The following is a 113,826-nucleotide window of genomic DNA, read 5'->3' as shown; positions in this document are numbered from 1 at the left end:
GCGTACCGCCACACTCGCGTCCATCCCATTCTTCAACCCAGGATGTACGCGATGTCCACCCCGACCCGTCTCGACGCCGCGCCCCGCACGGCGCACGCTCCGGCCCGTCCGGCCGCTCATTCGATGCCCGATCGCCGGCTCGTGCTGCTGCTCGCGGCCGCCGCCGGCCTCGGCGTCGCCCCGCTCTACTACGCGCAGCCGATGCTCGGCGCGCTCGCGCCCGATCTCGGCGCGTCGGCGCGGGCGATCGGCTTCGTGCCGACGCTCACGCAGCTCGGCTATGCGCTCGGCATCCTGCTGCTCGCGCCGCTCGGCGACCGCTTCGACCGGCGCCGCGTGATCGTGATCAAGGCCGCGGCGCTGGTCACCGCGTTGCTGCTGGCCGCCGTCGCGCCGTCGCTCGGGCTGCTGCTCGCGGCGAGCTTCGCGATCGGCCTCGCCGCGACGATGGCGCAGGACGTCGTGCCGGCCGCCGCGACGCTCGCGCACGACATGCATCGCGGCCGCATCGTCGGCACGGTGATGACCGGGTTGCTGCTCGGCATCCTGCTGTCGCGCGTCGTGGCCGGATTCGTCGCCGAGACGGCCGGCTGGCGCGCGATGTTCGCGCTCGCCGCCGCCAGCGTCGCCGCGATCGGCGCCGTGGCCGCACGCGGGTTGCCGCGCTTCGAGCCGACCACGCGGCTGCCGTATCGCGCGCTGATCGGCTCGCTCGGCGCGCTGTGGCGCGAGCATTCGGCACTGCGCCGCGCCGCCCTCGCGCAGGGGCTGCTGGCCGTCGGGTTCAGCGCGTTCTGGTCGACCCTCGCGGTGATGCTGCACGGCGCGCCGTTCCACCTCGGTAGCGCGGCCGCCGGCGCCTTCGGCCTCGCGGGCGCCGCCGGCGCGCTGGCCGCGCCGATCGCCGGGCGCCTGGCCGACCATCACGGCCCCGAGCGCGTGACGCGGATCGGGATCGGCATCGCAACGGTGTCGTTCGCGTCGATGGCCGCCGCGCCGCTGATGTCGCCGCATGCGCAGCTCGTGCTGCTCGCGGTCGCGACGATCGGCTTCGATCTCGGCGTGCAGGCCACGCTGATCGCGCACCAGTCGATCGTCTACCGGATCGATCCCGCGTCGCGCAGCCGCCTCAATGCGGTGCTGTTCGTCGGCATGTTCATCGGGATGGCGGCCGGCGCCGCGATCGGCAGTTTGTTGCTCGCGCAACTGGGCTGGAACGCGGTGACCGCGCTGGCCGTCGTGACGTCGCTGGCCGCGCTCGCCGTGCGGGTGTGGCGCAACTGAAGTCGGGCATCGCGTAACATCGGCGGGCAGGCCCACGGGGCTTGCCCGCTTTTTTTTAATTTTTGATCGGCGCGCGCATGACGCTGCGCCGCCCGGCAGATTCGCGCGGCTGTAACGCCGCAATCGTTCATCCGGCGCAAGGTCCGCGCCGACTGACCGAATTGTCCAGTTCACCCAAATATTTTTCCGGCGTCCGTGCACGCGCGCACGCAAACGTCGGACGATTCGTCCCTGCCGCACCACCCGGCGCGCTCCCATCCGGCCCCTCCACCGAACCCCGTTTTATCAGGGGAATCCCGGTATTTTTTCGCATTTTCTTCGAAATAACGGGTGACATACTTGCCCCCCGTTGCGCTCCGTGCGAGCGCGCTTTCCGATCCAGCCGGCCGCCTGTCATGCGCTGCGCGTTCGCCCGGGTCGCACAGGACATGAACAATTTCGACACGACGATCCAGGTCTTCCTCACTCACATGACGTTCGGTCCGTTGATGAATCACGCGATCCGCGTGATCGCGGGCCTCTACACGTTCAAGGGCTTCGTGCTCGTTCCGGTGCTGTGCTGGCTGTGGTTCCAGCCGGGCCCGAACCGCGAGCGGCAACGCGAGCTGGTCGTCGCCACTATCGCGAGCGGGCTCATCGCGCTCGCCGTCGGCCGCGTGCTCGCGCAAGTGCTGCCGTTCCGCGTGCGGCCGATCTACAACCCCGACCTGCACCTGCACTTCCCGTCGGCCGGGTTGCGCGCGGCGACGCTGCAGACCTGGAGTTCGTTTCCGAGCGATCACGCGATGCTGTGGATGGCGATCGCAACCGGCATCTTCATCATCGCGCGCCGCGTCGGCATCGTCGCGCTGCTGTATTCGGTCGTGTTCATCTGCCTGCCGCGCGCGTATCTCGGCTTTCACTATCCGACCGACCTGATCGCGGGCGCCGCGATCGGCATCGCGATCGCATGGCTGCTGACGCGCGACGCGATCCGCGCGCGCTTCGCCCCGCAGGTGCTGGAGATGATCCGGCGCTTCCCCGCGCCGGCCTATACGCTCGCGTTCCTGCTGTGCTTCGAGTTGATCACGCAGTTCGACGAACTGCTGACGCTCGCGCAGTCGGCCACGCGCACGATGTGACGGGCAGACGCGCGATGCTGCCGCTGCTGCTGTCGTTCCGTCGCCCCGGCGCGCGCTGCCGGCCATGCGCGGCCGCGGCACGCCGTGCGACGGCCGCGCCCGTCAGTCGCGATCGGGCGCGCCGAGCGGAAAGAACGAACGATACGGCCGCGCCTCCTCGACCGCGCGCGCAAACGACGGCCGCCCGAGCAGACGCTTGCGGTACGCGATCACGTTCGCGAACGCCGGATCGATCCGGTGCGTCCAGTCCGCATAGAACAGGAACGGCGCCGCGCCGCAATCGGCGAGGCTGAAACGGTCGCCGGCCGCCCATTCGCGATCGGCCATCGTCTTGTCGAGCCACGCATACGACGTGTCGAGCATCGCGCGCGCGTCGGCCACCCCGCGCGCATCGCGCTCGGCTTCCGGCCGCAGCGCATCGAACACGACCTTCTGCTGCGGCGTCGCCACGTAGTTGTCGAAGAAGCGGTCCATCGTCCGCACCTCGAGCGCGGCGTGCGGATCGTCGGGCAGCAGGCGCATGGGGCCCGGATGGTTCAGGCCGAGATACTCGATGATGATCGACGCCTCGATCACCGTGCGGCCCGCATCGACGAGCACCGGGAAGCGCTTCAACGGCCACAGCCTGGTCAGTTCCTGCATCGGCTTCGGATCGTCGTGCGCGAGCACGCGATACTCGAACGGCGTGCCGTTCTCGTACAGCGCGGTCAGCACTTTCTGGCAGTAGGACGAAAACGGATGGGCGTAAAGCGTCGGCATCATCGTGGAGGCTCCTGGGGTTTCGGCGCCGCGTCAGGCGGCGCCGCATGATCGGATACCTTGACGACGCTCGGCGCCCGGCCGTTTCGACATCGGCCCGATATTTTTTTCGACGGACCGCCTGGGCCGCTACGAGCGACCGTCCATCACGACGCGCCCTTCGGCGCGCCAGCGCAGCATCCCGCCGCCGAGATTCGCGACCGCGTCGAAGCCGGCCTTCTTCAGGATCACCGTCGCCTGCGCGGAACGGCCGCCGGCCCGGCACACGGTCACGACCGGACGGTCGCGCGCGACTTCGCCGGTGCGCGCGGCCAGTTCGCCGAGCGGGATCGGCGTCGCGCCCGGCAGATGGCCGAGCGGGCCCGCGAACTCGTCCGGTTCGCGCACGTCGACGACCTGCACGGCCGGCAGATGATCCTCGAGCCATTGCGGATCGATTTCCCAGAAGCCGGCGAACGTGTAGACGAGCGGCGCCCAGTCGGCGGCCGCCTGCGCATCGGGCGCGTTCGCGGCGACGCCGCATTGCAGGTTCGCCGGCACCGCGACGTCGATCTGGCGCGGATGCGCGAGCCCGAGGTTGCGCATGTAGCCGGCGAAATCGTCTTCGCTGAGATCGCCGCCGAGGCGCGGGTTGAAGCGCCGCTCCTCGCCGACGCTCGTCACCGTGAGCCCGCGATAGTCGTGCGCGGGATACAACAGGCACGTGGCCGGCAGCGTGAAGAGCCGGCCGTGCACCGCGCGATACAGCGCGCGCGGGTCGCCCTGCTGGAAGTCGGTGCGGCCGGTGCCGCGGATCAGCAGGCAATCGCCGGTGAACGCCATCGATTCGTCGTCGAGCACGAGGCTGACGCAGCCGCTCGTGTGGCCGGGCGTCGCGCGCACCGTCAGGTAGCGCGCGCCGAACGCGCAGCGCTCGCCGTCGTTCAGGTAGCGGTCGGCCCCTTGCGCGCCGCTCGCGGCCGAGATCGCGATCGCGCTGCCCGTGCGCTGCTTCAGCAGCCACGCGCCCGTCACGTGATCGGCATGCACGTGCGTGTCGACGGTCGCGACGAGCCGCAGCCCGAGTTCGTCGAGCAGCGCAGCGTCGCGGCGCACCTGCTCGAACACGGGATCGATCAGCAGCGCTTCGCGCGATGCGGCGTCGGCGAGCAGATACGTGTACGTCGACGATTGCGGGTCGAAAAGTTGCCGGAAGATCATGGCTCGGTGCTCCGTTGTCGGTTGACCCCGGCTGCCAGGAAAAGGGCACGCCATGGCCGTATCGCCCGTACCGCGCGTCTTTAAAGCGTAGATCAAAACGTGTACCGCGGATGATGAGCGAATAGCGAATTCAAACCGTACTTGCACGACGATTCTGTAGATATATCGATGACGAGTACACGCGATCTGTGACGGACAGCTCTCACTCTAGCCCGGGGGACATACACCACGAGCCCTAGCTATAATCGCGTGGTTGCGCTTTAGCCGCGCCAGGACTGTCGGTGCAAAGAGACACATACTGAGAGAGACCATAATATGAAAAGAATCGCTGCAATCCTGCTCTGCATCGCTTTGGCAGCCCCTACGATCAGCCTTGCACGGGGTGGGCACTATGCCGGTGGTCACGGGTCATCCCATAAGGGAGGCAAGTACAAGAACGCTCGCACCGGAGACCATTACGAGCGCCGCCGCTGAGCCCGCCCATACTGGTCCGAAACAATGATTAACGATCACGTGATCCAAGTGATGGAGGTCCTCGGAAGAACGCCTCAAGGGATCACCGAACCATTCCTGTGTCGAGGCGACGATGGTGCGCTTTATTACGCAAAGGGCCGGGCTGCTGGCCGCAAGAGCTTGGTATCCGAATGGCTCGGAAGCTCACTCGCACGTGAATTCGGCCTCCCGATCGCGCCCTTCGCTGTCGGCGAGGTGGACGACGCGATCGTCCAGTTTGGAGCTCCTGAGCTAGCCGACCTGGGCGCCGGCTACGTGTTCCTCTCCCGACGGGCCGAAAGCGTAATGGAATTTACTTGGCTGAACATACAAGAAGTCCCGCTAGTTGTGCGGAGCGACGTCCTCATCTTCGACTACTGGGTGAGGAATCAGGACCGCATACTCACAGATCTCGGAGGCAATCCCAACCTGCTTTGGGACCCGACACGCAAGGAACTTGTCGTCATTGACTTCAATCAGGCGTTTGATACGGACTTCGATTGCGACACCTTCTTTTCGTCACATGCGTTCGCCGAATCGTGGGATCATGTCTTTGAGGACTTGATCGAGCGCCAACACTATGAAGATCGGCTTCATGCCGCCCTCGGCAAACTGGAGGGCATTTGCGATAGAATGCCCGATTCTTGGTGGTGGCTTGACGACGATCTTCCCCTCAATTTCAGCCAAGATGACGCACGTTCAATCCTGACGGAGTACCTGCCTGACTTCTGGAGTCGCCGATGAAACATGCTTGCAGATACACCATCGTGCGCTTCATGCCGTACCCAGAGACTGGCGAATTCGCAAACATCGGCATCGTTCTGATGAGTCCGACGGCCAAGTACGTCGGATACAAGCTGATTGAGCGCGTATCTCGGATCACCGCATTCTTTGAAGAGCTCGATGCAAACATTTTTCGTAAGGCACGAAAGGTGTACGCGACCGAGTTGGTCCGCATTGCACAATCGATCGAGCGAGCATTTGCGGAAGCAAGCATGGGGCCGAGTGCGGACTTCGCAAACTTCGCGTTCCGGGAACTCGTAAAACCGCGAGAAGGGTTGGTGATTGCTCAAGGTGACCGGGTAGTGATGACAGATGGGCCTCCCAGCGAAAAGCTCGAAGAACTTTTCGATCACTATGTCGGTAGATCGTTTGCGACGAAAGCGTATCAAGAGCGATTCGTTGAGAAGAGGATTCACCAAATCCTCCGAGCGGCAGATCTGACGGGCCTCTACCGGGAACGCACCTTAGGCAAGGACGATACCTACAAGGCACGCCTGCCCTTCGTTCGCGTCAACGCTGCCGGCGATGCCGTAAGAGCTATTAAGCCAATTTTCTTGGCCCATGACGATCCAACGCGGCTGTACGACCATGGTTGGGATTGGATTGGAAAAATCAGGAAACTGCGGCGCGATCAGACTCTAGTGGGTGATGTTCTCTTTGCCGCCGAAGCCCCGAAAGAAAGCTTCGGCCCACGGGCAGCGGCCTACGCAGAAATCAGCGAGCAACTGAAACTCAGCAATATTGCCTTGGCCCGTGAAACAGAACGCAGTCGTATTCTCGCGTTTGCGGGAGACACTCCCGACCTTGAGACCAGCGATTCTGACTAACCACTGTCAACTAGCCCCGCCCAGTGCGGGGCTTCTCATATGTCGAGACGTGGCTGGCGACGCCAAGCCGGGATCTCATGTCCGACCTTCTCTTGTCTAATACATGTCGATGACGATCGATCCGAAGCAGGCCGCCGCGCTGCTGGCCGTCGCCGACACCGGCAGCTTCGAGCAGGCGGCCGTGCGCCTGCACGTGACCGCGTCCGCCGTCACGCAGCGGGTCCGCGCGCTGGAAGCGAGCCTCGGCACGCCGCTCGTGCTGCGCACGCGGCCATGCCGCCCGACGGTGGCCGGGCAGCGCGTGCTGCAGCACCTGCGCCGCGTCGCGCTGCTGCAGGCCGACCTGCAAAGCACGCTCGCGGCCGACCGCGAATCGCCGATCTCCGTGACGATCGCACTCAACTCCGACAGCCTCGGCACATGGTTCCTGCCGGCGCTGACGTCGGTGCTCGCGGGCGAGCGGATCCTGTTCGAACTGATCGTCGAGGATCAGGATCACACGTTCGCGCTGCTCGAAAGCGGGATGGCGGTCGGCTGCGTGACGACCGAGCCGAAGCCGATGCGCGGCTGCATCGCGACGCCGCTCGGCACGATGCGCTACCGGCTGCTCGCGGCCGCCGCGTTCGCGGTGCGCTGGTTTCCGCGCGGGCTGAACCGCACGAGCGCGCGCCACGCGCCCGTCGTCGCGTATTCGCGGCGCGACACGCTCCAATCGTCATTCCTGAAGGAGAAGTTCGGCTTGCCCGAAGGCGCGTACCCGTGCCACTACGTGCCGGGCACGCATTCGCACTTCGCGGCGGTGCGGCACGGGCTCGGCTACGCGATGGTGCCGGAGCCGCTGATCGGCGCCGCGCCGCTCGATGCGCAGGGGCTCGTCGATCTCGCGCCCGCGCATCCGACCGACGTCACGCTGTACTGGCACGCGTGGACCGTGCAGTCGCCGACGATGGCGTCGCTGTCCGCGCGGGTGGTCGAAGCAGCGCGCAGGCTGCTCGCGCCGTTGCCGTAATGCGCCGGCGGGCGCGCGGGTGAGCGACGCTGCCGGCGCGGTACGCACGGCGACGAGAAAGTCGGCCGCGCCGCCTATACTTTTCCCATCGGCCTCGCGAACGCGCCGCGCGGCCGCTCATCCAGGTCCGGCCGTTCCCTTTCATGTGAGGAGAACATCATGTCCCGCCGCTATATCGATTGCCGCGAGTTTCCCAGCGCGACGCATTGCTCGGTCGCAATCTCCGCCGACTCCGACAACGAACTGCTGGAGGCCGCCGTTCAGCATGCGGTCTCGGTGCACCAGCACACCGACAGCGCCGAACTGCGCACGCAACTGAAATCGCTGTTTCACGACGGCACACCGCCCGCCGACATGCCGCGGCAAGCGTAATCCGCCGGCACGGCAGGGTCGCCGGCAACGCGCCGCGCGCGTCACTCCTCTGCGTCTTGCGTGATGCCACGCCGCGCCGGCCCGTCGCCGGCCGGCGCATTCCGCGTAACGCGTTATGCGCGACGCTGCGCGAAATACGCGCCGACCGCGCCGATAAAGGTGTCGATATCCGCGCGCGACACGTCGCAATGCGTGACGAAGCGCGACGCATACAGCATCTGCGTGAGGATCCCGCGTTCCTTCAGCCACGCCTCGAGCGGCGCGCAATCGGCTTCGGGGAATTGCGCGAACACCATGTTCGTCGCATGCGACAGCACCTTCACCGAATCGATGCGGGCGAGGCCGGCCGCGAGATGCGCGGCATTCGCGTGATCGTCCGCGAGCCGCTCGACGTTGTGATCGAGCGCATACAGGCACGCCGCCGCGAGAATGCCCGACTGCCGCATCCCGCCGCCCAGCACCTTGCGCCAGCGCTGCGCGCGCTCGACCAGCGCACGGCTGCCGACCAGCACCGAGCCGACCGGCGCACCGAGCCCTTTCGAGAAGCAGATCGACACGGTGTCGAACGGCGCACACAGCTCGGCGATCGGGCGCCCCGACGCGACGGCCGCGTTGCACACGCGCGCGCCGTCGAGGTGCGTGGAGAGCCCGCGGCTGCGCGCGAACGCGACGGCTTCCTGCACATAGCCTTCCGGCAACACCTGGCCGCCGATCGTGTTTTCGAGCGCGAGCAGGCGCGTGCGGGCAAAGTGATTGTCGAGCGGCTTGATCGCCGCGGCGATCTTCGCGAGCGGCAGCGTGCCGTCCGGCGCGTTCTCGATCGGTTGCGGCTGAATGCTGCCGAGCACGGCCGCGCCGCCGCCTTCGTACTTGTAGGTGTGCGCGAGCTGGCCGACGATGTACTCGTCGCCGCGCTCGCAATGCGACATCAGCGCGGCGAGGTTGCTCTGCGTGCCGCTCGGGAAGAACAGGCCGGCTTCCTTGCCGGCCCGCTCGGCCGTCACCGCCTGCAGGCGCAGGACGGTCGGGTCGTCACCCCAGACGTCGTCGCCGGTTTCGGCGGCGGTCATGGCGGCCAGCATCGCCTGGCTCGGACGTGTCACGGTATCGCTGCGTAAATCGATCATCGCTGTGCCCTGAGTAAACGCGAGCCGGAACCGATGCGCCCGGCCCTGCCGAAACGAGACTGAGAGTGTACGCAATTCGCGCGGCGCCTGCCGGCCGTCGCCGCGCACCGCGATGCCGCACGCGCGACGTCGTTCCGATGACGCGACGCGCCATATTGCCGCACGTGCGGCAGGCCGCCACGCCGCGGCCGCATGCGCCGCGAACGGCCTTCTTGATACGAATCAACGATTTATCGCGAAACAACGCACGACGGGCTGGACATCTGCGACGAGTTGGCGCATTTCGCGGTGCAACATCGCAGCCCATACTCCAGCCAACCCCGACGCCCGTCCGCCGGGGGCCGCCGGCACCCGCCGGCGGGTATCGTCAGCCTCGGTCATCTGGTATGGACACCGCACTTTCGGCCCTCGATCTGGCCCGCCTGCAATTCGCGTTCACCGTCTCCTTTCACATCGTCTTCCCTGCGCTGAGCATCGGCCTCGCCAGCTTCATCGCCGTGCTCGAATATCGCTGGCTGAAGACCGGCAAGCAGTACTACAAAACCCTCTGCCTGTTCTGGTCGAAGATCTTCGCGGTCGCGTTCGGGATGGGCGTCGTGTCCGGCGTCGTGATGAGCTATCAGTTCGGCACCAACTGGTCGGGCTTCTCGAGCTTCGCCGGCGCCGTCACCGGCCCGCTGCTGATGTACGAGGTCATGACCGCGTTCTTCCTCGAAGCCGGCTTCCTCGGCATCATGCTGTTCGGCTGGAACCGCGTGAGCCCGCGCGCGCACTTCGGCGCGACGCTGATGGTCGCGATCGGCACGCTGATCTCGACGTTCTGGATCCTCGCGTCGAACAGCTGGATGCAGACGCCGCAGGGCTTCGAGATCGTCGACGGCCGCGTCGTGCCGACCGACTGGTTCGCGATCATCTTCAACCCGTCGTTCCCGTACCGCCTGTTCCACATGGCGATCGCCGCGTTCATCGTCGCCGCGCTGGTGGTGGCCGCGACGGGCGCGTGGCACCTGCTGAAGGGCCGCCGCGACAAGGGCGTGAAGAAGATGTTCTCGATGGCGCTGTGGCTGCTGCTGGTGCTCGCGCCGCTGCAGGCCGTGATCGGCGACCAGCACGGCATCAACACGCTGAAGCACCAGCCCGCGAAGATCGCCGCGATCGAAGGGCTGTGGGAAACCGAAAAGGGCGGCACCGCGCTCAACCTGTTCGGCATTCCGGACATGAAGGCGGAAACGACCCGCTACGCGGTGAAGGTGCCGCACCTCGGCAGCCTGATCCTCACGCACAGCTGGGACGGCGAGATCCGCGGGCTGAAGGCCTTCCCGCCGGAAGACCGGCCGAATTCGACGGTCGTGTTCTGGAGCTTCCGGATCATGGTCGGCCTCGGCTTCGCGATGATCGGCCTCGCCGCGCTCGCCTGGCTGCTGCGCCGCCGCGGCCGCCTGTATGAATCGAAGTGGTTCCAGCGCTTCGCGCTCGTGATGGGCCCGACCGGTTTCGTGTCGCTGCTCGCGGGCTGGGTGACGACCGAAGCCGGCCGCCAGCCGTGGGTCGTGTATGGCGTGATGCGCACCGCGCAGGCCGTGTCGCCGCTGTCGGTGCAGCAGGTCAGCCTGTCGATGATGACGTTCGTGATCGTGTACTTCCTCGTGTTCGGCACCGGCGTGTACTACATGCTGAAGCTGATGAAGGCCGGCCCCGCGCTGCCCGACGTCAAGCACGACGACAAACCCGATACGCGCCCCGATCACACCGCGCGCCGCCCGATGTCGGCCGTCGACGAGCTGATCGAGACCGTCTGAGCCCACCCCATTCGCAAACGAGAAAACCTATGGACGTCACCGTAATCTGGGCCGCGATCATCGCATTGGGGCTCTTCATGTACGTCGTGCTCGACGGCTTCGACCTCGGCATCGGCATCGTCTTCCCGTTCTTCCCGGACGAGCAGGAACGCGACCTGATGATGAACACGGTCGCGCCCGTGTGGGACGGCAACGAGACGTGGCTCGTGCTCGGCGGCGCCGGGCTGTTCGCGGTGTTCCCGGTCGTCTATTCGACCGTGCTGTCGGCGCTGTACCTGCCGCTGATCTTCATGCTGGTGTGCCTGATCTTCCGCGGCGTGTCGTTCGAGATCCGCGCGAAGGCGCGGCGCACGAAGCAGCTGTGGGATCTCGCGTTCATCGGCGGCTCGGCCGGCGCGACGCTGTTCCAGGGGATCGCGCTCGGCGCGTTCCTGCAGGGCATCGACGTGAAGGACGGCGTGTACGCCGGCGGCGCGTTCGACTGGCTCACGCCGTTCAGCCTGCTGACGGGCCTCGGCCTGATCGCGACCTACGCGCTGCTCGGCTGCTGCTGGCTCGTCGCGAAGACCGAAGGTGACCTGCAGCGCCGCCTGCATCGCGTCGTGTGGCCGCTGACCGTCGTGCTGCTCGGCTTCATCGCGGTGATCAGCCTGTGGACGCCGCTGCAGGATCCGGCCATCGCGCAGCGCTGGTTCGATTCGGGGTTGTTCTGGCGCCTGCTGCCGGTGCCGTTCCTGGTGGCCGCGTGCGCGGCGTGGATGCGGCGCGCGGTGCGCGACCGGCACGACATGACGCCGTTCGTGCTCGCGCTGGCGCTGGTGCTGCTCGGCTACGTCGGCCTGCTCGTCACGCTGTTCCCGTATGCGATTCCGCAGACGATGACGATCTGGGAAGCGGCGGCGCCGCGTTCGAGCCAGACCTTCACGCTGGTCGGCGCAGCGGTTATCCTCCCGATCATCATCGCCTACACGACGATGGGCTATTGGGTATTCCGAGGCAAGGTGCGCCATGAAGACCAGCATTACTACCACCACTGATTCCACCGCCGGCCAGCCCGGCGCGCCGCGGCCGCGGATGCGCGGCTGGATGTGGTTCGTCGTTCTGTGGGCGGGCGGCGTGATCGGCGCCGTCACGCTCGGCTATGCGTTCAAGATCTTCATGAACCTGACGCTGTTTGCGGTGAAGTAGGCGGAGCGGCCGCCCGGGTCGAACGATGGACCGGGCGGCCGTTTTGTCGTGGATGGCTGCGGCTTCAGCCGGATGCATCAAGCCGAACAACGCATGAATCCGCCATTTAGGCAGAAATCCATACAAATCACATCGCCGATGTGAACGAAATATATAGATTTCTACCGAAATACGAACCACGCGGCTGAATCACCCCACCGCGCACTGCGCGTCTACCCCCGCCCGCGCAACGCCGCTTCGATCTTGCGATCGGTCTTGTACTGGCTCAGCGCATACACCGACCAGATCGCGGCCGGCAGCCAGCCGATGATCGTGAGTTGCAGGAGCAGGCAGATGATCCCGGCGATCGGGCGGCCGATCGTGAAGAACTGGAACCACGGGAGCAGCAGAGCAAGCAAAAGGCGCATGAACGATCCTCTCGGTACGTCGTTGAACGGGTGACACCCGGCCAATATGGCGGGTTGCGCGCCCCGTTTCAAGCCCGGCCACGACGCTCGTCGCGCGAAACCCCGTGCCGATCCGCCTCGCTACGCCGAATCGGCCAGCCACTGCGCGACGCGCGCGACGAGCCGATCTGCTTCGTCGAAGCACTCGACGCCCGCGACCTGCGGCGCACCGCAAATCGTGAACACCGGCTTGCCCCACTGCAACCCGAGCGCGATTTCGGACAGCGTGCCGAGCCCGCCGCCGACCGCGATCAGGCACACCGACGCACGTGCAACCAGCGCATTGCGCGTGATGCCGAGCCCGGTCGGCAGCGCGACGCTCAGGTACGGATTCGCCAGCGCGGCGTCGTCTTCCGGCAACAGCCCGATCGCGCAGCCGCCGGCCGCGTGCGCACCGCGCGCGGCGGCCTCCATCACGCCCTGCTTGCCGCCGCCGACGAGCGCGACGCCCGTCGCCGCCACCGCGTGCGCGATCCGTTCCGCGACGCGCATCTGTTCATCCGTCGCGTCGCGCGGGCCGATCACGCCGACCGGCATCCGGTGCCGGTGCGTGCCGCGTTGCCGTTGCGCGAGTCGCGCGAGCGCGTCGCGCGCCGGTTCGGACCACACGCTTTCAATGACGCCGTTGCCGAACAAGGCCTTCCCCCAGTGCAAGAACGCAGGTACAGATGGCCGTCAGCACGATCGACAGCACGGCCGCCTGCGAGAAATCGGTTTGCCCGTCCGACAGCTTCAAATACATCAGCAGCGGCAGGATGTTGATCTGCGTGCCGGCCAGCGCGAGCGCCGTGCCGTACGTGCCGAGCGCGATCGCAGTCACGAGGCACCACGCGGACGCGACCGACGGCCACAGCTCGCGCCACGCGACGTCGAGCCATGCGCGCCACGGCCGCGCGCCGAGCGTCAGCGCCGCCTCGAGCGGCCGCCGGTCGAGATTCGCGAGCGTCGGGTAGATCATCAGCGCGACGCGCGGGATCAGGTAGTACGCATAGGCGACCGCGAGCCCCGGCATCGTGTAGATCGCGCCGCCGACCACGGTCGGATCGGCGCCCAGCGCGGCCAGCAGCGTGGTCACGAAGCCCGCGCGGCCGAATGCGAGGATGAACCCGTACGCGATCACCAGCCCGGAAAACGCCAGCGGCACGCCGAGCAGCGCGAGCGACCAGTGGCGACGGGCCGGCGACTGTCCGGCGAGCGCGAACGCGACCGGCACGCCGACGGCGACCGACAGCGTGCCGGCGCCCACCGCCAGCGCCAGCGAGCGCGCGATCGCATCGGCGACGAGCGGATCGCGCCACACCGCCGCGAACGCGCGGCCGCCGCCCGCGCATGCCGCATCGACGAGCGCGGCCAGCGGCAGCACGAAGCACACCGCGAGCAATGCGGCCGCGGGCAGCGCGCCGAAACGGCGCAGCACGCCGCGCTCGGGTAAGGAAGCCTGCATCCCGCGCCCCTTACTGGCCGAGCGTGGCCTGCGACCAGAACTGGTCGACCTCGGCCTTGCGCGCCGCCGCCTTCGCGACATCGAGCGGGCGCACCTGCGGCGCGTTCGGCAGCTTCGCCGCCACGTCCGCCGCGACCGGCGTGCCCGGCACCGCCGGACGCACATAGCCTTGCGCGAACAGCGCCTGGCCGACGTCGCTCATCACGAGGTTGAGCCAGAGCTGCGCGGCGGACGGATTCGGGCCGTTCTTCACGAGACTCATCGCATACGGCGCCGACACGCTGCCGTCCTGCGGAATCACGACGTCGGCCGCGTCGCCCATGCCGTCCGCGTACTTCGCCTTGAGGCCGTCGTTCTCGTAGCCGATCAGGATCGGAATCTCGCCCTTCACGAACTTCGCGTACGGCGTCGTGCCCTCCACGCGCAGCACGTTGCCGGCCTGCTTCAGCTTGCCGAAGAAGTCGGCGCCCGGCTTCGGGTTCTCGACGCTGCCGCCGTTCGCATACGCGGCCGCGAACACCGCGACCTGGCCCTGCCCGGTCGAGCGCGGGTCGAGATAGACCACCGCGTTGCGGTACTCGGGCTTCAGCAGGTCGGACCAGCGCTGCGGTACGTTCTTGACGAGCTTCCGGTTGACGAGGAACGCGATGTTCAGCGAATGCACGGCGAACCAGCGGGCGTCGGGCGCGCGGAACACGCCCGGCAGCTTGTCGAAGTTGACCGGCCGGAACGGCGCGACGACGTCCTTGCCGGCGGCATCGAGCGCCGACGCCGCGAAGTAGTACGCTGTATCGGCCTGCGGACGGCGGCGCGACTTGTCGAGCGCGACGACGGTCGCGGCCGAGCCGATGTCGTTGTACGTGATCTCGACCTTCGGGTAGCGCTTGCGGAATTCGGCGAACAGCGCCTTCCAGTTCGCCCATTCGGGGCCGGTGTCGAACGACACGACGAGCCCTTCGTCGGCCGCCTTCGCGTACAGCGCGTCTTCGCCCGGATACAGCGGCGCGGCCTGCGCCGCCGCGCAGGAAAGCGCCGCGAGCGCGCACAGCGCCAGCACGCGGGCGCGCATGGCCTTCACAAAAAGGGAGCCTGCAAGCATCGTGAATCTCCGTTGAACGAAAGAGGTCATTGCGCGGCCGGCGACGCCGGCAGCACGAGCAGATGGCAAGGGTCGATCGCGATGCTGCGCGCGGCGGGCTCGCGCCCTTCGCACAGCAGCACGTCGGCCGAGCCGTCCGGAATGAAGTCGTAGCGCTGCGTCGCGCCGAAATAGCGCACGTCCCCGCGACGGCCGTCGATGCGGTTCGCGCTGTGCCCCGGCGGATCGGCCTGCACGTGTTCGGGTCGCACCAGCACCTCGATCTCCGCGCCCGGCCGGTGCTCGCCCGTTTCCGCGCGCAGCGTCGCGAAACGCACGTCGACGGTGCCGTGCGCGAGCACACGGCCGCGCAGCAGCGTCGAATGCCCGACGAAGCGCGCGACCTGCGCGGTCGCCGGGCGCTCGTACAGGTCGCGCGGCGTGCCGGCCTGCAGCACGCGGCCGCCGTCGACGATCGCGACGCGGTCGGCCATGCTCAACGCTTCGTCCTGGTCGTGCGTGACGAACAACGTCGTCGCGCCGCAGGCGCGCTGCAGTGCACGGATCTCGTCGCGCAACTGATGACGGATGCCGGCATCGAGCGCCGCCAGCGGCTCGTCGAGCAGCAGCAGCTTCGGTTCGATCACGAGCGCCCGCGCGAGCGCGACGCGTTGCTGCTGTCCGCCGGACAGCATCGCGATGCCGCGCGTCGCATGCGCGGACAACCCGACCCGCTCGAGCATGTCCAGCGCGCGCCGGCGCCGCACGTCGGCCGCGACGCCGCGCATCCGCAGCCCGTACGCGACGTTGTCGACGACCGACAGGTTCGGAAACAGCGCGTAGTGCTGGAACACCATCCCCACTTCGCGCCGCCACACGGGCACGCCGGCCACGTCGTCGCCGCCGATCGCGATGCGGCCGCGCCAGCCGTCGAGCAGCCCGGCCGCGAGCCGCAGCAGCGTGGATTTGCCGGACCCGCTGCGCCCCATCACCGCGAGCAGTTCGCCCTGCGCGGCCGACAGCGTGATGTCGTCGACGCCATGACGGGCGCCCGGATACTGAAAGCTGACGTGTTCGAATTCGAGGCTCATGGATGACTCACTTCAGACGTTGCACGGTACCGACGGAGACCAGCGTCGCGAGCACGGCAAGCACGAGCAGCACGACGGTGGCCGCGCACGCCATCCCCGTCGCGCCGTAGAACGCCTGCAGCAGCACGATCGGATAGTTCCGGTAGCGGAAGCCGGCGATCAGGTTCGAAATCTGGAATTCGCCGATCGACAGCGCGGCCACCATCACGAGGCCGGAGAACAGGCTGTGCCGCAGGTTCGGCAGCACGATCGTGACGAACTGGTGCAGCGGCGTCGCACCGAGCGTCGCCGCGCAGGCATCGAGCCGCGCGAGGCCGAGGTGGCGCAGGTCGCCGAGCAGCGTCTGCAGCAGATACGGCAGCGTCAGCACCGCGTGGGCGGCGATCATCAGCGGCAACGTGCCGAGCCACGGCAACGTGTCGCCGCTGAAGATCGCGATGTAGCCGAAGCCGAGCGTCAGCGCCGGCACGGCGACCGGCATCAGCATCGCGCCGCGCGGCGCCAACCCGCCGCCGGCCTGCGCGCGATGATGGAGCGCATACGCGAGCGGCAGGCCGATCACCGCGTTGAGCGCGCAGCACGCGAGCGCCACCATGAAGCTCACGCCGAACGCGCGCGTGAAGCTCCGGTTCGCGGCCAGGTCGGCGAACCAGTGCCCGGTGACGCCGGTGGGCAGCAACGTGTTCGTCCACGATTCGCCCACCGCGCCGATCAGCAGCAGTGCGATCGGCAACAGCAGGTAGAGGCCGAACACCGCGAGCAGCGCCTGCAGCAGCAGGCGCCCGACGGGCGGCCGGGCCGGTTTGTTACGACGAATCGGAATACCGTCGGCGATGGCCGGGGCGGTTGACTCAGACATGAAGACACTCGCTGACGATCGGGAAAAACCTCGCGCAACGCCCGCCAGCCGGGCCCGCAGGCGTTGTCGAAGCCGGCGCAGTGTGCGGTTTCGACATGGCATCGTCATGAAAAAAACGTAAAAAGCCCGCATCGACCTGTGCAAGGACGGAACAGCTCGCGATGAAGCATCTGTATCCGAACGTGGCTGAGCTGCATGCCTTCGCCACGTCCGCGAAGTACCTGAATTTCTCGTACGCGGCGCGCGAACTGGGCCTGACGCCAAGCGCGGTCAGCCGGCAGATCGCGAACCTCGAGGCGCTGTTCGGCGTGAAGCTGTTCGTGCGCGAGGGGCGCGGCCTCGCGCTTACCCGTGCCGGTCAGGTCTATCACGCGCGCGTCGTCGGGCCGCTGCGCGAAATCGGCAACGCGTCGATCGAACTGCTGAGTGCCCGCGAGAACAGCGACCTGCTGACGATCGCCAGCGTGCCGACGTTTACGACGAAGTGGCTGTTGCCGCGCCTCACGCGCTTTCTCGCCGCCGCGCCGGGCGTCACGTTGAGTTTTCGCCGTCATCTCGCGCCCGGCGACGTGTTTCCGTTCGGGCTCGACGCGGCGATCCGCTACGGCGACGGTGGATGGGAGGGCGTACGAAGCGACTATCTCGGCGGGCGGACCTTCGTGCCCGTCTGCTCGCGCGAATTCGCCGACCGGCATGCGCGCGTGTGCCCGCCGACGCGGCGGCGGCGCCGCGCCTCGTGCACGAGCAGGCGGAGATCGCGTGGTCCACATGGGCGGAACGTCATCGCGCGGCGCAAATGAACGCGCTGGCGGGGCCGCGCTTCGAGCAGTATTCGGTCTTGATCCAGGCCGCACAGGCCGGACTCGGGATCGCACTCGTGCCGCGCTTCCTGATTCTCGACAATCTCGCGGCGGGCACGCTGGTCGAGCCGTTCGACGCGCCGGTCGACGTGGCCGCGCAGGGACACTACCTGTGCTACGCGCCGGAGCGCCTCGACACGAGCGATGCGTTGCGGCGCTTCAGGGAATGGATGCTGGACGAGGCCGGGCGCGCGTAAGGCGACGCGCACCGTCGCATGGCTGCGCGCGCCCCTAGCCCGACGGACACCGCCCCCGGCGGCATCCGGCCTGCAACGTCAACGCCCGATACCGAGCCCCGGCAGCACGCGCGTGTTCTCGGCCACGACCGCCTGCAGCAGGCGCGGATCGGCGCCGAGCAGCGCGAGGATCGTCGGCGCGACCTGCTTCGTGCCGACGAGATCGTTCACCGTGCGCGCACGACGAATGCCCGGATACGACACGAGCAGGCCGAGGTGGCTGTCGTCCGGCGCGTTGCCGCCGTGCTCCTCGTCCTTCTTCGTGCTCGACGTGTAGATCACGCCCGGATTCGGCTGGACGACGATGTCCGGCGCGCGACCGTTGGCCGGATCGCCGAAGCGGTCGGCCAGCGCCGCGCCGTACAGCACGTACGCCTGCGGGCCGTCCGCGCAGATCCCCGGCGCGTTGCAGCCGAGATTCGCCTTCAGCGCCTGCACGACGGCCGTGCGCTGGCCGCGGTCGCGCAGCCAGATCAGCCCGACGTCGTCCGTCTGCACGAAGCCCGTGCCGACCAGGCCCGATCCGTCGTTCAGGTTGCCCGTCGTCGTGTTGTTCTGGCCGAAGTTGCCGTTCGGGTCGATGAAGTCGTTCGCTTCGAGCAGCTTCGTCAGCGTGTCGCCGTTCTTCACGAGCTTCGTATGATCGCTCGGCGACTGGCCGTGCTTCGACGTGACGATCACGGCCGTCGACGTATACAGGTTCGCCTGCTTCAGCGCCGCGACGACGTGGCCGATCGCGTCGTCGACATACGTGATCGCATTCGCGACCTGCCCGTTCGGCGTGAAGTCGGCGTCGAGATAGCCGCCGCCCTTTGCGACCGGCGCCTTCTGCGCGACGCTCAGCGTCTGGAAGTTCGCGCCGAACAGCGTCGGCACCGGCGCGGTCTTCGTGCCGGTCGAATCGCGGCCGCCGATCTGGTTGATCAGCGCCTGCACGTGCAGGTTGTCGAAGCGCGCGGTGTGCGAATACACGTCGGTGTAGGCGGTGTTCGTCGCCGGGTCGATCGAATTGATCTCGGTGCGCATCAGGTCGTCGACGCCGGTGCCCGACGGGCCGTTCAGCCAGTCGTAGCCCCACGCGTGCTTGTCGGCCCACGCGGTGCGCGCATTCGGCACGCCGGCCTTCACGGCCTCGAACACCGTGTTGGTCTTCACGTAGTTGTGCGGATAGACCGGCACGCACTGGCCGTTGACCTTCGCATGCGGGATTGCCTGCGGATTGAACGCGCCGCCGCCGTCGAGGTGCACGAGCGCACCGCCGTTCTGCGCGTCGATGCCGGTCGTCTCGTCGAACACGACGTTCCAGCCCTGCTTGCCCGAGCACGTCGTATCGCTCGGCGCGTACAGGTTGCGGTCGTACGACACGTCGTAGAACAGGCCGGCCGTCTTCGGCGAGCCGCCCGTCACCAGCGCGGCGAGGCCCGGGAATGAATCCGACAGCCCCGGCGTGTACGCATTCGCGTAGGTCACGCCGCTCTTCGCGAGCACCGCGATGTTCGGGCACGTATTCGCGCCGATGCAGCGCGCGAGATCCTGTTCGTGCAGCCCGTCGATGCTGAGCAGCAGCACGTGCTTCACGACGCGGCTCGCGCGGCCGTTGCCGTCCGGTTGCGCCGCATGCACGCCCGCGCCGACGAGCGCCAGCGCAGCCGCCACCATCACCGCCGTTTTCCGTTGCTTGATGAACCTGGAAATCATCACCCCACCTCACCGATTGATGTTGAACTACGTGACTTGCCATCAGGCGCGCAAAATATCGCCGGATCGTGCGGCGGTCGGATGAAGCGGGGCTTTCTGTTCTCTGTCAAACGTAACCAATCGCAAATGACACGAAGCGGTCGCCATGCGCGGCCGTCGCGTGCGCCGGGATTTTTTTTCGGGTTGGCCCGCGACTATTGGCGTGGCATAAAGGGTTTTCCCTGACCCGGAGCACGAGTATGTCGACCCTGGAAGCCCTCCGGTTCGTGCTGGACGATGCACGTACCCCCGAAATCATTCGCCATCACGTCGTCGACGCGCTGCAGTACGCGTTGCGCAACCACGGACCGGTGTTCACCACGAAGGAAGTCGAATGGCTGACGCAGTGGGACGACGCGCGTCTGCCGCTGGCCGCGAGGAAGGAGCTGGACAAGCGCGAGCCGGCCGTCGCCAGCCGCTGAAAAAAACCGCCGCGCCCGGCGGGTGCGGGCGCGGCGGCGGATCACGGATGGTGGTAACGCTTACTGCAGCCCGAAGTCGACGCGGGTCGTCGCGCCCTTGTCCGAGATGCCCTTCGCGTCGAGCTTCGGCGCGACGACGAACATGCGGCTCGAGTCGATCTTGCCGTCGAGATACTGGCGCACGGCCTGCGCGCGCTGCTGCGCGAGCGCCCGCAGCGCGTTGTCGTCGGCCGGCGCGTGATCGGCGAGCGCCTGCTTCATGTCCGCATCGGGCAGCGTCTTCTGCAGGCCGACGAGGTTGCGCGGCTTCTTGAAGTCGGCGGCCTTGTACGCGCGCGTCAGGTACTTCGAGTATTCGGCCTTGTCGACCTTCACCGACATCGGATCGACGCTCTCGCCCTGCCCGATCACGTCCTTCAGCTTCTGCTGGCGCACCAGCCGCTCGACGTACGCGTCGCGCAGCCCCGGCGTGTCCTGCGCCGGATCGACGCGGCCGATCAGGTCGAGGCGGATCGACGGCTTCTCGGTCAGCATCTTCACGACGGTGTCGAGCTTCTTCTGCTGCGCGTCGGTCAGCGCATACGAGCCCGGCGCGAACTCGACGTAGCCGAGATCCTCGCCGCCACCGCCGCCGAACGCATTCGCAAGCAGCGTGAACGGCGACGTGACCGCCTTCGCGATCAGGTTCAGCACCGCGTGCCAGATCAGCCCGCCGACGCTGAATTCCGGATTCGACAGCGAACCCGACACCGGCAGGTTCACGTCGATCTGGCCGCGCGTGTTCTTCAGCAGCGAGATCGCGAGCTTCACCGGCAGCTTCGTCGCGGTGTCGTTCTCGACGTGATCGCCGAACGTGAGCTGGTCGATGAAGATGTGGTTGTTCGCCGAAAGTTGGTCGTTCGCGAGCTGGTAGTGCAGGTCGACGTTGAGCTTGCCCTTCGTGATCGGATAGCCCGCGTACTTCGCCGAATACGGCGTCAGGTTGGTCAACTCGATGTCGTGCGCGGTGGCCGTGAGGTCGAGCGCCGGCTTCTCGATCAGCGGGTTCACCGTGCCCTTGATCGAGATCGGCCCGTTGCCCGCGAGGTTCGCGGCGACGTCGACCGGCGCGGACGTCGTCGAATCCGTGCCGAACGCACCGACCGTGCCCTTGATCGCGACGAGGTTCGCCGTGTAGTTCGGCTTGATGAAGTTGTCCGTGTACGTGACGCGGCCGTTCTGCAGCACCAGTTCGCCGAAGTGCATCCGCACCGGGTTCTGCGGCTGCGGCGCGGCCTTCACGACCACCGTCGCCGACGCGGCGGCCGGCACGGACGCCTGCTGCGCGGCTGCGGCCGAGGCGGCCTGCGCGGCGGCCGGCGGCGTCACGCCCGGCGACAGCGGCACCGGCTCGCCCTTGCTCGCGTCGCGCGTGAGCGACTGCGCGGGACCCGTCTCCTTCGCGACCACGTCCTTCAGGTTCAGCCGGCCCTGCGCGTCGAGCAGCACGCGACCGTAGAAGTTCGAGAACGTCACGCGCGCGGCGTCGACGTCGGTGCCCTTCTCGTCATAGTTCGCCTTCAGGTTCGACAGCGCGAGCGAGCGCCAGCCGGCGAACGGGTCGGACGTCGCCTTGTCGAGCATCCGCACGTCGACCAGCGCGACGTCGCCGCGGTAGGTCGCGCGCGGCGTGTCCTTCGCCTGCGCGAACGTCAGGTTGCCTTGCGCGTTGAGCAGCGCGCTCGCGATCGTCGCGTTCAGCGCGCTGCCAAAGTACGGCTCGAACGCGGCCGCGTCGAGGCGGTTGCCGTTGATCTTCAGGCCGAGCTTCAGCGGCTGCGCGGTCACGTCGCCCGTCACGTTCAGCGAGCCCTTGCGGTTCAGCGTCGCCTTCAGTTGCACGGGCAGCGGCTTCGTCAGGTCGTCGCTCACCTTCTGCACCGACAGGTCGAGCGGCTTGATCGCCAGCTTCACCGGGCGCGGCGTCGACAGGTCGGTGAAGTTCGCGGACGCGTCCTTCACGTTCAGCGCGTCGATCCGGTAGTGCCACGACGGCGCGGCGGCCTGCGCCTTGCGCGCGACCGTACGCGGCGGCACGGCCGCCTGCGCGGGCTCGCCCAGCGCCGCGAGATCGATCTTGCCGTCCTTCAGGCGCTTCACGTCGAGCGCGAGGCCAGTCGCGTCGACGCTCGCGATTTCCGCGGTGCGCGCGGCGACGTCGACCTTCGCGATCTTCGCGTTCGCGTCGGGCAGCACGATCGCGGGCGCCTTGTTGTCCGGCGCGGCGATCTTCAGCGATTTCAGGCTCACCGTGCTGTCCGCGACTTCCGCGGCGAGCGGCGTCTTGCCCCAGTCGGTTTTCGCGTTGACGGTCGCGCCGAGCGTGCCGTCGAGCACGCGCGCACGCGTCGCCTCGCCGAGGTACGGCTGCAGCGCCGGCAGCGCGAGCGCGGCGACCGTCAGCTTCGTGTCGGCCTGCTTCACCGCGAGATTGAACGTGCCTTCGGCGTTCACGTCGCCGCCGCGCGACAGCGACGTCGACAGCGTGTATTTCGCCGGCGTCTTGCCCTGCAGCGTGAAGCCGTCGAGCGTCGCGGCGAGCTTCGTCAGCGACAGCGCGGTCGGCGTCGCCGGCACGCGGTCGTCGACGTTGATCGTGCCGCCGTCGATCGCGACGTGACGGATCGTCAGGTCGAGCGGCGGCGTTTCCTTCGCGGCGGCGCCTTCGGCCTTCGCACCGCTGGCGCCGCTGGCCGCGGCGACGGTCGCGCCGGACGCCGCGGACGCTCCGGAAACGGCGACGGCCGACGCGGCCGGCTTGCCGGCTTCGACCTTCGGCGCGGCGGCCGGTTGCGCGACGAGCTTCTCGACGTTCAGCACGCCCTGCTTGTCGCGCGACAGGTCGACCACCGGCTGGTCGAGCCGGATCTCGTCGAAGTGCATCGCGTTGCGCAGCGGTTCCAGCCCGGCCGCCGCGACGTGCACGCCGCGCGCGGCGAACAGCGGCGCGGACGCGCGGTCGGTCACCTTCGCGTCGTTCAGGTCGACGGTGCCCGACACGCGCAGCGCGGGCGTTTCGCCGCTCATCACGAAATTGACCGTGAGGTTGCTGCTCAGCAGCCCGCTCGTCACGGCCACCGGCAGCTTCGCCGGCACGTACGAGATCAGCTTCGGCACGTCGAGGCGGTCGAACTTCAGCACGATCTCCGATTCGCGCGACTGCGCGAACGGCTTGGTCCTGCCGTCGATCGAGATCGGGCTGCCGTCGAAGCGCGCGCGCAGCTTCGGCTCGACGAAGATGTCCGTCTTCGAGGCCAGCGTCGCGATGTACGGAATGCCGAGCGTCCAGTTGTCGACCACGTGCTTTTCGTTCAGCAGGCGATCGTCGAAATCGATCCGGCCGTCGTTGACCTGGATGTTCGACACCGAGAATTGCGTCGGCTTGCTATCGGGTGTCGGCGACGGCGACGAGAACTTCTCGATCAGGTCGGTGAAGTTGAAGCGCTGCGCGTCGTAGCGGACGACGTGAAAACGCGGCGAGTCGAGCCGGATCTCGTTGACGATCGGTGCGCCGCGAAACAGCGACGACCACGACGGCCTCACGACGAGCTTGCCGATGTCGATGAAGTCGCCCTGGCCGCCGCGCTCGCCGAGATGGATGCCGTCGGCTTCGAGGTTGAGCGTGTACGGGTTCAGCGCGATGCGCTGGATCGTGGCCGGCCGGTCGAGCTGCTTGCTCAACTGCTGTTCGGCGACATGGCGGATCAGCGGCGGCGCCGCGAAGAAGCCGAGCAGTCCAAACAAAACGACGAAGATCAGCAGGCCGATGCCGATACGCCGGGTCCGGTGCGAGCGTGCAACGCCACCGAGGGCATGGAGGGTCGAGGGTAGGGTTTCTTTGTCTGCGCTTGCCATGCTTGAATGCCTCGGGAATGGATGCCGGGCCGCACCGGACCAACCGGGCGGCCGCGCACGCTATCCCGAAAGTATAGGCTCAGGAGGTGACGGTACGGCGGTCGGGCGCCGCCGCGCCCGCCGGTCGGACAACGGCGGCGGTCAACCGTTCATTTCCGGACGACGACGGGCGGCATCCACGACCCGTCGCTCGCCTGCGGCTTCGGCGCGTACAGCCGCAACGCGAGCGCGAAATCGGTACGCGGCGCCGGCAGCCAATTGGCCGCATGCGTGCCGCCCGGCGACGCCGATACGACGATGTCGATCGAGCCGTCGCGGTTGCGGCGCAGCCGCTCGCGATCGCCGAGCGAGCGCCGCGCCGATCCGACGTCGGGCAGCGCACCGTTGGTCGTGTACGGCGTGAGCGTCCAGAATGCGCGTACCGGCGGCAGCGCGCCCGGCGCGAAATGCAGCACATAGCGGTTCGCGCCGTTCAGCGCATGACCGTCGCTATCGACGCGGGTGACCGCGAGCGTCTCGTCGTCGCGCGTCGCGGTGCCGAACTGCGTGAAGGCGGCGTACGCGCGCAGCGCGTAGTCCTGGCCGTACTTGCCGGCCGTATCGCCGATCCAGGTCCAGCCGTTCGCGTTCAGCAGGTTCGACGGCGGCGTCGCGAGCCGCGCGCGCGCCTCGGCCACGCCGGCCGTCGCGGCCGTGAGACGATCGCCCGTCCACAGCACCGGATAGCCGGCCGTCACGCCGATGTCGCCGAGCGATTCCTGCGCGTGCGCATCGTCGGCCGGCGGCGGATTGTCCTGCAGCGCCCGGGCGAAGCGCGTGAAGAACGCCTTCGGGTCGAGCGCGGCCACCTGCTCGGCCGGCGTGCCGCCGCCCACCGCTTCGGACGGCGCGCTGCCCGCGTGGACCGCGACCGACGCGCCGCGCTCGGCGCCCGTGTAGACCGACAGCGGCACCACGCGGATCGCGCGCTGCAGTTTCTTCACGTTCGTCAGGTCGCGCCCGCCGCTCGTCTGCAGCCGCACTTCGAGCCACGCATTGGCGGACGGCACGTCGACGCGCACCACGCCCTTCGGCAGCGTGCCCTCCCATGCCTTCGCGGCGAAGGCAATCGTTTGCGATCGCCCGGCGCCACGCGTACCGCGTGCCGCGACGCTCGACGACGACCACAGCACGTTCGTCCACATGTCGAGTGCGCGTGCGTCCCAATAGCGGCCGCGCGTGTCGGGCAGCGTGACGATCACGGGTTCGGCGGCGACGTCGAGCCAGCCGGTCGAGTCGAGCGTGTCGACGCCCGGCAGCGGCGGATTGACCGCGCCGACAGGCGGCAGCGCCTGCGCGTGGCGCAGCGTGTTGAGCGGCGCCTGCCCCGGTTGCGCGCCGTCGCCGCCCGTCGCCGCTTCCTTCGCGACGTCCATCAGCACGAGCGGATACGCATAGATATAGGAGTCGGCGACTTCCGCGCGCATCCAGCCGGTCTTGCGCTGGATCGCGTCCGGTTGCGACGCGCATCCTGCAAGCAACGCCGCAATGGCCAGCGACGCGCACGCGCGTCGCAGAGAAACTGATTCTCGCTGGTTTTCAATCATCGATTACTGGCCGAATATCGTTCTTTTCAGTCAACGCCTTGTTCGTCTCGCGAACGGCGAAGCAAGGCACCCCAGCGTGCCCGGATGACCGTTCGTGACGCTTCGTAACGGTGGGCGCTGATGTCAGGCCGGTATCATAGCGCCTAAGGGCATCCCCCAATATGCCGAATAACGGGTAAAACGCTAGCCGAACCGTCACAAAATCCGAAATAGTTCACGGGATTCGGCAAGTATCCGAAACAGTTGGCAGACGAAGATCGTCGGCGAGGATTGACAAATGGTGTCACTATTGACACCATAGCTATGACAAGCGAATGGAAGATCCTCGACCAAATGAGGCGCGAGCCCGCGAATGTGCGCTTCAACGATCTGTTCAAGATCTGCGAGGCCCACTTCGGAGCGGCCCGTCAATCCGGTTCCAGCCATGCTATTTTCAAGACACCGTGGCAAGGCGATCCTCGAGTGAATATCCAGAATGATCGCGGGAAGGCAAAGGCCTATCCGGTGCGGCAGGTTCTCGACGCGATCGATCGACTGAAGGAACAGAAATCATGAACCAAGACCACTTTACGTACCGCGTAACGTGGTCCCCGGAGGACGGGGAGCACGTCGGCCTCTGCGCGGAGTTCCCGTCTCTTTCGTGGCTCGATGCAACGCCCGAGGGCGCGCTGGTCGGTATTCGGCGGCTCGTCGCCGACGTCGTGCACGAGATGACGGCGAATGGCGAGACGGTGCCCGAGCCGATCGCCGACCGAACCTACAGCGGTGAATTCAAGGTCCGCATCCCGCCGCAGGCGCACCGCGCGCTGGTCATCCAGGCCGCCGAGCAGGGCGTCAGTCTCAATCGCCTCGCCAGCGCCAAGCTCTGCGCCTGAGCACGCACCCACCCGCCCCGGCCACGATCGCCCGGCTGTCCGTCCGGAAGCCGGGCGATCGCTTTTTCCGCGTTGTGACACCCTGTGTGCATCGGCATGCGTCGCATCGTCGCCGACGCTTGACCTTACCATCATGGGAATGTTGATACTGGAACCATTCGCGGTACGAACCGCGCTTTTGGGAAATCCGACATGACTGAACCACTTGCCTCCGCGGCGCTGCAAACGATCGAACTGAGCGTCGACGGCATGCATTGCGGCGGCTGCACGGGCCGCGTGCAGCGCGCGCTGGCCGCCGTGCCGGGCGTCGTCGATGCGGCGGTCGATCTCGACGCGCATGCGGCGACGGTCACGGCGCAGGACACCGTCGCGGCGGGCCAGCTCGTCGGCGCCGTCCGGGAGGCCGGCTATCGCGCGGCGGTGCGCGAAGCGGCCATCGAAGCCGGCGCGGCCACGCATTCGGCGCACGCGTCGCGCGACGAAACGCCGTCCGCGGCTTCCGGGCTTCCTCCCGCTGCTGCGACGATCGAACTCGACATCGACGGGATGACCTGCGCGTCTTGCGTGTCGCGCGTCGAAAAAGCGCTGGCGAAGGTGCCGGGCGTTACGCGAGCGTCAGTCAACCTGGCGACCGAACGCGCGACGGTCGATGCGTCGGCCGGTGTTTCGGCCACCCAGTTGGCGGACGCCGTGAGACAGGCCGATTATGGTGCGACGCCAACTGCGTCGGACACCGTCGTCCCGGCCGCCGCCACTGCATTGCCCACCGCGCCCACAAGCATCGAACTCGACATCGACGGGATGACCTGCGCGTCATGCGTGTCGCGCGTCGAGAAGGCGCTCGCGAAGGTGCCGGGCGTCACGCGCGCGTCGGTCAACCTCGCGACCGAACGCGCGACCGTCGACGCGTCGAACGCCGTATCCGCCGCACAGCTCGTCGACGCGGTAAAACAAGCCGGCTACGGTGCGACGCCGGCCGCCGTCGCGGCTCCGGCCGCCACTTCCGCTGCCACGCCCGCTTCCACCGACGTCGAACTCGACATCGGCGGCATGACCTGCGCGTCCTGCGCCGGCCGCGTCGAAAAAGCGCTGGCCGCCGTGCCGGGCGTCACGCGCGCGACGGTCAATCTCGCGACCGAACGTGCGTCGGTGCACGGCGCCAGCGCACTCGACGCCGCCACGCTGATCGCGGCGGTCACCACAGCCGGCTACCATGCATCGCTTCCGGTCGCGTCGCCCGCCGGCGCACCGGCCGGCGCCGACTTGCAACCGTCCAGCCCCGCGCAGGACCCGGACGCCCGCAAGCGCCGCGAAGCGATCCGCGAACGCAACCTCGTGATCGGGGCCGCCATGCTGAGCGCGCCGCTCGTCGCGCCGATGCTCGCCGCGCCGTTCGGCATCGACCTGATGCTGCCCGGCTGGCTCCAGCTCGTGCTCGCGTCGATCGTCCAGTTCGGCTTCGGCGCGCGCTTCTACCGCGCGGCCTGGCATGCGGTGAAGGCGCGCACCGGCAACATGGACCTGCTCGTCGCGCTCGGCACGTCGGCCGCGTACGGGCTGAGCCTGTGGATGCTGCTGCGCGATCCCGCGCATCCCGGCCATCTGTATTTCGAGGCGTCGGCCGTCATCGTCACGCTCGTGCGCTTCGGCAAGTGGCTCGAATCGCGCGCGAAGCGCCAGACCACCGAGGCGATCCGCGCGCTGAACGCGCTGCGGCCGGACCGCGCGCGCGTCGTCGAGGATGGCGCCGAACGCGACGTGCCGCTGTCGCAGGTGCGCGTCGGCACGCACGTGAGCATCCGGCCCGGCGAGCGCGTGCCCGTCGACGGCCGCATCGTGTCGGGCCGCTCGCACATCGACGAATCGCTGATCACCGGCGAAAGCCTGCCCGTGCCGAAAGACGACGGCGATGCGGTCACGGCCGGCTCGATCAACGGCGAAGGCGCGCTCGTCGTCGAAACCACCGCGATCGGCGCGGAGACGACGCTCGCGCGCATCATCCGCCTCGTCGAATCCGCGCAGGCCGAGAAGGCGCCGATCCAGCGCCTCGTCGATCGCGTCAGCGAGGTGTTCGTGCCGGCGATCCTCGGCATCGCCGTGCTGACGCTGGTCGGCTGGCTGATCGCCGGCGCGGGAATGGAAACCGCGATCCTCAACGCGGTCGCGGTGCTCGTGATCGCATGCCCGTGCGCGCTCGGTCTCGCGACGCCCGCCGCGATCATGGCCGGCACGGGCGTCGCGGCCCGGCACGGCGTGCTGATCAAGGACGCGCAGGCGCTCGAACTCGCGCAGCGCACGACCGTGATCGCGTTCGACAAGACCGGTACGCTGACCGAAGGCAAACCGTCCGTGACCGCGTTCGACGCCGTCGGCGTGCCGCGCGGCGAGGCGCTCGCGCTCGCGGCGGCCGTGCAGCGGCAGAGCGACCATCCGCTCGCGCGGGCCGTGGTAGCCGCGCATGAAGCGGACGTGGCCGCACAAGTCGGCGCGGCGGAGCCGGCCGTCGCGACCGATGCGCGCGCGGTGGCCGGGCGCGGCGTGGAAGCGCACGTCGGCGGGCAGCGGCTCGCGCTCGGCAGCACGCGCTGGCGCGACGAACTCGGCATCGCGGTGCCGCCGGCGCTCGACGCCCGCGCGGCGGAACTCGAGCGCGCCGGCAACACGATCTCGTGGCTGATGCGTGCCGACGCGCCGCGCGCGGTGCTCGCGCTGATCGCCTTCGGCGACACCGTGAAGCCGGGCGCCCGCGACGCGATCGCGGCACTGGCGGCGCGCGGCGTCGCGAGCGCACTCGTGACGGGCGACAACCGCGGCAGCGCGGCGGCCGTCGCGGCGGCGCTCGGCATCGGCGAAGTGCATGCGCAGGTGCTGCCCGACGACAAGGCGCGCGTCGTCGCCGAGCTGAAGCGCACGCACGGCGGGATCGTCGCGATGGTCGGCGACGGGATCAACGATGCGCCCGCGCTCGCCGCGGCGGACGTCGGCATCGCGATGGCGACCGGCACCGACGTCGCGATGCACACGGCCGGCATCACGCTGATGCGCGGCGACCCGGCGCTCGTCGCCGACGCGATCGACATCTCCAAACGCACGTACCGCAAGATCCAGCAGAACCTGTTCTGGGCGTTCGTCTACAACCTGGTCGGCGTGCCGCTCGCGGCGCTCGGCTTGCTGAACCCGGTGATCGCGGGCGCGGCGATGGCGTTTTCCAGCGTCAGCGTCGTGACCAACGCGTTGCTGCTGCGGAGATGGAAAGGCCGCGCGCGGTGAGCGGTGAGCGGTGAGCGGTGAGCGGTGAATGGCGGATGGCCGGATGGGCCGTTCGGCGGTCGACGCTCGACCAACAGGGCGGATAGGGACGCATGCCGGCGTTGGCCGGCGACGCGGCGTGCCGAACCGGCCGCATGTGACGACGCATCGCCGGCCGGCGGATTCAGTCCGACACGACCGGTTTGATCAACGTCGTGGTGATCGGCACGAAGCCGCACGCGCGATACAGCGCGCGCGCCGCCGCGTTGTGATTGAACACCGACAGCCCGATCTCGGTGACGCCGTAGCGGCGCGCCTCGGCGTCGAGTGCGTCGAGCGCACGCGTGGCCCAGCCCTGGCGGCGCCGGGACGGGACGATGTCGAGGTCGTAGATGAACAGCGTGCGGTTCGGCCTTTCGGGGACGATCGCGTACCAGAGGTCGCCCACCGTGTCGCCGCTGGCGCCATCGATGAGCGTGACGAGGGTCTGGCCGGCGGTCAGCAGGCCGTCCGGCAGCAGCGTGTCGAAACAGGCGCGCGCACGATCGGCCGCGTCTTCGACAGCATTTTGTCCGGAGGAAACGAGATCGCTCGCGTAGCCGTCGATAGCTCGCGTGCGGTACGCGCGGAATTCGCCGGCCGTCATCGGCCGCATCTGCAACATGGCCCGGTCGCCGTGAACGGAATCGGACTTCCAGTGTAGCGGGACAGTCGCACCGGCGCGCGATGCGGCGGTGGAGAACGGGCAGGCAGGTGCGGCGAACGCCGCGCCGAATCAGCGAATCAGCGAATCAGCGAATCAGCGAATCAGCGAATCAGCGAATCAGCGAATCAGCGAATCAGCGACGGTACAGGACGATCGGCACGAGGTGCGCATGGCGCACGCGCTCGGCTTCCGCATGACGCGCAGCGTACGAGTACTCGGCGTCGAGCGGCAGGTGCGGGGAGACGAACAGGTCGTCGATTTTTTGCAGCAGGGCGAAGATGAAGCTCATGTGAGACTCCTGACAGACGTGGCTAGGGTTTTCCCTTAGATGACCTCCATTCTAAGGGTTTTCCCTGAATTCTGCCAGTGAGCTGCATCGGTTTGCCGCAGGCGCGCGACAGCCGATCGCCGGCGCGGAACGGCGATCCTTGCTGCGTCGGGCTTCCAGGATGGGGTCGAAACGATCAGCGCGCGCGGTGAGCCCGCTTCCCGACGGCCGCCTCGCGGTTCGCGTTGCGCTGAAGCCGGTCGACTTGCGACAGAAGCGCTTCGTGGTGCTCTTCGAGCGTCATCAGCGTGGCCTGCTGCGTCGACAGATCGGCCGCGAGGCGATCGATCCGCTGCTGCTTGGTGGCGACGTCCTGCTTCAGGTGCGCGATCTGGCGCGTTTGCAGTACCAGCGCGACGAGCCCCGCCAGCACGACGACGGCCAGCGCGAGCAGCAGGCGGTTCACGCGGCGCATCTCGCGATCGGCCGCGCGCGTCAGGCCGTCCACGTCGGACTGCAGCGCGGCGATCCGGTCGGTCAGCGGGCGCAGGTGCGTGTCCGGATCGAAGGCCGGCGTGGGCGGTTGCGTACGCTCCGACGAGGGCTTGGTCACGAACGATGCGGCGGAGCCCACCGGCTGCGTGACCGGCGACGGCGAAGCGTCGGGATGCCGGGTCGTGTCGCGGGGCTTCGCGGAATGCGGGGTGATCGCCGGTTCGGACGGCTCTGCCGGCGTCTGCGGCTCGACCCGTGCAGCGACGACCGGCGGCGGGTTCAAGTCAGCCGCTTCCGGCTTCGAATCGATGCGCGTCGGAACCGGTGCGGCCTGCGTCGCCGTCGCTTCGCTTGCGCCGGCAGCCGCCCGGCGCTTGCCGCCCGAAGACGAACGGCGTTCCTTCGCGGCATCACCGGAAGATTTCCCTTCGCGGGATTTGACGCCCGCCGCCTCGACGGCAGGCTTCGCGACTTCGCCCTCTGCCGCTTGCGATTCCGCCGCCTGCGCCGCCTCGCCATCGGCAGCTTGCAGTGTCGTGTTCGTCTTCGCCTTCGCGGCGCCATCGATCACCGGCACGTCGACCTGCGTGACGACGCGATCGCCGGCAGGCAAATCCGCTGCCTCCGTTGCACGATCCCCTGCAGATGTACCGTTGACGTTCGCGGCCAAACCGCCTTCAGGCGTCGAAACGACCACGGTCGCCACATCGAGCGTCGCCGCCCCTTCAGCTTCCGCCAGCCCCGCGGCAGCCGCATCCGCCGGCGGGCTGAATCCGTCCAGCGTGGCCTGTCGCCCGTCGTCGGCGCCGGCCGACTCATCGGCTCCCACGATCGCTTCATCGCGCACCGCAACCGGCATGCGTTCGCCGGGCTCGAGCACCGGATCGCCGAACAGGTCGAGCGTCCGTTCGTCGCGCGGCGCGTCGCCGGCCGCTGCGCTGCCGGATCGCGCCGTCGCCCTGGCGGACGTGCTGCCTGCGGCAGCGGCCGAGCGCTGGCGCGAACGGGCCGACGAACGGGCGGAACGGGAACGGGAGCGAGGCGTGGAAACGGATTCGCTCACGTCTGCCAGATTATCGTCCAGGGACATCCAGTGAAATCCTATTGTTCTTCAACAAATCAATAACTTGCGTCTTCAATCCATCCAATTTGCTCTGACTCCATCCAGCCTGTCCAGTCATCCCCGATGGGCTACGTGATGGGCCAAAAACCGATGCTAACCGACAAACAAGCCAAAGCGCTCAAACCAAGCGACAAACCCGTCTTCGACGGCAAAGTGACTGGACTGCTGCTCACTCCAACGAAATCGGGCTGCAAGTGGGCCTCGCCGTGTGACTGGCAAGCGACGCAGGCCTCGGCACGTACCCTGAAATCTCCATCGCTGAAGCGACGAACGTGCCGATCGGCAATCCCGCTGGCAGGCAAAAAAGCATTCGGTTAGTCGCAAATATCGACGTATTTTCCATTACCGTTGTATCGACGATCACTCGCGGTCGCCGACCGCGAGCGCCCACGGTCCGTCGCGTGCGCACTTGCTTGACCGGCTCGCGGATCGCCAGCCCACACTAGCCCAACCTTGAAGCCTGCGGCCGGCACGTTGCTGCGCTACCGCTCGACCAGCGGCGCCGGAACGTGTAAATACGGAAACGTCGCGGGGATCGTGTCGACCGTCGTCTCGCACAGCATCGGCAAGCTCATGATTCGACACGCATAATCGTGCGCCGGCAATGTAGCCACATCGCCGAGCGTTACGCAACGATCGACCCTGTCGACCGATGCAACAGGCGCGTCAGCGCAGCTGGGCACACTAACCGTCAGCGTCGCCAGCCCGCGCCGCTTCAGCATCGGCAGATACCGCGCGAACTGCACGACATCGCCGAGCCCCTGTTCCGGCCAGACGATGAGCGACTTCCCGTCGAGCGTCTCGCCCCCGCCGCGGCGCAGGCAGGTCCGGCGTAACGTGATTCGATGCATCAGCGCCCCAATGCGACGAGAGTTGGTAGCGGCCTCGTAAAGCCGCAGCCCTCCTCGTACTGCCCCATCGCGAGCAGGAGCAGGGTTCAGGTTGAATATCGTCGGTACACGGCCAGGATCGAGCGTCAACGCACGTCTCAGACACGCGACGGCCTCGCTCAGGCGGCCGGCGTCATGCAGCAAGCGACCCAAGTTGTTCCCGGCTTCTGGTCGACGTGACGGGTGATGCTTCGCGAGTTCGATCGCCGGGACAGATGGGAAGCGATCTATCCGTCCACGAAGATCAACGATCTACTGGATAAAATTCTGCTCTATTCGCGGTACGTAGCCAGTCAAGTGCCAGCGGCCGTCGGGTTCGAGGCGGAAGCTCAGCTTCTCGAACATCGTGGCGCCGCTCGCCAGCGTCGTCGCGTAATCGACGTTCGCGTAGAGCCCGTCGGGCATCCCGCTTGCGTGCTCGTAGCGGATGCGCGCGACCTGCGCCCAGCCACGATGGCTGACCGCGCCGACCGACTGGCGTGCTTGCTGCATCTGCGCCGTGAACTGGTCCTGCTTGATGCGCGCCTTGAGGAAGGGTGCGGCGTCGGTCCATACCGCGCCGTACAGGCCTGAATCGAGCTGCTTGAATACCGCATCGGAATCGCGGAGCAGCGTGTCGGCCGATTCACTGGAAGATTGCGCGTGTGCGCCGATCGCGATCGATGCGGCGGCGCAGCCACTCAGCCATTTTGCGCGGGTAAGGGTCGGGCGTGGGTTCATTGTCGGGGTCCGGAAAGGTCTGCGCATTACGCGTCGCGATAGAGAACGGCGATTGCATCCGTATAGGCCGCGACGTTCTCGGGGTTGTAGATGCTGACCGAGTCGAGCACGTATTTCGATTTTCCGCGGTACTCGTCGAGGTTCGCGTCGTGCTCTGAAAATGCCTGCAAGAGTGCCCATCCCCCCTCCTGACAATTGAAGTCCGGATAGAAATACCCGGCCTTGCCGAGGAACGGCGAGTTGTGGATCAGCGGATAGTCGCCGTACAGCAACTCGTAATACAGGTAGTTCTGCGCGTTCTCCCACGTGTGCGACACCACCGCGTCGCCGTACGCGGCCATGAATTCGTACACCGCGTAGCGGCTTTCGAACGTCGTGATCCCGTGGTTCACGATGTCGAGGCTCTTCGCGAAGTGCACGAACGTCGGATGTTCCTTCAGGTGCAGCGTGTTGCATACGCGCACGAATTCGAGGAACGCCGGCTTCGCGCGATACGCTTCCTCGGTCACGAGCATCGGGATGATGCTGGTCTTCACCATGCAGATGTTCGGCTCGAACATCGTCACGCGCCACCGGGGCTTGCCGGGCTGATAGCCGAACGACAAACCGGCGCCGAGCGTCGCGCGCGCCTTGTCGAACAGCATCGGGTGCCAGATGTGCGGGACGATCGTGACCGGTGCGCGCAAGCCCGTCTGGTAGTAGTGCAGGCACGAGCGCTCGAATTCGGGAATCGTCCACACCGCGTCGTACGGCGCGCCCGAGAACAGGAAGCCCGACGGCTTGTCGAACATCGCGCGCTCGATGTCGATCACGTAGTCGTTGCCGACGCGCATCGTGACGACCTTGCCGCCGCGCTCGCGGAACGCGCGCAGGTAGTCCGCGCCGAATTGCGCGCTCATCTCGATCAGCACGTCGCAGCGCTCGAGCGCTTCGTCCATCGACAGCAGCGGCACGTTCCACTCGCCGAGCATCATCTGCGGATCGGCGACCTGTTCGCCGCCGTTGACCATCACGGCATCCGCGACGAGCGGCGACTGGCGCAGCAGCAGGATCAGCAGCAGGCAGTTCTGGAAAATGCCGTTTTCCCACAGCGACTGGCCGGCGCCGCGCACGAACAGCGACACGCCGACGACGAGGCGTCCGCGGGCGCGAGATACTGGTCTGGTGGTCGCCATTTCCGTTTATTCCTCCAGGTTGAACCGCTGGGCGCTTGGCGCTTGAGAATTCCGATATCGACCATTCACAAGTCGACTCCCGATTTCATCGAGCGTGCCAATTCCTGGCCATTGATTCGACCGAGCATGGCAAAACACCGAAGCAGTCGCACTGATGATGTATTGTGTGTTTCCGCCTGTTTTTCCATCGCGTCCGTCAGGTAACTGCGCATACTCGTTGCGATAGCGGAACGCCTGCCATACAACGCGCTTGCAAGTCCGGCCGAAAAGGCACGCCTCGCGTCGCCGTGTATCTTTCTGTCCATGTGCGGATCGATCACCGCATTGGCGATACGCTCGAATTGCTGCATCGAGCGCCCTACCGATCCACCTGCGGACTGCTCTGTCATTCTCAACCGGCTCGGCTTGCCAGTGTAGTAGCCTTGCACCCAGTGAGCCCCGGCCAGCGAGGCGGTGCGTAATGCGTCGGCGCTTTCTATTCCCTCCACCACCACCTGTGATGCCTGGTCTCGGGCACTAGTCACCAATTTCTTGAACTGCTCGAGATGTATCGCGTCGTATTCGCCCGTCGGTAACATTCGACCAGAAATCTTGATGATTTCGGGCGAAGAAATCACCGCGCGATTCTCCACGCTGAACCCGTCGCCAAAATCGTCCAGGGCGATACTGCAGCCGATACGCCGCAGGTGCTCGACAAATACTCGACCTGTTACGGGTGACAACTGCGTAGTTTCGGTAATCTCCACCACAAGACGAGACGCTATGTCCGGTCTGCCTTCAAGCAGCCGAAGAACCGATGCCCATCCTCCGATCTCATTCGCACTTTGCGCGGAAATATTGACGCCCAATCGAATGTTGAAGTTCGACTCCAGGAACTCGATGGCCATGCCAATGACATAGCGGTCCAGGAAGCGCATGAGTCCAAGCCGTTCCAGACTGGGAATAAACGCCGACGGATATGTGATCGGTTGATCGTCGGTGCCGCGAAGTCGCACCAGGCATTCGTGATACAAAACCCGTTCACCATCTTGTACGCTCAAGATCGGCTGAGCGCACAGCATCAATTGATCGCAAGCTGTCGCAGCCAGCACTACGGCGGCCGTTCTCAGGTCCGGCGTCCCGTAAGATCCTGTATCCCGTGCAAGGGCATATTGCACCATCGCCTTCGTGCAGTAGCTCATGTCGTCGTCATACACTCGGACGAAAAACGTGGCGTCCCGCGAACCTTGGCGAAAACCGGCACAGAAACCCGAGGCTCCGAAAAATCCTGTCGCCCCGCAGCCACGGGCCGGTGCGATGCATGAACGGCGATACACCGACGACGAAGCGCTCGCCCTCGCCGGGCGCTGGACGCACATGGGCGTCCGACACGCGTATGGGCCGGTTCATGCGGCCAGGCGCTCAACGAACGCGTCCAGGTTGGCGGGGTTGTCGATCGAGACCGATCGCAGCAACCGGTCAGCTTTCGCGCGATAGTCGTCAAGCCGCTCGTCGTGATGCAGCCACGCTTCGAGCAGCGCCTGGCTGCCCGCGACGGAATCGAAGTCGGGGTAGTAGTAGCCGGCATCTCCGAGCAGCGTCGAATTGTGGATCAGCGGATAGCCGCCATATAACACGTCGTAGTACAGGTAGTTCTGCGGATTTTCCCAATGGTGCGACACGACGGCATCCGCATGGCGCGCCATGAAGCCCGGCAGGTCGGTGCGCGGTTCGAACGTCGCCTTATGTCGGCGTACGAGATCTAGGCTGTTCGCGAAATGCACGAAGGTAGAATGTGCCTTCATGTGTATCGAATTGACGACGAACAGATGCTGCACGGCCTCGGGATGCGCGCGGTAGAACTCGTCGCAAACAAGCATCGGGTAATGGCAGGACTTCACAACTGAGATGTTTGGTTCGAGCGTCGCGAGACACCACGCGCGGCGACCAGGCCGATAGCCGAACGTCATTCCTTCGCTCGCCAGCGCGGCAATACGGCGATCGAGAAAGTACGGCGACCAAAGATGCGGAATCGTATGGACCGGCGCGCGCGTGAGCGTGCGCAGCAGCGGCACGTCGATCTTTTGCGATTTTTCGAGTACCCACACTTCGTCGAACTGCGTGCCGTTGAAGATGTGTCCCGAAGGCTTCTCGAAGATCGGCGTTTCGGCGAGGCCACTGTACGTATGGCCGACGTAGCACGCGACGAGCTTCGTGCCGAGCGCCTTCACGTGCCTGAGCCATTCGGCCGGCAGTTGTGCACCCATCTCGATCACGACGTCGAGCTCATGCGCGACGTCGACGGGTTTCACGAGCGGGATGTCGAGGCCGTCGAGGTCGAGACCGGCCGGCAGCGCGTTCGCGTCCCCGCCGTTCAGGAAATAGACGGGGCCGATGCGGTCCGAGTGCGTGAGCATCATCGCAAGGAACGCGATGTTCTGGTGAATGCCGTTTTCCCACAACGACTGGCCGTCGCGCGCAAACAGCGAGATGCCCACACCTGGGCGCAGCCTTTTGCGATTGTGGTTGAGGGAACATCCGAGCGGAGAATGCCTCATGGTTCCACCCGGAATGCGTGGCGTAGTTGAAAGCTATCCATAAAACGCCCCACTTGACGAGGCAAAATTATTAGCGGTTGAGCAGGGAAATCTCCGGGCGGATGCCGACAGGATCGGCATCCGCCCGGAGCTCAAATCAACGCTTTACCATTGATATGAGACGCCAGCGCCATAAGTGCTGGCGCTCCCGCTGATCCCTACCCCGATCTTCGCTTTCAGGTTGTCGCTGAAGCGAACGGATACCCCGAGCGCAGTCGCTGCATACCCTTGGTAACTCCCCCCTCCGATCCCCACCGCAATCGTCTTCCCGGGGTCGACTTCGGGAATCATGGTCAACGCGGTTGCCGCGGCGATCCCGGAGTAGGCACGACGTGCTACCTCATTGACGGTCGACTGGACACCCCACAACTGGTTCATGTTCGCTGCATCCGTTCCGTTGATGCCAGGCGCCACGTTCGTCAACCGACGCTCATTGCCGGGCGATCCGAACGACACCGTGTTGGGCTGCGAAGCCACCGAACCCGCACCGATTGCCACGGCATTCGAAGCGCTCGCGACACTGCCCTGTCCTACCGCAGTCGTATTGGCTCCCGAAGCAGTCGATCCCTGGCCCAATGCAGTCGAGTTGTCTCCTGTCGCGGCTGCGGCCTGACCATCCGCCTTCGAGTTAGCGCCCGAGGCGATCGCGCCCTGCCCCTCTGCAGTCGAGTTTTGCCCGGATGCAACCGCGCCTTCACCCACCGCGGTCGAGTTCGCTCCGGACGCGGATGCGCCTTGACCGACGGCCGTCGAGTTCGGTGCCGCGGTGGCCCCGGTGCCGATGGCGGTGCTACCGTCCGTCGTCTGGGTCTTGATCGACGTGAGGGGCGCCACTGCGGTTGAAAGCGATGCCAGGCTGTCGTTGGTTGTGGACAGTCCGGTCGAGAGCGACGTCACGTTACTGTCGGTCGTGCTCAATCCCGTCGACAACGAGGTAATACTGCTGTTTGTCGAGCTGAGGCCGGTCGACGTTGACGTCGACAGCGACGCGACACTGCTGTTGGTCGTGCTCAGGCCCGTCGACAGTGAGCTGACGCCGGTGGATGCGGATGTCGAGAGTGACGCCACGTTGCTGTTCGTCGTGCTCAGCCCCGTCGACAGCGACGCGACGCTGCTCCCGGTTGCGCTAAGGCCGGTCGACAGCGAGCCAATGCCCGTCGACGTGGACGTCGACAACGATGCCAGGTTGCTGTTGGTCGCACTCAATCCCGTCGACAGCGAGTTGACGGTTGTCGACGTCGAGGTCGACAACGACGCCACCGTGCTGTTGGTCGTGCTCAGGCCAGTCGACAACGAGCTGATACCCGTCGAGGCCGAGGTCGACAGCGACGTCACCGTGCTGTCCGTCGTGCTCAGGCCAGTCGATAACGAGCTGATGCCCGTCGAGGCCGAGGTCGACAGCGACGTCACCGTGCTGTCCGTCGTGCTCAGGCCAGTCGACAACGAACTGATGCCCGTCGAGGTCGAGGTCGACAGCGACGTCACCGTGCTGTCCGTCGTGCTCAGGCCAGTCGACAACGAACTGATGCCCGTCGAGGTCGACGTCGACAGCGACGTCACCGTGCTATCCGTCGTGCTCAGGCCAGTTGACAACGAACTGATGCCCGTCGAGGTCGACGTCGACAGCGACGTCACCGTGCTGTCCGTCGTGCTCAGGCCAGTCGACAACGAGCTGATGCCCGTCGAGGTCGACGTCGACAGCGACGTCACCGTGCTGTCCGTCGTGCTCAGGCCAGTTGACAACGAACTGATGCCCGTCGAGGTCGACGTCGACAGCGACGTCACCGTGCTATCCGTCGTGCTCAGGCCAGTTGACAACGAACTGATGCCCGTCGAGGTCGACGTCGACAGCGACGTCACCGTGCTGTCCGTCGTGCTCAGGCCAGTCGACAACGAGCTGATGCCCGTCGAGGTCGACGTCGACAGCGACGTCACCGTGCTATCCGTCGTGCTCAGGCCAGTTGACAACGAACTGATGCCCGTCGAGGTCGACGTCGACAGCGACGTCACCGTGCTATCCGTCGTGTCAGGCCAGTTGACAACGAACTGATGCCCGTCGAGGTCGACGTCGACAGCGACGTCACCGTGCTATCCGTCGTGCTCAGGCCAGTTGACAACGAACTGATGCCCGTCGAGGTCGACGTCGACAGCGACGTCACCGTGCTATCCGTCGTGCTCAGGCCAGTTGACAACGAACTGATACCCGTCGAGGCCGAGGTCGACAGCGACGTCACCGTACTGTCCGTCGTGCTCAGGCCAGTCGACAACGAGCTGATGCCCGTCGAGGTCGACGTCGACAGCGACGTCACCGTGCTATCCGTCGTGCTCAGACCGGTCGACAACGAACTGATGCCCGTCGAGGTCGACGTGGACAGCGAGCTGATCGAGCTATTGGCCGACGACAGGCCCGTCGACGCGGAAGTCGACAGAGATGCCACCGTGCTATCGGTCGAGCTCAGGCCAGTCGACAGCGAGTTGATGCCGGTCGAAGTCGACGTGGACAGCGAGCTGATCGAGCTATTGGCCGACGACAAGCCGGTCGACGTCGAGGTCGACAGCGACGTCACGGTGCTGTCGGTCGAGCTCAGGCCGGTCGACAGCGAGTTGATGCCGGTCGAAGTCGACGTGGACAGCGACGTGATCGAGCTGTTGGCCGACGACAGGCCCGTCGACGTGGAGGTCGACAGCGATGCCACCGTGCTGTCGGTCGTGCTCAACCCGGTCGACAACGAGCTGATGCCCGTCGAGGTCGACGTCGACAGCGACGTCACCGTGCTATCCGTCGTGCTCAGACCGGTCGACAACGAACTGATGCCCGTCGAGGTCGACGTCGACAACGACGTGATCGAGCTGGTCGCCGACGAAAGGCCCGTTGACGCTGATGTCGACAGTGAACTCAACTGACTGTAGTTCACCGCGTCGGTTGGATTCACGCCTGCGGCGACGTTAGTCAATGTGACCGGCGTAGTCGCGCCGACACTACCCAACGTCACCGACGTATGCGCTGCGTTGTCATACTGCACAGAATTTGCTACGCCCGTCGACAGCGACGCTACCGAGCTATTCGTCGCGCTCAGACCCGTCGACAGCGACGTCACCGAGCTATTGGTCGAGCTCAGACCCGTCGACAACGACGTCACGCCGCTTTGAGCCGTGCTGATCCCCGTCGACGCCGACGTCGACAGCGAGGTCACCGTGCTATTCGTCGCGCTCAGGCCCGTCGACAACGACGTCACTCCGCTTTGAGCCGTACTGATCCCCGTCGACGCCGACGTCGACAGCGAGGTCACCGTGCTATTCGTCGCGCTCAGGCCCGTCGACAACGACGTCACTCCGCTTTGAGCCGTGCTGATCCCCGTCGACGCTGACGTCGAAAGCGAGGCCACGGAACTATTCGTCGAGCTCAGCCCCGTCGACAATGACGTCACTCCGCTTTGAGCCGTGCTGATCCCCGTCGACGCTGACGTCGAAAGCGAGGCCACCGAGCTATTCGTCGAGCTCAGCCCCGTCGACAATGACGTCACTCCGCTTTGAGCCGTGCTGATCCCCGTCGACGCTGACGTCGAAAGCGAGGCCACCGAGCTATTCGTCGAGCTCAGACCGGTCGACAACGAAGTGACGCCACTTTGCGCGGTGCTGATCCCGGTGGAAGCCGACGTCGACAGCGACGCGACCGAGCTATTCGTCGAACTCAGGCCCGTCGACAACGACGTCACTCCGCTTTGAGCCGTGCTGATCCCGGTCGAGGCCGACGTCGACAGCGAGGTCACCGTGCTATTCGTCGTGCTCAGACCCGTCGACAACGAGGTCACTCCGCTTTGCGCGGTACTGATCCCCGTCGACGCCGACGTCGACAGCGAGGTCACCGTGCTATTCGTCGTGCTCAGACCCGTCGACAACGAGGTCACTCCGCTTTGAGCCGTACTGATCCCCGTCGACGCCGACGTCGACAGCGAGGTCACCGTGCTATTCGTCGTGCTCAGACCCGTCGACAACGAGGTCACTCCGCTTTGAGCCGTACTGATCCCCGTCGACGCCGACGTCGACAGCGAGGTCACCGAGCTATTGGTCGAGCTCAGACCCGTCGACAACGAGGTCACGCCGCTTTGAGCCGTGCTGATCCCCGTCGACGCCGACGTCGACAGCGAGGTCACCGTGCTATTCGTCGCGCTCAGGCCCGTCGACAACGACGTCACTCCGCTTTGAGCCGTGCTGATCCCCGTCGACGCCGACGTCGACAGCGAGGTCACCGTGCTATTCGTCGCGCTCAGGCCCGTCGACAACGACGTCACTCCGCTTTGAGCCGTGCTGATCCCCGTCGACGCTGACGTCGAAAGCGAGGCCACGGAACTATTCGTCGAGCTCAGCCCCGTCGACAATGACGTCACTCCGCTTTGAGCCGTGCTGATCCCCGTCGACGCTGACGTCGAAAGCGAGGCCACCGAGCTATTCGTCGAGCTCAGACCGGTCGACAACGAAGTGACGCCACTTTGCGCGGTGCTGATCCCGGTGGAAGCCGACGTCGACAGCGACGCGACCGAGCTATTCGTCGAACTCAGGCCCGTCGACAACGACGTCACTCCGCTTTGAGCCGTGCTGATCCCCGTCGAGGCCGACGTCGACAGCGAGGTCACCGTGCTATTCGTCGCGCTCAGGCCCGTCGACAACGACGTCACGCCGCTTTGAGCCGTGCTGATCCCCGTCGAGGCCGACGTCGACAGCGAGGTCACCGTGCTTTTGGTCGAACTCAGACTTGTCGACAACGAAGTGACGCCGCTTTGCGCGGTGCTGATCCCGGTGGAGGTTGACGTCGACAGCGAAGTCACGGAACTGTTGGTTGAACTGAGTCCCGTCGAGAGCGACGCAATTGAACTGCTTGCTGATACAGCACCGGCAGCTGCTGTAGACAGGCTTGTCACGCTCGACGCGACGGCAGTAATCGCTTGGTTCGTCGCATAAAGCTCCGATCCGTTAATCGCATCAGTGCTAGTTGACGATATCTGCCCTGCATTAACATTGGTGATGGTTCTTTCGGCACCAGGGGCACCTACGCTAACTACCGCGTTGCCGCCGCCCCCGGCAAAAGTATATAGGACACCGTTAATTGTTGTCCCGATCGGTGCAGTAACCAAAGCATCGGCTATCGACCCATTACCTAAAGCCACGGAGTTTATAGCTGCAGCGGTGGCCCCATAACCAATTGCCGTGCCACCGTCAACTGTCGAAACAGCATGCCCGCCAATTGCCGTGGCGTGCGTTTGGGCGGCGGTCGCGAACGCGCCAAGTGCGGTCGCATATAGATTCGAAGCGGTAGCGGCCCAACCAATGGCAACCGCCGGCCCCATGGTCCCAAGCACGTTCGAACCTGAATTCGCTGCCGCAGCTGAACCAATTGCAATGTCCCCAGCAGTCGATGCATTCGTGATCCCGCTATTGCCACCAATTGCGATCGCACCTGTTTGAGTGGCCGCTCCCAAGCCCGCCGAATATTGCGCCAGAACAGTATGCGGGGACGAAATCAGCGCAAGGGCCATCAGCGCAACTACGCTTCTCTTGTTCGGCTTTCCGCGAGCCGAGTCGTTTTCAGAGGCGGCCACCCAAGCGCCAAGCGCCTCGTTCCAAATTGTCCTGTAACTCTTGTTCATTTAGATCCCCGTCGATATCGAGCCGCAGCTTCCGCCAATCGACCCTTTCACATAAATCTGACAAATTAAAAAATGTCGACCTTTCAACGGCGAGCTAAATGCCAAACCAACCCACCGGCTAGCGACGATTCTCCAATTGACCGTTCCAGTCAGGGCTGAACAATTTTCACGAAAATGCACCAATCCGGTGAATATGTGTCAAGGTTCGTCAGATCGAATATCGCCTGCCGTTTAATTTATTGGCGCTCGATGGCAACAAACGACCGCTCCAAAATGACTGACCATACGTCACGCCAACCCCGCCTTTTCTCCGGGTGGCAGTAGTTCTGTCTGATGTTTTCAAATTTTTTTCGCGTCCACGAAGCCCGCAAAAATTCAAAAAGCACGGCACGGCGAAGCGTGACAATATTTCAGAAAGACAGACATCCATGGACGAACATCTGATCGCACGGAGTAGTCAATGAGCGAGTATGCGCACCTGCTATATCCGGCCGCACTGATAGCAGTGGCGTCCGGGTGAATTTAGAGAATGCCCCGCCACCTCTCGCCATTGCTTGAGGAAGCGTCAGCCGTGTAGATAATTTGCTTCCACCTTTCTAGGACACGTCAATGCAGACCTATCAAAATTATCTCGATTTGAAGAAGCGGCTCGATCACGAACTTGAGATTGAGAAATTGAAAATGATTGACGCCGTGATATCAGAGATCAGGATGTGCGTGAAATTGTTCAACTTGACCGCACGCGACGTATTCCCCCCTGAACATCAACGCCAGCGAAAAAGAAGGGCCAAATACTACGATCCGGTGTCCGGATGCACGTGGTCAGGAGTCGGTCGCGAGCCGCACTGGATTAAAGGGAAAAACCGGAAAGAATTTTTGCTGAGCCCGGTCGCGCACGATGAGACTCAGAGAAGCCTCCGCTCCGGTGAGCCATTGTCGCCCCTTCAAATGGGTCGCGATCACACGTTACTAGATTAGCATTTCAGAAATGCACTTGATCCTGAAACACATCAGATTAACTCAGAATCAGAACCACACCTCAACCGAAGGTGGTTGATTTTCACCACACAAAGGTGAAATATTCGCTTCACACGAACGATATATGAAGATTTTGTTTTTGGACGAGCGAGCAGTATATGGTGATCTCGCGCGCCTCCTCTGTCAGCAACGCGAAAATGATGTGGTCGCCGTCAAGAACGGCGCCCAGGCTGTGCGCGCCCTTCAACAAGCGATGTTCGATCTCGTTATCTTGGAATTGACTGTGCCGGCCATGCCGGGGCTCGACCTCATCCGCTGGGTTCGGCATAACCTCGGCAAGCAAATTCCCGTCTTGGCTTTGTCCGGCGTATTGTCGGACTGTTCCACCGCGGATGTACTCAACGCTGGCGCAGATGACTGGATCCGCATGCCGATGAGCAAAGAAGATTTTATCGCCAGAGTGGATGCTGTAATCCGACGCACGAACATCTCTGAAGAATCAGATGACTCCGTCTTGGTCGGAAATTACCTGGTTCCACGCGGCGGTCGAAATATCTTCGTCAACAACGAGCCAGTTAAAGTGACAAGGAAGGAGTTCGAGATCATCGCCACGCTTTTCAGAAATGTCGGGCGCGTCGTTCCCCGCGACCACCTAATAACGTTTGTCTGGGGAGACGCAGGCGACACGTCCTCGCGCTCGCTTGACACCCATATCTATCGCGTGAAAAACAAGCTGCGACTGAATGGGGAGCATGGCCTCCGGCTGCAGTCGGTGTACACCTTCGGATATAGACTCGAGAAGGTTTAAGCAGCACGCCCAGTCATGAGCCCGCTGCATCGTCTACTTTCCGGGCTGTGCATGGCGGAATGCGGCGCTCGTTGGCGGACGGAGCCGCCGGACACTGCGATCGATGCAACTATTGGAAGGTCCTGTCTTCCGTGGCGACCTGAGCCCGGCGTGTCACGTCACGCAAAAGGATGAAGAGTATCGTCGCCCCAATAAGATCGAAGGCTCCAAATGCTCCAAAGAAAAGCCCATATCCAAACCGGTCGGCAGTCGAACCCAACAGCAACGAAAATCCAAGACCTCCAATCGAGGCCACCATACCGGCCAGTCCGGCTGCAGTCCCTACCTCATCCGGTTCGAAGACGTCTGCACACAGCGTATTGAGAAGTACGGAGATCATCTGATGTGCAAAACCACCCATGCAGAACAGAACGATTGCTTGAAGCGGCGTAGCGACTAGGCCAATACACGCGGGCCCGAACATCAAAACGGCTCCGAGCGCTACGCCGGCGACGCGCGATCCGATTAGCGGTACGCGAAAGCGGTTGGTCAGAAAAGGCGACAAGTATCCGCCGAAAAGGCCGCCCAGGTCGGCTGCGAGGAAGGGTAGCCATGCAAACAGTGCAATGTGCTTCAAGTCCATGTGCCGTTCCGTTGCCAGATACAGCGGAACCCAGAAAATCAGGGTCTGCCAGACGGGCTCGGCAAAGAAGCGCGCCTGGGCTATCGCCCAAAAACGGCGCATTCCAAGGACCTTCCACATGCGCCGGATTCCTTCATGCCACTCGGTGCGGACTGACATTCGCTTACCGGGAGGCTCAACCTGTTTCGTCTTGACCAGCCCCCGGTACTGCCCTGGCGAGCGGTAGACAAAATACCAAATTGCCGACCATACGAAACCCAGTGCGCCGGTAATGGCGAACGCGCTTTGCCAGCCATACTCGCGAGACAGGAACACGACGACCAGCGGCGCAAAAAGTGAGCCGAGTGATGTGCCAGCGTTGAAATAACCGACCGCAACCGATTTTTCGTGGTCTGGAAACCATTCGGCAACGATTTTCATCCCGGCGGGAATCGCGACAGCATCGGCGGCGCCTTTTACCGCACGCAGTGCAGCCAGCGATAGCCATCCACCGGCCACGCCGTGCAAGATACCCGCAAATGACGAGATGCCTACGAATATGGCAACGCCAATCCGCAAGCCGATCAAGTCTATGACCAGCCCGCATATCGGTTGCATGACTAAATAGCCCGCCTGAAATGCACCGACCACGTATGCGTATTGCTGCGTACTCATGTTCAAAATGAACTTGAGTTCCGGCGCCATCACCCCAAGCGCGTTGCGGGACAGATAATCGATGATGGTACCGAGGCAGCCGAGCGCCACGACCCACCAGCGCAGGCTGTAGGCTTGTTTCATAAATTTTCCGTACAGGCGGCCTACGGGGCGGAAGGTGTGTCGTTCCCGACCGGGAGCAGGATTTCGACGTGATATCTCGCCGTGGCGATCATCGGCTTCCTTTGATCAACTGGGATGGTGACGCAGCCCATCGGCGTTTGAAAGCGGTCGAGAAATGGCTCATATTGTTGAATCCGCATGCCAGCGCTACGTCGGTTACGCTCCCGTGCCCCTGAAGCAACAGATTCTTCGCACGCTCGAGGCGAGCTTCCATCACATATTGATGTGGTGGTAAACCGGTGTACTTTCCGAACAGGCGCATGAAACCATACAAATTTGACTCGAAGCCCGCGGCACTAGCGATCTCTCGGACTCGAAGCGTTGAATCCAGCCCAGCGTGAATGAATTGCAATGCCCGGTCCATAATCGCATCCGCGAGCCCCATGTTGCACTCCCATGTGGTATTTCGGGCCAGCGCCGTGAAGCGGTAAAGCGCCGAGAGCGCCAACCACTCGGCATGTTCGACGCCAGTAGGCGTGCCCGATGACGCGTCCCGCACGATCTCGTCAATGAGTTGCACCAGTATGCGATCGTGGATACCCGCAAACCACCCATGGAGCGGGATCGGCATCCGGCCGGAGGTACCCTGAAGCCAATCGATATTGATAATGAGATGGCTTTGCTCGAGGTTGACGCCCCATCGATAATTCAACGCCGCATTAGGTGGACCATACGCCACACTGCTATCTGAAGCGTCGGCGTGCTGCCAGCGGCCGAATCGATTAAGGCTCTCAACCCGCTCGTGAGGCTTTCGATACAAGCAAAGAAGCAGGTTCGATTCGAATCGCAAATCCCGGACTTCCCCCTCTTCGCGGATCTGATAGTTATGCACTTGAATCCCATCCCACGGTGACGCCACTGGTGCGCTTTTCCATGTATCTGGTAGCGCTGTCAGGATGCGACCCTCTGAGGGAGAGGCGTTGGAACACGGAAACTGCGTGGCCGGATTGGCGTCCATGATCGGATCAAAAGTGGCATGCAATGTTGCAATAATTGGAACATGTTTCGACCATAAAGGCGAGTATTGATTCGCAGTGCGAAGGCCCGGCCTCGAGGGAAGCGAGGATCGACAGGGATTCGCAGTAGTTTGGTCAACAGCAACGCGTGAAATGCATCCCGGACTGCAGCCTCTTGCCAGTCCCGCGGCAGCAGCCAGCAACTCACGCACGAGCCACATCCCATTTTGGCAGGAAGATCGCGCCAGCGAATGCAGGTCTTCAGCACGAACAGAATGCCCGTCAGCGCTGCGCGATTCAGCACGGGCTTGCGACGCGGATACTTGAACCGACGGGGACTTGGCCGGTGGTAGAAGTGGCTCGATCAGGTTCCACAACGCGTCGTCAATGATCCGTCTGCCCATCTCCTTGATCCGGCTGTCGCGACGGCTCAGGGCTAACAGGTCGAGAGAAACGTTGACAGTAGCTACGCGTCGACGTTGCAGCCAAGGCAACACCGTGGTTCGCGAATGCGCCTTCCGGGGCGCATCGCTACAAGATACGGTGGATACCGTTGTACTGAACTCTCACCCATCAACGGAGCAACGTCATGCGACCGAGGATTTTTTTTGTCCGCGATGCTATTCACCTCAACGGCATTAGGGTTCATCCCGGCGAGAGCCAGCGCGGAGCCGTTCACGATCACGGTCGATGACCTCCATCGCGGGCACTTTACGAACGAACACGTGTACGGAGGTTTCGGCTGTCACGGTCAGAACGTTTCGCCGCGCATTTCGTGGGCTCACGTTCCGCGCGGCACGAAGAGCATCGTCGTGACGATCTTCGATCCCGATGCGCCGACCGGGGGGCTCGGCTGGACCCACTGGGAAATCGTCAATATTCCACCTTCGGCGTCGTCGATCGAAAAAGGCGCTTCCGGCAATCCGAAGCTCATGCCGAGCGGCGCTGTCGAGACATTGACGGATTTTGGCGAATCCGGATACGGTGGGCCCTGCCCGCCTCAGGGGGCGTCGCATCGATATGTCGTGACGGCGTCCGCCCTGAACGTGGCAAAAATCGACGTGGCGCCGGCGGCAAGTCCCGCAGTCGTCGCTTATCAGATGCACGGGAAAATCATCGCTCAGGCAAAGTACGTTGCCAGATATCATCGCGTCTCCACTACCGATTGACGGTTGGATTACGCCAACGACATTCCACCAGCGACGTCCAGGTTGCCGTCGCGCTCGACGGCATCAACCAACGCCCCGGACCGACGACTCCCTCCGCCCAGCGCATTCGTGCTGACAGGCCTGCTATTCGTCGCCCCCCAGCCCGTTCCCGCCGTCGAACCGCGTGACGCCCGGCAGCGCGCGCAGCTTGTCGCAGATCGCCTTGTATTCGCCTTCCGACACCCGCGCGAGCGCGATGCGCACCTCGTCCTGCTCGCCCGTGTCGTCGGCACGCTGCACGATGAACTGCTTCACGCGCGCACTGTCGGGGCCGAGCGCCGCGTGCAGCGAATCGAACGTCAGCGTGCCGCTCGCCACCGTCAACGCGAGCTGGCGCCGCTGGCGCACCGTGAAATAGCGCCGCTCCAGCGGCTTGATGCCGGCCAGGATGATCAAAATGATGATCGTCGCCGAAATCGCCGCGACATAGAGCCCGCCGCCCACCGCGAGGCCGATCGCGGCGACCGACCACAGGCTCGCGGCCGTCGTCAGCCCGCGCACGATCTCGCCGCGCAGCAGGATCGAGCCCGCGCCGAGGAAGCCGATGCCCGACACGACCTGCGCGGCGATCCGCGACGGATCGAGCACGACGTGGTCGCTGGTGCCGAGCACGTCGGCGAAACCGAACGCCGACACGATCATGATCAGCGTCGAGCCGACGCACACCAGCATGTGCGTGCGCAGGCCGGCCGCCCACGACAGGCGCTCGCGCTCGAAGCCGATGACGCTCCCGAGCGCCGCCGCGAGAACGAGCCGCATCACGAGTTCCAGGTTGCTGAGCATCCGATTTATCTCCTTTTTTTGGTGCCGGCCGCGCGGAATGTTTTATCCTTGGCCCCGGCCGCGCCGATTCTCCGGGCCGCCGACACGTTTCGATCCAAGCGCTCAACCCCGCCATGCCCGTTTCCGACTCCGCTTCCGCCCAGGCCGCCCAACTGCGCCACCATTTCGCGCACGTCGTCTTGCCGATCTGGCGGGGTTCAGGGTTCGACCCGGCATTGCAACTGCCGTTCGAGGCCGTCGATCCGGCCACCCATGCGCCGCTGCCCGTGACCCGTTATCGCGCAATGGCGTGCGCCCGGCAACTGTTCGTGTTCGCGCAGGCCGGCGACACCGCGCACGCGGCCACGCTGTTCGACGCGCTGTGCCGGCACTTTCGCGACGCGCGCCACGGCGGCTGGATCTACAGCGTCGACGCGCAGGGCGCGCCGCTCGATACGACCAAGGATCTCTATACGCACGCGTTCATCGTGTTCGCGTGCGCCGCATGGCATGCGGCGTCGGGCGACGCCGCTGCGCGCACGGTGGCCGAAACCACCGCCGCGCTGATCCAGGACCGCTTCGCGCCGCGCCACGGCGACGCGTTGCTCGATGCCGCGCGCCACGCCGATTTCTCGTCATCCGGCAGCGGCGCGCTGCAGAATCCGCTGATGCACCTGACCGAAGCGTGGCTCGCGGCCGCCGATGCGTTCGGCGACCCGGCGTTCGACGATGCGCTCGCGCGCACCGCGCAGGCCGTCGAGCGCACGTTCGTCGACGCGGCGACCGGCTGCGTGGCCGAACTGCCGCTCGGGGCGGCCGACAACCGTTTCGAGCCCGGCCATCAGTTCGAGTGGTTCTATCTGGTCGACGCGGCCGGTGCGCGGCTCGCGCAGACCGGGCTCCCCGCCGCGCTGTCGCGCGCGTTCGCGTTCGCCGAGCAATACGGCGTCGATCCGCAGACGGGCGGCGTGTGCGCGGCGCTCGACGCGCAAGGCGCGTGCATCGACGGCACGCAGCGGATCTGGGCGCAGACCGAATACCTGCGCGCACTCGCGACGCACGGCGGCACGCCGGCCTCCGCGCCGCTCGCACGCCAGATCGAGCGGTTCGCCGCGCGCTTCCTGCATCCGCGCGGCTGGTTCGAGTGCAAGACGGCCGACGGGCAGGTGTCGCGCGCCGACATGCCGTCGACGACGCCCTACCACCTCGCGACCGCCTACGCGGCGCTGCCGGCCGGTTCGTAACCCGTCGCAGCGAACGACGGCGCCGCGCGATCGCCGCGTGCGGCGCGCCCGTCGCCCAGTTCGAACACCGACACCGCCTGCATCAGGTGCGCGGTCTGGTCGTTCAGCGACGCGGCCGCCGCCGCGACTTCCTCGACCAGCGCGGCGTTCTGCTGCGTCAGCTGATCCATCTGCGTGACGGCCTGGTTCACCTGCTCGATCCCGACGCTCTGCTCGACCGACGCCGCCGTGATCTCCGACATCGTCTGCACGACGCGCGTGATCGACGCCGACACCGTGCGCATCGCGTCGCCGGCGCGCTCGACGAGCGCCGCGCCGCCGTTGATCTGCGCGACCGAATCCTCGATCAGCGCCTTGATCTCCTTCGCCGACTGCGCGCTGCGCTGCGCGAGCGAGCGCACTTCGCCCGCGACCACCGCGAAGCCGCGCCCCTGTTCGCCGGCCCGCGCGGCCTCGACCGCCGCGTTCAGCGCGAGGATGTTGGTCTGGAACGCGATGCCGTCGATCACCGAGATGATCTCCGCGATGCGCCCCGAGCTCTGCGCGATGCCGCGCATCCGGTCGATCACGCTGTCGACCACGCCGCCGCCGTGGCTCGTCGCTTCGAGCGCCGCGTCGGCCAGCGCGCTCGCCGCGCGGGCGCTGTCGGTGTTCTGGCGGACAGTCGCGGTCAGTTCCTCCATGCTCGCGGCGGTTTCCTCGAGCGACGCGGCCTGCGTGCCCGTGCGCGCCGACAGGTCGGCGTTGCCGCCCGCGATCTCGCCGGCGCCGAGATGGATCGCGTCGGACGCCTGGCGCACCGTGCGCACGGTGCCCGCGATGCTCGTCTGCATCGTGGCGAGGCCGCGCAGCATCCGGTCGATCTCGAACACGCCGCCCGCCTGCACGGCTTCGTCGAGACGGCCCTGCGCGATCCGCTCGAAATGGCGGCCGGCCTGCTCCAGCGGCGCGACGACCGCGCGCCGCGCGGCCGCGTAGATCGCGACGCTCGCCGCGAGCATCGCCACCAGCAGCACGATGCCGACCGACTTGAACCACAGCATGCCGCCGTCGATGGTGTCGAGCGCCGCGCGGCTCGACGTGCCGCCGTAGTCGGTAAAGCGATGCAGTTCGGCGATGTACGCGTCCTGGAAGCCCTGGGTCGGCTGGTCGAGGAACGCCTGGATGTTGTCGGCGTCGAGGAACTGCACGAGTTCGCCCAGCGCGCCGCGCAGCGCGCGATAACGCTCGGTGAGCGCCGCGACGCGCGTGCGGTTGGTGTCGTCGACCGGCTGCGCGGCCGTCAGCGCCGCGAACGCCTTGTCCGCTTCCGCGAGCGACGCGCCCGCATGGCGGATGATGTCTTCGGGTTTCGGGCCGCCGCGCACCATCCGCGTGCCGGCCCGCGACAGGTTGATGCGCGCGTCGAGCAGTTGCTCGGTCGCGCGGCTGGCCGCGTCGACCTGCGAGATCGCGACGTTCGACAGATCGTCGACGCCGCGGCGCGTCGACGCGAGCGTCCAGAAGCCGAGCGCTTCGATCGCGAACAGGAAGAGGCAGAACACGGTCAACACGCCGAGCAGACCCGACGCGAGCTTGATTTTTCCGAACATGGGGGAATTCCTGAAGAGCGGACGATGAGGCGATGCCCCGGCATTAGCGGCATTTCTTCGTCGGACTTTAGGCGGAATGGCCGCCAATGCAGGCGAATCGCCCGCAAACGCGGAGATCTTGCGTATTCGGCACAATAATCGCGTCGCATCGCGCCGGGATTTGCACGAAACGCGGACGAATTTCCTTGCTTATCCGGAGCCCCCTTCCTAGAGTTCAGCGCAAGCGGGCACTCATTTCCAAGGACGTTCAATGACCGACATCACGGACCACGCGCGCGGCGCATTGCGCGCGCAGCCGTTCAGCATGCTGCTGGGCACGCAGCTGATGCATATCGGCGACAACGAAGTGTCGCTGTGTCTGCCGGTGCGCGAGGAATTGCGGCAGCAGCACGGTTTCGTGCACGGCGGCGTCATCAGCTATCTCGCGGACAACGCGCTGACGTTCGCCGGCGCGCTCGTGCTCGGCCCGCGCGTGATCACCGCCGAATACAAGATCAACTACCTGCGGCCGGCCGTGAACGGCACGCTCGTCGCCCGCGCGAAGCTCGTCTACGCGGGCCGGCACCAGGCGACCTGCCAGTGCCACGTGTTCGTCATCGACGGCGACCACGAACGGCTCGTCGCGATCGCGCAAGGCACGATCAACCGCGTCGGCGACGGCAAGATGCCGGATGCGCCGGCGGAAACGGCGTGAGTTGCCGAGGCCGAGCGTTGATGCCGCGCTAGCGTTTCATCGCAGCCAGATAAACCGCATCACGCTCGCGGCGGCCCACCGCGACCACCAGCACGATGACTTCCGCGTCGCGCACTTCGTAGACGAGGCGATAGCCGACACCACGCAGCTTGATCTTGTCGCGATCCGGGTGGCCATGCAATTTGGCTGACGGGATGCGGGGATGCTCCAGCCGCTCCGCGAGCCTGGCCTTGAATTGATCGCGCACGGTGCGATCGAGCTTCTTCCACTCCTTCAATGCAGGTTCGAGAAAGGCGAGTTCAAAGGTCATTCAGCTTGACCTTGACGACCTTCTCCTTGGCGCGCGAATCGGCCAACGCATTGTCTTCGATGTCTTCCAAACGTTCGACCATCGCCTCCCACGTCTTCGCGGGAATGCAGTAGAACGCGGGTTCGTTGTGATTCAGGATCGCGACCGGAAAACCTTCGCCTGCGGCAACGGTTCCCATCGGATTCCGCTTCAGCTCCGAGACGCTCGCCGTCACGCTCGCCAGAATGGTGTGGGGCATGTCTGCTCCTTTTTCGATCGAGCGTCGATTGCACTTCATTTGATACTAAATTTAGCATCAAAATTAGTTCTCGGATGCGCTGGGCACTCGACCGTCGAGGAGCGGAAGCAGCCTCCTGAAAGACGGCCCTAGTCGGCGTCATCCCCCGCCAACGGCAAAAACCGCGGCGCCACCCGCGCCCGCACGTTCCCGTGCTCATCCGTCCGATAGATGCCGCGCGCCGCATTGTGCGGATGCACGGCCGCGTCGGCCACGCTCAGCACCGGCGCAAAACACGCGTCGGTGCCTTCGAGCAGCGCGCGCCAGTGCGCGGACGGCTGTTGCGCGAACACCTCAGCGAAACGCGCCTTCAGCGCGGGCCAGCGCGCCCGGTCGTACTGCGACGCGGGATCGACGTCGGTCAGCCCGAGCCGTTCGACCAGCAGCGCATAGAACGGCGGTTCCAGCGCGCCGATCGTCACGCATTCGCCGTCCGCGCAGCGATACACGTCGTAGAACGGCGCGTCGTGGAACAGGCTCGGCTGCGCGCCGTCGAGCAGCCCGTTCGCGCGTGCCCACAGCGCGAGCGAACCAAGCATCGACACGATGTCGACGATCGCGCCATCGACCACGCGCCCCGGCCTGCCGCCGCGCACGTCGAGCAACGCACAGACGATCCCGAACGCGAGCCCGAGCGCGCCGCCCGCATCGCCGACGACGGTCGGCGGCACGCCCGGCCGGCCGTCGCGCGGCGCGGACAGCGACAGCAGCCCGGTCAGCGCGACGTAGTTCAGGTCGTGCCCCGCCGCGGCCGCGAGCGGGCCGTGCTGGCCCCAGCCCGTCATGCGCCCGTAGACCAACTTCGGATGGCGGCGCGCGCAAACGTCGGGCCCGAGGCCGAGCCGCTCCATCACGCCGGGCCGCAAGCCCTCGATCAGCGCATCGGCTTGCGCGATCAGGTCGAGCGCGGCGTCACGCCCGGCTGGCGCCTTCAGGTCGAGTTCGACGATCGTCTTGCCTTCGCGCAGCAGGTCGCCGTCGCGGGCCCGCAGCGCGTCCGGCGCACTGGTGCGGCCGGACGGGCGCGCGACCAGCGTGATGCGCGCGCCCATGCCGGCAAGCATCCAGCCCGCGAGCGGACCGGGGCCGAGACCTTCGAATTCGATGACGTGGATGCCGGAAAGCGGCGCGTTTAATGGCATGGCGGCCTCGCTGAAATGCAGTCGGGACAGGAGCGGCGAAACGTCCCGATTCTATGTGAATGCCTGCGCGCGCCGGTTTCGCGCGGTTAGGACCTGTTCACGCGAATAACGGGCTTGCGCTGGCCTCACGAATGAATTTCTCCAAACAGCGGAATGTTCCCTAGCCGACCACGTCGCACGCACGCTCGGCGAGCGCCGCCCGCATCGCGCGCACGATCGCGTCCCGATGCGGGTCGATCCGCTCGACGGGCCCGGCCACGCCCATCGCCAGCGGCAGCCCGTTCCAGCCGTCCGCGATCACCATCGAAATCATCGCGGCGCCCTGCGTGACGGTATGCGCCGAATACGAATAGCCGAGCCGGCGGGTCTGTTCGACCTTGTCGAGCACGACGTCCTCGTCGATCGTCCTGCCCGACTTCCCGATCCGGCGGATGCTGCGCGACACGAGCCGGCGGATCGTGCTGTCCGGCTGGAGGCTCAGCAGCGCCCAGCCAAGGCCCGACATGCAGATCTCGCGACGCGTGCCGATCGGCGCATAGAACTGCACCGGAATCGAATGCGAGCCTTCGACCGCATCGATGTACTGCACGTACAGGTCGCTCTGCACCGCGACCACGACCGCCTCGTGCGTGCGCGCCGCCAGCCGCTTCGCGACGGCATGCCAGTGCCGACGGCTGCCGGCCGCCGAATCGACCAGCGCTTCGCCGAGATTGACGAGCCGCGCGGTGGGCGCATACGCGTGGGTCGAGTCGTCGTATGCGAGGTAGCCGAGCGTCTTCATGCTGGTCAGCAGCGCCGCCGCGCTCGATCCCGGATACCCGCACCGCGTGGCGATCTCGCGCACGCTCAGCGGCCGCTGCAAGGTGCTGAAGAGTTCCAGCACCTCGAACACGCGCGCTGCGCTCTTGACCACGTTTCCGCTCATCCCGCCTTCTCCGCAGAGACCGGCACGGGCCTTCCACGTATGTGGAACGGAATTTCCCGCCGCCGACCGTCGTGACGATACTAGGCTTCGGGCCGCGGCGTGAAGTCCCGCGGCACCGAATACACGGAGACACCATGGCAGCTTTTTTGAACCGTGAACGGCAGGGCGCGATCCTGACCGTCACGATGAACCGTCCCGACACCCGCAACGCCATTTCGGACACCGATGCGATCGACGCGCTGACCGAATGCTGCGACGAAGCGAACCGCGACGAATCGATCCGCGTGCTGGTCCTGACCGGCGCCGGCACGACGTTCTCGTCGGGCGGCAACGTGAAGACGATGCGCACGTTCATGGAATCGGGCCCGCACGACCCTGCCGCGATCCGGACCGGCTATCGGCGCGGCATCCAGCGGCTCGCGCACGCGTTCCTGCATCTCGAAGTGCCGGCCATCGCGGCAGTCAACGGCCCTGCCATCGGCGCCGGCACCGACCTCGCGTGCATGTGCGACATCCGCATCGCCGCCGACAGCGCGCGCTTCGCGGAGAGTTTCATCGCGCTCGGCCTCGTGCCGGGCGACGGCGGCGCGTGGTTCCTGCCGCAGATCGTCGGCGCCGCGGTCGCCGCGGAAATGTCGTTCACCGGCGATGCGCTGGACGCGCAGGCCGCGCTGCGCTGCGGGCTCGTGTCGCGCGTCGTGCCCGACGGTGACCTCCTCGCGCATGCGCAGGAACTGGCCGGCCGCATCGCCCGTCATTCGGGCACCGCGTTGCGCCTGACCAAGCGGCTGCTGCGCGAAGGCCGCCACGCGAGCCTCGACACGCTGCTCGACCTGTCGGCGTCGTACCAGGCGTTCGCGCACGCCAGCCCCGAGCATCGCGCGGCGGTCACCGCGCTGTTCGCCTCGCGCGGCTGAACCCGCGACGCATCGCGGCCGTGCAGCCGACGCATGCCGGCCTGCCGGCCCGTCGAATCCACATCGAAGGAGACATCGTCATGACCAGCAGCAACGAAGGCGCACTTGCAGGCGTGCGCGTGGTGGACCTGAGCCGCGTCTACGCGGGGCCGTTCTGCGCGCAGACGCTCGCCGACCATGGCGCGGACGTCATCAAGATCGAACCGCCGCAGGGCGACGAAACGCGCGACTGGGGGCCCGCGATGCCGAACGGCATCTCCAGCTACTACTGGGGGCTCAACCGCAACAAGCGCAATCTCGCGCTCGACCTGTCGCATCCCGACGGACGCGACGTGCTGTTGCGCGTGCTCGAAACGGCCGACGTGTTGATCGACAACTTCAAGCAGGGCACGCTCGAACGCTGGGGCATCGACTACGAACACTGCCTGCGCGCACGCTTTCCGCGCCTCGTCCACTGCTCGATTTCCGGCTACGGCACCGACGGCCCGCTCGCGCGGTTTCCGGGCTACGACGCGGTCGCGCAGGGCCTCGCCGGCTTCATGTCGATCAACGGCGAGCCGGGCGGCATGCCGCTCAAGGTGCCGTTTCCGGTCGTCGATCATGCGGCCGGCCTGAGCGCCGTCTCCACCATCCTGGTCGCGCTGGTCGAGCGGACGCGCTCCGGCCTCGGACAGCACGTCGACATCGACCTGTTCAGCACCGCGCTGTCGATGCTGCATCCGGTCAGCACGAGCTGGATGGCGACCGGCGACGTGCCCGTCGCGACCGGCAACGTGTACGGCGCGATCGCGCCGTACGGCGTCTATCCGTGCAAGGACAAGCCGGTCGCGACCGGCGCCGGCAACAACCGCACGTTCGCGCGGCTCGTCGAGGCGCTCGGCGTGCCCGAACTGGCGCGCGATCCGCGCTTCGCGACCAATGCGCAGCGCGTCGCGCATCGCGAAGCGCTCGACACGCTGCTCGGCCAGCTGACCGCCGAACTGCAGGCGGACGAGGTCGTCGAGCGGCTGATGCACGCCGGCGTCGCGACGGGGCCGGTGAACACTGTGGCCGATGCGTTCGGCCATCCGCAGGCGGCGCGCAACGCGATGTTCGTCGATACCGATACGTACACCGGCGCGGGCATTCCCGCCAAACTGTCCCGCACGCCCGGCTCGATACGCCGGCCGCCCCAACCGTTTGCCGCCGACACCGACGCCGTGCTCGACGCGTTCGGGATCGACGCGGCGCGCCGCGACGCGCTGCGGCAGGCCGGCGTGCTGCACGACACGCGGGCGGACGTGGCCGGGAGCGCGTCATGACCACCCAGCGCTTTTCTTCACCGGCGGGCGACGATGCCCCGTCTATCCTGCGCGACGACGCCGACGGCATCGCGTGGCTGACGATCCATCGCCCACACGTCGCCAATGCGCTGTCCGCCGACGCGATCCGCCGCCTGTGCGACGCGCTCGTCACGCTCGACGACAACCCGTCGATTCGCGTCGTCGTGATCCGCGGCGCGGGCGAACGCGCATTCAGCGCGGGCGTCGATCTCGGCGACCCCGAGATCCGCGGAATGCAGCCGATGCGTGGGCTCGCACGCAACGTGCACGAGCTGATCCTGGAGCTGCGCAAGCCGACCATCGCGGCCATCAACGGCTACGCGATCGGCGGCGGCTGCGAAATCGCGCTCGCGTGCGACCTGCGGATCGCCGCCGCTCACGCGACCTTCGCGCTGCCCGAAGCGCGGGTCGGCATGGGCGCGAACTTCGCGAGCGTGCTGCTGCCGCGCATGTTGCCGCGCGCGATCGCGATGGAGCTGCTGTTCACGGGCCGCCGCTTCGACGCAGACGAAGCGCAACGCGCCGGCCTGCTGAACCGCGTCGTGCCCGGCGCCGCACTCGACGACACCGTGCGCGAGCTGGCACAGACGATCGCCGCGAACGCACCGCTCACGATCCGCCGCATCAAGGAAACCGCGACGCGCAGCCAGGGGCTGCCGGTGGCCGCCGCGCTGCGGCTGGACGTCGGCCCCGACGTCTACGCGAGCGAGGACCGGATCGAGGGCGCCCGCGCGTTTCTCGAGAAGCGCAAGCCGGTGTTCAAGGGCCGCTGAGCCCGGCGCCGCACCGCAGCATCCGCGCGCACCGCTCCCAGAACGCGGGCGCGCCCAAAAAACATGGACGGAGACACCTTCATGCAACGGAAAGCATTCCTGGTCGGCGCGTGCGTGCTGTGCGCCACGCCGGCGCACGCGTCGTCGGTCACGCTGTACGGGATCGTCGACAGCTACGTCGAATTCGATCGCATCGGCAGTCTGTCGACCCTGCGGCAAAGCGGCGGCGGCGCGTCGACGAGCCGCTTCGGCCTGACGGGCGTCGAGGATCTCGGCGGCGGCACATCGACGAAATTCGTGCTGGAAAGCGGTTTCTCGCCAGCCGACGGATCGTTCCAGGGCGGCACGCTGTTCTACCGACAGGCCTATGTATCGCTGCAGAACACGCGCTACGGCGACCTGCGGCTCGGCCGGCAATACACGCCCGCGTTCTACGTCGTGTACGACGGCGATCCGTTCGGACTCAACGAGCGGATGTCGCCGCTCGCGCTGCTCGCAACGTCGACCGACACGATCACGAGCAACACGACCCCGCCGATTCCGCGCTTCAACCAGGCGGCGTCGTATCTGAGTCCCGACTGGAACGGCCTGCGCGTGATGGCCACGTACGGCTTTCCGACGCCGAACGCACTCTCGACGCAAGCCGGACGCAACTACGGCGCCGGGCTTCAGTACCGGATCGGCGGGCTCTACGTCGGCGCCGGCTTCCAGGGCGATACGTCGGCCGGCAACCTGGCGCCCGTCGTCTCCCCGTCGACGACCCGCCACTACGTGTTCGCGGCCAACTACGCGTTCGCGCGCGTCAAGCTGTACGCCGCGTTCCTGTATGGCGTCGGCACGGCGGCGCGCCTGCCCGCGTTCTCGACCGCGAGCGTCGGTGCGTCGATCAACGTCGGCGCGCTCGATCGCGTGCTCGTGTCGGTGGTGCGCCGCGACGTGAAGGGTTCGGCGAACGATGCGACCGCGCTCGGCGTCGGCTACGACCATCCGCTGTCGAAGCGGACATCGCTCTACGCACGCTATCTCTGCATGAAGAACGGCGGCGACGCCCGCAATACCGTCGTCGCCGGTCTGCCACCGCAACCGGGCGGCACCGAGCAGGTGTTTGCGCTCGGCGTCACTCACCGCTTCTGACGGAGTGCCCATGACCCCGACCCTTTCGATCCACCCGGCCGCCGTCGACGATGGCGCGACACAGGCACTCTACCGCCGAATCTCGCGCCGGCTGCTGCCGTTCCTGATCCTCTGCTACACGCTGTCGTTCATCGACCGGATCAACATCGGCTTCGCGCACGCACAGATGGCCGCCGAACTGCACTTCTCCGACGCCGTCTACGGGCTCGGCGCGGGCATTTTCTTCATCGGCTACATGGCGTTCGAGATTCCGAGCAACGCGTGGCTCGCGCGGATCGGCGCGCGCCGGACGATCGCCCGGATCATGGTGCTGTGGGGCCTCGGCTCGGCCGCGACGATGTTCGTCGCGACGCCCGCGCAGTTCTACGCGTGCCGCTTTCTGCTGGGCGTGTTCGAGGCCGGCTTCTTCCCCGGCATCCTGTTCTATCTCGGCGCGTGGTATCCGCCGCGGCAGCGCGCCAAGGCGTTCGCGCTGTTCATGACCGCGCTGTACCTCGCGGGGCTGATCGCCGGCCCCGTGTCGGGCGCGATCCTGTCGTACTTCGACGGCGTGGCCGGCCTGAGCGGCTGGCAATGGCTGTTCGTCGTCGAAGGGCTGCCGAGCAGCGCGCTCGGCCTCGTCGCGCTGCGCTTTCTCGACGACCGGCCGGACGACGCACGCTGGCTGTCTGACGCCGACAAGGCCGCGCTGCGCGCCGCGCACGCGCAGGCCGAAGCCGGTACGCCGGCCGCGAACGCAGCGCGACCGCTACTCGCACATCGCGATTTCTGGCTGCTGTGCGCGGCCAATTTCGCAATCGCGGCCGCCGGCTACGCGCTCGTGTTCTGGATGCCCGTGATCCTGCATCGCGGCGGCCTGCATGGCGCGATGCAGATCGGGCTGCTGTCCGCGCTGCCGTACCTGTGCGGCATCGTCGGCATGCTCGCGATGGGCTGGCGCACCGAGCGCCGGCGCGAATGGCGCAAGCACGGCGCCGTCGCGATGCTCGCGTGCGCGGCGGCCCTCGCCGGCCTCGCGAGCAGCGCCGGCACGTCGCACCTGATGATCGCGCTGTGCATCGCGGTCGCCACGCACGCCGCGGCGCTGCCCGCGTTCTGGGTGCTGCCGGGGCTCGCGCTGCCGAAGCGCTCGATGGCGGTCGCGATCGCGGCGATCACGATGACCGGCGCGATCGGCGGATTCGCGAGCCCGTTCCTGATGGGCGTGCTCAACACGGCCACCGGGTCGATGCGCGGCGGCCTCTATTTCAATGCCGCGCTGCTGGCGGCCGGCGCGTTCGCGTTGCTCGGCACGCTGCGCGCCCGCGCGGCGGCGCGCGCGAACGTCGGCTGACGGCACGCCTTCTTCCCCCCTGTACGGACCCACCCTCATGAATTTCGACCTCGAACTCGAACACCGGATGATCCGGGACCTCGTCGCACGTTTCGTGAAGGACGAACTGATTCCGCTCGAAGCGGCGGTGATGGCGCGCGAGGCCGACGGCCAGCGTTTCGGGCTGCTCGCCGACGAGCGCGCGCACCTCGACGAGCGCTCGCGGCAACTCGGCCTGTGGGGACTCGACGCGCCGCTCGACGTGGGCGGCTCGGACCTGCCGGCCGTCGCGATGGTCGGCGTGAACGAAGCGATCGGCACGACCGTGACCCCGTACATCCTGCCGCCCGACTCGCCGAACCTGCGGATGCTGTGCGATGCGGCCGATGCGGCGCAACGTGCGCGCTATCTCGACCCGTACGCACGCGGCGCCACGCGCGCGGCAATGGCGATCTCCGAGCCGGGCGCCGGCTCCGATCCGGGTGCGCTGTCGACGATGGCCGTGCGCGATGGCGACACCTGGGTGCTGAACGGCCGGAAGATCTGGATCAGCCACGCGGCCGAAGCCGACTGGACGATCGTGATGGCGCTGACCGATCGCAGCAAGGGCAAGCGCGGCGGCATGTCGGCGTTCATCGTCGAGCGCGACACGCCGGGCTTCGTCATCGAGCGCCGGATCCCGATGATCGGCGGCCTGTCGACCTACGAAATCGTGCTGGAAGACTGCCGCATTCCCGCCGCGCAATTGCTGGGCCGGGAAGGCGCCGGCTTCGCGCCGATGCAGGCCCGGCTCGCGAACCGGCGGCTGGAGATGGCCGCATGGTGCATCGGCCGCGCCGAGCGCGCGGTCGCGCTGCTGTGCGACCATGCGAAACAGCGCACGACCTTCGGCGTGCCGCTCGCGGAGCGCCAGGCGGTCCAGTGGTGGGTCGCCGACGCGCTCACGCAGATCCATGCGTGCCGCCTGATGACCTACGAAGCGGCCGCGCGCGTGGATGCCGGGCAGGATGCACGCACGCAGATCTCGATGGTCAAGGTGTTCGCGACCGAAATGGCGTCGACCGTCATCGATCATGCGATGCAGACGCTCGGCGCGATGGGCATGACGAAGGAAATGCCGTTGCAGCAGATGGCCAGCGAAGCGCGGCTGATGCGCATCTTCGAAGGCCCGACCGAGGTGCACCGTTGGGTCGTCGCGCGCAGCGTGCTCTGACCGCGGCGCACCGCCCACTTCCACGATGGAGCCCTGCGTTGAACACCCTGCCTCTCGTCGATCCCGAAATCCGCCCGCTGCTCGAGACCTGGCCGACCGTCACGCTCAGCGCCGACAACCTCGCACAGTCGCGCCAGCGCGTGCTGCCGCTGCCGCCGCCCGACCCGGCCGGCAGCACGCTCGAACGCCGCACGGTACCCGGTCCTGCCGGCGCGCCGGACGTCCCGGTCCTCGTCTATTTGCCCGACGGCCATGCGCGCCCGCTGCCGGCGATCGTCCACCTGCACGGCGGCGGCTACGTGCGCGGCGCGGCGAAGGAGCTCGAAGCGGTGCACCGGTCGCTCGTGACGCAGCTCGGCTGCGCGCTGATCTCGGTCGACTACCGTCTCGCGCCGGAAACCGTGTTTCCCGGTGCGATCGAGGACTGCTACGCGGCGCTCGGCTGGGTGTTCCGTCACGCCGACACGCTCGGCATCGACGCCGCGCGGATCGGCGCGGCGGGCGAAAGCGCGGGCGGCGGGCTCGCCGCCGCGCTGGCGCTGCTGGCCCGCGACCGCGGCGAATTCCCGCTCGCGTTCCAGCACCTGATCTATCCGATGCTCGACGATCGCACCTGCACGCGCACGCCGCATCCGCATGCCGGCGAATTTATCTGGCATGCGGCCAACAACCGGTTCGGCTGGACCGCGTTGCTCGGTCACGCGCCGGGCATCGACGGCGTGTCGCCGTACGCGGCCGCCGCGCGCGCCACGCGACTCGACGGCCTGCCGCCCACGTTCCTGTCGGTCGGCTCGCTCGACCTGTTCCTCGACGAAAATCTCGACTACGCGCAGCGCCTGCTGCGCGCGGGCGTGCCGACCGAGCTGCACGTGCTGCCCGGCGGCGTACACGGATTCGACCTCGTACCCGGCGCGCGGGTCTCGGAAACGGCGCGCCGCCTGAGCCACGACGCGCTGCGCCGCTTCCTGCACGGCTGACGAAAACGACGCGGGCGGCCGAAGCCGCCCGCATCCGCGTCGATCCCGACGACGACGCTCAGAACGCGTCGCCCGGCACCCGCACCCAGCCTTCCATCAGCACGCGCGCGCTGCGGCTCATGATCGCCTTCGTGACGGCCCATTCGCCGTTTTCGCGCCGCGCTTGCGCGCCGACGCGCAGCGTGCCCGACGGATGCCCGAAGCGCACCGCATTGCGTTCGCCGCCGCCCGCCGCGAGATTGACGAGCGTGCCCGGGATCGCCGCGGCCGTGCCGATCGCGACCGCCGCCGTGCCCATCATCGCGTGGTGCAGCTTGCCCATCGACATCGCGCGCACCAGCAGGTCGACGTCGCCCGCGTTCACGCGCTTGCCGCTCGACGCGACGTAGTCGGCCGGCTTCGCGACGAACGCGATCTTCGGCGTGTGCTGCCGCGTCGCGATTTCGTCGAGCGTGTCGATCAGGCCCATCCGCAGCGCGCCGTGCGCGCGGATCGTCTCGAATTTCTCGAGCGCCTTCGGGTCGCCGTTGATCGCGTCCTGCAATTCCGTGCCCGTATAGCCGATCGCTTCCGCGTCGACGAAGATCGTCGGGATCCCCGCGTTGATCATCGTCGCCTTCAGCGTGCCGATGCCCGGCACGGCCAGATCGTCGACGAGGTTGCCGGTCGGGAACATCGAGCCGCCCGCGCCTTCTTCCTCGGCGGCCGGGTCCATGAATTCGAGCTGCACTTCGGCGGCCGGGAACGTGACGCCGTCCAGTTCGAAGTCGCCCGTCTCCTGCACCGCGCCGTTCACGATCGGCACGTGCGCGACGATCGTCTTGCCGATGTTCGCCTGCCAGATCCGCACGGTCGCGACGCCGTCGCGCGGCACGCGCGCCGGATCGACGAGCCCGCCGCCGATCGCGAACGGGCCAACCGCCGCCGACAGGTTGCCGCAGTTGCCCGTCCAGTCGACGAACGCCTTGTCGATCGCGACCTGGCCGAACAGGTAGTCGACGTCATGACCGGGCCGCGTGCTCTTCGACACGATCACCGTCTTGCTGGTGGACGACGTCGCGCCGCCCATCCCGTCGATCTGCTTGCCGTACGGATCGGGGCTGCCGATCACGCGCAGCAGCAGCGCGTCGCGCGCGGCGCCCGGCGTCTGCGCGGCATCCGGCAGGTCCTGCAGCCGGAAGAACACGCCCTTGCTGGTGCCGCCGCGCATGTACGTGGCGGGAATCCTGATTTGAGGAATGTGAGCCATGTCTGTGTTCCCAATGTGCGCCGGTCAGGCGGCCTGCGACGATTCGAGGAAGTCCTGCGCGAAACGCTGCAGCACGCCACCCGCTTCGTAGATCGACACTTCCTCGGCCGTATCGAGCCGGCACGTCATCGGCACTTCCACGCGTTCGCCGTTCCTGTGGTGAATCACGAGCGTCAGGTCGGCGCGGGGCGTGCGCTCGCCGACCACGTCGAAGGTCTCGGTGCCGTCGATGCCGAGCGTCGTCCGGTTGGTGCCCGGCTTGAACTCGAGCGGCAGCACGCCCATCCCGATCAGGTTCGTGCGGTGAATCCGCTCGAAACCTTCGGCGGCGATCGCCTCGACGCCCGCGAGCCGCACGCCCTTCGCGGCCCAGTCGCGCGACGAGCCCTGGCCGTAGTCGGCGCCGGCCACGACGATCAGCGGCTGCTTGCGATTCATGTACGTCTCGATCGCTTCCCACATCCGCATGACCTCGCCTTCCGGCTCGACGCGCGCGAGCGAACCTTTCTTCACCGCGCCATCGACGACCGCCATCTCGTTGACGAGCGTCGGGTTCGCGAAGGTCGCACGCTGCGCGGTCAGGTGGTCGCCGCGGTGCGTCGCGTACGAGTTGAAGTCTTCTTCCGGCAGGCCCATCTTCGCGAGGTATTCGCCGGCCGCGCTATCCGGCAGGATCGCGTTCGACGGCGACAGGTGGTCGGTCGTGATGTTGTCGCCGAGCACCGCGAGCGGACGCATGCCCTTCAACGTGCGCTCGCCGGCCAGCGCGCCTTCCCAGTACGGCGGGCGGCGGATATACGTGCTCTGCGCACGCCAGTCGTACAGCGGCGCCGCGCGCTCGCCTGCGTCGGCGCTGCGCGCGAACATCGGCTCGTAGACCTTGCGGAACTGCTCGGGCTTCACGCTCGACGCGACGATCGCATCGATCTCCTCGTCGGTCGGCCAGATGTCCTTCAGCGTGACGGGCTTGCCGTCCTGATCGTGACCCAGCACGTCCTTCTCGATGTCGAAGCGGATCGTGCCGGCGATCGCGTAGGCGACCACGAGCGGCGGCGACGCGAGGAACGCCTGCTTCGCATACGGGTGAATGCGGCCGTCGAAGTTGCGGTTGCCGGACAGCACGGCGGTCGCGTACAGGTCACGCTCGACGATCTCCCGCTGGATCTTCGGATCGAGCGCGCCCGACATCCCGTTGCAGGTCGTGCATGCGAACGCGACGATGCCGAAGCCGAGCTTCTCGAGTTCCGGCAGCAGGCTCGCTTCTTCCAGATACAGCTCGACCGCCTTCGAGCCCGGCGCGAGCGAACTCTTGACCCATGGCTTGCGCGTCAGGCCCTTCGCGTTCGCGTTGCGGGCGAGCAAGGCCGCGGCAATCACGTTGCGCGGGTTGCTGGTGTTCGTGCAGCTCGTGATCGCGGCGATGATCACCGCGCCGTCGGGCATCTCGCCCGGCTTCTCTTCCCACTGACCGGCAATCCCGCGCGCGGCGAGATCGGACGTCGGCAGCCGCTTGTGCGGGTTCGACGGGCCGGCCATGTTGCGCACGACGCTCGACAGGTCGAACGTCAGCGTGCGCTCGTATTGCGCATTGGCGAGCGTATCGGCCCACAGGCCCGCCGCCTTCGCGTAGGTCTCGACCAGCTTCACCTGCTCGTCGCTGCGGCCGGTGAGGCGCAGATAGTCGGTCGTCTGGCCGTCGATGAAGAACATCGCGGCCGTCGCGCCGTATTCGGGCGCCATGTTCGAGATCGTCGCGCGATCGCCGAGCGTGAGGCTCGCCGCGCCAACGCCCCGGAACTCCAGGTACGCGCCGACCACCTTCTCCTTGCGCAGGAACTCGGTCAATGCGAGCACCACGTCGGTCGCGGTGATGCCGGGCTGGCGCTTGCCGGTCAACTCGACGCCGACGATGTCGGGCAGGCGCATCCACGACGCGCGGCCGAGCATCACGTTCTCGGCTTCGAGCCCGCCGACGCCGATCGCGATCACGCCGAGCGCATCGACGTGCGGCGTGTGGCTGTCGGTGCCGACGCAGGTGTCCGGGAACGCTACGCCATCCTGCACCTGGATCACCGGCGACATCTTCTCGAGGTTGATCTGGTGCATGATGCCGTTGCCCGGCGGGATGACGTCGACGTTCTCGAACGCCTTCTTCGTCCACTCGATGAAGTGGAAGCGATCCTCGTTGCGGCGATCCTCGATCGCGCGGTTCTTCGCGAATGCGTCCGGATCGAAGCCGCCGCATTCGACGGCGAGCGAGTGGTCGACGATCAGCTGGACGGGCACGACCGGGTTCACCTTCGCCGGGTCGCCGCCGCCGTCCGCGATCGCGTCGCGCAGGCCCGCGAGATCGACAAGCGCCGTCTGTCCGAGGATGTCGTGGCACACCACGCGCGCCGGGAACCACGGGAAATCGCGTTCGCGCTTGCGCTCGATGATCTGCTTCAGCGAATCGGCGAGGATCGCCGGATCGCAGCGGCGCACGAGGTTTTCGGCGAGCACGCGCGACGTGTACGGCAGCGTGTCGTACGCGCCGGGCGCGATCGCGTCGACCGCGGCACGCGCGTCGAAATAGTCCAGCGACGTGCCGGGCAGGGGTTTGCGGTTGGCGGTATTCATGATGTGGGGCGGAATTCGGGGTAAGACGTGCCGCGTGCGCCGGCCGCCCGCATCACGGGCGCCGGCGCATGCGGCGGACGATCAGCGCTTCTCGATCGGCACGAACTGCAGGTCTTCCGGACCGGTGTAGTTCGCGCTCGGGCGGATGATCTTGTTGTCGATGCGCTGCTCGATGATGTGCGCGCTCCAGCCCGACGTGCGCGAGATCACGAACAGCGGCGTGAACATCGCGGTCGGTACGCCCATCATGTGATACGACACCGCGCTGAACCAGTCGAGGTTCGGGAACATCTTCTTCGCGTCCCACATCACCGATTCCAGGCGCTCGGCGATGCTGTACAGCTTGGTGTCGCCCGCTTCCTTCGACAGCTTGTGCGCGACGCCCTTGATCACCTTGTTGCGCGGATCGGAGATCGTGTAGACCGGATGACCGAAGCCGATCACGACTTCCTTGTTCTCGACGCGGCGGCGGATGTCGGCTTCGGCGTCGTCCGGCGAGCTGTAGCGGCTCTGGATCTCGTACGCGACTTCGTTCGCGCCGCCGTGCTTCGGCCCGCGCAGCGCGCCGATCGCGCCGGTGATCGCCGAGTAGATGTCCGAGCCCGTGCCCGCGATCACGCGACCGGTGAACGTCGACGCGTTGAATTCGTGCTCCGCGTACAGGATCAGCGACGTGTGCATCGCCTCGACCCACGACTTCGACGGCGTCTTGCCGTGCAACAGGTGCAGGAAGTGGCCGCCGATCGAGTCGTCGTCGGTTTCCGTCTCGATGCGCTTGCCGTTGTGCGAGAAGTGATACCAGTACAGCAGCATCGAACCGAGCGACGCCATCAGGCGGTCGGCGATGTCGCGCGCGCCCGGCAGGTTGTGGTCGTCCTTCTCCGGCAGCACGGTGCCGAGCACCGACACGCCGGTACGCATCACGTCCATCGGGTGAGCCGACGCCGGGATCTGTTCGAGCGCGGCCTTCAGCGCGCTCGGCAAGCCGCGCAGCGCGCGCAGCTTGGTCTTGTACGCGGCCAGTTCGGTCAGGTTCGGCAGCGTGCCGTGCACGAGCAGATGCGCGATTTCCTCGAATTCGCACGATTCGGCGACGTCGAGAATGTCGTAGCCGCGATAGTGGAGGTCGTTGCCGGTCTTGCCGACCGTGCACAGCGCCGTGTTGCCGGCCGTCACGCCCGACAGCGCCACCGACTTCTTCGGCTTGAATGCGCCTGCGGCGGCCGGTGCTGCTGCGTCTTTCGTCTCGCTCATGTTTTCCTTCTCCAATGGGTATCGGGGGGTGCGGGCCGCGTTACTTCTTGCCCTGCGCGAACAGTTCGTCGAGCTTGCGCTCGTATTCGTGATAGCCGAGGAAGTCGTACAGCTCGGCGCGCGTCTGCATCGTCGGCACGGCCGCCTTCTGCGTGCCGTCGCGGCGCAGCGTCTCGTAGAAGTTCAGCGCGGCCTTGTTCATCGCGCGATACGCGCCGCAGCAGTACAGCGCGATATCGACGTTCGCCTCGCGCAGCTCGTCGACCGTGAACAGCGGCGTCGAGCCGAATTCGGTCAGGTTCGCGAGGATCGGCACCTTCACGGCGGCCTTGAAGCGGCGGTAGTCGTCGAGCGTCTTCATCGCTTCCGGGAAGATCATGTCCGCGCCGGCTTCGACGTACGCGACCGCGCGCTCGATCGCCGAATCGATCCCTTCCGCGGCGGCCGCGTCGGTGCGCGCCATGATCACGAACTGGTCGTCGGTGCGCGCGTCGACCGCGGCCTTCACGCGATCGACCATTTCGTCGATCGGCACGACTTCCTTGCCCGGACGGTGGCCGCAGCGCTTCTGGCCGACCTGGTCCTCGAGGTGCACGGCCGCGACGCCGGCGTTGATGAACGAGCGGACCGTGCGCGCGATGTTGAACGCGCCGCCCCAGCCCGTGTCGATGTCGACCAGCAGCGGCAGGTCGGTCGCGTTGGTGATCCGGGTCGCGTCGATCAGCACGTCCTCCATCGTGCTGATGCCGAGGTCGGGAATGCCGAGCGAGTTCGCGGCGACGCCGCCACCCGACAGGTACACGGCCTTGAAGCCGACGGCCTGCGCCATCTTGGCCGCGTACGCGGTGATCGCGCCGACCACCTGCAGCGGCTGCTCGGCCGCGACTGCCGCGCGGAACTTCGCGCCGGCGCTCTGAAGATGCGTATTGCTCATGAACGGCCTCCTGATGGAATGCCCGATAACAGCAAGGACCGGGCCAGCTTGCGGAACGTCGCTAACTCACTGATTCTTAAGCGACCGCGGTGGGTGCGGTACCGCCCGGCGATTTCAATTTAGCGATTTCATGTTTCAAAAATGAAATCGCGCGCGCATAATCGGCCGTCATGGACCTCTCCTCGACCAAGCCCGTCGGCCCCGCCGACCGCACGGTGCGCCCGCGCATCTGGGCGATGGGCATCAGCCGGCTGCGCGAGCTGTTTCGCGAGATCGCCGGCGAATTCGACGAACGCGCGGACGTGCGCATCGTCACGCGCGCCTATGAAGATGCGCTGAGCGCGATCGCCGAGGCCGGCGCCGCGCGGCCCGACGTGATCGTCGCGGCCGGCTCGAACGGCGGCTTCCTGAAAACGCGCGCGCAGGTGCCGGTGGTGGTCGTGTCGCCGACCGGCTTCGACGTGATGCAGGCGCTCGCGCGCGCGCGGCGCGATGCGACGCGGATCGCGCTCGTCAGCGCCGGCGAGACGCCGCCCGAAGTGCGCCGCTTCGTCGCCGCGTACGGCCTCGACGTGCAGTTTGCGTCATATCAGTCCGCCCAGGAAGCGGAGGCCTGCGTGCACGACCTGCGCGATCGCGGCATCGAGACGATCGTCGGCCCGGGCCTCGTCACCGATCTCGCCGCCAGCGTCGGCATGGGCGCGGTATTCCTGTATTCGCATGCGTCGGTGCGCAGGGCCGTCGAGACGGCGCTCGAAGTCGCGTATGCGACGCACGCCGAGGCATTCCGCCGCCAGCGGCTCGACACGCTGCTGCAGCACCTGCGCGACGGCGTGGTCGCGCTCGACGCACACGGCCGCGTCGAAGCGATCAACGAACGGCTCGCATCGGCGTTCGGGGTCGAACCCGCGGCGGCCGTCGGTCGCGCGCTCGTCGACCTGCGGCCCGAGTTGCGCACGCTGCGCGGCGAGGACGGCGACGCGCTCGCGACCGTGCGCGGCGTGCGCTACGTCGTGCATCGCGGGCCGCTGGTCGATCGCGGCGTCACGTCGGGCAGCGTGCTGACGTTCCAGGAATCGCGCGCGGTCGAACGGCTCGATCGCGCGCTGCGCTCGCAGCCCACCACGCAGCAGTTCGCCGCGCGCTACGCGCTCGACGACGTGGTCGGCGCGTCGGCGCCGATGACGCGCGTGCGCGACCTCGTGCGCCGCTACGCGAAATCCGACGCGACCGTGCTCGTGCTCGGCGAAAGCGGCACCGGCAAGGAGATGATCGCGCAGAGCCTGCATGCGCTGTCCGCGCGGCGCAGCTATCCGTTCGTCGCGGTCAACTGCGGCGCGTTTCCGGAAGCGCTGCTCGAGAGCGAGCTGTTCGGTTATGAAGAAGGCGCGTTCACCGGCGCGCGGCGCGGCGGCAAGACCGGCCTGTTCGAGGCCGCGCACCGCGGCACGCTGTTTCTCGACGAAATCGGCGAGATGCCGCCGTCGCTGCAAAGCCGGCTGCTGCGTGTGCTGCAGGAGCGCGAGGTGATCCGCCTCGGCTCGACCGAGCCGATCCGCATCGACGTGCGCGTGATCGCCGCGACGCACCGGCCGCTGCTCGCGGCCGTCGAGGCCGGTACGTTCCGCGCGGATCTCTATTACCGGCTCAACATCCTGAACATCGGCCTGCCGCCGCTGCGCGAGCGCGCGGCCGACATCCCCGCGCTCGCGGCGACGCTGCTCGTGCAGGCCGCGCGGCGCGAGCCGCGTCTCGCCGACCGCGTGCGCGACGCCGACGACGCGCTGCGCGTGCTCGCCGCGACGCAAGCGACGCTCGCGCGCTACCGCTGGCCCGGCAACGTGCGCGAACTGCAGAACGTGGTCGAGCGGATCGCGGTGGAGCTGGCCGAGGAAGTCGACGAAAACGATCCGGCCGCCGCGTGCGCGGCGCTCGCCCCTGGCGCGCTGCGAGTGATCGCGCCCGAGCTGTTCGCCGCGCCGCCCGATGCGGCCGGCGCCGGCGGCGACGAGGCACGGACGCTCCACGCGCGGCGCCGTCGCGCGGAAGCCGACGAGATCCGCGCGGTGCTCGACGCGTGCGGCGGCGACCGCGATCGCGCGTGCGCGATGCTCGGCATCAGCAAGACGACGCTGTGGCGGAAGTTGTCGGCGAAATAGGTTCCGTCCGCGCCGTCATTCGGCCTTGTGATAGTGGCGATACGCCTTCGCGCGATTGCCGCACGACGACATCGAGCACCAGCGTCGGCTGCCGTTCTTGCTGTCGTCGATGAACAGCCACTGGCATGCGTCGTTCGCACAGCGCTTGACCTTCGCGAGCCGCGCGCCGCCGAGCAGGTCGATCGCCGACCAGAGCACCGGGCTCAATAGGCGCGCGAGCGTCGCGCCCGACGCGTCGATCCTCCACGCATAGCGGCCGTCGACGCGCACCAGCGCAACGCGCGGCGATGCTTCCACCAGGAAGCCGCCGAGCAGCGCGAGATCCTCGGCCTGCGGCTCGCGCTGCTCCGCCTGCGCGTGAAAGAGCCGGTATAGCGCCTCGCGCAACGCGAGCGCCTGCGCGAGCATCGCGGGTTCGTCATTCTTCTTCAGGTTCAGGTATTGCTCACGACACGCGTCGGCCAGCCCGGCCGGTACGCCCGCCTGCTCGCGGCACCACGCGAACAGGTCGTCCATCGTGCCGAAGGTTTCCGTCGGTGGGTCGCTGCCGCGCCAATACAGCGTGTTCGCGAAATCGAGGCTCAACGTTTCGGGCGGCGCCGGGATCAGGCAGTCCGTTGTGACGGAAGGTTGCGTTTTGCTCATGACGCGATCGTATCTAACCACCATGCCGGTTGACAAGCGTCCGAGCGATTTCTAACATAACCGGCATGGTGGTTAAAAACTGGTTGGCCGCACCGATGCCGGTTCAATCCAAGGAGACACAGATGATCGATCGCTTTTCGTTCAGCGTTATCCACACCTCCACTGGCCGCAGGTACGACGACAGCACGCTCGGCGCGCTGCGCTACAAGCGGCTGGCATGGTGCCTGTAAGCAGGTTTGCCGCACTGACGTCCCCCTCAGTTCAAGGAGCCACAGATGATCGACCACCTTTCGTTCGGCGTTGCCCACATCGATCGCAGCCGCACCTTCTACGACAGCGCGCTCGGCGCACTCGGCTACAAGCGCCTGTATAGCGACGACGGCGCGCTCGGCTACGGCACGACCGAGCCCGAGCTGTGGTTGCAGCACGCGGCCCGGCCTGTCGTCGCCGATCCCGATTCCGGGCTGCACCTGTCGTTCAAGGCCGCGTCGCCGGTCGAGGTCGACGCGTTCTACCGCGCCGCGCTCGAGCACGGCGGCAAGGACAACGGCGGGCCCGGCAAGCGCGAGCACTACGGCCCCGGCTATTACGCGGCGTTCGTCGTCGACCCCGACGGCTATCGGCTCGAAGCGCACTGCGCACTCGACAACGTCGTGTGATCCGCTTCGTCCGGACGCGCACGAGCGACAAGGGCCCGATTCCGCCTCGCGCGGAATCGGGCCCCTGGTTTTTGGCTACGTCGCCGTTCGCTGCGCGCGGGTAGCTGCATCCTCCGGCCGGTCCGCGCCGCGCACGCGCTTATTGTGCGTGGCGTGTGCTCTGCAACTGCTCGCCGAGTCCTTCGATCCCGAGGCGCACCGTTTGGCCGGCCTTCAGGTATATCGGCGATGGCTTGCTCCCCATCCCGACGCCCGGCGGCGTACCGGTCGTGATCACGTCGCCCGGCTGCAGCGTCATGCAGGTCGACAGATACGCGATCAGCTGCGCGACGGTGAACACCATCGTGCGCGTATTGCCGTTCTGATAACGATGGCCGTCGACGTCGAGCCACAGGTCGAGACGCTGCGGATCGGGCACTTCGTCGCGCGTGACGAGCCACGGGCCGATCGGGCCGAACGTGTCGAAGCCCTTGCCCTTGTCCCACTGGCCGCCGCGCTCGATCTGCCATTCGCGCTCGGATACGTCGTTGACGACGCAGTAGCCCGCGACGTAATCGAGCGCGCGCGCTTCGTCGACGTCCTTGCACTTCGCGCCGATCACGACACCCAGTTCCACTTCCCAGTCGGTCTTGACCGAACCCTTCGGGATGTCGATGCCGTCGTTCGGGCCGCAGATCGAACTCGTCCACTTGCCGAACACGACCGGCTCCTTCGGCACCGGCATGCCGGCTTCGGCCGCGTGATCGGCATAGTTCAGGCCGATGCCGATGAACTTGCCGACCTGGCCGACGCATGCACCGATGCGCGGCTCGCCGGACACGAGCGGCAGCGTGGCCGGATCGATCGCGCGCAGCCGCGCGAGACCCGCGTCGGACAGCACATCGCCGGCAAGATCCGGCACCTGCGCGGACAGGTCGCGAATGCGGCCGGCTGCGTCGAGGATGCCGGGCTTTTCCTGGCCGGACGGGCCGTAGCGAAGCAGTTTCATCGTGCTTAACCTCTGTTGTCGAATGGGACAGGATACCGGCCGACGCGGCCTTTCGCAGCCACGCGCCGGACTGGTCGTCGATCGTCGATCGTCAATTGCACGCGTCGGCGCCGCGTGCGGCATGCCGTCGACGCGCGAGCGTCGCGCGGGCGCAGCGATCGTGGCGCCGTACTGCAGTACGGCACGCATCGAACGGGCGGCCGCCGGTCTGCGCATCGGCGACGACGGCCCGGCATCCGCGACGCGTGCCGGCCCATGCCGGCCGGCTGCACGCGCGGCCGCGCCGTCGCTGGCCCGCAAGCCTTTGTACCACCGGTCGCGCGCCGTGAAATGACACGCGACGGATACCGACTATTGGTGCGACTGCCGAAGCTGCTTCGCAACACGCGCCGCGCCCACGTCGATCGACCGGCCGTCATGCGCAGGCGCGCCTGCCATCGAGGCATGAATACTGGCTATTCGGGGTGCCCCTGTCATCGAAAACGTTTGCCCATCCGTTCTTGTCGGGTAATGATCGGTAAAAAGACGCTGCATTGCACACTGTATGTTTATTGCTAAGCTCGTACGGACGGCTTTCATTGCCATACGCGGAGCAGAACCGGCCAGCGTGCGTCGCCCACCGATCGACGGTAATCCCCCAACTTCACATCGACAATGCAGACAACCAACGACCCGCTTCCCGGCTGCGACGCACGGGAATCGATGGCCGCTCTTGATCGCTATCGCGCACCCGCGCTCGACAAGGGCCTCGACATTCTCGAACTCCTGTCCGAGCAGAAGGAAGGACTCACCCGCACCGAAATCACGAAGGAACTCGGCCGCAATGCGAGCGAAATCTACCGGATGCTCGAACGCCTCGTCGCGCGCCGCTACGTGATGCGTTCGACCGGCGGCGATCGCTACACGCTCAGCCTCAAGCTGTTCGCGCTTGCGCACCGGCATCCGCCGATGAACCGGCTGATCGCCGAGGCGCTGCCGCCGATGCAGCGCTTCGCCGATGCCGCCGAGCAGTCGTGCCACCTGTCCGTCTACGATCGCGGCAACCTGCTCGTGATCGCGCAAGTGGACGGGCCCGGCCCGTGGGGCGTGTCGGTCCGGCTCGGCTCGCGCGTCGGCCTCGCCGACACGGCGTCGGGGCGCATGATGCTGGCGTTCCAGAGCGCCGAGCAACGCGCGCACATGCTGGCCGAGCATCGCAAGGTGAAGGGCGAAGCGCCGCTGAACGAGCAGGAACTCGCGAACGCGTGCCAGTCGATCCGGCAGTCCGGCTATCTGCGCCAGGACAGCCGCCAGGCGTACGGCGTGACCGACCTGACCGTGCCGATCCTCGGGCCGGCCGGCCATGCGATCGCGGTGCTGACGTGCCCGTACATGCGCCGGATCGATGCGCACCTCGCGCCGTCCGTCGACGTGGTCGTCGACGCACTGCGCGGCACGGCCGCCCGTCTGTCGATGTGCCGCACGGAGACCTGCTGACACGCGCGGGTTCCAGGCAACGCGCACAGGCCGCGGCGCAGCGGCGCCGGTCCCGGTCCCGGTCCCGGTCCCGCATCCACGATGCCCGTGCGACGCCCGATGCGCGATGCCGCATCGGGCGCCCGCGGCGCTACGCTAGAATAGCGGCCCTCTCAAAAACTACGGCGGCCGGTTGTCGCGGCCGTCGTGTCCGATGGATGTCATGGCCAAACTTCTGAACGATCAAGAATTCCAGCGTTTCTCCGAACTTCAGCAGAAGCAGGCAAGCTTCACGATCACGCCCGAGGAAGCGGACGAGCTGCGCGATATCGTCGCGCGCGCGCAGAAGAAGCGCGACGATCGTGCCGCCGCGATGCAGGCGATCGAGAACTACATCGAGCAGTTCGGCATCACGCCTGACGAACTCTTCTCGCCCGAGCAGATCGGCGACGCGGCGCGCACCTACGGGCTCATCACGGCGACCAAGAAGGAACGCACGCTGCCGCCGTCGATCACGTTCAACGGCAAGCCGTACCAGTGGACCAAGACGCTTCCGGACGACGTGCGCGGCGCACTGTTCGACGCGTTCACGGCCGGCGAGTCGGTCAAGCGCTTCATCGCGATGCCGAAAGACACCGCGCGCTGTGCGCTGACGATCGCCCGCCTCGAGCGCGAAACCGGCGCGGTCTACGCCGATCCGCACCTCGAGGAACTCGCGATTTCGCGCGACCAGGTGAACGACGCGGCGTCGAAACTCGCTGCGTGAACGTGACCGCGGGCACGGTTCCTGCGTGCCCGCACCCGCGTGTCAGCCGGCATTTGACCGGTGCCGCGCCGGCGGGAGCCGTGCGTTTGCATGCTCCCGTAAAAGCTCACCTCCGCATCCCGCAAGCACTCACCGCGACCTCCCGAAAAGTCTCACCCAAGGCCTCCGGAGACGCTCGCTGACGTCTCCCGAACGTCCTCACCGATCGCTCCCGCAAGGGCTCACCGACACGTCCCGAAAAGGCTCACCGGCCTCTCCCGCAGGCGCTCACCGGCCGTTCCCGGGAAGGCTCACCGAACGCTCCCGTATCGGCTCACCACGCTGTCCCGGAAAAGCTCACTCGCTGCTCCCGAAAAGTCTCACCTTGCTGATGGCCTTGAATTGGCGAGGCCGGAATACGGCCACGAACATGTACATGCACATCGCTCGAAACGGCTGCGGAAGGTGGCCATCGCAGCCCACTGCATGCGTCTCCGGACACCCTGCGTGCGGCGCGATATCGCCGCGATCGACAGATCCGACATGTTGGCAGACGTTTCACCGCAGAGATTGATTTGGAGTTATTTGCATTCCTGATTGAATTCGCAGCATGGCGGCACATTTCAGCATCGGCGCCATGCGCTGCCCTCGGCGTCGAACCACGGACCGACGCCTACGGCTGTAACTTCATCCTGAAACCCACGACGCCGGGCTCCTCGGTCGTCGACACCGCAAACCCGCACGCTTTCGCGAGCGAGATCATCGCCGAATTCTCGCGCAGCGCCTCGCCGACCATCCACGCGGTGCCGCGCGAGCGTGCGTAATCGATGATGCGAGTCATCAACAACCGGCCGAGCCCCTTGCCCTTTTGATCGGGTCGCACCGCGATCGCGAACTCCGCCGTCTCGTTGTCGGGATCGGCGACCGCACGCACCACCGCGAGCGTGTGGTCGCGCCCGGACACATCGGTGAACGACACGATGAACGCCATTTCGCGGTCGTAGTCGATCTGCGTCATGCGCGCCACCTGCGAATGATCGAAGCTGCGCACCGCGCCGAAGAAACGCATCCGCAGATCTTCCGGCGTCATCGCACCGAGCAGTTCGTTGTGGGCGGCCTCGTCCTCCGGACGGATCGGACGGATCGTCACCGTCTCGCCACGCCACTCGAGCGTCTGCTCGAGGTGTCGCGGATACGGCATGATCGCGAGCCGGCTGCGCCCCGAGGCAAGCGTGATGCGCGGCGCGATCACCCAGGCGCGGTCGGACAGCACGCGCAGCGTGACCGACATCGCGACGACTTCGCGCACGTCGCAGACGACCTGCGACAGGGCCGTCAGCGCGTCGAGCGTCGGCTCGACACGCGTGCTGCGCGCATACGGCGAGCGCTCCATCACCGCGCGGGCGAGCACCGTGTTCAGCGGCGGCAGGCCGTAGACGACAAACGGTGCCGATACGCCATCGGCCGGTGGCACGGCATAGCGAAACACCGGACCGAAGTTCGAATCGTCGTACATGTCGACCGCGATATCGACAACCTTCTTGCCGGCCGGTTCGTCGGGCTGCTCGCCCTGCAGACCGAAACGGGACAGCCAGTGCAGCGCGCCCTCGCCCGCCAGTTCATGCTGACCGGCTTCGACCAGCCGGCGCGCATCGGCCTGGGCGGACGCCACGCACTCGGCCGGCTGCAGCGGCGTGCCCTCCGGCGTCTGCATCAGCAACTGGCGCCCGAGGTTGTAGTCGACGAGACGCGCATACGCGCGTGCGAGCCGCTGCGGCGTCGTGTGCACCGGAATGCCGTTCGCGTGCAGCGCATCGCGCGTCGCCGCGTCGACCGCGCCGAAGAAACACGCGAGGATGCCGCGATGCGCGTACTGCCGCGAATCGATCAGCGTGCGCGCGACCGACTCGGCCGGCGCGCTGTGCGAAGTGGAATGAACGACGAACAGCGTGCCCGTCTGCGGAAACGGGGCGAGCGCCTTGATCGCCGCGGCAAAGTGCTCGGGGCGCGCATCGTCGCCCAGCGCGAGCGGATTGCCGGGCGCCGCGAGATGCGGCAGCGCGGCCGCGACGGCCGACGTTGCCGCGGGCGACCAGTCGGTCAGCACGTCGCGCACGTCGGCCACCGCATCGACCGCCAGTTTCGCCACGCCCGCATCGCTCGTCACGAGCGTCGCCGCGCCCCGCGCGGTGACGCGGCCGACGCCGAGCGTCTCGATTTCGTCGAGCAGATCGTCGAGCGCATCGACGCGCACCATGCCCGCGCGCTGGAATGCCGCCGTGTACAGCGCGTCGCCGGGATCGGCACGGCCGGTGCGCAACGCGAGTACCGGCTTGTTGCGTGCGGCCGCCCGCGCCGCCGACATGAACTTGCGCGCCGCGCGCACGGTATCGAGTTCGAGCAGGATCGCGCGCGTGCCGGGATCGCTTGCCAGATAGTCGAGGACGTCGCCCGCATCGACATCGGCTTCACTACCGAGCGCGACGACGTGCGAAAAGCCGAGGCCGCGCGCATCGGCCCAGCCGAGCACCGCGTTCGTCAGCGCGTTCGATTGCGACACCCACGCGACGCCGCCCGATCGCGCCGTATAGGCAGGCGCGCCGAAATGCGCATGCCGCGCAGGCGACAACACGCCGAGGCTGCCGGGCCCGACGATACGGAGCACGAACGGCTTCGCCGCCTTCAGCGTGCGATCGACCGCGACGCGATCGGCATCGGTGCGCGCGTCGCCGACGATCACCGCGACGCGCGTGCCGAGTTCGCCGAGCTTGCGCACGATGCCGGCCCAGGTCGCGGGCGGCGTGCAGATCACGGCAACCGACGGCGGCGTGGGCAGCCGGTCGACATCGGAGACGACCGCATGCCCGTCGAGCTCGCGATATTTCGGATTGACCAGCCACACAGGCCCCTGGAACGCGCCGTCGAGCACACGCGACCACACCATCGCGCCGATACTGCCGGCGCGTGACGACGCGCCGACGACCGCAACGGACTTGGGCTGGAACAACGCATCGAGATGGCGAACGGTCACATCGGCTCCCTGCGGTGACGAAAGACGACACGATCGGCATGCGGCCGGGCAGGCCGTGCGCCGATCGACGCGAACCCCAAGCATAGGCGAACCGCTTGCGACTGCCTATATGCCGAACGGCCGACTATTCGACGGGTGTCAACGCCCGCACCATGGACCTGCAACACATACGGCCCGGCATCGTAGCGCCGCATGCACGAGGCACGCCACGCGGCACGACGCTGCAGCCGTTTTCTCAAAGGTGAGGATTTACAGGAGCCATGGTGAGTATCTTCGGGAATCGCACGACACACCGCATCCGCATGCGAAAGGTGATGAAAATCCGCGTGATGCATGCACCGCGAAAATCGCACATGCCAATGCGCATACATTGCGCCATTACGCGGTTGTTTACGGGAATTACCGGCAACATGCAGCCGGATCGCGGCGAATTCGCAAAACGGGATCTGTTAATTGCGCGGCATTGCACTTCAATTCGTCGGGGAAAATCGCGTGACGATTGCGCGAAAACAAAACGGTGCGAAGGCCGCATGGCCGTTCGCACCGTCAGTCGGCACACGAAAGGTGAGGATTTCCGGGAGTCAGTCCTTGATCAGGAAACGTCCGCGGTTCTTGCCGAGCCATGCCGGCGCCCGCCCGCGGCCACTCCACGTTTCGCCCGTCTTCGGGTTCAGGTACTTCGGCGGCAAGGTGCGCTTGGGCTTCGCGGCGGCATTGGCGGCGGCCGATCCTGCCGGGCGAAAACCGAGCTCTTCGGGCGTAATGTCGTATTCGTCGATTTTCGCGCGGATATGCGCAATCGCGTCGGCAATCGCCTTTTCACGTTCCTTGTCGATCTTTTGCTGAAGCCGTTCGAGCTGCGCGCTCAGTTGCCTGTAGGTCGCCATATGGATGGGACTCCATGAGTGTTATTCGTGAAAAACAAGTGACTCAAAGCAAACGGAAAAGCGCTTTGCCCGATCGTGTCTCCTCAGCCGGTCATTTCGGGATCAATAACCGCTTTTCTTCTTGCATGCGAAGAGAAGGTTTCGCACGGCGTCATCCGTGGATTGCTGGATCACGTCGAAATCCCCGTTGCACATGGCCCGGGCATTGTCCGTGCAATTGCTCCAGTCGCTGCCGGTGCATTGCACCTGAGTGGTCGGGCGCCCATCCGACGTGAACAGCGGAGCACCGCCGCCGCACCCGCCGAGCCCTGCAATCAGAGCCAACATCACGGCCGCCCGAGGCCACCGACAGACCGACGCAAGCATGTGTTTCATTATTCTTCCCGTCAACCTTTTTTTGAATGTCGCGAGTATGCCATGGGCTGCCCTTCGGCCGTCAGTCCGGCGCGCGGTCGGGTTGGCCGCGCGCCTTGTACGGCAAGCGCTTGCGCGGATCATCGGTGATGCGAACGAAAACCTGCTCGACGTCCGGAAGCGCCTCGAATTCGCGTTGCAGCGCGTGGCGATCGAGCGTCGTATCCGCGCATCCTTCGACGTAGATGAAACGTCGCTGCACGGTGATCCACAGGCTCGTGCCGCGCAGGCGATCGGAGCCGGCGAAGTGCGCCTTCGCCGCATCGGCGATCGACGCGTCATACATATACGAGTTCGGCTTCGTGCAGCGATGGGCGAGCCAGCAGGTCGTGCCGCGCTCGGCGCGGTAGTGCGCATCGTCCGTCATCTCGGCGCGCGTCATCCACGGGCCGAGCGGCAACGGGCATTCGGCGACGTCCTGCGACAGCGCGACGAACGGATCGTTGTACCAGTTGCGCCGCGCGTCGGGCGCGTCGGCATCGCCCGACTGCGCGAGCGCGGCACTCGCCAACAACAGGGTCAACCACCCTGCGAAGCCGATCCGCTTCATCGTGACCTCCTGTTCGATGCGTTACATCGGGCCGCATCGGCGTCGCCGAACGGCCTAACGGCCAATACCGAGCGCGGCCAGTTTCTTGTACAGCGTCGCGCGGCCGATGCCGATGCGCGCGGCCGCTTCAATGACCTTGCCGTCACAAGCCGCCAGCGCATCGCTCAGGAACTGGCGCTCCCACGCCGCCAGTGCATCGGCATACGAAGCGGCCGGCGCCCCGGAGGCCGTCGACGCATCGCCCGCACGCGGCTCGGCCGGCACCGCGGCAACCCGCTGCGCCGGCGCCGCGCCGTCCGCCGAGATGCGCACCGGCCCGAGAAACGGCGCGAGCGCGCGCGCATCGATCACCGAACGGTCGGACAGCATCAGCGCGCGCTCGAGCGTATTGCGCAACTCGCGCACGTTGCCGGGCCACGGATACGCGCACAGCATCCGCAGCGCATCGTCGGTCAGCTCGCAGTGGGCGGCGCGCCCGTGCTGCGCGGCCAGTTCCTCGAGCGTCGCGTAGACGAGCGCCGCGATGTCGGATGCGCGTTCGCGCAGCGGCGGCGCATGGATCGTCAGCACGTTCAGCCGGTAATAGAGATCCGCGCGAAAACGTCCGGCCGCCACCAGCGCCGGCAGGTCGGCCGACGTGGCGGCGATGATGCGCACGTCCGCGCGCACGATCCGGTTCGAGCCGACCGGCTCGAACTCCTTGTCCTGCAGCACGCGCAGCAGCTTGCCCTGCAACGGCAGCGGCATGTCGCCGATCTCGTCGAGAAACAGCGTGCCGCGATCGGCCAGCTCGAACTTGCCGACGCGGCCCTTGCGATCGGCGCCGGTGTACGCGCCGGGCGCCGCGCCGAAGAATTCGGTTTCGAGCAGCGTGTCGGGGATCGCGGCGACGTTGACGGTCACGAGCGGCTGGAGCGCACGTGCCGACGCCGCGTGAATCGCGTGGGCGAGCAGTTCCTTGCCGGTGCCCGTCTCGCCAAGCAGCAGCACCGGCGAATCGACCTGCGCCGCGCGGCGCGCCTGGCGCTTGGTCTCGAGGCTCGCGGCACTCGTGCCGATGAAGCTCGCGAACGTGTATTTCGCGCGGCGCGCCTGCGCGAGCGAGCGCTGCGTCGCGATCAGTTGCTGCTGAAGCTGCGCATAGCGGGAAAAAATCGGCGTGAGCGTCTTCAACTGATCGAACAGCGCGAAGCCGATCGCGCCGACCGTCTCGCCGGCCTCGTTCTTCAACGGCAGGCGCGTGACGACGAGCGGCTCGCGGCCCGTCTCCATGATGTCGAGCAGGATCGGCTGGCCGGTCGATACGACCTCGCGCATCAGGCTGTTCGGGATCACGGCCTCGCAGTCGAGGCCGACGGCCTGCTGCGGATCGGCGAAACCGAAGCGCGCCGCGTAACGCTCGTTCATCCACACGACACGTGCGTCGCGATCGACGACCACCGTGCCCGCACTCGAATCCTCGAAGGTCCGGAACAGCGACTCGGCGGCGCGCCGCAGCACGTCACCGTAGTTGACGGGCAGGCGGGCCCAGTCGTTCATCATCGTGTCGTCGTCTCCGTATATCGTCGGCCGGATGTCTCCGGAACGGGACGGATTATCTCACTCCGGAGACACACCGCAACGCGTTTTCCGGGAAAGCCCTGCACGATGTCGAGGGTTGGCCGGATGGCCGAAACGTCTCCAGATGGAGACGTTTTATGTAGAATCGTCAGACTTGGACCGGCGCGGGCCCGCCGGCCGCCGGCGGACCCATGTCCGGCGGCGCAATCCGGCCGATGGCACGAAACCTGCACGAACCTGAGTTGGTCCGCGGCGCATCGCGCGATCGAACAACAACCAAAGCCATTCCAAGCTTTTAGGAGACTCCCTTGTCTTTCGTGATCGTCCTCGCCGCGCTGGCGTTCCTGATGTTCGCCGCGTATCGCGGCTACAGCGTGATCCTGTTCGCGCCGATCGCCGCGCTCGGCGCGGTGCTCCTGACCGAACCCGCCGCCGTCGCACCGGTCTTCTCCGGCATCTTCATGGAGAAGATGGTCGGCTTCGTCAAACTGTATTTCCCTGTCTTCATGCTCGGCGCCGTGTTCGGCAAGGTGATCGAACTGTCCGGGTTCTCCGAGTCGATCGTCCACGCGGCGATCCGCTACATCGGCCGCTCGCGCGCGAATGCGGTGATCGTCGCGGTGTGCGCGCTGCTCACCTATGGCGGCGTCTCGCTGTTCGTCGTGGTGTTCGCGGTCTATCCGTTCGCGGCCGAACTCTATCGCCAGAGCAACATCCCGAAACGGCTGATGCCCGGCGCGATCGCGCTCGGCGCGTTCTCGTTCACGATGGATTCGCTGCCCGGCACGCCGCAGATCCAGAACATCATCCCGACCACGTTCTTCAAGACGACCGCGTGGGCCGCGCCCGCGCTGGGCACGATCGGCTCGCTGTTCATCATCGTCGTCGGTCTCACCTATCTCGAATGGCGCCGCCGTTCGGCGATGGCAAAGGGCGAAGGCTACGGCACGTCGCTCGTCAACGAGCCTGAGCGCGTCGAGGCGAAGGCGCTGCCGCATCCCGCGCTGGCGATCCTGCCGCTGATCCTCGTCGGCGTGTCGAACTTCGCGTTCACGAAGCTGATCCCGCAGTGGTACGGCGCCGCGTCGTACACGGTCGCGCCGGAAGTGCTGCCGGGCGTGCACGCGCCGGTCACCACGTCGATCAAGACGGTCGTCGCGATCTGGTCGGTGGAGGCCGCGCTGCTGCTCGGTATCGTGCTGGTCGTGCTGACCGCGTTCAAGCGCGTCAGCGGCCGTTTCGCGGCCGGCTCGAAGGCCGCCGTCGCCGGCGCGCTGCTCGCCGCAATGAACACCGCGTCGGAATACGGCTTCGGCGGCGTGATCGCCGCGCTGCCGGGCTTCCTCGTCGTCAGCGACGCGCTGAAGAGCATCCCGAACCCGCTCGTCAACGCAGCCGTGTCGGTCAGCTCGCTCGCGGGTATCACGGGCTCGGCATCGGGCGGCATGAGCATCGCGCTCGCCGCGATGTCGGACCTGTTCATCAAGGGCGCGCAGGCGGCCAACATCCCGATGGACGTGCTGCACCGGGTCGTCGCGATGGCGAGCGGCGGCATGGACACGCTGCCGCACAACGGCGCGGTCATCACGCTGCTCGCGGTCACGGGCCTCACGCACCGCGAGTCGTATCGCGACATTTTCGCGGTCACCATCATCAAGACGCTCGCGGTGTTCTTCGTGATCGCCGTGTACTACGCGACGGGGCTCGTGTAAGCGTCGGCATCGGGCGGCGCTTCATGCGCCGCCTTCCCGTCTTCCAAGATCGGACCGCATGCGCACCGGAACGGATTCCGGAATGCGCATCCGGTCCGATTTCATTTTCTGCCCGTCGAATCAGGCCAGATCCACGCCGCAGCGCTTGCACGCGCGTGGCGGCCGCCCGGGCCATTGCACAGCCTCGCCCCTCACGCGCCCATTGTTACCCGCAGCAAAACACTGCGTTGGGCGCGATCGCATTTTTCGCGCGCCGGCCGCGGCCTACACTGGTTTCAACGTCGCACGGCGCTTCGACGAACGAAGCGCCGCGATTCACCGGAATCGTGGAGGTCCCGATCATGAAGCGCCTGATCCAAGCCGTTGCCATCGCCCTGGCCGTCTCGGCCCCGTTCGCCGCACAAGCGCAGTCGAACCAGCCGCTCACGCGCGCGCAGGTCCACGCCGAAGTCAAGGCGCTCAAGCAGGCCGGCTTCCAGTCGAGCGACTGGTTCTATCCGGCCAGCATCGTATCGGCCGAAGCGAAGATCGCCCGCGAGCACGACGCCGGATACGGCAGCGATCGCGGCGCGTCGTCGGAATCGGGCCGGTAACGAATCCCCCGGCCCGCTCGACGATCCCCCCGCGCGTCGTTACGCCTTCACGGGCTGGATCAGCTTCGCGCACGCCGCCGCCTGCGGATCGCCGGCAGGCAGCTTCCCGCATACGCCGTCGAACTGCTTGACGACCGTCCTGACCGACGCATCGTGCGCGCCGCTACCGCGCCAGCGATTCAACTGCGTGACGACCTTGGTCAACGCACGCAGGTTCGCGCCGTAGAACGCGTCCCGGGTCTTGTCGGCCTGCGCAAGCACACTGGCCGCGATCCCTTCGATGCGCGCGGAATCGTTCGGCGCCAGCTCAACCGCGTTCGCAAAGTAAGTCGCGCCCCAGCGCAGCTTCGTCGCCGGCCCGCTCGCCGCGTCGTACGCCTTGCGATACCAGTCGAGCGCGGCCGCCTTGTCGCCGCGCGCCTTCGCGTTCGCAGCGAGTCCCGACATGAAGTAGTACGGCGTGGACGAACGCGACAGCTCGGCCTTCAACAACACATCCGATTCGTCGTACAGCCCCGCGTCGGTCAGCGTGTCCGCGCCTTCGCTGACGAGCGCCTGCCGCTCGTACGCGTTCGCCGCGCCCTGCACCGACGCGGCGATCTGCTTGCGCGCGGTGTCGGCCAGCGCCGGCGCAGCGAGCGGTGCGCCGTTGCGCGCGTCGCCGCGCGCGAGCAGCACGCGGCCGTGCAGCGCCATCAGCCGGTCGATCGACGACAGCGTGGTGTCGGTCGACAGGCGCGCGAGCGCCGTGTCGTACGCGCCGCGCAACTTCGTGCGCTGCGCGTCGTCGCGGCCGAGATACGCGACCACGCGCGCGGGCGCCGCGACCAGCACGTCCGAATCGGCCCGCGACAGCGCGGGATCGTGCAGCACCGTGCGCAGCGAATCGGCGAGCGCGGCCTTGTCGAGCGCGCCGGCCTGCGTCGGGTCGTCCGACGCGGCGACCACCGCCGACTTCAGCGCGAAGCGCGCCGATTCGGCTTTCGCACCCGCCGCCCGCGCGCGTTGCGCGAGCGACTGCAGCGTCTGCGCGACACGATCGGCCGGCACCGGCAGCGCGCCGTCCGTATCCCATGAATAGTCGGCCAGCAGGCGCCATTCGTCCGGCGTCAGCGCCGCGCCGTTCTTCAGCGCGGTCGCGAGCGTCTGCCGCACCGGATGTGCGGCCGTCATCCCGAGCGACAGCGCCTGCATGTAGCGGTCGAGATCGGCTTCGCCGGGCAGCCGCGTCACTTCGGTGCCGTCGGGACGGAACAGGATCATCGTCGGATAGCCGTGCACCTTGAAACGCTCGCCGAGCTTCTGCGCGCTTTCGGTATCGCCGTCGAGGTACACGGGCACGAAGAACGACGAACGCGTCTTGAATGCCTGCTGGCTGAAGATCGTCGACTTCACCTGGTTGCACGACGGGCACCACACCGCGCCCCAGTACAGCAGCAGCGGCTTGCCCTCGCGCTTCGCGAGCGCGAACGCGGTATCGACGTCGCCGTGTTGCCACGCGATGCCGGGCGGCAGATGCGCACCGTCGGACGATGCGCTCGCCGCCGGGGCGCCGACGGGCGTGGCGGCGGCAAGCGCCGCGCTGGCGGCAGCGAACAGGCACGCGGCGGTGAGACTGCGGAGAACGGTTTTCATCGAAGCGGGTTCCGTTGAAAAAGACGGTTTCAGGGAGATGCCGCGCACGCAACGAGGGCCGTGAAGCGATGACGATGAGGCCGGCCGACGCGCAGCGCCGCGCATGCATCGATACGGAAAAGCGAAGCCAGCCGCAGAGACCGGCAAATCGTTCGACGATACGACGGGTACAGCCGAAGGAAAACGAACGAATTCTCGATTGGATATGACGCGCGGCGGCGTGTGCCGTCACGTCCGCGACGGCCGGCCTTTCATTGCCGCGCCTTGATCCGCGCCATGTGATACACGGACGCATGCACGCCGTCGCGCAACGCGTAATCCGGCGATTCGCCTTCGATGCGGAAACCGTGTTTCTCGTAGAGCGCTATCGCCGCGCGGTTGTCGGTGAACACGGTCAACTCGAGACGCGTGACGTTCAGCCAGTTCTCCGCGAGATCGATCGCGGCCGCGAGCAGCCGGCCGCCGATGCCGCGCCCGTGACGGGCCGCGTCGACCATCATGCCGAGCGCCGCCGCGTGGCGCCGACGCGGATTCGGCTCGGGATGCAGGCCGAGATGGCCAACCACCGTACGGTCGATTTCGGCAACGAGGCTCACGCCGTGCTCGCGCAGGTTGTCGAGCCGCTTCTGCCATTTTTCGAGCGACGGAAACGGCTGCTGCAACGTATTCATGTACACCGCGGGATGCGCGGCGATCTGCCGGATCGCGTCGACGTCGTGCGTCTCGCAGTGCCGGATTCTGATATCGGTCATGGGTGGGCCGGTTCCGAAAAGTCGCGCCAAGGCGCAGGCTGCGCACGCGCGCAGCAACGCAACGAGCTTAGCCGATTTCATGCATTTGAAACACGGAGGTCACGCGGCGCCCATCACGTTGCATCCACAACGAAACGCGCGCGCCATCGTCGCGAAATCCGGAAAATTCTGACCGGTCACACCGGCGGCGATCGGTAATTTCTTACCTTCTTCAGCCTCGCATCGCGCTTGAACGAATCGTTGCATGCACAACGTCACGTGCGCGACATGCGATGTCATTTCTTCATCACGTCGACGTCATGTCGCCTCCCTAGACTGGGCGCCGCCCGAGCCCGGCATGCGCCGGGCCGGTGCGTGCCGACACCTGCCCCGCGCATCACGAGCGCGCGGCGCACGGGACCGCGACGACGAGGCCGCCGCATCGGCGCGACGTCGGATGCCGGGCGTCGCGTGTCGGGCGCAACGCGCGCACCACCGCGACGCGCGGCCGACGCACCGAACGCGCACGCATCGGCGATCGTCCCGGGGCGGGACGACGCCCGGGCACGACAAGACGCACTCACGAACGCTCCCACCTTCACAGGATCCGAACGCCATGACGTCACGCCGCAAATTCCTTCAGCAGACCGCCGGCTCCGGCCTCGCCGCCGCCGCGCTGTCCGCATTTCCGCCGAGCATCCGCCGCGCGCTCGCCATTCCCGCCTTCCACGAAACGGGGACCATCCAGGACGTCAAGCACGTCGTGCTGCTGATGATGGAGAACCGCGCGTTCGACAGCTACTTCGGCACGTTCAAGGGCGTGCGCGGCTATGGCGACCGCTTCGCGGTGCCGTCGCCGAACGGCCGCGACGTGTTCTATCAGGCGTACACGAAGGGGACGCCCGCCGCGACCGTGACGCCGTATCACCTCGACGCGCGCCAGGGCAACGCGCAGCGCGCGGGCGGCACGCCGCACACGTGGGCCGATTCGCAGGCCGCGTGGGATCACGGCCGGATGAACCGCTGGCCCGACGCGAAGACGCCGCTGTCGATGGGCTATTACGACGCGGCCGAAGTGCCGTTCCAGCGCGCGCTCGCCGATGCGTTCACGCTGTGCGACCACTACCACTGCGGGATGCACACGGGCACGATCGCGAACCGCCTGTTCTACTGGAGCGGCACCAACGGCCCGAACGGCATCAGCCCGGCCGACGGCAATCGCGTGAAGATCGCCGCGCTGAACAACCAGTTCAACGGCGGCAACGACATCGGCCCGTCGAGCCAGGGCTGGACCTGGACGACCTATGCCGACCGGCTGCAACAGGCCGGCGTGAACTGGAAGGTCTACCAGAGCCTGATCGACAACTTCGGCTGCAACGAAATGATGAGCTTCCGCCACTGGCGCGCGGCGATCGAGCAGATGCCGGCCGCGCGCCGGCCCGCGTATGTCGCGTCGACCGACATCACGCAGCCGGTGACGGCGGCCGGCGCGTTCTACGACCCGACGATCGACGATCCGCTGAGCCCGCTCGCGAAGGGCTTCGGCAACACGATGCCGTACGGCTTTCTCGAAACGTTTCGCGACGACATCCGCAACGGCAAGCTGCCGGAAGTGTCGTGGATCATCCCGCCGTCCGCGTACAGCGAACACCCGGGACCGTCGAGCCCCGCGCAGGGCGGCTGGTACGTGCAGGCCGTGCTCGACGCGCTGACGGCGAACCCGGAGATCTGGAGCAAGACCGTGCTGCTGGTCAATTACGACGAGAACGACGGCTTCTTCGACCACATGCCGTCGCCGGCCGTGCCGTCGCGCAACGCCAACGGCACGCTCGCGGGCGGCCATACGCTGTCGGCCGCCGACGTCGCGGTCGAGTACCACGACTTCGCGCCGGCCACGGCGAGCCAGCCGGCGGCCGACGGCCGTCCGTACGGCCCGGGCCCGCGCGTGCCGATGTGGATCGTGTCGCCGTGGAGCCGCGGCGGCTGGGTCAATTCGCAGGTGTTCGACCATACGTCGACGCTGCGCTTCCTCGAGGCGCGCTTCGGCGTCGCGGAGCCGCAGATCAGCGCATACCGCCGCGCGGTGTGCGGCGACCTGACGAGCGCGTTCAACTTCCGCACGCCGAACGACGAGCCGCTGCCGACGCTCGCGGGCCGCACGACGAAAAGCCAGGTCGACGCGCTGAGCGCCGCGCAGCAAGCCGCGCCGAAGATCGTGCCGCCCGCCACGCCCGCGCTGCCCGCGCAGGCCACCGGCGTGCGCCCGTCGCGCGCGCTGCCGTACGAGCTGCATGCGAGCGCGCGCACCGATGCCGGCGCCGGCACGGTCACGCTGAAGTTCGCGAACACCGGCCGCGCCGCCGCCGTGTTTCACGTCTATGACAAGCTGCACCTCGACCGGCTGCCGCGGCGCTACGTCGTCGAGCCCGGCAAAAAGCTGCACGGCGACTGGGCCGCGCGCGCCGACAACGGCGGCAAATATGACCTGTGGGTGCTCGGCCCGAACGGCTTTCACCGGCGCTTCACCGGCGACCTGAGCCGCGTGGCCGGCGCGCGCGCGCCGCAGCCGGAAGTGCGCGTCGGCTACGCGGGCGCGAGCGGCAACCTCCACCTGCGGCTGCGCAACGACGGCGGCGGCACGGTGCGCTTCACGGTCAAGTCGAACCAGGTCTATGGGCCGCTGTCCGGGCGCGGCGCAAACGCCGACCACGGTCATGGCCACGGCAACGGCAACGGCGACGGCCATGGCGCCGGCACCGTGTGGACGGTCACGGTGCACGCCGGCGACCAGTCCGAACTGCACTGGAAGCTCGACTCGACCGGCCATTGGTACGACTTCATCGTCACCGCCGACAACGACGCGAGCTTCTCGCGCCGCGTGGCCGGCCGCGTGGAAACCGGCCGCCACTCGGTCAGCGATCCGGCGATGGGACTCGCCGACCGCTTCTGACGCCGCCGCGGCGACGCGCGGCGCAGCGCGTGTCGCCGCCCGCGCCGGCGTGGCCGCGAACGCCGTTCGGGTACCGGTTCCGACCGGCCCCGATGCGGCGCAGACGCCCGCCCGGCGCGGCTCAAACATCAGAAGGATCGGTGGTGTAACCCTCTTTTCATCCCCACGAAAATGCTCCGTGTCGCGGCCCGTTCGCGTTAAACTGCGTCAAGCTGTATTCAACAAAGACATCTTTGCCGCTACGGCACCACGACACGAGGATAGGTTCGATGCGCACTACCGGCTCATCCGGGGCAATGACCCTGCTCACCGAACACGACGCGGCCGACGGCCGCGAACTGCGCTCGCTCCGGCTCGAGGCCACGGCCGACGGCAAGAGCGTGCTGCTGATCGAGGTCGACGAACGCAAGCCCGGCATCCACCGCGAGGTCCGCTACGAGATCACCCCGGCCGAACTGATCGCGGCGATCCGCTCGCACGGCGCCGAGTTGCCCGGCGAAAACCACGGCGCCGCATCGCTCGCCCGTACGCCTTCCTGATTCCGAACGGTGAGCCGCGTGCAACGCGTCGGCTCACCCACATCTCCCTGCCGCCGTCAGGCGCTTTTGCGTCATTCCCGCCGCTGTGTTGAAAAAGGCCGATAATCGGTCCATCTGCGTTTCCCGCCCACGCGTTTCCTTTTCGGCCAGCCGTCATGCTCCGTGACCTCGTCGCCCAGTACGGGCCGCTTCTCGTGTTCGCCAACGTACTCGCGGCGGCCATCGGCCTGCCGGTGCCGGCGATGCCGACGCTCGTGCTGTTCGGCGCGATGTCCGCGATGCATCCGGCGATGATCGGCTCGCAGCTCGTGACGGTCGTGGTGATGTCCGTGCTCGGCGCGCTGATCGGCGACACGGTCTGGTACGTGGCCGGGCGGCGTTACGGCGGCACGACGCTGAAGACGATCTGCCGGCTGTCGCTGTCGCGCGATACCTGCGTGAAAAAGACCGAACGCTTCTTCGGCCGCTACGGCGTGCGCGTGCTCGCGGTCGCGCGCTTCATTCCGGGCTTGTCGCTGGTGTCGGTGCCGATGGCCGGTGCGCTCGGCACGCGCTATCGCACGTTCGCCGGCTACGACGCGCTCGGCGCCGCGCTGTGGACGATCGTCGGGCTGGGCGCCGGCCTCGTGTTCTATCGGCAGATTGACTGGCTGTTCGCCGGCGCGAGCCGCCTCGGCCGCGCGGTGCTGCTGGTCATCGTCGCGCTGCTCGCGATCTATGCGGCCGTGCGGTGGATGCGCCGCCGTGCGCTGATCCGCCAGCTCGCGAACGCGCGGATCGGCGTCGACGAGCTCGACGTGCTGCTGCGCGACGCCACCGCCCCGGTAGTGCTCGACGTCCGCTCGCCCGAGCATCGCAAGCTCGACCCGTTCACGATTCCCGGTGCGCAGTTCGCCGACGAACGCCAGATCGGCGACATCGTCGCGCGCTATCCGCTCACGCAGAAATTCGTCGTGTATTGCTCGTGCCCGAACGAAGTGACGGCCGCGCTGATGGCGAAGCGCCTGCTCGATGCAGGCTTCACCGATGCGCTCGCGCTGCGCGGCGGCCTCGATGCATGGCGCGATACGGGCCGCCAGCTCACGTCGCTCGTGGAAGAGATGCCCGCCGCGAACGATTCCGTGGCGGGCTGGCACAAGCCGGCGTGATCGCACCGATCGCAGGCCGGCCCGTACGACACCGGGGACGTGCGTCCCCGTTCGATCAGAACGCGTGCAGCGGCAGGTTCACGACCAGACGGTACTCGGTGTTCGTCGCGTCCGAGTAGTGTGCCGAGCCGTTGTGCCACATCGCGATGAACGTGACCTTCGTGTTCTTCAGCTTGCCGCTCTGGAACGTGTACGACGGGATGAAGCCGAACTCGTGGTGACGGCCCTGCACCGGCGCGCCGTTGCTCCAGTAGATGCTCGACTTGCTCGGGTCGTTGGCCGCGCCCGCGCTGCCGTCCGCGCCCCAGCCCGTCACGCCCCACACCATCGCCTTGAAGCCCGGCAGGCCCGCTTCCTTCCCGTAGAACGTGTAACGCAGCTGCAGCGATTTTTCGTGCGGCGCGTTGTAGTCGACGTCCATCGAGTTGGTCAGGAAGATGCCGTTCGTTTCGTTCAGGTAGTCGAAGAACTGATCGCCGAGCACGTGCTGGAAGCCGAGCAGCAGTTCATGCGGGCCGTGCTGCGCGGCGAGCGACAGGCTGTACGCGTTGTTGTTGATCTTGCCCTGCAGCGCATCGCCCGTGTCGTGCGTCGAATAGACGTTGCCGAAGCCGGTCCACTTGATCGTCTGCGGGCTGCCGATGCTGTGCTTCACCGACGCGTAGTACTGGTGCCACACGTCGTCGGCCTGGTTCGCGTACAGCGCGACTTCGCCGTTCGGCGAGTAGTCCCACGTGCCGCCGACGTACGACAGGCGATTGATGCGCGTGCCGCCGTACTGCGTCGTCAGATTCGTGAGCGTGGTATGGCCGCGCGCGTCGGTCTTCGTGAAGCTGCCGGCCTCGAGCATCACGTTCTTGAATTCATTGCTGACGAGCGTCGCGCCGAGGAACGTCGGCGGCAGCGCGCGGTTGTCGTGCTGCTCCATGAACGGGTTGTCGACGGCCTGCAGACCGTACTTGACCACCGTGTTCGAGATGCGCGCCTTGATGTCGTAGATACCCGGGTACGCCCACGCGAGCTGGTTGCCGCCACCGCCGCCCTTCGCGATGTGCACCATGCTGCCGGCGCCCTGGCCGCCGTCGAGCTTCAGCGCCGCATACAACGACGCGTCGAAGCCGATCCCGATCAGGCCGGTCGTGTAGCCCGATTCGAAGTTCGCCATCGCGCCCTGGACCCACGCATGACGATGCGGCCCGCCCTTGTTGTCGAGCACGTCCGCATAGTTGCGGAACAGGAAGTCGAGATGGCTGTCGGCGATGAAGCCGTTCGATTTCGACTGCGCCGACGGCTCGTCGGGCGGCGTGACGGCCTGGGTCGCCTCGGCGTTGATCACGGCGTTCGGGGTCGTTGCCTGCGCAACCGACGTGCCCGACGCGGCGACCGGTGCGGCCTGCGCGACCGTCAGCGGCGCCGCGTCGTCGGCGTGCGCGACACCCGTCAGCGAGACGCCGGCGAGCGCCGGCAGCCCCCATGCAAGCAGCATCTTCGATGCCGTCCCGATCCTCTTCTGCTTTTTCATCGTAATCATTCTCGTCTTGTGTTGATATCGTCCACGCCGGTTGCGATCCGCTTCCAGCCCCCCGGCGAGCCCGGCTAAGGACGCGCCTGTACCCGCGGCGCGAAGATCGTTCGCGCCGCACCTACCCCTGTTGACCTGCCTTGGTTTTGTTTGCTGCGTTACTTCACATCACGCCGCGCCCGCGCGGATGCACGCGACGCGCGCCGCCGACCCCTGCCGCACTTCCGGCAGCGGCACGTCCTGCGCGCACGCGTCGATCGCGACCGGACAGCGCGTGCGGAACGCGCAGCCGGACGGCGGGTTGAGCGGCGAGGGCATCTCGCCCGCCAGCAGCATCGGACGGCGAGCACGCTCGCGCGCCGGCTCCGGCGTCGGCGCCGCATCGAGCAGCGCCTTCGTGTACGGGTGTTGCGGCACGCCGTACACGTCATGCCGCGTGCCGAACTCCATCACGCGGCCGAGATACATCACGAGCACGCGCTGGCTGATGGCCTTCACCACCGCCAGGTCGTGCGCGACGAATAGATAGGACAACGACAGTTCGCGTTGCAGATCGCGCAGCAGGTTCACGATCTGCGCCTGGATCGACACGTCGAGCGCCGATACGGGCTCGTCGCAGATCACGAGCTTCGGCTCGCCGATCAGCGCGCGCGCGATGCCGACGCGCTGGCACTGCCCGCCGGAAAATTCATGCGGATAACGCAGCAGGTGATGCGCGTTCAGGCCGACGCGTTCGAGCATCGAGATCACGCGGCGGCGCACTTCGGTCCGGCCGAGGCCCGGCTGGTGCGTGACGAGCGGCTCGGCGACGACCTGCTCGATCGTCATGCGCGGATCGAGCGATGCGAGCGGATCCTGGAAGATCATCTGCACTTCGCGCCGCATCGCGGTGCCGCGCAGGTGATCGGGCGCCACGGCCTGGCCGCGCCATTTCACGGTGCCGGCCGTCATCGGCACGAGGCCGATCAATGCGCGCGCGAGCGTCGATTTCCCGCAGCCCGATTCGCCGACGAGCCCGACCGTCTCGCCGCGCTTGACGTCGAACGACACGCCGTCGACCGCGCGCAGCGTGCCCTTCGGCGACCACGGATAGCCGCCGAGCGGCACGCGGAAATGCACTTTCAGATTGTCGACGGACAGCAGCGTGTCGTCCGTCGCGCCGGCTTGGCGGCGTTCATCGACGCTCATCGCAGACCTCCCGTCAGATCGGCCAGGGGCCGGTGGCACGCGCGCACCGCGCCCGCGGCGCCATAGGTTTCGAGCGCCGGGCGCTCGGCGCCGCAGCGTTCTTCCGCATACGTGCAGCGCTTCGCGAACGCGCAGCCGGCCGGCGCGGTGCCGGGCATCGGCGGGTTGCCGGGAATCGCGACGAGCGGCGCATCGTCCGCGTCGGTCAGGCGCGGCAGCGCGTTGAGCAGCCCGATCGTGTACGGATGCGACGGCGCCGCGAAGATCGATTCGGCCGGCGCATATTCGACGGTGCGGCCCGCGTACATGACCATCACGTCGTCGGCGAGGCCGGCGACCACGCCCATGTCGTGCGTGATCAGCACGATCGCGGTGCCGCGCTCGCGGTTCAGCTCGCGCAGCAGGTCGATGATCTGCGCCTGCACGGTCACGTCGAGCGCGGTGGTCGGCTCGTCGGCGATCAGGATTTCCGGCTCGGACAACAGCGCCATCGCGATCATCACGCGCTGGCGCATGCCGCCCGAGAACTCGTGCGGATACATGCGGATGCGGCGCGCCGCATCGGGAATGCGCACCGATTCGAGCGCCTCGATCGCGCGCTTGATCGCTTCCTTGCGCGACAGCCTGCGATGCAGCTGCAGCGTCTCGGTCATCTGCCGTTCGATCGTCAGGAACGGATTGAGCGACGTCATCGGGTCCTGGAAGATCATCGCGATGCGATCGCCCCGCACCGCGTTCAGCGCGCGCGTATCCATGTCGAGCAGGTTGTCGCCGCGGTAGCGCGCGGCGCCGGTCGTCGTGCCGTTGCCGGCCAGCAGGCCGAGCAGCGCCATCACGGTCTGGCTCTTGCCCGAGCCCGATTCGCCGACGATGCCGAGCGTCTTGCCGGCTTCGAGCGAGAACGACACGCCGTTGACGGCGTCGATCGGCGGCGCATCCTTGCGCGTGAAGCGCACGCCGAGGTTTTCAACTTCCAGTAGAGCAACCATCTTCAGCGATCCTTCGGGTCGAGCGCGTCACGCAGGCCGTCGCCGACGAAGTTCACGCAGTAAAGCGTCACGCACAGCATGACGGCCGGGGCGAGCAGCAGCCACGGCATCGATTCCAGTTTCTGCGCGCCGTCCTGGATCAGCACGCCCCAGCTCGTCATCGGCTCCTGCACGCCGAGGCCGAGGAACGACAGCACCGATTCGGTCAGCACGATGTTCGGCACCGAGACCGTCGCGTACACGACGACCACGCCGAGCAGGTTCGGCACGACGTGACGCAGCACGATCGATGCCGGCGACACGCCGATCGCGCGCGCCGCATCGACGAACTCGCGATTGCGCAGCGACAGCGTCTGGCCGCGCACGACGCGCGCCATGTCGATCCACGAGAACGCGCTGATGGTCAGCACGACCAGCATGAACGAGCGGCCGAACAGGGTCATCATCAGGATCGCGATCAGCAGGTACGGGATCGCGTACATCATGTCGACGACGCGCATCATCACGGAATCGACGCGGCCGCCCGCGAAGCCCGCGGTCGCGCCCCACGCGACGCCGAACAGGCCCGACACGAGCGTGCCGAGCAGGCCGACCTCGATCGATACGCGGCCGCCGATCAGCGTGCGCACGAGCAGGTCGCGGCCGAGCTCGTCGGTGCCGAACCAGTGCTGGTTCGCCCAGGTCGGCGGCAGGCTGATCGACGCCCAGTCGCTCGCGGCGGGATCGGCCGCGAGCAGCCACGGGCCGACGAAGCAGGCGAGCGTGATCAGCACGAGCAGCGCGAGGCTGAACAGCGCCGCGCGGTTGTGAAGGAAGCGCGCGAACGCGAGCTCGAGCGGCGAGCGCGAATGCGGCGGCGAATCGGTCTGCACGGGCAGGCCGACGACGGGAGTGGTCGGAGTCATCGCTGTGCCTCGCTCAATAACGGATACGCGGATCGAGCCACGCGTACGCGAGGTCGACCAGCAGGTTGAACAGCACCGCGAAGACGGTCGTCATCACGACGAGGCCAAGCACCAGCGTGTAGTCGCGGTTGATCGCGCCGTTCACGACGAGCTGCCCGACGCCCGGCAGCGCGAACACCGATTCGGTGACGACGGCCGCGGTGATCGACGTGATGCAGACCGTGCCGAACAGCGACACGACCGGCATCAGCGCGGGCTTGAGCGCGTGGCGCAGCACGATCGTCGAGCCCGGCAGGCCCTTCGCGCGCGCGGTGCGGATGTAGTTGCTCGACAGCGTCTCGATCATCGAGCCGCGCATCACGCGCGCGAGCAGCGACACGTTGATGAGGGTCAGCAGCGCGATCGGCAGCAGCCGGTACTGCCAGCCGCCGTCGCCCCAGCCGCCGGCCGGCAGCCAGCCGTTGCCGGCCGACGTCTTCAGCAGGATCGCGAAGATCCACACCATGACGGGGCCGAGCACGAACGGCGGCACGACGTTGCCGAAGTTGCCGATCAGCATCACGAAGCGGTCGATCACGCTGTCGCGGCGCACGGCCGCGACGGTGCCGAGCAGCACGCCGAGCACGATCGAGATCGGGATCGACACGCCGCCCACGCCGAGGCTCACGGGCAGCGCCTTCTTCACGAGATCGTTCACCGACCAGTCGACGTAGCGGAACGACGGGCCGAGATCGCCGTGCAGCAGCGAGCCGAGATACAGCAGGTACTGCTTCCACAGCGGCTCGTCGAGGTGGTACTTCGCGTTCAGGTTCGCGAGCGTCGCGGCGGACAGCTGCTTCTCCGTATCGAACGGGCCGCCGGGCGTGAAATGCAGCAGCAGGTAGCAGACGGTGATGACCGCGAGGATCGTCGGCACCGCCCACAACGTGCGCCTCAATGCGTAGGCCAGCATGATCGCTCCGTCAGTGCTTGATCAGGTACATGTCCTGCGAAGCACGCATGTCGATCACGTTCTTCAGCGAATAGCCGCCCACGTACGACTTCACGAGACGGTCGGCCGAGTACTGGAACAGCGGCACCATCGGCGTGTCCTTCATCGCCATGTCGTGTGCCTGCGTGAGCAGCGCGGTGCGCGCGTTGTCGTCGAGCTTCTGGTTGCCTTCCTCGACGAGCGCGTCGACCTGCTTGTTGCAGTAGCCGACGGTGTTCTGCGAGCTGCCGCAGCGGATCAGGTCGAAGAACGTCATCGCGTCGTTGTAGTCGGCGAACCAGCCGTCGCGCGCGATCTGCACCTTGCCGTCATGCCGCTGCTTCATCAGCACCTTGAACTCGACGTTCTCGAGCTTCGTGGTAATGCCGAGCTTCGTGCGCCATTCCGATGCGGTGAACAGCGCGACCTTCTTGTGCAGGTCGTTGGTGTTGTACGTGAGCGTGAACGACAGCGGCTTCGCGTCCGAATAGCCGGCCTGCTTCAGCAGGTCCTTCGCGGTCGCGATGCGCTTGGCCATCGGCCACGACGCCCATTCCGGCGTGAACGGCTGCACGCCCTTCGTGCCGTTCGGCATCAGCCCGTACATCGGCTTCTCGCCGGCCTGCGTGAGCTTCGACGTCAGCACGTCGCGATCGATCACCATCGACAGCGCCTGGCGCACGCGCTTGTCCTTCAGCGCCGCGTCGCTGTTGTTCAGGAAGTAGTAGTAAGTCGCGAGCTGCAGGCCCGGGCGCAACTCGGCGCCGAACTGCTTGCTGACCTGCTGGAAGATGCCCGACGGAATCGAGTAGCTGTAGTCGATCTGCCCGGCCTGGTACATGCGCATCGCGGTTTCGTCGCTTTCGATCGGCAGGTACGTGACCTTGTTGATCACGACCTTCGGCGCGTTCCAGTACTTCGCGTCCTTCGCGATCACGATGCGGTTGTTCGGCTGCCAGTCGACGAGCTGGTATGCACCGTTGCTGACGAGGTTGCCCGGGCGCGTCCATGCATCACCGAACTTCGCGACCACGTCCTTGTTCACCGGCACGAGCGGCGCCATCGCGGTCAGTTCGGGGAAGAACGCGACCGGCACGTCGGTCGTCACTTCCAGCGCGTACGGATCGACGGCACGCACGCCGAGCGTCGACGGCGCGGCCTTGCCCGCGATGATGTCCTTCGAATTCTTGATGAACTCGACGAGGATCGTGTACTTCGAGCCCGTCTTCGGATCGACGAGGCGCTGCCACGAATAGACGAAATCGGCGGCCGTCACCGGCTGGCCGTTGCTCCACTTCGCGTCGTGGCGAAGCTTGAAGATCCATGTCTGCGGCGTCTTGCGCTCCCACGACAGCGCGACGCCCGGCACGACCTGGCCGGCCGCATCGATGCGCGCGAGCCCTTCGAACAGGTCGAGGCCGATCGTGTTGCCGGTCCACGATTCGATGTGCGCCGGGTCGAGCGACTCGACTTCGGCCGGCACCTGTCGCGTCAGGTCCTGTTGCGGAGCGAGCGCGACGTTCGACGGAACGGTTGCGGCGTGGGCGACGGGCGTCGTCAGGGCGAGCGCGGCCAGCACGGCCGACATGGCATGCAAGGATTTCATCGTGGCAGTCTTGAGAAGGTGGTTCGGTGGGCGTCGCGCGGCGGATGCCGCGGCTTACGCGTGAGACGCTGACGGGGGCAGCGATTGAGGAGGCCCGTGATTCTCGTATTGCATGTTAGTATTCCTTACATTTCTTTCGACAGGTATCCCGTCGAAGAAACGAAGGAATACCCGTGCGTTAGAACAGTCGCGGCGTACCGACCCAGACCACCACCGACTCGATCTTCGCGGTGTTGACCCAGCTGTGCGGGACCGTCGACTGATAGTGCGAACTGTCGCCGGCCTGCAGGACGAACGTCTTGCCTTCCAGCGTCAGCGACACTTCCCCTTCAATCACGTACAGGAACTCCTCTCCTGCATGTGTCGTCACCTCGGACCGTTTCTGCCCCGGCGGCATCCTCACGAGGATCGCCTCCAGCTGGCGCCCTTCGGACACGTTCGTCAGTCGCGCGAACAGGTTCGCCGAATCCGCAAACCCGAAGAAGCGCAGCTGATCGCCTCGGCACACCGAGCGTTCCTCGCTCGGCGTATCCACGAAGTACTGCACCGTCACGCCGAGCGCGTGGGCGATACCGGCCAGCGACGTCAGTGACGGCGACGCGAGCCCGCGCTCGACTTGAGACAGAAACGGCTTCGAAATCCCCGCGGCGGTAGCGGTGTCGTCGAGCGTGCGCTTCAGACGTTGGCGCAACGCGCGAATCTTGCTGCCCAGTGCGACAGCGTCTGCCGATCGCGAGTTTTCAGTGGGGGGAACCATAGCAGGCCGAAAAGTGGTCGTCAAAAAATGTTTGATGGAAAGTAACTAAGTTAATTCGAGATAGCTTAATCTTCGGGTTCGCCCCCGTCTTCGGCGTTGAGCCCGGTGCACTAAACAGGGCCCGAAGCGAGCGAAACGACGCGCTATCTTGCCAGACTCGCAGCCTTCACAGGCAAGCTGCAAGCGGCTCTCCGGGAATTTGCGGAGAACCGGCGTCAAGCTTACAAGTAGATGATGAGACAAATGTTCCTGAAAGCTGCTGCCATATCGGGAGTTTCCCTAAGTGGCGCGGACCCGACGCACCGGACCGGCAAACGTTACCATTCGCGCGCCGGTCGGGGCCGCGCTCCGCCTTCCCAGGTGGAATCCGTCCCCGGCCCGAGCTAACCGCTCGACTGCTCCATCGCCGATGCCAGCCTACCCGGCCACAGTGCTCCGGCGCCAGTTCGACCTTAAGGCGACGCGCGATCCGCGCCGTCCGTTTCAAACGAGATTGATGATGCACGCACCTGTTTCACAGACCCGATCGTTTACGACGGTCTTCCTCATCGAAATGTGGGAGCGCTTCGGCTACTACGGCATGGCCGCGCTCCTGGTCCTCTTCATGGTCGACCGGCTCGGCTTCACCGACAGCCACGCGAACCTGACCTGGGGGGCCTTCACCGCACTCGTCTACGCCGCGCCGTCGATCGGCGGCTGGATCGGCGACAAGGTGCTCGGCGCCCGCCGCACGATGATCATCGGCGCGGCCGTGCTGTGCGCCGGCTACCTGATGCTCGCGGTGCCGAACGATCAGCTGACGTACATGTACGCGTCGCTCGGCGTGATCGTCGTCGGCAACGGCCTGTTCAAGGCCAACGCGGCGAACCTCGTGCGCCGCATCTACGAAGGCGACGACGCGCGCATCGACAGCGCGTTCACGATCTACTACATGGCGGTCAACATCGGCTCGACGGTGTCGATGCTCGCGACGCCGTGGATCAAGGATCACTGGGGCTGGCACACCGCGTTCGCGGTCTGCTGCGGCGGCATGCTGCTCGCGATCCTGAACTTCATGCTGATGCACCGCACGCTCGCGCACGTCGGCTCGCAGCCGGACGACCAGCCGATCCGCTGGAAGCGCCTCGGTGCGGTCGCGGCCGGCGGCGTCGCGCTCGCGCTGGTCACGCTGTACGTGCTGCAGCACAAGCAGCTCGCGGTCGCCAGCGTGTGGGCGGCCGCATTCGCGATCCTCGCGATCTTCGCGTACATGATCGCGAAGTCGGAGCGCTCGGAGCGCGCGGGCCTGATCGCGGCGCTCGTGCTGATCGGCCAGGTGATCCTGTTCTTCATCTTCTACGTGCAGATGTCGACGTCGCTGACGCTGTTCGCGCTGCGCAACGTCGACCCGCGCTTCATGCTGTTCGGCACGACGCTGTTCACGTGGAGCGCCGCGCAGTTCCAGGCGCTGAACCCGATCTGGATCATGCTGCTGAGCCCGGTGCTGGTGTGGGTCTACAACGCCGTCGCGAAGGGCGGCCGCGACCTGCCGGTCGCCGCGAAGTATGCGCTCGGTTTCGGCGCGGTCGCCGCCGGCTACCTGGTGTTCACGATCAGCGGCCGCTACGCGGTCGACGGCCGCGTGTCGTCGTGGTTCATGGTGTGGGGTTACGGGCTGTACTCGCTCGGCGAGCTGCTGGTGAGCGGCCTCGGCCTCGCGATGATCGCCCGCTACGTGCCGGCGCGCATGAGCGGCTTCATGATGGGTGCGTATTTCGTCGCGACGGGCGTGTCGCAGTATCTGGGCAGCGTCGTCGCGAACTTCGCGCAGATGCCGTCGCACGAGCTGCCGGCCACCGAATCGCTGCCGCTCTATCTGTCGCTGTTCGAGAAGCTCGGCTGGCTCGCCGCGATCGGCATGCTGCTCGCGCTGCTGCTGCTGCCGCTGATGAACCGCCTGTCGCGCCAGCATCAGCGCTGCACGGACGAGCGCCGAGAAGAAGCGCTGCAGGCGCAGGCCGCCGCCGCGCAGTAAGTACTATCCCTCGGCGTGCGGCGTGCACGCCACATTCTCCCGCCGGAAACGCGAACGCGTCCTACACTGGTTGCAGGCAACGCATCCGCTTCCCGAGATGCGCACTGGCGGGAGAACCCGATGAAAAGCAAGACGACGCGGCTGTTGAGGATCCTGTCGGACATCCGGCACGCGCAGCGCTGCACCGCGATGCGCGCCGCCCGGGCCGCGGCCGAAGCCGACGCGGTGCTCGCGGAGCGCGACGACCCGGCGCCGGACGAACGCGACGACGCCGAAGCCGACGACGCCACCGCCACGCCCCGCTCCCGTATCGGCTCACCTCACTGACGCCGCGCGGCGCCTGCCGCGCCGCCCTTCTTGCGCGCGCCTACGCCGCCGCGCCGCGCCATCGCGCGATCCACGTCCCCGAACCGGCCACCGCCATCATCAGCCCGACCGCGCACGCGTCGGCCACAAGGCCCACGCCGACATGCCGCAGATCGGCGCTGCCCGCGACCGGATGCAGCAGCGAATCGATCACGAGCGAGATCGCCGCACCCGCGACGAAGCAGATCAGCCCGCGCTGGCCAACCGCCACGACGGGCCGCACGCCCTGCGCGATCCGCGCGATCCAGCCGAAGCGCACGCAATCGGCCATCAGCCACGCGATGGCCGCGAAGCTCACGACGCGCGGCAGCGCGAGATCGCGCTTGAGCACGCCTTCGGGCGCCGGCAGCCCCGAGAACAGCTTGTAGCTCGCGCAACCGAGCACGATCGCGCACGCGAGCCCGGTCGCCGCCGCGCCCCAGCGGCCGAGCGCGACGCGCCGGTAGAACGGCTGGGAGCGCGCGAGCACGCCAGCGACGAACATCAGTTGCCACGCGAACGGGTTGAAGCTCCAGCGGAAGCCGTCGGTGTCCAGCAGCTCCGGGCCGAGCCAGCCCGCCGCGAGCCACGACGCGACGCTCAGCGCGACGAGCAGCCACGGACGGCGCCGCGCGAACGGCACCAGCACCGGCGACGCGAGCGCGAACAGCACGTACATCGGCAGCACCGACGCGAGATACGGCTGGCGCTGGAACGTCAGCAGCTCGGCCGCCCCCGTCAGCGGCGACGCGAGCATCACGCTGACGTCGTCGAGCGCGAGGTTCGGCGCATCGATCCCGTAGTGATCGAGCACCGCCGACACGACGAGCATCAGCGTCGACGTCGCGAGAAACGCGCGGTAGATCTGCATCGCGCGTCGCACGAACCGCTGCTGCGCGGCGCGCGCGCCGTGCCGCTCGGCGATCGCGCCGTACGCGCTCGCGGTCGCGAAGCCACCGAGGAACACGAACACCTCGGCCGCATCGCACAGCGCGAATGCGTGCAGCGTCACGCGCGACAGCACGCTCGCGCCGATGTGATCGACGACGATCATCAACAGCACGAGCCCGCGGAAGAAGTCGATTTCGATCAGGCGGCCGCTGCGCGACGGCTGCGCCGTGGCGGCATGCAGCGGGCTCAACGACATGAGCGCACCTGCACGGCGGCGGTGCGACGTGCACCGGGGAAGGGAGCGGGAGAAAGACGGCGAGCGCGATCGGCGACGATACGCGTATGCCCGTATCGTGCCAACCCGGCCGACTTGGCAGGGAGGTGACCGTTCAATGAAAAGCCGGATACGAAGGGAAGTCGATCAGATCAGTCTAATGGCCGATCAGGGGCGACCCTAAGTAACAAAATGCAACTGAATCTTCTCTTCGATTACAAGCGTGAGCGTGGCGCGGCGAAGCAGGCAGCGTCGCCAGATTCGCGTCAGCGCGGCGTCAGTCGGCGGTCAGTATCGACGGATTCGAGAGGACGTGGCAGCGGAACGAACGCGGTTCGACGGCCGGACGATGCGCGATGCGCGGCACGTTCCGCACGGCCCGCGCATCGCGACGATGCGCTTAACCGCGCGCGGGCAAGCGCCGCATCAGCATCGCGCTGTGCCATGCGGTGAGCGCGACGGCGACCCAGATCGGCCCGTACGTCGCGAGCTGCGAGACGCTCAGCGTCTCGCCGAGCAGCAGCAGCGACACCACGACGAGCAGCACCGGCTCGACGTAGCCGAGAATCCCGAACAGCGCCATCGGCAGCATCCGGCTCGCCTTCAGGTAGCTCGCGAGCGCGAGCGTGCTGAGGAGGCCGAGCCCCGGCAGCAGCGCGGCCCACAGCAGCGGATGGCCGGCGACGCGCGTCGCGCTCGTCGCGACCATCGCGAACGCGATCGGGCACAGCAGCACGATCTCGATCGCGAAGGCGGCGAGCGAATCGGCGTTGATCCGCCGGCGCAGCACGAAATACGGCGGATAGCCGAGCGCGACGACGAGCGTCGGCCATGCGAACGCGCGCGTCGCCCACACTTCGTGCGCGACGCCGCGCGCCGCGCCCGCGACCGCCGCCCATTGCAGCGGGTCGAGCCTTTCGTGATAGTAGAAGCGGCCGACGAGCACCATCGTCAGCGGCAGCAGGAAATAGCCGAGCGACACTTCGAGCATGCGGCCATGCAGCGGCGCCCACAGGAACAGCCACAGCTGCACGCCGAGCAACGCCGCGCTCACCGGCAGCGCGACCAGCAGGCGCCAGTCGCGCGCACTGCGCCGCGCGAGCTCCACGAGCGCCGGCCAGCGACCGCGCAGCGCGATCAGCGCGAGCGCGCCCGGCGCGGTCCACACGATGCGCCACGCGAAGATGTCGAGCCCCGTGAGCGGCGCGAGCAGTTTCGCGTAAGCCGACATCAGCGCGAACAGCGTCGACGCCATCACCGACAGCAAGAGGCCGCGCCCGGCTTCCGGATACCCCGTCATATTGTTGTGTGTCCCTTCGCGTGCCGCTTACTGCTGCTGGAAACGCTCGAAGCGCTTCTCGGTCGGCCGTTCCTCGAACGTCACCTCGGTCACGCGCGCGGCAGGCGGCCCGTGACGCAGCCACGCGAGCATCCGGTCGATCTGCGCGCCGGGGCCCTGGATCATCGCCTCGACGGTGCCGTCCTCGAGATTCGCGACCCAGCCGCGCAGCTTCAGCGCATGCGCTTCGCGCACCGTCGCATGACGAAAGCCGACGCCCTGCACGACGCCGCGCACCCGCACGTAGTAGGTCTCGATCCGTTCGTCCAGTTCATTGCGGCTCATCGCGTCGCCCTCCCGTTGCATTCAAGCCCGGCATTGTAGTCGCGTCGGCCGCTTCGCACACGCGCCGGCCGGGCGTCGCCGCGCGCGCCGACCACGTACAATCTCGCCGATGCTCAACCGCCGCGCCGCCCGCGCGGCCCCGAAGGAAACGCATGACTGATACTTCCCGCGATCTCGTTCTCGTCACCGGCGCGTCCGGTTTCGTCGGCTCGGCCGTCGCGCGCATCGCGCAGCAGAAAGGCTATGCGGTGCGCGTGCTGGTGCGCCCCACCAGCCCGCGCACGAACGTCGCGGATCTCGACGCCGAGATCGTCACCGGCGACATGCGCGACGAGGCGTCGATGCGCGCCGCGCTGCGCGGCGTGCGCTACCTGCTGCACGTCGCGGCCGACTACCGGCTGTGGGCGCCCGATCCCGACGAGATCGAGCGCGCGAACCTCGAAGGCGCGGTCGCGACGATGCGCGCGGCCCGCGCGGAAGGCGTCGAGCGGATCGTCTATACGAGCAGCGTCGCGACGCTGAAGGTGACGAGCGCCGGCGATCCGTCCGACGAGAATCGGCCGCTCACGGCCGAGCAGGCGATCGGCGTCTACAAGCGCAGCAAGGTGCTCGCGGAGCGCGCGGTCGAACGGATGATCGCCGACGAAGGGCTGCCGGCCGTGATCGTCAACCCGTCGACGCCGATCGGCCCGCGCGACGTGAAGCCGACGCCGACCGGCCGCATCATCGTCGAGGCCGCGCTCGGCAAGATTCCCGCGTTCGTCGACACGGGGCTGAACCTCGTGCACGTCGACGACGTCGCGCACGGCCACTTCCTCGCGCTCGAGCGCGGCCGGATCGGCGAGCGCTACATCCTCGGCGGCGAGAACCTGCCGCTGCAGCAGATGCTCGCGGACATCGCGCAGATGACGGGCCGCAAGGCGCCGACGATCGCACTGCCGCGCTGGCCGCTGTACCCGCTCGCGGTCGGCGCCGAAGCGGTCGCGAAGTTCACGAAGAAGGAGCCGTTCGTCACCGTCGACGGGCTGCGGATGTCGAAGAACAAGATGTATTTCACGTCCGCGAAGGCCGAGCGCGAGCTCGGCTACCGTGCGCGCCCGTATCGCGAAGGGCTGCGCGATGCGCTCGACTGGTTCGGCTCGGCGGGCTACCTGAAGTAACACAAAGCGGCGCACGTCGCGCCGCTTTGCGCACTTTGTTACACGTCGCGCACGGACCGGCATCGGCGCAGCGGTTAAAATCGCGGGTCTTACGCAGAGAAGACACGCATGAACCTGAACGATCAGATCGCTTCGCTCGCCACGGGCGTCGATCAGCTCCTCCACGATCACCACGCCGCCCAGCAGGCGGCACGCAGCGCGGAAGCCTTCGCGCGCGCCGCGGCAGCGGAAGCCCGGGCCGCGGCCGAGCGTCACGCGGCGGCGGAAGCCGAAGCGCAGGCGGCCGCGCAGCGCCACACGGCCGCAGCCGCCGACGCCGAAGCCGCGCAGCGGCGTCATGCCGACGCCACCGCCGCCGCCGAAGCGGCCGCCCAACGTCATACGGATGCCGCCACGCAAGCCGAAGCCGCTTCGCAGCGCCATGCGGAAGCCACCGCGCTGACCGAAGCGCTCGCGCAACGTCACGCGGATGCCGAAGCCGCGTCGCAGCGCCACGCGGCGGCGATCGCCGAAGCCGAGGCCGCCGCGCAGCGTCATCACGCCGCGGCGACCGAAGCCGAAGCGGCCGCGCAACGTCATGCCGCGGCGACTGCCGAAGCGGAAGCCGCCGCGAAGCGCCACGCGGAAGCGACCGCCGAAGCCGAAGCCGCCGCGCAGCGCCACATGGCCGCGATCGCCGAGGCCGAGGCGCTCGCCCAGCGTCATACGCAAGCGCTCGCCGACACGCAGGCCGCCGCCCAGCGTCACGCCGACGCAACCGCCGAGGCCGAAGCCATCACACGGCGTCACGCCGAAGCGATCGCCCAGGCCGAAGCCGCCGCGCAACGCCACGCGGAAGCGACCGCCGCAGCCGAAGCGATCACGCAGCGCCATACCGAAGCGATCGCGCAGGCCGAAGCGGCCGCGCAGCACCACGCGAAGGCGATCGCCGACGCCGAAGCGCTGGTCGAGGCCGTCGTCAAGGAAGCCGCGACGAGCGCGGTTGCCGTGACGGCCGATGTCGTCGAGCCGTCCGTGGCGGCGCAAGCGTCGGTGAACACGACCGCGCTGGCGGCGGAAACGGTGGAAACGATCGATGTGGTCGAAGTCGCCGACGCCCCGGCCAATGCCGAGACCGCGCCGATTCCGACGACGCAAGCCGAAACCGCGGTTGAAGCCGACACCGCTGCCGCGCCGGCCGACAAGGCGACGCTGCACGTCGCGCGCCCGTCCCAGAACGAACTCACGCTGACCATCAACGGCCAGTCGATCACGCTGCATCCGGAGCAACTGGGCCAGCTGATCGAGGAACTCGCGCACGCCCGCGCGTCGATGCAGCCGGAGCCGCCGCCCGGCATTCCGGCAGGCTGGCGTTTCGTGACGACGAAGAACCCGATGATGGCCGTGCAGAAGCAGGCGAACGGCGACCGCCTGCTGGTCGCCCGCCACACGGGCTACGGCTGGGTGCCGTTCACGTTCTCGCCGGACGTCGTGATCCAGATGTACATGATGCTGACGCAGCGGTAAGCACGCGCATCGGCCGGAAACCGGCCAAAAAGCAAACAGCCCGGATCGGCTAGCGTCGATCCGGGCTGTGTGTTTTCAGCGTTCCGGTTGATCGGGACGGCCGGCCTCCGCCGGCGTGGGTCAACGCTCCACCGGCGCCTGCACGCGCGCCTTCCACTGGCCGCCCTTGCCGCGCCAGTAACGCCACGCGGACGCGAACGTCGCGCCCACATAGAACAGCGCGACGAGCGGCAGGGCAGGCGCCCACAGCGGCGAGCGCCGGTAGTAGCGCAGCATCGGCGCATACGCGGCGCACATCGACGCCCACGCGAGCCATGCCGGCCACGCGCGCGCACCGTAGGCGAGCGCGACGACCGGCGGCACCAGATAGATGATCGTCATCCCGAGCAGCGTGCCGGCCAGCAGCAGCGGCGAATAGTGCAGCTGCGTGAACGCGGTGCGCGCGATCATGTTCCAGATGTCGCGCCAGCTGTCGTACGGGCGCAGCGACACGCTGCGGTCGGCGAGATCGAGCCGGATCGGATGGCGGCCGCTGCCGCGATGCTTGATCTGCGCGGCGAGGCTGCAGTCGTCGATCAGCGCGCCGCGAATCGATTCGATGCCGCCCGCTTCCTCGAGCGCCGTGCGCTTCACGAGCATGCAGCCGCCGGCGGCGCCGGCCGTCCGGTTGCGCGGGTTGTTGATCCACGAGAACGGGTACAGCTTCGCGAAGAAGAACACGAACGCCGGAATCAGCGCCTTTTCCCAGAACGAGTCGCAGCGCAGCCGCACCATCAGCGACACGAGATCGCGCTGCTCGGCCTGCGCGCGCGTGACGAGTTGCGCGACGGCGTCGGACGGATGGCCGATGTCGGCATCCGTCAGCAGCAGGTAGTCGGCCGGCAGGCCGAGCGTCTGCACCGCCGCGATTCCCTGCGACTGCGCCCACACCTTGCCCGACCAGCCGGCCGGCAGCGGCTTCGCGCTCAGCACCGTCAGCCGGTCGGCGCGGTTGATCGCGAGCGCGGCCGCGCGGGCCGCGTCGGCGGTGCCGTCGTCGCTGTGGTCGTCGACGATGATCAGGTGGAAGTCGCCCGGATAGTCCTGCTCGAGCAGCGAAGTCGCCGCCCGGGCGATCACGTCGGCTTCGTTGCGCGCCGGCACGACCGCCACGACGGCCGGCCAGCCGGCCTCGGCCGCCGCGCCGCGCGCGTCGGGCGGCAGCGGCCGTGCGGGCTGCGCGCGCCAGAAGCCGCCGCGCGCGACGAGCAGCACGATCCAGATCACCAGCGACAGGCCGGACACCAGGAAAGCGATCGCGAGCATCATCGGCCTGCCTCCTGCCGCCCGCCGGCTCGTTCGGTAGAAATAAGGGTCCGGAACAAAACGCCCGACGCCGCACGGGCGGACGGGCAATACGCGTGAGAATCGACGGTCATCGAATGGCCTTGAAATGAGCGCGATGGCGGGCAGCCGGAGCGGCCGCCCGCGAAACCGCGCAGTTTACCGGGTTCCGCGCGCGCCAGCGCCGACGCGGCTCTCCCGCAATTGCAACGGTGTCGACACGGCACCGAAGCACGGACGGCCCGATAGGGTTAAAATGCGCGATTAATTCGGGGTTCCGGGGCCTGGCCGGCCGGTTCGTTCCTGCCTTCATAACATCAAGCCGGGGCGAGCAAGCGCGTGCCAAGCGCCTCGAACCCCGGCGTCTGTCGTCGGAGTTCGCTCACTTATGCGAGTCATCCTTGCCCAGCCCCGCGGCTTCTGTGCGGGGGTTGTCCGTGCGATCGAGATCGTCGATCGCGCGCTGCAACAGCACGGTGCGCCGGTCTATGTGCGTCATGAGATCGTGCACAACCGGCATGTCGTCGAAAATCTGCGTAATAAAGGGGCACGATTCGTTGAGGAACTCGACGAGGTGCCGCACGGCGCTGTCGCGATCTTCAGCGCGCACGGTGTCGCCCAGACGGTCGAGCGCGACGCGCAAACGCGCGGGCTCGACGTGCTCGACGCGACCTGCCCGCTCGTCACGAAAGTGCACGTACAGGGCCGCCAGTACGTCGCGGCGGGCCGCCGGCTGATCCTGATCGGCCACGCGGGCCACCCGGAAGTCGAAGGCACGATCGGCCAGATTCCGGCCGAGGTGATCCTCGTGCAGAGCGAAGCCGAAGTCGATACGCTGACGCTGCCCGTCGATACGCCGGTCGCGTACATCACGCAGACCACGCTGTCGGTCGACGACACGCGCGGCATCATCGAAGCGCTGCAGCGCCGGTTCACCGACCTCGTCGGCCCGGACACGCGCGACATCTGCTATGCGACGCAGAATCGCCAGGCCGCCGTGCGCGAGCTGAGCGAACAGGTTGACGTGCTGCTCGTCGTCGGTGCGACGAACAGCTCGAACTCGAACCGCCTGCGCGAGATCGGCACCGAAAGCGGTGTACCGAGCTATCTCGTCGCCGACGGCTCGGAAGTGAAGGCCGAATGGTTCGCGGGCGTGCAGACGGTCGGCCTGACCGCCGGCGCGTCGGCGCCCGAGGAAATGGTCGAGGATGTAATCGGCGCGCTGCGCGCGCTGGGGCCCGTCGATGTCGCGACGATGGCGGGCCGTGAAGAAAAAGTCGAATTCAAGTTGCCGGCGAAGCTCACGCAAGCTGTCGCCCGCGAAGTTTAAGGAGGACATCCCTTGTCTATTCCGCTGCTCCAGCAAGTCCGTGTCGGCGCCTACATCGTGCGCCAGCACCTGTCCGGCAACAAACGCTATCCGCTCGCGCTGATGCTCGAGCCGCTGTTCCGCTGCAACCTCGCGTGCAACGGCTGCGGCAAGATCGATTATCCGGATCCGATCCTGAACCAGCGCCTGTCCGTCGAGGAATGCCTGCAGGCCGTCGACGAGTGCGGCGCACCCGTCGTGTCGATCGCCGGCGGCGAGCCGCTGCTCCACAAGGAGATGCCGGAAATCGTCAAGGGCATCATGAAGCGCAAGAAGTTCGTGTACCTGTGCACGAATGCGCTGCTGATGGAAAAGAAGATGGACGACTACCAGCCGAGCCCGTATTTCGTCTGGTCGGTCCACCTCGACGGCGACAAGGAAGCGCACGATCACTCGGTGTCGCAGGAAGGCGTGTACGACAAGGCCGTCGCGGCGATCAAGGAAGCGAAGCGCCGCGGCTTCCGCGTGAACATCAACTGCACGCTGTTCAACGATGCGGTGCCGGAACGCGTCGCGAAGTTCTTCGACACGCTGGGCCCGATCGGCGTCGACGGCATCACCGTGTCGCCGGGCTATGCATACGAGCGCGCGCCGGATCAGCAGCACTTCCTGAACCGCGACAAGACGAAGAACCTGTTCCGCGAAATCCTGAAGCGCGGCGAAGGCGGCAAGCGCTGGTCGTTCAGCCAGTCGTCGCTGTTCCTCGACTTCCTGGCCGGCAACCAGACGTACAAGTGCACGCCGTGGGGCAACCCGGCGCGTACGGTGTTCGGCTGGCAGAAGCCGTGCTACCTGGTCGGCGAAGGTTACGTGAAGACCTTCAAGGAACTGATGGAAACGACGGAGTGGGACAACTACGGCGTCGGCAACTACGAGAAGTGCGCGGACTGCATGGTCCACTGCGGCTTCGAGGCCACGGCCGTGATGGACACGATCTCGAACCCGCTGAAGGCGCTGCGCGTGAGCCGCAAGGGCATCAAGACCGACGGCCCGTTCGCACCGGATATCTCGATCGCGAAGCAGCGTCCGGCCGAATACGTGTTCTCGCGTCACGTCGAGATCAAGCTCGAGGAAATCCAGCGCGCCGGCAAGGGCAAGCTGCAGAAGCCGGCGAAGTCGGCAACGGCCGCTTAAGCAGCGCGGTGAGCCGCGCGGAGGGTCGAGCCTTCGCAGCGGCCTGGGATCGAAGAAGCGCCACGGAGTTCGCTCCGCGGCGCTTTTTGTTTTGGCGGACGCCGCGTGCCGCATTGCGCTCACGCGCCTGCGTGCGGCGGCGAACGTCGGTTGCCTAGCTGCGCGACTCCGCCGCGGCGATCAGTTGCCACGCGGTCGGCCCCGGATCGAGCAGCGGGTCGGACGGCGGATCGAGATCGTGCGGATGCGCGTCCTCGGACGGCAGCATCTGCCATTTCGCAATGCCGATTTCGTCGCCGCACACGGTGCATCGATAGATGCCCGCCACTGTCACCTTGCTGCCCGGCGGCAGATTCTCGCTGAATGCGCGGCCACTTCCGCACGTGAAGTAGCCGCCGCTCCTGTATAGCGCCATCGCTCCTCCTGACCGAAACGAATGCGTTCGCGTCGACACGCACGATCGCCGCAAACGCGAGGATGGATCCTCGTCGCCCGGCCACGCCGGGTTCCAGTCGTGTCATTAGACGGCGCGCGGCCGCGCGATGGAATCGGACGGGTATGAAACGCGGCCCGCGGCCAGCGATTCAATGCAGAACGGCCGGCGCCCGCATCTTCGCCGCCGCCTGCGCGACGATCCCCGGCTGTTCGGCGGAAGCGAACGCGCAGACGTGACGCCACAGCTCGGCCAGCCGATGCCGCGTGAGCGTCGCGACGCATGCGTCGTTCGCGGCGAGCACGCGTTCGAGCACCGCGCATTCGTCGTCGTGCAGCGTCCATGCACCGCTTCGCGCGGCGCGCGCCACGCTCGCGTCCAGCACGCGCTCCGCGTCGACGCACAGGTCGATGGTCGCGTCGGGAGAGACCGCATCGTCGAGCGCGAGGAACACCAGATACACGCTCGTGCGCAGCCTCATCAGCAGCGTTTCGCTACCGTGCTCGCCGCGCAGCGCGACCAGCGCCATGTGGCATTTCAGCGAGATGTCGCGTGCATGCGCGGGCGGCAGCGGCAGCAGCCATTCGCGCGTCAACGGCGGATGGCGACGGCCTTTCCGGGCAGCCTTCATGATCCGCCCTCGCTCGCGCTCGCGTCGTCCGCCGTCGCCCCGGACCGCGCATCGCCGCATGCAACCGCGCACCCGCCCGCGTCGCGCAGGTCGTCCGCTCGGCGTCGCATGCCGTGCACATCGGCGCGCCGCCGTGCCGCGCACGCGTGCGGCGGCCTGCGTATCGCCGACGCACGCCACCCGCCGAGCAATCGGTCAGCGCATGCCATGTTCGTCTCCTGCGTCAAAACGTGTTGTCGCCCTTCAGGTAGTACGCGGTTTTCACGAAGAACGCCTTCACCGGATGGCCGCTCTGCACGTCGCGGGCCGCCCGCGCTCGCATCGCGGCTTTTTCGTCGGGCCACCGGTTGGGCACCGGGTTGTACACGCGCTCGAGCGCACGTTGCATCGCGAGCGGATAGTTCTGGTTGCCGGCCGTCGTCGCGCGATAGCCGGCACGCGTCATCTGCATCAGCTGCACATCGGTTTCGGCACGCGCCGCCGACCAGGTCAACGGCGCGGCATGCGAAGTGTCGGCGACGCCGATCGTCTGCGCGAAGCTGACGGCCGGCAGCGCAGCGAGTGCGCAGGAAAGAACGGCAACGGGAACGAGGGATCGCATAATGGCCTCCGGATGGTTGTCCCCGCATCGATCCAGCATCGATGCGTTGAAATCATCGTATGTCGGGCCGCATCCCGCTTGAATAGCCGAATCCGCAATTGTTATTTTCAGCCGCGCATTCAGCGTGCGAACTGCGTCATTCGCGTATCCGTTCGAAATGGAATTTCTTTATTTCATTCAACGATCTGATCGGACTTTTACCGGCGATCCGGTGGGACGCTCACCGCGCTCTTTCAATTTCCGAAATGACGTGTTGCCGACGGAAATCCGGCCGGCGCGCCTGCGCACAAGGCTTGGCGTGTTATCGCGCACACGGATACCATCGAAGCGATCGAGTCGGATCAGCCGATTCTTCTGATGCAGGACAAATCACTCGCATCGGCCTGCCGGATTGAGACGCGACGCAATCCGCAAGGACGCGCGATAATCACGCATCGACCGTTTCGCACGGCATCCCAGGCATTTTCATTTTTAATCGAGTCTTCCCATGGCTGCTCTCGACACTACCGCCATCGACAGCTGGCACGCGCACGTCTATTTCGATGCGGCAAGCCGCGACGCGGCTTGGGCATTTCGCCAGGTCGTCGACGCGCGGTTCGGCGCGGTCATCGAACTCGGCCGCTTTCACGAACGCCTCGTCGGCCCGCATCCGGCGTGGTCGTACCAGATCGCGTTCGATGCCGCGCGATTCGACGACATCGTGCCGTGGCTCGTGCTGAACCGCGGCGCGCTCGACATCTTCCTGCATCCGAATACGCACGACGAACTGCGCGACCACCGCGATTGCGCGGTGTGGATCGGCAAGTCGC

The 113,826-nt window shown here is 66.8% G+C and carries 100 protein-coding genes and 2 pseudogenes (1 of these 102 only partly in view); 43 read left to right on the top strand and 59 right to left on the bottom strand.

Annotated elements, in window-relative coordinates; translation table 11 throughout:
- Positions 1–51 precede the first annotated feature (51 nt).
- Together JYG37_RS26045 and JYG37_RS26040 are read left to right on the top strand one after the other, a co-directional pair.
- Positions 52–1,284 carry an MFS transporter gene (locus tag JYG37_RS26045; protein ID WP_176016286.1) on the top strand — a complete coding sequence of 411 codons (1,233 nt, stop codon included), beginning with the start codon at positions 52–54 and terminating at the stop codon, positions 1,282–1,284.
- Between the two features lie 428 nt (positions 1,285–1,712).
- Positions 1,713–2,405, top strand: coding sequence for a phosphatase PAP2 family protein (locus tag JYG37_RS26040; RefSeq protein WP_089490018.1), 693 nt, complete (start codon positions 1,713–1,715; stop codon positions 2,403–2,405).
- A gap of 102 nt (positions 2,406–2,507) precedes the next feature.
- Here the strand turns inward: JYG37_RS26040 and JYG37_RS26035 are convergent, their stop codons facing one another.
- Complete coding sequence (locus tag JYG37_RS26035) at positions 2,508–3,167, bottom strand: glutathione S-transferase family protein (protein WP_050012185.1); 660 nt, start codon at positions 3,165–3,167, stop codon at positions 2,508–2,510.
- Between the two features lie 126 nt (positions 3,168–3,293).
- Entirely contained in the window at positions 3,294–4,364 is a 1,071-nt protein-coding gene (locus JYG37_RS26030) for a rhodanese-like domain-containing protein (RefSeq protein ID WP_050012186.1), read from the bottom strand.
- Between the two features lie 498 nt (positions 4,365–4,862).
- Here JYG37_RS26030 and JYG37_RS26025 point away from each other — a divergent pair, with 498 nt between their 5' ends.
- The 4 genes from JYG37_RS26025 (at position 4,863) to JYG37_RS26010 (ending at position 7,847) form a co-directional block, all read left to right on the top strand.
- On the top strand, positions 4,863–5,600 hold the full coding sequence (locus JYG37_RS26025) for a HipA family kinase (protein WP_124638911.1): 738 nt from the start codon (positions 4,863–4,865) through the stop codon (positions 5,598–5,600).
- Positions 5,597–6,466: a DUF3037 domain-containing protein gene (locus JYG37_RS26020; protein ID WP_124638912.1), complete on the top strand. Its 870-nt coding sequence runs from the start codon at positions 5,597–5,599 to the stop codon at positions 6,464–6,466. Before JYG37_RS26025 ends, JYG37_RS26020 begins: the two co-directional genes overlap by 4 nt.
- Before the next feature lie 103 nt (positions 6,467–6,569).
- Positions 6,570–7,475: an HTH-type transcriptional regulator ArgP gene (locus JYG37_RS26015; RefSeq protein ID WP_050012187.1), complete on the top strand. Its 906-nt coding sequence runs from the start codon at positions 6,570–6,572 to the stop codon at positions 7,473–7,475.
- 159 nt (positions 7,476–7,634) lie between these two features.
- Positions 7,635–7,847: a DUF1059 domain-containing protein gene (locus JYG37_RS26010; RefSeq protein ID WP_034205979.1), complete on the top strand. Its 213-nt coding sequence runs from the start codon at positions 7,635–7,637 to the stop codon at positions 7,845–7,847.
- Between the two features lie 113 nt (positions 7,848–7,960).
- Here JYG37_RS26010 and ltaE read toward each other — a convergent pair whose 3' ends face one another.
- Complete coding sequence (gene ltaE, locus JYG37_RS26005; protein ID WP_050012188.1) at positions 7,961–8,974, bottom strand: low-specificity L-threonine aldolase; 1,014 nt, start codon at positions 8,972–8,974, stop codon at positions 7,961–7,963.
- A gap of 386 nt (positions 8,975–9,360) precedes the next feature.
- Here ltaE and JYG37_RS26000 point away from each other — a divergent pair, with 386 nt between their 5' ends.
- From JYG37_RS26000 to JYG37_RS25990, 3 genes are read left to right on the top strand one after another with little or no spacing between them, the layout of a single operon-like run.
- Positions 9,361–10,773, top strand: a complete 1,413-nt coding sequence (locus JYG37_RS26000; protein WP_089489867.1) for a cytochrome ubiquinol oxidase subunit I — start codon at positions 9,361–9,363, stop codon at positions 10,771–10,773.
- A gap of 29 nt (positions 10,774–10,802) precedes the next feature.
- Entirely contained in the window at positions 10,803–11,810 is a 1,008-nt protein-coding gene (gene cydB, locus JYG37_RS25995) for a cytochrome d ubiquinol oxidase subunit II (protein WP_050012190.1), read from the top strand.
- Positions 11,782–11,961 carry a hypothetical protein gene (locus tag JYG37_RS25990; RefSeq protein WP_050012191.1) on the top strand — a complete coding sequence of 60 codons (180 nt, stop codon included), beginning with the start codon at positions 11,782–11,784 and terminating at the stop codon, positions 11,959–11,961. Before cydB ends, JYG37_RS25990 begins: the two co-directional genes overlap by 29 nt.
- A 212-nt stretch (positions 11,962–12,173) precedes the next feature.
- Here JYG37_RS25990 and JYG37_RS25985 read toward each other — a convergent pair whose 3' ends face one another.
- The 6 genes from JYG37_RS25985 to JYG37_RS25960 form a co-directional block, all read right to left on the bottom strand.
- Entirely contained in the window at positions 12,174–12,368 is a 195-nt protein-coding gene (locus JYG37_RS25985) for a YqaE/Pmp3 family membrane protein (protein ID WP_034206306.1), read from the bottom strand.
- Positions 12,369–12,488: 120 nt separating this feature from the next.
- Positions 12,489–12,944: a TIGR00725 family protein gene (locus JYG37_RS25980; RefSeq protein ID WP_089490019.1), complete on the bottom strand. Its 456-nt coding sequence runs from the start codon at positions 12,942–12,944 to the stop codon at positions 12,489–12,491.
- A gap of 76 nt (positions 12,945–13,020) precedes the next feature.
- Positions 13,021–13,851: an ABC transporter permease gene (locus tag JYG37_RS25975; protein WP_050012193.1), complete on the bottom strand. Its 831-nt coding sequence runs from the start codon at positions 13,849–13,851 to the stop codon at positions 13,021–13,023.
- A 10-nt stretch (positions 13,852–13,861) separates the two neighbouring features.
- Positions 13,862–14,920, bottom strand: a complete 1,059-nt coding sequence (locus JYG37_RS25970) for an extracellular solute-binding protein (protein WP_063278322.1) — start codon at positions 14,918–14,920, stop codon at positions 13,862–13,864.
- Positions 14,921–14,976: 56 nt separating this feature from the next.
- A complete protein-coding gene (locus tag JYG37_RS25965) occupies positions 14,977–16,020 on the bottom strand; it encodes an ABC transporter ATP-binding protein (protein ID WP_050012195.1) in 1,044 nt (347 codons plus the stop codon).
- Positions 16,021–16,027: 7 nt separating this feature from the next.
- A complete protein-coding gene (locus JYG37_RS25960; RefSeq protein ID WP_213346170.1) occupies positions 16,028–16,879 on the bottom strand; it encodes an ABC transporter permease in 852 nt (283 codons plus the stop codon).
- 161 nt (positions 16,880–17,040) lie between these two features.
- Between JYG37_RS25960 and JYG37_RS25955 the strand changes: the two are divergent.
- Positions 17,041–17,936: pseudogene (locus JYG37_RS25955) on the top strand (LysR substrate-binding domain-containing protein).
- 78 nt (positions 17,937–18,014) lie between these two features.
- On the opposite strand, the gene JYG37_RS25950 reads toward JYG37_RS25955, so the two are convergent.
- Positions 18,015–19,673: an alkaline phosphatase family protein gene (locus JYG37_RS25950; protein ID WP_089489869.1), complete on the bottom strand. Its 1,659-nt coding sequence runs from the start codon at positions 19,671–19,673 to the stop codon at positions 18,015–18,017.
- A 239-nt stretch (positions 19,674–19,912) separates the two neighbouring features.
- On the opposite strand from JYG37_RS25950, the gene JYG37_RS25945 reads away from it, so the two are divergent.
- Positions 19,913–20,134 (top strand): hypothetical protein, encoded by a 222-nt coding sequence (locus tag JYG37_RS25945; RefSeq protein WP_050012198.1) that lies wholly within the window; start codon positions 19,913–19,915, stop codon positions 20,132–20,134.
- 60 nt (positions 20,135–20,194) lie between these two features.
- Here JYG37_RS25945 and JYG37_RS25940 read toward each other — a convergent pair whose 3' ends face one another.
- Positions 20,195–24,028, bottom strand: a complete 3,834-nt coding sequence (locus tag JYG37_RS25940) for a DUF748 domain-containing protein (protein ID WP_050012199.1) — start codon at positions 24,026–24,028, stop codon at positions 20,195–20,197.
- A gap of 149 nt (positions 24,029–24,177) precedes the next feature.
- The gene (locus JYG37_RS25935; RefSeq protein WP_213346169.1) at positions 24,178–25,614 is read right to left on the bottom strand and encodes a DUF1254 domain-containing protein; all 1,437 of its coding nucleotides are present in this window, start codon (positions 25,612–25,614) and stop codon (positions 24,178–24,180) included.
- A gap of 243 nt (positions 25,615–25,857) precedes the next feature.
- Here JYG37_RS25935 and JYG37_RS25930 point away from each other — a divergent pair, with 243 nt between their 5' ends.
- The 3 genes from JYG37_RS25930 to JYG37_RS25920 all read left to right on the top strand — a co-directional run bounded on the left by JYG37_RS25930 (position 25,858) and on the right by JYG37_RS25920 (position 29,759).
- Positions 25,858–26,169: a toxin HicA gene (locus JYG37_RS25930; RefSeq protein ID WP_249746048.1), complete on the top strand. Its 312-nt coding sequence runs from the start codon at positions 25,858–25,860 to the stop codon at positions 26,167–26,169.
- The gene (locus tag JYG37_RS25925; protein WP_050012202.1) at positions 26,166–26,489 is read left to right on the top strand and encodes a type II toxin-antitoxin system HicB family antitoxin; all 324 of its coding nucleotides are present in this window, start codon (positions 26,166–26,168) and stop codon (positions 26,487–26,489) included. Before JYG37_RS25930 ends, JYG37_RS25925 begins: the two co-directional genes overlap by 4 nt.
- Before the next feature lie 192 nt (positions 26,490–26,681).
- Positions 26,682–29,759, top strand: a complete 3,078-nt coding sequence (locus tag JYG37_RS25920; protein WP_213346168.1) for a heavy metal translocating P-type ATPase — start codon at positions 26,682–26,684, stop codon at positions 29,757–29,759.
- 163 nt (positions 29,760–29,922) lie between these two features.
- On the opposite strand, the gene JYG37_RS25915 is transcribed toward JYG37_RS25920, so the two are convergent.
- From JYG37_RS25915 to JYG37_RS35155, 9 genes are all read right to left on the bottom strand, one after another.
- Positions 29,923–30,402, bottom strand: a complete 480-nt coding sequence (locus JYG37_RS25915) for a GNAT family N-acetyltransferase (protein ID WP_213346167.1) — start codon at positions 30,400–30,402, stop codon at positions 29,923–29,925.
- A gap of 175 nt (positions 30,403–30,577) precedes the next feature.
- Entirely contained in the window at positions 30,578–30,733 is a 156-nt protein-coding gene (locus JYG37_RS25910; RefSeq protein ID WP_213346166.1) for a hypothetical protein, read from the bottom strand.
- Positions 30,734–30,908: 175 nt separating this feature from the next.
- Positions 30,909–32,270 (bottom strand): flagellar hook-length control protein FliK, encoded by a 1,362-nt coding sequence (locus JYG37_RS25905; RefSeq protein ID WP_204384476.1) that lies wholly within the window; start codon positions 32,268–32,270, stop codon positions 30,909–30,911.
- A gap of 542 nt (positions 32,271–32,812) precedes the next feature.
- Positions 32,813–33,310, bottom strand: coding sequence for a hypothetical protein (locus JYG37_RS25900; protein ID WP_124631333.1), 498 nt, complete (start codon positions 33,308–33,310; stop codon positions 32,813–32,815).
- Positions 33,311–33,472: 162 nt separating this feature from the next.
- Positions 33,473–33,940, bottom strand: a complete 468-nt coding sequence (locus JYG37_RS25895) for a DUF4019 domain-containing protein (protein WP_050012205.1) — start codon at positions 33,938–33,940, stop codon at positions 33,473–33,475.
- 26 nt (positions 33,941–33,966) lie between these two features.
- Positions 33,967–35,115 (bottom strand): DUF2827 domain-containing protein, encoded by a 1,149-nt coding sequence (locus JYG37_RS25890; RefSeq protein WP_060733344.1) that lies wholly within the window; start codon positions 35,113–35,115, stop codon positions 33,967–33,969.
- A 65-nt stretch (positions 35,116–35,180) separates the two neighbouring features.
- Positions 35,181–36,296, bottom strand: a complete 1,116-nt coding sequence (locus JYG37_RS25885; protein WP_176016294.1) for an EAL domain-containing protein — start codon at positions 36,294–36,296, stop codon at positions 35,181–35,183.
- A 204-nt stretch (positions 36,297–36,500) separates the two neighbouring features.
- The gene (locus JYG37_RS25880; RefSeq protein WP_213346165.1) at positions 36,501–37,652 is read right to left on the bottom strand and encodes a DUF2827 domain-containing protein; all 1,152 of its coding nucleotides are present in this window, start codon (positions 37,650–37,652) and stop codon (positions 36,501–36,503) included.
- A gap of 144 nt (positions 37,653–37,796) precedes the next feature.
- Positions 37,797–38,588: a YadA family autotransporter adhesin gene (locus JYG37_RS35155; protein WP_290370967.1), complete on the bottom strand. Its 792-nt coding sequence runs from the start codon at positions 38,586–38,588 to the stop codon at positions 37,797–37,799.
- Here JYG37_RS35155 and JYG37_RS35150 point away from each other — a divergent pair.
- On the top strand, positions 38,560–39,741 hold the full coding sequence (locus tag JYG37_RS35150) for a hypothetical protein (RefSeq protein WP_502775608.1): 1,182 nt from the start codon (positions 38,560–38,562) through the stop codon (positions 39,739–39,741). The two genes, JYG37_RS35155 and JYG37_RS35150, sit on opposite strands and share 29 nt — an antisense overlap.
- Here JYG37_RS35150 and JYG37_RS25870 read toward each other — a convergent pair.
- Positions 39,698–43,336, bottom strand: coding sequence for a beta strand repeat-containing protein (locus JYG37_RS25870; RefSeq protein ID WP_213346654.1), 3,639 nt, complete (start codon positions 43,334–43,336; stop codon positions 39,698–39,700). The genes JYG37_RS35150 and JYG37_RS25870 overlap by 44 nt on opposite strands.
- A gap of 609 nt (positions 43,337–43,945) precedes the next feature.
- On the opposite strand from JYG37_RS25870, the gene JYG37_RS25865 reads away from it, so the two are divergent.
- Together JYG37_RS25865 and JYG37_RS25860 are read left to right on the top strand one after the other, a co-directional pair.
- Entirely contained in the window at positions 43,946–44,314 is a 369-nt protein-coding gene (locus JYG37_RS25865; RefSeq protein WP_081083370.1) for an H-NS histone family protein, read from the top strand.
- A gap of 124 nt (positions 44,315–44,438) precedes the next feature.
- On the top strand, positions 44,439–45,122 hold the full coding sequence (locus JYG37_RS25860) for a response regulator transcription factor (protein ID WP_213346163.1): 684 nt from the start codon (positions 44,439–44,441) through the stop codon (positions 45,120–45,122).
- 109 nt (positions 45,123–45,231) lie between these two features.
- Here the strand turns inward: JYG37_RS25860 and JYG37_RS25855 are convergent, their stop codons facing one another.
- The 3 genes and pseudogenes from JYG37_RS25855 to JYG37_RS25845 form a co-directional block, all read right to left on the bottom strand.
- Complete coding sequence (locus JYG37_RS25855; RefSeq protein ID WP_213346162.1) at positions 45,232–46,521, bottom strand: MFS transporter; 1,290 nt, start codon at positions 46,519–46,521, stop codon at positions 45,232–45,234.
- An 88-nt stretch (positions 46,522–46,609) separates the two neighbouring features.
- Positions 46,610–47,518 carry a helix-turn-helix transcriptional regulator gene (locus JYG37_RS25850; RefSeq protein WP_185722712.1) on the bottom strand — a complete coding sequence of 303 codons (909 nt, stop codon included), beginning with the start codon at positions 47,516–47,518 and terminating at the stop codon, positions 46,610–46,612.
- Positions 47,519–47,643: 125 nt separating this feature from the next.
- Positions 47,644–47,920: pseudogene (locus tag JYG37_RS25845) on the bottom strand (transposase); the annotation flags it as partial.
- Between the two features lie 213 nt (positions 47,921–48,133).
- On the opposite strand from JYG37_RS25845, the gene JYG37_RS25840 reads away from it, so the two are divergent.
- Positions 48,134–48,685, top strand: a complete 552-nt coding sequence (locus JYG37_RS25840) for a YbhB/YbcL family Raf kinase inhibitor-like protein (protein WP_124631379.1) — start codon at positions 48,134–48,136, stop codon at positions 48,683–48,685.
- Between the two features lie 123 nt (positions 48,686–48,808).
- Here JYG37_RS25840 and JYG37_RS25835 read toward each other — a convergent pair whose 3' ends face one another.
- Positions 48,809–49,507 (bottom strand): MgtC/SapB family protein, encoded by a 699-nt coding sequence (locus JYG37_RS25835; protein ID WP_050018272.1) that lies wholly within the window; start codon positions 49,505–49,507, stop codon positions 48,809–48,811.
- Between the two features lie 113 nt (positions 49,508–49,620).
- On the opposite strand from JYG37_RS25835, the gene JYG37_RS25830 reads away from it, so the two are divergent.
- A complete protein-coding gene (locus JYG37_RS25830) occupies positions 49,621–50,730 on the top strand; it encodes an AGE family epimerase/isomerase (RefSeq protein ID WP_176016298.1) in 1,110 nt (369 codons plus the stop codon).
- On the opposite strand, the gene JYG37_RS25825 is transcribed toward JYG37_RS25830, so the two are convergent.
- Entirely contained in the window at positions 50,703–52,322 is a 1,620-nt protein-coding gene (locus JYG37_RS25825; protein ID WP_050018270.1) for a methyl-accepting chemotaxis protein, read from the bottom strand. The genes JYG37_RS25830 and JYG37_RS25825 overlap by 28 nt on opposite strands.
- 250 nt (positions 52,323–52,572) lie before the next feature.
- Between JYG37_RS25825 and JYG37_RS25820 the strand changes: the two genes are divergently transcribed.
- A complete protein-coding gene (locus JYG37_RS25820; protein ID WP_050018269.1) occupies positions 52,573–53,016 on the top strand; it encodes a PaaI family thioesterase in 444 nt (147 codons plus the stop codon).
- A 28-nt stretch (positions 53,017–53,044) separates the two neighbouring features.
- Here the strand turns inward: JYG37_RS25820 and JYG37_RS25815 are convergent, their stop codons facing one another.
- The 4 genes from JYG37_RS25815 to JYG37_RS25800 form a co-directional block, all read right to left on the bottom strand.
- Positions 53,045–53,326: a type II toxin-antitoxin system RelE family toxin gene (locus JYG37_RS25815; protein WP_050018268.1), complete on the bottom strand. Its 282-nt coding sequence runs from the start codon at positions 53,324–53,326 to the stop codon at positions 53,045–53,047.
- Positions 53,316–53,564, bottom strand: coding sequence for a type II toxin-antitoxin system Phd/YefM family antitoxin (locus JYG37_RS25810; protein WP_048023838.1), 249 nt, complete (start codon positions 53,562–53,564; stop codon positions 53,316–53,318). Before JYG37_RS25810 ends, JYG37_RS25815 begins: the two co-directional genes overlap by 11 nt.
- A gap of 128 nt (positions 53,565–53,692) precedes the next feature.
- Positions 53,693–54,745 (bottom strand): CaiB/BaiF CoA transferase family protein, encoded by a 1,053-nt coding sequence (locus JYG37_RS25805; protein WP_050013339.1) that lies wholly within the window; start codon positions 54,743–54,745, stop codon positions 53,693–53,695.
- Positions 54,746–54,905: 160 nt separating this feature from the next.
- The gene (locus JYG37_RS25800) at positions 54,906–55,670 is read right to left on the bottom strand and encodes an IclR family transcriptional regulator (RefSeq protein WP_050013340.1); all 765 of its coding nucleotides are present in this window, start codon (positions 55,668–55,670) and stop codon (positions 54,906–54,908) included.
- Positions 55,671–55,804: 134 nt separating this feature from the next.
- Here JYG37_RS25800 and JYG37_RS25795 point away from each other — a divergent pair, with 134 nt between their 5' ends.
- The 7 genes from JYG37_RS25795 (at position 55,805) to JYG37_RS25765 (ending at position 63,318) form a co-directional block, all read left to right on the top strand.
- Entirely contained in the window at positions 55,805–56,587 is a 783-nt protein-coding gene (locus tag JYG37_RS25795; RefSeq protein ID WP_050013341.1) for a crotonase/enoyl-CoA hydratase family protein, read from the top strand.
- An 80-nt stretch (positions 56,588–56,667) separates the two neighbouring features.
- The gene (locus JYG37_RS25790) at positions 56,668–57,888 is read left to right on the top strand and encodes a CaiB/BaiF CoA transferase family protein (protein ID WP_050013342.1); all 1,221 of its coding nucleotides are present in this window, start codon (positions 56,668–56,670) and stop codon (positions 57,886–57,888) included.
- On the top strand, positions 57,885–58,682 hold the full coding sequence (locus JYG37_RS25785) for an enoyl-CoA hydratase/isomerase family protein (RefSeq protein ID WP_080334222.1): 798 nt from the start codon (positions 57,885–57,887) through the stop codon (positions 58,680–58,682). Before JYG37_RS25790 ends, JYG37_RS25785 begins: the two co-directional genes overlap by 4 nt.
- An 81-nt stretch (positions 58,683–58,763) precedes the next feature.
- Positions 58,764–59,816: a porin gene (locus tag JYG37_RS25780; protein WP_050013343.1), complete on the top strand. Its 1,053-nt coding sequence runs from the start codon at positions 58,764–58,766 to the stop codon at positions 59,814–59,816.
- Between the two features lie 10 nt (positions 59,817–59,826).
- Positions 59,827–61,149, top strand: a complete 1,323-nt coding sequence (locus JYG37_RS25775; RefSeq protein ID WP_050013344.1) for an MFS transporter — start codon at positions 59,827–59,829, stop codon at positions 61,147–61,149.
- Between the two features lie 37 nt (positions 61,150–61,186).
- Positions 61,187–62,341 (top strand): acyl-CoA dehydrogenase family protein, encoded by a 1,155-nt coding sequence (locus tag JYG37_RS25770; RefSeq protein ID WP_050013345.1) that lies wholly within the window; start codon positions 61,187–61,189, stop codon positions 62,339–62,341.
- Positions 62,342–62,379: 38 nt separating this feature from the next.
- Entirely contained in the window at positions 62,380–63,318 is a 939-nt protein-coding gene (locus tag JYG37_RS25765; RefSeq protein ID WP_050013346.1) for an alpha/beta hydrolase, read from the top strand.
- Positions 63,319–63,376: 58 nt separating this feature from the next.
- On the opposite strand, the gene prpF is transcribed toward JYG37_RS25765, so the two are convergent.
- The 4 genes from prpF to prpB all read right to left on the bottom strand — a co-directional run bounded on the left by prpF (position 63,377) and on the right by prpB (position 69,374).
- Entirely contained in the window at positions 63,377–64,567 is a 1,191-nt protein-coding gene (prpF, locus tag JYG37_RS25760) for a 2-methylaconitate cis-trans isomerase PrpF (RefSeq protein WP_050013347.1), read from the bottom strand.
- A 24-nt stretch (positions 64,568–64,591) separates the two neighbouring features.
- The gene (acnD, locus tag JYG37_RS25755; RefSeq protein ID WP_213346161.1) at positions 64,592–67,186 is read right to left on the bottom strand and encodes a Fe/S-dependent 2-methylisocitrate dehydratase AcnD; all 2,595 of its coding nucleotides are present in this window, start codon (positions 67,184–67,186) and stop codon (positions 64,592–64,594) included.
- A gap of 81 nt (positions 67,187–67,267) precedes the next feature.
- Positions 67,268–68,440 (bottom strand): bifunctional 2-methylcitrate synthase/citrate synthase, encoded by a 1,173-nt coding sequence (prpC, locus tag JYG37_RS25750; RefSeq protein ID WP_006480321.1) that lies wholly within the window; start codon positions 68,438–68,440, stop codon positions 67,268–67,270.
- 40 nt (positions 68,441–68,480) lie between these two features.
- On the bottom strand, positions 68,481–69,374 hold the full coding sequence (gene prpB, locus JYG37_RS25745) for a methylisocitrate lyase (RefSeq protein WP_006480320.1): 894 nt from the start codon (positions 69,372–69,374) through the stop codon (positions 68,481–68,483).
- A 170-nt stretch (positions 69,375–69,544) separates the two neighbouring features.
- On the opposite strand from prpB, the gene prpR reads away from it, so the two are divergent.
- Positions 69,545–71,533 (top strand): propionate catabolism operon regulatory protein PrpR, encoded by a 1,989-nt coding sequence (gene prpR, locus JYG37_RS25740; RefSeq protein WP_213346160.1) that lies wholly within the window; start codon positions 69,545–69,547, stop codon positions 71,531–71,533.
- A gap of 15 nt (positions 71,534–71,548) precedes the next feature.
- On the opposite strand, the gene JYG37_RS25735 is transcribed toward prpR, so the two are convergent.
- A complete protein-coding gene (locus tag JYG37_RS25735) occupies positions 71,549–72,178 on the bottom strand; it encodes a CGNR zinc finger domain-containing protein (RefSeq protein ID WP_235356190.1) in 630 nt (209 codons plus the stop codon).
- A 275-nt stretch (positions 72,179–72,453) separates the two neighbouring features.
- On the opposite strand from JYG37_RS25735, the gene JYG37_RS25730 reads away from it, so the two are divergent.
- On the top strand, positions 72,454–72,837 hold the full coding sequence (locus tag JYG37_RS25730; protein ID WP_213346159.1) for a VOC family protein: 384 nt from the start codon (positions 72,454–72,456) through the stop codon (positions 72,835–72,837).
- A 139-nt stretch (positions 72,838–72,976) separates the two neighbouring features.
- Here the strand turns inward: JYG37_RS25730 and JYG37_RS25725 are convergent, their stop codons facing one another.
- Positions 72,977–73,825: an ureidoglycolate lyase gene (locus JYG37_RS25725; RefSeq protein ID WP_089489882.1), complete on the bottom strand. Its 849-nt coding sequence runs from the start codon at positions 73,823–73,825 to the stop codon at positions 72,977–72,979.
- Positions 73,826–74,479: 654 nt separating this feature from the next.
- Here JYG37_RS25725 and JYG37_RS25720 point away from each other — a divergent pair.
- Both JYG37_RS25720 and JYG37_RS25715 read left to right on the top strand, forming a co-directional pair.
- Positions 74,480–75,301: an IclR family transcriptional regulator gene (locus JYG37_RS25720; protein WP_050013354.1), complete on the top strand. Its 822-nt coding sequence runs from the start codon at positions 74,480–74,482 to the stop codon at positions 75,299–75,301.
- Between the two features lie 193 nt (positions 75,302–75,494).
- On the top strand, positions 75,495–76,046 hold the full coding sequence (locus JYG37_RS25715; protein ID WP_050013355.1) for a hypothetical protein: 552 nt from the start codon (positions 75,495–75,497) through the stop codon (positions 76,044–76,046).
- A 652-nt stretch (positions 76,047–76,698) separates the two neighbouring features.
- On the opposite strand, the gene JYG37_RS25710 is transcribed toward JYG37_RS25715, so the two are convergent.
- The 5 genes from JYG37_RS25710 to JYG37_RS25690 form a co-directional block, all read right to left on the bottom strand.
- Positions 76,699–79,056 carry a GNAT family N-acetyltransferase gene (locus tag JYG37_RS25710; RefSeq protein WP_213346158.1) on the bottom strand — a complete coding sequence of 786 codons (2,358 nt, stop codon included), beginning with the start codon at positions 79,054–79,056 and terminating at the stop codon, positions 76,699–76,701.
- Between the two features lie 581 nt (positions 79,057–79,637).
- A complete protein-coding gene (locus JYG37_RS25705) occupies positions 79,638–79,943 on the bottom strand; it encodes an H-NS histone family protein (protein ID WP_124555229.1) in 306 nt (101 codons plus the stop codon).
- Between the two features lie 102 nt (positions 79,944–80,045).
- On the bottom strand, positions 80,046–80,318 hold the full coding sequence (locus JYG37_RS25700) for a hypothetical protein (protein ID WP_124594314.1): 273 nt from the start codon (positions 80,316–80,318) through the stop codon (positions 80,046–80,048).
- A 61-nt stretch (positions 80,319–80,379) separates the two neighbouring features.
- The gene (locus JYG37_RS25695; protein ID WP_050013358.1) at positions 80,380–80,907 is read right to left on the bottom strand and encodes a BON domain-containing protein; all 528 of its coding nucleotides are present in this window, start codon (positions 80,905–80,907) and stop codon (positions 80,380–80,382) included.
- A gap of 54 nt (positions 80,908–80,961) precedes the next feature.
- On the bottom strand, positions 80,962–82,449 hold the full coding sequence (locus JYG37_RS25690; RefSeq protein WP_213346157.1) for a sigma-54 interaction domain-containing protein: 1,488 nt from the start codon (positions 82,447–82,449) through the stop codon (positions 80,962–80,964).
- A gap of 326 nt (positions 82,450–82,775) precedes the next feature.
- On the opposite strand from JYG37_RS25690, the gene JYG37_RS25685 reads away from it, so the two are divergent.
- Together JYG37_RS25685 and JYG37_RS25680 are read left to right on the top strand one after the other, a co-directional pair.
- Positions 82,776–84,179 carry a GntP family permease gene (locus JYG37_RS25685; protein ID WP_050013360.1) on the top strand — a complete coding sequence of 468 codons (1,404 nt, stop codon included), beginning with the start codon at positions 82,776–82,778 and terminating at the stop codon, positions 84,177–84,179.
- A 341-nt stretch (positions 84,180–84,520) separates the two neighbouring features.
- Entirely contained in the window at positions 84,521–84,772 is a 252-nt protein-coding gene (locus tag JYG37_RS25680; RefSeq protein ID WP_011694888.1) for a DUF4148 domain-containing protein, read from the top strand.
- Between the two features lie 39 nt (positions 84,773–84,811).
- Here JYG37_RS25680 and JYG37_RS25675 read toward each other — a convergent pair whose 3' ends face one another.
- From JYG37_RS25675 to JYG37_RS25665, 3 genes are all read right to left on the bottom strand, one after another.
- Positions 84,812–86,407, bottom strand: a complete 1,596-nt coding sequence (locus tag JYG37_RS25675; protein WP_213346156.1) for a thioredoxin family protein — start codon at positions 86,405–86,407, stop codon at positions 84,812–84,814.
- Between the two features lie 251 nt (positions 86,408–86,658).
- On the bottom strand, positions 86,659–87,159 hold the full coding sequence (locus tag JYG37_RS25670) for a GNAT family N-acetyltransferase (protein ID WP_124639682.1): 501 nt from the start codon (positions 87,157–87,159) through the stop codon (positions 86,659–86,661).
- 99 nt (positions 87,160–87,258) lie between these two features.
- Entirely contained in the window at positions 87,259–87,405 is a 147-nt protein-coding gene (locus JYG37_RS25665) for a hypothetical protein (protein WP_235356191.1), read from the bottom strand.
- A 349-nt stretch (positions 87,406–87,754) separates the two neighbouring features.
- Between JYG37_RS25665 and JYG37_RS25660 the strand changes: the two genes are divergently transcribed.
- The 3 genes from JYG37_RS25660 to JYG37_RS25650 all read left to right on the top strand — a co-directional run bounded on the left by JYG37_RS25660 (position 87,755) and on the right by JYG37_RS25650 (position 91,775).
- Positions 87,755–90,088: a phosphocholine-specific phospholipase C gene (locus tag JYG37_RS25660; RefSeq protein ID WP_213346155.1), complete on the top strand. Its 2,334-nt coding sequence runs from the start codon at positions 87,755–87,757 to the stop codon at positions 90,086–90,088.
- Between the two features lie 269 nt (positions 90,089–90,357).
- Positions 90,358–90,627 (top strand): hypothetical protein, encoded by a 270-nt coding sequence (locus JYG37_RS25655; RefSeq protein ID WP_050013367.1) that lies wholly within the window; start codon positions 90,358–90,360, stop codon positions 90,625–90,627.
- Positions 90,628–90,782: 155 nt separating this feature from the next.
- The gene (locus JYG37_RS25650) at positions 90,783–91,775 is read left to right on the top strand and encodes a DedA family protein/thiosulfate sulfurtransferase GlpE (protein WP_050013368.1); all 993 of its coding nucleotides are present in this window, start codon (positions 90,783–90,785) and stop codon (positions 91,773–91,775) included.
- 55 nt (positions 91,776–91,830) lie between these two features.
- Here JYG37_RS25650 and JYG37_RS25645 read toward each other — a convergent pair whose 3' ends face one another.
- The 7 genes from JYG37_RS25645 to JYG37_RS25615 form a co-directional block, all read right to left on the bottom strand.
- Positions 91,831–93,297, bottom strand: a complete 1,467-nt coding sequence (locus JYG37_RS25645) for an OprD family outer membrane porin (RefSeq protein WP_050013492.1) — start codon at positions 93,295–93,297, stop codon at positions 91,831–91,833.
- 168 nt (positions 93,298–93,465) lie between these two features.
- On the bottom strand, positions 93,466–94,485 hold the full coding sequence (locus JYG37_RS25640) for an ABC transporter ATP-binding protein (protein ID WP_050013369.1): 1,020 nt from the start codon (positions 94,483–94,485) through the stop codon (positions 93,466–93,468).
- Positions 94,482–95,474, bottom strand: coding sequence for an ABC transporter ATP-binding protein (locus JYG37_RS25635; protein ID WP_089489888.1), 993 nt, complete (start codon positions 95,472–95,474; stop codon positions 94,482–94,484). The genes JYG37_RS25640 and JYG37_RS25635 overlap by 4 nt, the downstream gene beginning before the upstream one ends.
- A gap of 2 nt (positions 95,475–95,476) precedes the next feature.
- Complete coding sequence (locus tag JYG37_RS25630) at positions 95,477–96,379, bottom strand: ABC transporter permease (RefSeq protein WP_050013371.1); 903 nt, start codon at positions 96,377–96,379, stop codon at positions 95,477–95,479.
- 13 nt (positions 96,380–96,392) lie between these two features.
- Positions 96,393–97,331, bottom strand: coding sequence for an ABC transporter permease subunit (locus tag JYG37_RS25625; protein WP_050013372.1), 939 nt, complete (start codon positions 97,329–97,331; stop codon positions 96,393–96,395).
- A gap of 10 nt (positions 97,332–97,341) precedes the next feature.
- Positions 97,342–98,955, bottom strand: a complete 1,614-nt coding sequence (locus tag JYG37_RS25620) for a peptide ABC transporter substrate-binding protein (RefSeq protein ID WP_213346154.1) — start codon at positions 98,953–98,955, stop codon at positions 97,342–97,344.
- Between the two features lie 178 nt (positions 98,956–99,133).
- Complete coding sequence (locus JYG37_RS25615) at positions 99,134–99,712, bottom strand: cupin domain-containing protein (RefSeq protein ID WP_011548888.1); 579 nt, start codon at positions 99,710–99,712, stop codon at positions 99,134–99,136.
- 496 nt (positions 99,713–100,208) lie between these two features.
- On the opposite strand from JYG37_RS25615, the gene JYG37_RS25610 reads away from it, so the two are divergent.
- Together JYG37_RS25610 and JYG37_RS25605 are read left to right on the top strand one after the other, a co-directional pair.
- Entirely contained in the window at positions 100,209–101,726 is a 1,518-nt protein-coding gene (locus JYG37_RS25610) for a peptide MFS transporter (RefSeq protein ID WP_050013374.1), read from the top strand.
- A gap of 120 nt (positions 101,727–101,846) precedes the next feature.
- Positions 101,847–102,053, top strand: a complete 207-nt coding sequence (locus JYG37_RS25605) for a hypothetical protein (RefSeq protein ID WP_050013375.1) — start codon at positions 101,847–101,849, stop codon at positions 102,051–102,053.
- 40 nt (positions 102,054–102,093) lie between these two features.
- Here JYG37_RS25605 and JYG37_RS25600 read toward each other — a convergent pair whose 3' ends face one another.
- From JYG37_RS25600 to JYG37_RS25590, 3 genes are all read right to left on the bottom strand, one after another.
- A complete protein-coding gene (locus JYG37_RS25600; RefSeq protein ID WP_089489889.1) occupies positions 102,094–103,218 on the bottom strand; it encodes an OpgC domain-containing protein in 1,125 nt (374 codons plus the stop codon).
- Positions 103,219–103,636: 418 nt separating this feature from the next.
- Positions 103,637–104,536: an EamA family transporter RarD gene (gene rarD, locus JYG37_RS25595; RefSeq protein ID WP_213346153.1), complete on the bottom strand. Its 900-nt coding sequence runs from the start codon at positions 104,534–104,536 to the stop codon at positions 103,637–103,639.
- 27 nt (positions 104,537–104,563) lie between these two features.
- Entirely contained in the window at positions 104,564–104,860 is a 297-nt protein-coding gene (locus JYG37_RS25590) for an acylphosphatase (protein WP_050013378.1), read from the bottom strand.
- 152 nt (positions 104,861–105,012) lie between these two features.
- Between JYG37_RS25590 and hpnA the strand changes: the two genes are divergently transcribed.
- Positions 105,013–106,020: a hopanoid-associated sugar epimerase gene (gene hpnA, locus JYG37_RS25585; RefSeq protein WP_011353724.1), complete on the top strand. Its 1,008-nt coding sequence runs from the start codon at positions 105,013–105,015 to the stop codon at positions 106,018–106,020.
- A 108-nt stretch (positions 106,021–106,128) separates the two neighbouring features.
- Positions 106,129–107,526, top strand: coding sequence for a phage tail protein (locus JYG37_RS25580; RefSeq protein WP_124594306.1), 1,398 nt, complete (start codon positions 106,129–106,131; stop codon positions 107,524–107,526).
- Positions 107,527–107,646: 120 nt separating this feature from the next.
- Here the strand turns inward: JYG37_RS25580 and JYG37_RS25575 are convergent, their stop codons facing one another.
- Positions 107,647–108,834 (bottom strand): glycosyltransferase, encoded by a 1,188-nt coding sequence (locus JYG37_RS25575; RefSeq protein WP_089489891.1) that lies wholly within the window; start codon positions 108,832–108,834, stop codon positions 107,647–107,649.
- A 403-nt stretch (positions 108,835–109,237) separates the two neighbouring features.
- Here JYG37_RS25575 and ispH point away from each other — a divergent pair, with 403 nt between their 5' ends.
- Both ispH and hpnH read left to right on the top strand, forming a co-directional pair.
- Positions 109,238–110,179, top strand: coding sequence for a 4-hydroxy-3-methylbut-2-enyl diphosphate reductase (ispH, locus tag JYG37_RS25570; RefSeq protein ID WP_050013381.1), 942 nt, complete (start codon positions 109,238–109,240; stop codon positions 110,177–110,179).
- A 12-nt stretch (positions 110,180–110,191) separates the two neighbouring features.
- The gene (hpnH, locus tag JYG37_RS25565) at positions 110,192–111,352 is read left to right on the top strand and encodes an adenosyl-hopene transferase HpnH (RefSeq protein WP_012339213.1); all 1,161 of its coding nucleotides are present in this window, start codon (positions 110,192–110,194) and stop codon (positions 111,350–111,352) included.
- A gap of 154 nt (positions 111,353–111,506) precedes the next feature.
- On the opposite strand, the gene JYG37_RS25560 is transcribed toward hpnH, so the two are convergent.
- The 3 genes from JYG37_RS25560 to JYG37_RS25550 form a co-directional block, all read right to left on the bottom strand.
- Positions 111,507–111,767, bottom strand: coding sequence for a hypothetical protein (locus JYG37_RS25560; RefSeq protein ID WP_050013382.1), 261 nt, complete (start codon positions 111,765–111,767; stop codon positions 111,507–111,509).
- 169 nt (positions 111,768–111,936) lie between these two features.
- Positions 111,937–112,416: a hypothetical protein gene (locus JYG37_RS25555; RefSeq protein ID WP_124653324.1), complete on the bottom strand. Its 480-nt coding sequence runs from the start codon at positions 112,414–112,416 to the stop codon at positions 111,937–111,939.
- 223 nt (positions 112,417–112,639) lie between these two features.
- The gene (locus JYG37_RS25550) at positions 112,640–113,017 is read right to left on the bottom strand and encodes a hypothetical protein (protein ID WP_124639696.1); all 378 of its coding nucleotides are present in this window, start codon (positions 113,015–113,017) and stop codon (positions 112,640–112,642) included.
- Positions 113,018–113,504: 487 nt separating this feature from the next.
- Between JYG37_RS25550 and JYG37_RS25545 the strand changes: the two genes are divergently transcribed.
- Positions 113,505–113,826, top strand: partial view of a DOPA 4,5-dioxygenase family protein gene (locus JYG37_RS25545; protein WP_089489893.1) — the 5' portion only. It continues 32 nt past the right edge of the window; 322 of the gene's 354 nt are visible here — the first part of the coding sequence; its start codon is at positions 113,505–113,507; its stop codon lies off the right edge, out of view.

Origin of the sequence: Burkholderia sp. LAS2, assembly GCF_018417615.1 — a bacterium.
Lineage (GTDB): Bacteria > Pseudomonadota > Gammaproteobacteria > Burkholderiales > Burkholderiaceae > Burkholderia > Burkholderia sola.
Note: the sequence above shows the minus strand (reverse complement) of the source record. Positions and strands in the feature narration are given on the sequence as shown.

Excerpts from the sequence above, each read along its gene's own strand:
- JYG37_RS25800 (WP_050013340.1), bottom strand. The coding sequence starts at position 55,670 with ATGAGCGGAAACGTGGTCAAGAGCGCAGCGCGCGTGTTCGAGGTGCTG.
- JYG37_RS25735 (WP_235356190.1), bottom strand. The coding sequence starts at position 72,178 with ATGAGCAAAACGCAACCTTCCGTCACAACGGACTGCCTGATCCCGGCG.
- JYG37_RS25790 (WP_050013342.1), top strand. The coding sequence starts at position 56,668 with ATGACCAGCAGCAACGAAGGCGCACTTGCAGGCGTGCGCGTGGTGGAC.
- acnD (WP_213346161.1), bottom strand. The coding sequence starts at position 67,186 with ATGAATACCGCCAACCGCAAACCCCTGCCCGGCACGTCGCTGGACTAT.
- JYG37_RS25650 (WP_050013368.1), top strand. The coding sequence starts at position 90,783 with ATGCTCCGTGACCTCGTCGCCCAGTACGGGCCGCTTCTCGTGTTCGCC.
- JYG37_RS25885 (WP_176016294.1), bottom strand. The coding sequence starts at position 36,296 with ATGAGCTACTGCACGAAGGCGATGGTGCAATATGCCCTTGCACGGGAT.
- JYG37_RS25680 (WP_011694888.1), top strand. The coding sequence starts at position 84,521 with ATGAAGCGCCTGATCCAAGCCGTTGCCATCGCCCTGGCCGTCTCGGCC.
- JYG37_RS25610 (WP_050013374.1), top strand. The coding sequence starts at position 100,209 with ATGATGCACGCACCTGTTTCACAGACCCGATCGTTTACGACGGTCTTC.
- prpR (WP_213346160.1), top strand. The coding sequence starts at position 69,545 with ATGGACCTCTCCTCGACCAAGCCCGTCGGCCCCGCCGACCGCACGGTG.
- JYG37_RS25880 (WP_213346165.1), bottom strand. The coding sequence starts at position 37,652 with ATGAGGCATTCTCCGCTCGGATGTTCCCTCAACCACAATCGCAAAAGG.
- JYG37_RS25665 (WP_235356191.1), bottom strand. The coding sequence starts at position 87,405 with ATGCAACGATTCGTTCAAGCGCGATGCGAGGCTGAAGAAGGTAAGAAA.
- JYG37_RS25550 (WP_124639696.1), bottom strand. The coding sequence starts at position 113,017 with ATGCGATCCCTCGTTCCCGTTGCCGTTCTTTCCTGCGCACTCGCTGCG.
- JYG37_RS25645 (WP_050013492.1), bottom strand. The coding sequence starts at position 93,297 with ATGAAAAAGCAGAAGAGGATCGGGACGGCATCGAAGATGCTGCTTGCA.
- JYG37_RS25835 (WP_050018272.1), bottom strand. The coding sequence starts at position 49,507 with ATGCTCAGCAACCTGGAACTCGTGATGCGGCTCGTTCTCGCGGCGGCG.
- JYG37_RS25775 (WP_050013344.1), top strand. The coding sequence starts at position 59,827 with ATGACCCCGACCCTTTCGATCCACCCGGCCGCCGTCGACGATGGCGCG.
- JYG37_RS25675 (WP_213346156.1), bottom strand. The coding sequence starts at position 86,407 with ATGAAAACCGTTCTCCGCAGTCTCACCGCCGCGTGCCTGTTCGCTGCC.
- JYG37_RS25990 (WP_050012191.1), top strand. The coding sequence starts at position 11,782 with ATGAAGACCAGCATTACTACCACCACTGATTCCACCGCCGGCCAGCCC.
- JYG37_RS25950 (WP_089489869.1), bottom strand. The coding sequence starts at position 19,673 with ATGATTTCCAGGTTCATCAAGCAACGGAAAACGGCGGTGATGGTGGCG.
- JYG37_RS25925 (WP_050012202.1), top strand. The coding sequence starts at position 26,166 with ATGAACCAAGACCACTTTACGTACCGCGTAACGTGGTCCCCGGAGGAC.
- JYG37_RS25785 (WP_080334222.1), top strand. The coding sequence starts at position 57,885 with ATGACCACCCAGCGCTTTTCTTCACCGGCGGGCGACGATGCCCCGTCT.
- JYG37_RS25780 (WP_050013343.1), top strand. The coding sequence starts at position 58,764 with ATGCAACGGAAAGCATTCCTGGTCGGCGCGTGCGTGCTGTGCGCCACG.
- JYG37_RS25600 (WP_089489889.1), bottom strand. The coding sequence starts at position 103,218 with ATGTCGTTGAGCCCGCTGCATGCCGCCACGGCGCAGCCGTCGCGCAGC.
- JYG37_RS25820 (WP_050018269.1), top strand. The coding sequence starts at position 52,573 with ATGACCGACATCACGGACCACGCGCGCGGCGCATTGCGCGCGCAGCCG.
- JYG37_RS25700 (WP_124594314.1), bottom strand. The coding sequence starts at position 80,318 with ATGAAACACATGCTTGCGTCGGTCTGTCGGTGGCCTCGGGCGGCCGTG.
- JYG37_RS25870 (WP_213346654.1), bottom strand. The coding sequence starts at position 43,336 with ATGAACAAGAGTTACAGGACAATTTGGAACGAGGCGCTTGGCGCTTGG.
- JYG37_RS25975 (WP_050012193.1), bottom strand. The coding sequence starts at position 13,851 with ATGCAGGCTTCCTTACCCGAGCGCGGCGTGCTGCGCCGTTTCGGCGCG.
- JYG37_RS25960 (WP_213346170.1), bottom strand. The coding sequence starts at position 16,879 with ATGTCTGAGTCAACCGCCCCGGCCATCGCCGACGGTATTCCGATTCGT.
- JYG37_RS25555 (WP_124653324.1), bottom strand. The coding sequence starts at position 112,416 with ATGAAGGCTGCCCGGAAAGGCCGTCGCCATCCGCCGTTGACGCGCGAA.
- JYG37_RS25730 (WP_213346159.1), top strand. The coding sequence starts at position 72,454 with ATGATCGACCACCTTTCGTTCGGCGTTGCCCACATCGATCGCAGCCGC.
- JYG37_RS26040 (WP_089490018.1), top strand. The coding sequence starts at position 1,713 with ATGAACAATTTCGACACGACGATCCAGGTCTTCCTCACTCACATGACG.
- JYG37_RS25690 (WP_213346157.1), bottom strand. The coding sequence starts at position 82,449 with ATGATGAACGACTGGGCCCGCCTGCCCGTCAACTACGGTGACGTGCTG.
- JYG37_RS25815 (WP_050018268.1), bottom strand. The coding sequence starts at position 53,326 with ATGACCTTTGAACTCGCCTTTCTCGAACCTGCATTGAAGGAGTGGAAG.
- JYG37_RS25695 (WP_050013358.1), bottom strand. The coding sequence starts at position 80,907 with ATGAAGCGGATCGGCTTCGCAGGGTGGTTGACCCTGTTGTTGGCGAGT.
- JYG37_RS25560 (WP_050013382.1), bottom strand. The coding sequence starts at position 111,767 with ATGGCGCTATACAGGAGCGGCGGCTACTTCACGTGCGGAAGTGGCCGC.
- JYG37_RS25970 (WP_063278322.1), bottom strand. The coding sequence starts at position 14,920 with ATGCGCGCCCGCGTGCTGGCGCTGTGCGCGCTCGCGGCGCTTTCCTGC.
- JYG37_RS25605 (WP_050013375.1), top strand. The coding sequence starts at position 101,847 with ATGAAAAGCAAGACGACGCGGCTGTTGAGGATCCTGTCGGACATCCGG.
- prpB (WP_006480320.1), bottom strand. The coding sequence starts at position 69,374 with ATGAGCAATACGCATCTTCAGAGCGCCGGCGCGAAGTTCCGCGCGGCA.
- JYG37_RS25805 (WP_050013339.1), bottom strand. The coding sequence starts at position 54,745 with ATGCCATTAAACGCGCCGCTTTCCGGCATCCACGTCATCGAATTCGAA.
- JYG37_RS25965 (WP_050012195.1), bottom strand. The coding sequence starts at position 16,020 with ATGAGCCTCGAATTCGAACACGTCAGCTTTCAGTATCCGGGCGCCCGT.
- JYG37_RS25850 (WP_185722712.1), bottom strand. The coding sequence starts at position 47,518 with ATGGACGCCAATCCGGCCACGCAGTTTCCGTGTTCCAACGCCTCTCCC.
- JYG37_RS25860 (WP_213346163.1), top strand. The coding sequence starts at position 44,439 with ATGAAGATTTTGTTTTTGGACGAGCGAGCAGTATATGGTGATCTCGCG.
- JYG37_RS25865 (WP_081083370.1), top strand. The coding sequence starts at position 43,946 with ATGCAGACCTATCAAAATTATCTCGATTTGAAGAAGCGGCTCGATCAC.
- JYG37_RS25910 (WP_213346166.1), bottom strand. The coding sequence starts at position 30,733 with ATGAGCTTCATCTTCGCCCTGCTGCAAAAAATCGACGACCTGTTCGTC.
- JYG37_RS25935 (WP_213346169.1), bottom strand. The coding sequence starts at position 25,614 with ATGATTGAAAACCAGCGAGAATCAGTTTCTCTGCGACGCGCGTGCGCG.
- JYG37_RS25635 (WP_089489888.1), bottom strand. The coding sequence starts at position 95,474 with ATGGTTGCTCTACTGGAAGTTGAAAACCTCGGCGTGCGCTTCACGCGC.
- JYG37_RS25830 (WP_176016298.1), top strand. The coding sequence starts at position 49,621 with ATGCCCGTTTCCGACTCCGCTTCCGCCCAGGCCGCCCAACTGCGCCAC.
- JYG37_RS25770 (WP_050013345.1), top strand. The coding sequence starts at position 61,187 with ATGAATTTCGACCTCGAACTCGAACACCGGATGATCCGGGACCTCGTC.
- prpF (WP_050013347.1), bottom strand. The coding sequence starts at position 64,567 with ATGGCTCACATTCCTCAAATCAGGATTCCCGCCACGTACATGCGCGGC.
- JYG37_RS25795 (WP_050013341.1), top strand. The coding sequence starts at position 55,805 with ATGGCAGCTTTTTTGAACCGTGAACGGCAGGGCGCGATCCTGACCGTC.
- JYG37_RS25810 (WP_048023838.1), bottom strand. The coding sequence starts at position 53,564 with ATGCCCCACACCATTCTGGCGAGCGTGACGGCGAGCGTCTCGGAGCTG.
- JYG37_RS25720 (WP_050013354.1), top strand. The coding sequence starts at position 74,480 with ATGCAGACAACCAACGACCCGCTTCCCGGCTGCGACGCACGGGAATCG.
- JYG37_RS26010 (WP_034205979.1), top strand. The coding sequence starts at position 7,635 with ATGTCCCGCCGCTATATCGATTGCCGCGAGTTTCCCAGCGCGACGCAT.
- JYG37_RS25660 (WP_213346155.1), top strand. The coding sequence starts at position 87,755 with ATGACGTCACGCCGCAAATTCCTTCAGCAGACCGCCGGCTCCGGCCTC.
- JYG37_RS25920 (WP_213346168.1), top strand. The coding sequence starts at position 26,682 with ATGACTGAACCACTTGCCTCCGCGGCGCTGCAAACGATCGAACTGAGC.
- JYG37_RS25615 (WP_011548888.1), bottom strand. The coding sequence starts at position 99,712 with ATGGTTCCCCCCACTGAAAACTCGCGATCGGCAGACGCTGTCGCACTG.
- JYG37_RS25630 (WP_050013371.1), bottom strand. The coding sequence starts at position 96,379 with ATGACTCCGACCACTCCCGTCGTCGGCCTGCCCGTGCAGACCGATTCG.
- JYG37_RS26045 (WP_176016286.1), top strand. The coding sequence starts at position 52 with ATGTCCACCCCGACCCGTCTCGACGCCGCGCCCCGCACGGCGCACGCT.
- JYG37_RS25855 (WP_213346162.1), bottom strand. The coding sequence starts at position 46,521 with ATGAAACAAGCCTACAGCCTGCGCTGGTGGGTCGTGGCGCTCGGCTGC.
- JYG37_RS25705 (WP_124555229.1), bottom strand. The coding sequence starts at position 79,943 with ATGGCGACCTACAGGCAACTGAGCGCGCAGCTCGAACGGCTTCAGCAA.
- JYG37_RS25620 (WP_213346154.1), bottom strand. The coding sequence starts at position 98,955 with ATGAAATCCTTGCATGCCATGTCGGCCGTGCTGGCCGCGCTCGCCCTG.
- JYG37_RS25985 (WP_034206306.1), bottom strand. The coding sequence starts at position 12,368 with ATGCGCCTTTTGCTTGCTCTGCTGCTCCCGTGGTTCCAGTTCTTCACG.
- cydB (WP_050012190.1), top strand. The coding sequence starts at position 10,803 with ATGGACGTCACCGTAATCTGGGCCGCGATCATCGCATTGGGGCTCTTC.
- hpnA (WP_011353724.1), top strand. The coding sequence starts at position 105,013 with ATGACTGATACTTCCCGCGATCTCGTTCTCGTCACCGGCGCGTCCGGT.
- JYG37_RS25590 (WP_050013378.1), bottom strand. The coding sequence starts at position 104,860 with ATGAGCCGCAATGAACTGGACGAACGGATCGAGACCTACTACGTGCGG.
- JYG37_RS25580 (WP_124594306.1), top strand. The coding sequence starts at position 106,129 with ATGAACCTGAACGATCAGATCGCTTCGCTCGCCACGGGCGTCGATCAG.
- JYG37_RS25655 (WP_050013367.1), top strand. The coding sequence starts at position 90,358 with ATGCGCACTACCGGCTCATCCGGGGCAATGACCCTGCTCACCGAACAC.
- JYG37_RS25890 (WP_060733344.1), bottom strand. The coding sequence starts at position 35,115 with ATGGCGACCACCAGACCAGTATCTCGCGCCCGCGGACGCCTCGTCGTC.
- JYG37_RS25715 (WP_050013355.1), top strand. The coding sequence starts at position 75,495 with ATGGATGTCATGGCCAAACTTCTGAACGATCAAGAATTCCAGCGTTTC.
- JYG37_RS25725 (WP_089489882.1), bottom strand. The coding sequence starts at position 73,825 with ATGAAACTGCTTCGCTACGGCCCGTCCGGCCAGGAAAAGCCCGGCATC.
- JYG37_RS25670 (WP_124639682.1), bottom strand. The coding sequence starts at position 87,159 with ATGACCGATATCAGAATCCGGCACTGCGAGACGCACGACGTCGACGCG.
- JYG37_RS25945 (WP_050012198.1), top strand. The coding sequence starts at position 19,913 with ATGTCGACCCTGGAAGCCCTCCGGTTCGTGCTGGACGATGCACGTACC.
- ispH (WP_050013381.1), top strand. The coding sequence starts at position 109,238 with ATGCGAGTCATCCTTGCCCAGCCCCGCGGCTTCTGTGCGGGGGTTGTC.
- JYG37_RS26025 (WP_124638911.1), top strand. The coding sequence starts at position 4,863 with ATGATTAACGATCACGTGATCCAAGTGATGGAGGTCCTCGGAAGAACG.
- JYG37_RS26030 (WP_050012186.1), bottom strand. The coding sequence starts at position 4,364 with ATGATCTTCCGGCAACTTTTCGACCCGCAATCGTCGACGTACACGTAT.
- JYG37_RS25840 (WP_124631379.1), top strand. The coding sequence starts at position 48,134 with ATGCTATTCACCTCAACGGCATTAGGGTTCATCCCGGCGAGAGCCAGC.
- JYG37_RS26035 (WP_050012185.1), bottom strand. The coding sequence starts at position 3,167 with ATGATGCCGACGCTTTACGCCCATCCGTTTTCGTCCTACTGCCAGAAA.
- JYG37_RS25895 (WP_050012205.1), bottom strand. The coding sequence starts at position 33,940 with ATGAACCCACGCCCGACCCTTACCCGCGCAAAATGGCTGAGTGGCTGC.
- prpC (WP_006480321.1), bottom strand. The coding sequence starts at position 68,440 with ATGAGCGAGACGAAAGACGCAGCAGCACCGGCCGCCGCAGGCGCATTC.
- JYG37_RS26000 (WP_089489867.1), top strand. The coding sequence starts at position 9,361 with ATGGACACCGCACTTTCGGCCCTCGATCTGGCCCGCCTGCAATTCGCG.
- JYG37_RS25625 (WP_050013372.1), bottom strand. The coding sequence starts at position 97,331 with ATGCTGGCCTACGCATTGAGGCGCACGTTGTGGGCGGTGCCGACGATC.
- JYG37_RS25980 (WP_089490019.1), bottom strand. The coding sequence starts at position 12,944 with ATGCCGGTCGGCGTGATCGGCCCGCGCGACGCGACGGATGAACAGATG.
- JYG37_RS25825 (WP_050018270.1), bottom strand. The coding sequence starts at position 52,322 with ATGTTCGGAAAAATCAAGCTCGCGTCGGGTCTGCTCGGCGTGTTGACC.
- JYG37_RS25640 (WP_050013369.1), bottom strand. The coding sequence starts at position 94,485 with ATGAGCGTCGATGAACGCCGCCAAGCCGGCGCGACGGACGACACGCTG.
- JYG37_RS26020 (WP_124638912.1), top strand. The coding sequence starts at position 5,597 with ATGAAACATGCTTGCAGATACACCATCGTGCGCTTCATGCCGTACCCA.
- JYG37_RS26015 (WP_050012187.1), top strand. The coding sequence starts at position 6,570 with ATGTCGATGACGATCGATCCGAAGCAGGCCGCCGCGCTGCTGGCCGTC.
- rarD (WP_213346153.1), bottom strand. The coding sequence starts at position 104,536 with ATGACGGGGTATCCGGAAGCCGGGCGCGGCCTCTTGCTGTCGGTGATG.
- JYG37_RS25940 (WP_050012199.1), bottom strand. The coding sequence starts at position 24,028 with ATGGCAAGCGCAGACAAAGAAACCCTACCCTCGACCCTCCATGCCCTC.
- JYG37_RS25915 (WP_213346167.1), bottom strand. The coding sequence starts at position 30,402 with ATGTTGCAGATGCGGCCGATGACGGCCGGCGAATTCCGCGCGTACCGC.
- ltaE (WP_050012188.1), bottom strand. The coding sequence starts at position 8,974 with ATGATCGATTTACGCAGCGATACCGTGACACGTCCGAGCCAGGCGATG.
- JYG37_RS25575 (WP_089489891.1), bottom strand. The coding sequence starts at position 108,834 with ATGATGCTCGCGATCGCTTTCCTGGTGTCCGGCCTGTCGCTGGTGATC.